The organism is Streptomyces sp. NPDC038280, assembly GCF_055600045.1.
This window is the reverse complement of sequence record NZ_JBVJYZ010000009.1, coordinates 171,016-277,527: the sequence shown is the minus strand read 5'-3', so window position 1 is coordinate 277,527 and position 106,512 is coordinate 171,016. Positions and strand designations below refer to the sequence as shown.

The following is a 106,512-nucleotide window of genomic DNA, read 5'->3' as shown; positions in this document are numbered from 1 at the left end:
ATCAATGCGCTGTGTCTGTGGTGCAGCCTGGCCTGGACTGCCACGATCGTCATGTTCTGGTACGTGACCTCGCACAACGTGCGCAAGGGTCTGCTGCCGGCGCCGGGATGGTTGCGGGGGTTCTTCGGGGAGTTCACCTGGGTGCTGCCCGTGCTGCACATCGGGATCATCGGGATGCTGGTCCTGACCCGCTGGTGGGACTTCTGGACCGGCTGATCCCTCAGGGAAGGCTCAGGCCGCCCCTGAGCGTGTCCAGGGTCCGGTCCAGGAGCGGGATCAGGTCGTCGCCCTGGCCGCGCTCCGCCCAGTAGAGCGTCGCCTCGCGCAGCGCGCCGAGGACGGCGGCCGTGAAGACCCGTACCTCCAGGTCGTCGGCTCCCCGGCCGGTGCGGTCGGCGATGGCGCGGGCCAGCCGCAGTGACGTCTGGGCCGTCGTCTCGGTCAGCCGGGCACGGACGGCGGGGATCTCGACCATCAGGCGGGCGCGCAGCCTGGTCTCCTCGGGCTCCCTGGTGAGCGCGGCGCTCACCGCTTCGAGGAGCACCGCCCGCAGTGACTCCAGGGGTTCCTCGCCGGCGGGGCGCGCCCGCAGCCGGGCGTCCATGAGCGCGTCGTCCTCGTCGGTGAGGAGGATGTCCTCCTTGACGGGGAAATAGCGCACGACCGTACTGGGGGAGACCTCGGCGGCCTCGGCGATCTGCTCGACGCCGGTGGCTTCGTACCCCTGCTCGGCGATGAGCCGGTAGGTCGCCCGCCGGATCGCGATCCGGGTCTTGAGCTTCTTCCGCTCACGCAGCCCCATTGCGGGACGCCCTCCGGAACGGGGATCGGCGTCGTGGTCGGCGGCCATGGGGGACATGGACGTCATTGTCCCGCTCAGGCGTGCCGGTAGGCGACCAGGGAGATGCCGACGTAGTGGACGGCGAACGCCGCGAGCGTGAGCGAGTGGAAGACCTCGTGGAAGCCGAAGTAGCGCGGGGAGGGGTTGGGGCGCTTGATGCCGTAGATGACTCCGCCCGCGCTGTAGAGCAGGCCGCCGACGACCACACAGACGAGCACGGCGACTCCGCCCGCGCGCAGGAAGTCGGGGAGGAAGAAGACGGCGGCCCAGCCCATCGCGATGTAGCAGGGGGTGTAGAGCCAGCGCGGGGCGCCGACCCAGAACACCCGGAACGCGATTCCCGCGACCGCGGCCACCCAGACCGCCCACAGGAGCGGCCGCCCGGTGGAATCCGGGAGGAGGAGCAGGGTCAGCGGGGTATATGTGCCCGCGATGATCAGAAAAATATTGGCATGGTCGAGCCGGCGCAGGATGGCCTCGCCGCGCGGCCCCCAGGTGCCCCGGTGATAGATCGCGCTGATACCGAAGAGCAGGCACGCGGTGAGGACGTAGATACCGCAGGCGATCCGGGCCCGGGGGGAGTCCGAGAGCGCGACGAGCACGAGGCCGGCGACGAGGACGGCCGGGAACATCCCCGCGTGCAGCCAGCCGCGCAGGCGCGGCTTTATCTCATTCACATCGGGAAGCGCTGCAGTCATGGCCCGAATGTTACCTACGCGTCCGTAATTACCGTGCAGGAGTGGCCATGCTCACGTGGGCGACCCTCTGGACATATGGGCACTTGCGTCGGATGATCAAATGAGTGCGGTCGGCACCGGATGAGCGCCAGGCGGTTAACCCCGTGAAGCATCCGGGTCGCAGCCCCCACGGGGCATACACCTAAAAAACCCCTCAACAAGGAGCAATCGTGGCGCGCGACAACGCGGCTCCCACCACCGTCCCGACCCAGCACCAGGAGCTCGTCTCCTGGGTCGACGAGATCGCAGCAATCACGCAGCCGGACAGGGTCGTCTGGTGTGACGGTTCCGAGGCGGAGTACGAGCGTCTGTGCGAGGAGCTCGTCGCCAAGGGCACGTTCAAGAAGCTGGACCCGACGCTCAGGCCGAACTCGTACTACGCGGCATCCGACCCCTCCGACGTTGCGCGCGTCGAGGACCGGACCTTCATCTGCTCCGAGAAGGAGGAGGACGCGGGCCCCACGAACCACTGGAAGGCCCCGGCCGAGATGAAGGACGTCTTCGCCGGTGAGAAGGGCATCTTCCGCGGCTCGATGAAGGGCCGCACGATGTACGTCGTGCCCTTCTGCATGGGCCCCGTCGGCTCTCCGCTGTCCGCGATCGGCGTCGAGATCACCGACTCCGCCTACGTCGCCGTCTCCATGCGCACCATGACCCGCATGGGCCAGGCCGTCCTCGACGAGCTCGGCACCGACGGGTTCTTCGTCAAGGCCGTCCACACCCTCGGCGCTCCGCTCGCCGAGGGCGAGGACGACGTGCCGTGGCCCTGCAACTCGACCAAGTACATCTCGCACTTCCCGGAGACCCGGGAGATCTGGTCGTACGGCTCCGGCTACGGCGGCAACGCCCTGCTCGGCAAGAAGTGCTACGCGCTGCGCATCGCCTCGGTGATGGCCCGCGACGAGGGCTGGCTCGCCGAGCACATGCTGATCCTCAAGCTCACCCCGCCGCAGGGCGAGTCGAAGTACGTCGCCGCGGCCTTCCCGTCCGCCTGTGGCAAGACGAACCTGGCCATGCTGGAGCCCACGATCTCCGGCTGGACCGTCGAGACCATCGGTGACGACATCGCCTGGATGCGGTTCGGTGAGGACGGCCGGCTGTACGCGATCAACCCCGAGGCCGGCTTCTTCGGTGTCGCGCCCGGCACCGGCGAGCACACCAACGCCAACGCCATGAAGACCCTCTGGGGCAACGCCGTCTTCACCAACGTCGCCCTCACCGACGACAACGACATCTGGTGGGAGGGCATGACGGAGACCGCTCCGGCCCACCTGACGGACTGGAAGGGCAACGACTGGACGCCCGCGTCCGAGACGCCGGCCGCCCACCCCAACGCCCGCTTCACCGTTCCCGCCTCGCAGTGCCCGATCATCGCGCCGGAGTGGGAGGACCCGAAGGGCGTGCCGATCTCGGCGATCCTCTTCGGTGGCCGCCGCGCCTCCGCCGTGCCGCTGGTGACCGAGTCCTTCAATTGGCAGCACGGTGTCTTCCTCGGTGCGAACGTCGCCTCCGAGAAGACCGCCGCCGCCGAGGGCAAGGTCGGCGAGCTGCGCCGCGACCCGTTCGCCATGCTGCCGTTCTGCGGCTACAACATGGGCGACTACATGGCCCACTGGGTCAAGGTCGGTGCCAACGCCGACCAGGCGAAGCTGCCGAAGATCTACTACGTGAACTGGTTCCGCAAGAACGACGCGGGCAAGTTCGTGTGGCCCGGCTTCGGCGAGAACAGCCGTGTCCTGAAGTGGATCGTGGAGCGCCTGGAGGGGAAGGCCGAGGGCGTCGAGACGCCGATCGGCATCCTGCCGACCAGGGAGTCCCTGGACACCGACGGTCTGGACCTGCCCGAGGAGGACCTCGAATTCCTCCTCAAGGTCGACACGGACGTCTGGCGCGAGGAGGCCGCCCTGGTCCCCGAGCACCTCAACACCTTCGGCGATCACACGCCGAAGGAGCTGTGGGACGAGTACCGCGCCCTGGTGGCCCGTCTCGGCTGACCCTCGCCCGACTTCGCGGCGGGGCAGTCGACATCCGCCCTGACCTGTGGGTCATCTCCTGACCCGTCGCGTCGCACGCCGGCCCCCGGAGCCCCCTCACGGCCCCGGGGGCCGGCGCTTTGCGTCCTGAAAGAACGAAAGGACCCCGGCCGTGGCCGGAGTCCAGAGATGGGTGGCACCCGGTCCGCGCGCCTCCCCGGCCCGCGGACCGGGGCCGTCAGGGGGCGCCGACCAGTCGGGGCGAGGCCAGCGCGTCGGTGTGCGCGTCCATGCGCTCGGCGGCCAGGATGGCCGCGGCGGTGTCCGCCCGGGAGGCGGCGACGACCAGGGCGCGGCCCGCGAGGGCGTGGGCCCGCCGGTGGAGCTCGGGGGTCGCGTCGCCGCTGAGGCCCGCGTGCCGGGCGGGCGGGGCGCCGCGGAGCCGCGCCACCTGCTCGGCGATGCGCTCGCTCGCGGCCGTGTCACCGAGCTCGTCGGTGACGGCGAGCAGTGCGGCCAGATGGCCGGCGAGCTGGATGTCCAGCTCCTCCTCGCGGGAGCGGTGCGGATACGCGTCCCGGTCGTCGTCGGCCATCCGGTGGACCGACTTGGTGCGGATCGGTTCGTACATGGGATGGCCTCCTGCATCAGCTGTGCAGCCATCCTAGCTTAGATTCGTTCTAAAGTTGAGTGATGTCCGGAGCCGGCCCCGGCCGGAGGGTCTACGGCTGGCCGTAGCCCTCCAGGAAGTTCCCGATCCGGGTGATCGCGTCGGCGAGGTCCTTCGCGTTCGGCAGCGTGACGATCCTGAAGTGGTCGGGCTCGTGCCAGTTGAAGCCGGTGCCGTGCACCACCATGATCTTCTCGGCCCGGAGCAGATCGACGACCATCTGCCGGTCGTCCTTGATCTTGTAGACGTCCGGGTCCAGACGCGGGAAGAGGTACAGCGCGCCCTTCGGCTTCACGCACGTCACACCGGGGATCCTGGTGAGCAGGTCGTACGCCACGTCGCGCTGCTCCAGCAGCCGCCCGCCGGGCAGGACCAGATCCTCGATCGACTGCCGGCCCTGCAGCGCGGCGGCGACCGCGTGCTGCGCCGGCATGTTGGCGCACAGCCGCATGTTCGCGAGGATCGTCAGACCCTCGATGTACGAGGTGGCGTGGGCCTTGGGGCCGCAGACCGCGAGCCAGCCGGACCGGAAACCGGCCACCCGGTAGTTCTTGCTCATCCCGTTGAAGGTGAGAACCATCAGGTCGGGGGCGATCGCGGCGGTCGGCGTGTGCGTCGTGCCGTCGTAGAGGATCTTGTCGTAGATCTCGTCGGAGCAGACGACCAGATTGTGCCGGCGGGCGATCTCCGTGATGCCCCGCAGCATCTCGTCGTCGTACACCGCACCCGTCGGATTGTTCGGGTTGATGACGACGATGGCCTTGGTCCGGTCGGTGATCCTGCGCTCGATGTCGGCGAGGTCCGGCATCCAGTCGGCCTGCTCGTCGCAGCGGTAGTGCACCGCCGTGCCCCCGGCGAGGGAGACGGAGGCCGTCCACAGCGGATAGTCCGGGGCGGGGACGAGGACCTCGTCGCCGTCGTCGAGCAGGGCCTGCATCGACATCTGGATCAGCTCGGAGACGCCGTTGCCGAGGTAGATGTCCTCGACGGAGAGCGGGATGCCCTTGGTCTCGTAGTGGCTCATCACCGCGCGGCGGGCGGACAGCAGGCCCTTCGCGTCGCCGTAGCCGTGCGCGTCGTGCAGATTGCGCAGCACGTCCTCGAGGATCGCGGGCGGGCACTCGAAGCCGAACGCGGCGGGATTGCCGGTGTTGAGCTTGAGGATGCGGTGGCCCGCGGCCTCCAGTCGCATTGCCTCCTCGAGCACCGGACCCCGGATTTCGTAACAGACGTTGGCGAGCTTCGTGGACTGGATCACCTGCATGACGTGAGCTTACGGGGAGCGGCTGCGGCTCGCCTCGTGTTTTGGGACACGTGGGGGGTCACCTCGGGCCGTCGAGGCGGTAACCGGGGCGGAAGAAGGCGTTCGCCGCCGGGTGGAACATGAGCGCCGTCGCCGTCAGGACCGCCGCCAGGTGGATCACCCGGCTGGTGGCGAAGACCAGGTCCAGGGCGTCGGCGCCGGCCAGTGCGGCGCTGATCGTGAGGCCGTCGGCCAGGGCCCGGACCGGCTCGACGACCAGGGAGAGCGTGCCGAGACCGCCGAGGCCGACGGCCAGCGCGATGCGGGCCCAGGCACGCCCACGGCGCAGTTGCGCCACCACGGTGAGGGCGACGGCGAAGACCACGGTCCGCAGCGCGATGCCGGAGGCGAGCTCGCCGCCCGACGCCGAACCGTCGGCCACCGTCCGGCCGACCAGAAGCACCGTCTCGAAGATCCCGGCGCCGATGGCGACGAGCCACAGCCGATGGGCCGCGCGGACCGGGGCGGGCAGGGCCGGAAGGGGAGCGGGGACGGGAGCCGAAGGTGCGTGAGCGCGGGACATGGAGGCCTCATTCCTGGGCGGTCGGTGCGACCTCCCGATCGTCGTCCCGGGCGGGCACCCGGGACACGCCCGCACGCCCCCGGATCCCGCGGGGGAAAGCCCCAGGGAGCGCCTCGGATAGGTTGACGGGTCATGTGGGTGTTGAGCGCGGCGCGGTGCCGTTGGGTGGGGGCGACCGGGTCGCTCGCCATCGCCCTGGGGGGTCTGGCGGCGGGGACGCTGCCGGCCCGCGAGCCCTGGGGCATCTGGGTTCCGCGGGGCCACGGCACGACCGTCGCAGCCGCCGTCCTCGCGTACCTCGGACTGACCCTGTTGGTCCTCGCGTGGTGGCAGTACGGGCGGCTGCTCGCGGACGGGGCCGTGGCCGGCGTACGCCGGACGCTGGTGACGCTCGGCTGGTGGACCGCGCCGCTGGCTCTCGCGCCGCCCCTCTACAGCGCCGATGTGTACAGCTACATCGCCCAGGGCGCGATGGTCGTCGAGGGCCATGACGTCTACACGTCCGGCCCCTCCGTCCTCGACCCGGGAGGCGTCGGTGGCGACGCGGCCGCGAGCGTCGGCGGGCACTGGCGCGACACCCCCGCCCCCTACGGCCCCGTCTTCCTCGTCCTCGCCCAGGCCGTCGTCAGGGTCACGGGCGGCGGGATCGTGCCCGCCGTCCTCGGGATGCGGATCCTCTCGCTGGCCGCGCTCGCCCTGATCGTGTGGGGCCTGTCGCGGCTCGCCGCCGCCCGGGGGACCGCCGTGAGCGGGGCCCTGTGGCTCGGCGCGCTCAATCCGCTGCTGCTCGTCCATGTCGTCGGCGGGACGCACAACGACGGCCTGATGGCCGGCCTGATGCTGTGCGCGGTCGTCCTGGCGCTGCGCGGGCGGTGGGTGGCCGGCGGCGCCGTCGTCGGCCTGGCGATGATGATCAAGTCGCCGGCTGCCCTGGCGCTGCTCTTCATCGGTGTGATGGTGGTGCGGACGGCGGACGGCGGGGTGGTCCGGCGGACGGTGAAGGCCTTCGTCCTGCCCGGTCTGGTGGCCTGCGCGGTCGCCGTCGGGACGACGCTCCTCGCCGGGACCGGCTTCGGCTGGCTGCGGACGCAGAGCGTCGCCGGGACCATCCACACCGCGCTCTCCCTCACGAGCGATCTGGGCCTGGGCCTCGGTCACCTCGGGCAGGCGCTCCTCGGCACGGACCCGGACCCCGTGAAGGCGGTGGTGCAGAAGGCCGGCCTGGTGGCCGCGCTCGCGGTGATCGCCCATCTGGCGTGGCGGCGCCCCGATCCCGTCCACGCCCTCGGGCTCGCCCTGCTGGTCCTCGTCGCGCTCTCGCCGATGGTGCAGCCCTGGTACCTCCTGTGGGGCACGACGGTGATCGCCGCCACCGCGTGGGACAGCAGGCTCGGGCAGGTGCTGGCGGTCCTGTCGGCCGCGCTGGCGTACGAGACGCAGCCGTCCGGTCACACACCGGCGTACGGGTTCGTACTCGCCGGGGCCGTGTGCGTCCTGGGCGCGGTCTGGATCCGACGGCGGCCGTGGCCCCCGCGGGCCGAAGACCTCATCGCGTCCGGCGAATCGCCTTCCCCGCCAGGACGTCCGTACGCCGGCCGTCCTCGATGACGAACCGTCCGTCGATCAGGACGTGCGGGATCCCCACCGGCAGGGCGCGCGGCGCGTCGAACGTCGAGCCCGCCGCGACCGTGTCCGGGTCGAAGAGCACCAGGTCCGCGCGGTAGCCCTCGCGGATCAGGCCGCGGTCCGGCAGACGCAGGCGGGCCGCCGGGCGCGAGGTGAGATGGGCGACGCACTCCTCCAGCGAGAGCACCCCCAACTCCCGTGCGTACCGGCCCAGATAGTGCGGGAACGTGCCGTACGCGCGCGGATGCGGCTTGTCTCCCTGGAGGATGCCGTCGGAGCCGCCGGTGTGCACCCGGTGGCGCATGATCGCCCGGACGTTCTCCTCGTGGCCGACGTGCTGGAGGATCGTCGTGCCGAGCCGGTCGTCGATCAGCAGTCGGCGGGCGGTCACCCAGGGTTCCTCGCGGCGCAGGTCGGCGGAGTGCTGGATCGTCCTGCCCACCCGGTCCGCCAGAGCCGGGTCGGACACCCCGGAGATCTCGATGGTGTTCCACTCGATCGGTACGCCGTGGCAGCCGTCCGCGCCGACGACCTCCATGTGGTGGCGGATCCGCTCGGCGGTCGCGTCGTCCCGGAGCCGGGCCAGGACGGCATCGGGGCCGCCCTCGCTCGCCCAGCTGGGCAGCATCGCCACCAGCGTCGTACAGCCCGGTGTGTACGGGTAGGTGTCCAGGGAGATGTCCGCGCCGCCGGCGAGGGCGTCGTCGAGCAGGGCCAGCAGGTCCGGCGCCCTGCCCTCGTTCACGCCGAAGTTCATGGTGGCGTGGGCGAGATGGAGCGCGCAGCCCGCCTCGCGCGTGAGCGTCACCATCTCCTCGTACGCCCCGAGGGCCCCGGCGCCGTACGAGCGGTGGTGCGGGCAGTAGTAGCCGTCGTAGCGGGCGACGACCCGGCACAGCTCGGTCAGTTCGGCGTCGCCCGCGTACATGCCGGGGGTGTAGGTGAGGCCGGAGGACATCCCCACCGCGCCCTGTTCGAGGCCCTCGGCGACGAGCCGCTTCATGTGGGAGAGCTCGTCGGGTGTCGCGGGGCGGTCGTCCCAGCCGAGCGCGTGCATCCGGACCGTGCCCTGGGGGATGAGATAGGCGGCGTTGACGGCGATGCCCCGGCCGCCGAAGTTCCGGTCGAGGCGGTCCAGATACTCGCCCACGGTCCGCCAGTCGAAGTCGAGGTCGGAACCGTCGCCGTTCCAGCCGGTGATCGCCTTGCGGACCTCGGTCAGGGTGCGGTCGTCGACGGGGGCGTACGACAAACCGTCCTGGCCGAGGACTTCGAGGGTCACGCCCTGCGCGGCCTTCGCCTCGTGCGCGGGGTCGCGCAGCAGGGCCAGGTCGCTGTGCGCGTGCATGTCGATAAAGCCGGGGGAGAGGGCGAGGCCCTCGGCGTCCACGATCCGCCGGGCCGTGGGGCGCGGGCAGCCGGCCGCGGTGGCCTCCTTGACGATCGCGGCGATTCGTCCGCCTTCCAGGGCCACGTCGGCGCGGTAGGAGTCCCCACCGGAACCGTCGATGACGGTGGCGTCGCGCAGGACCAGATCCATGGCCGGGGCTCCTAGAAGAAGGTGCGGATGTAGTCCGTGACCGTGCCGTCCGCCTCCACGACGGGAATCAGCTGCCACTTGTCGAAGGACGTGCAGGGGTGGGAGAGGCCCATCCCCACCCAGTCGCCGACCTCCAGGTCCGCCTCGGGGGCCGTGCGCAGCCAGCCGTGCTGGTCCGACAGGCCGGTGAGCGTGATGCCCGTCGCCCCGCGGGTCCGGCCGTCGCGGGCGGAGCGGACCACCTGTGCCTCGGGGAGGTCCAGGTCGTGGGCGGCGTCGCGCTTGCCCGCGTTCGTGAACGCCTGCTCGGGCGTGGGGCGGGAGACGACCTGGGCCCAGAGCCGGAACGCGGGCTCGAGCGCGCCCTCGTCGGGTACCCGGTTGAAGGGGGTGAGCCGGCGGTAGTGGCCGGAGTCGTGCGAGACGTAGGCGCCGGAACGCAGCAGCTTGAGCATGGGCCGGGAGAGCGCCGGCATCTCGCCGAAGACGTCCGCGACCGCGTCGAACCAGGCGCTGCCGCCCGCGCTGACCACGATCCGGTCCAGGTCGGCGGAGAAGCGGCCCGCCTTGTCGAAGTCGGCGGCCAGTGAGGTGAGCCGGCGCAGCCAGGCGTGGACCCGCTCGGGCGTGGCGTCGGGGACCTCGCCCTCGTAACCGGCGACACCCACCAGGCGCAGGGCCGTCGAGGCGGCGACCGCGTCGGCGACGGCCGCGCAGTCGGCCTCCGTACGGGCTCCGGTGCGGGCGCCCTCGCCCGCGCCGAGCTCGACGACGACGTCCACCCGGCGGGAGGAGCCGGCCAGCGCCGCGTCCATCAGCTCGACGCCGCGCACGGAGTCGACGTAACAGACGAACTCGAAGGCGGGGTCGGCCTCCAGCTCGCGGGCGAGCCAGCGCAGCGCCACCGCGTCGACGAGCTCATTGGCGAGGAAGATCCGCCGGATGCCGAACGCGCGGTAGACGCGGACCTGGTGGGGGACGGCGGCGGTGATGCCCCAGGCGCCGTGCTCCAGCTGGCGGTCGAAGAGCTGCGGGGACATCGAGGTCTTGCCGTGCGGGGCGAAGGCGAGTCCGTGGTGGAGCGCGTAGGTCTCCAGCAGCCGCAGATTGTGCTCCAGGGCCTCGGCGGAGAGCGCGAGCACGGGGGTGGTGAAGCCCCCGGTGAAGAGGTCGCGCCGCTCGGCCGCCAGTTCGCCGACGGTGAGGCCCTCGGCGTCCGGCGGAAGGCCCTTGAAGCGGTGGTCGACGCGTTCGCTCGCCAGCTGCTCGACCGGGTTCTCGGCGTGCACGGAGCCTCCTGGGTGCGGTGTGGATCAGCGTTGCATCATATGCAACAGTCATTGCGCATATCGCTTTGTGCTGTCTAACATCCGGGCCAACGCCGGGTCAATCGACCCACGTGAGAGAAGAGGAGCCCCCCGGGTGAGCGGAACCGGTGCCGTGGACGTCGTCTGCCTCGGCGAATCCATGGTCACGTTCCTGCCCTCCCGCCCGGGCCGCCTCGCCGACGTCCCCTCCTTCGCCCGCACGATCGGCGGCGCCGAGTCCAACGTGGCCTGCGCCCTCGCCGCCGCCGGACACACCGCGAAGTGGGTCAGCCGGGTCGGCGCCGACGGCTTCGGAGACCATCTCACCCGGGCCGTCGCCGCGTACGGCGTCGACGTCTCCGCCGTCGGCCGCGACCCGCACCGGCCCACCGGCGTCTACTTCCGCACCGCCACCGACCGGTCCACCGACGCCCACGAGGTCGTCTACTACCGAAGCGGTTCGGCCGCCTCCGCGATGTCCCCGCGGAACGTGCCGTACGAGGACGTGGCCGGCTGCCGGATCCTCCATCTGTCCGGCATCACGGCCGCGCTCTCCGCCGACTGCCTCGCCCTGCTGCGCGACCTCACCGGTGCCCGGTCCGGCCGCCCGATCGTCTCCTTCGACGTCAACCACCGGCCCGGCCTGTGGCCGGGGACATCCGGCGGGCGGATCCTGCTGGACCTCGCGCGCGGCGCCGACCTCGTCTTCGTCGGCGCGGACGAGGCCGAGGACGCCTGGGGGCTGAGGGGCCCCGACGCGATCCGCTCGGCACTCCCGGAGCCGCGGACGGTGGTGGTCAAGCAGGGCGCGAAGGGCGCGGTGGCGTACACCCGCGCCGACGGTCCGGCCGCCGGCGATACCGTCACCTTCGTCCCCGCCCCCCGCGTCGACGTCGTCGCCCCCGTCGGCGCCGGTGACGCCTTCGCCGCCGGGTTCCTCTCGGCGGCCCTGCGCGCCCTGCCCGTCCGCGACCGCATCCGGCACGGACACCTCATGGCCGCCGCCGCCCTCACCGTCCCCGGCGACCTCGGTGCCCCGCCCCGCGCCACACACGCCGACCGGCTGGCGCGGCTCGACGACGACGCCTGGGGGAGACTGCGTCTCGGCCCCGGGTGGACGGGGGACGACCAGGAGGTACGTACACCATGAGCCAGACCGTCGACCGCGCGCTGAGCATCCTGCCCCTGCTCGCCGAGGGACCCGCCGACCTCGGACAGGTCGCCGACCGGCTCGGCGTCCACAAGTCCACCGCCCTGCGGCTGCTGCGCACGCTCCACGAGCACGGACTCGTCTACCGGCAGCAGGACCAGCGCTACCGCCTGGGCGCCCGCCTCTTCGCCCTCGCCCAGGAGGCCGTCGAGAACCTCGACGTCCGTGAGATCGCCCACCCCCATCTCGTCGCCCTCAACGAGAAGATCGGGCACACGGTCCACCTCGCTGTGTACGAGGAGAGCGAAGTCCTCTACATCGACAAGGTCGAGAGCCGCTATCCGGTCCGGATGTACTCGCGGATCGGCAAGCCCGTCGCCATCACCGTCGCGGCGGTGGCGAAGCTGCTCCTCGCCGACCTCACCGAGCCCGAGCGGACCGCCCTCGCCTCGAAGCTCGACTACCCCATGTACACGCCCCGTTCGATCCCGAACGCGGCCGCCTTCCTCAAGGAGCTGGCGACCGTACGCGAACAGGGCTGGGCCACCGACCTCGGTGGCCACGAGGAGTCCATCAACTGCATCGGCGCCCCCGTCCGGGGCGCGGACGGCCGGGTCGTCGCGGCGATGTCGGTGTCCGCGCCGAACGTCGTGGTGACGGCCGAGGAACTCCTCACCCTGCTCCCGCTGGTGCGGCGCACCGCCGACGCCATCAGCCGCGAGTACTCAGGCACCGCCCCTACCAAGGACCAGTGAATGACCGAGAAGACCGCCCTCACCCCCGCCACCCACACCGCCCCGCCCGCCAAGTTCTCCCACGGCGTCCGCAAGGGCAACATCCTCCAGGTCGCCGGGCAGGTCGGCTTCCTCCCCGCCGTCGAGGGCCGGGCGCCGACGGTCGCGGGCCCCACCCTGCGCGAACAGACGCTCCAGACCTTCGCCAACGTCAAGGCGATCCTCGAAGAGGGCGGCGCGAGCTGGGACGACGTGATGATGATGCGCGTCTACCTCACCGACGTGGACCACTTCGCCGAGATGAACGCGATCTACAACGCGTACTTCGAGGATCAGGGCCTGAAGGCTCCCGCGTCCGCCCGCACCACGGTCTACGTCGGCCTTCCCGCCGGGCTGCTCATCGAGATCGACGCCCTGGCAGTCCTGGACTGATCCCTCTGAATCCCCGCCCGCCGCACGGCACGGCGCTCGTCCCCCGAGCGCCGTGCCGCGATCCCCCCTACCCGAACGAGGTCGTCCCCGTGCCACCCACGCCGCCCCCGCCCCACACCGGTGGAATGCTCCTGCTCGTCGACGGCACCGCCGGTCTGCTGACCGTCGCCGCCCTCGGCATCGCGCTCCTGCTCTTCCTGATCATCAAGGTCCGGCTCCAGCCGTTCGTCGCGCTGCTCGCCGTCTCCATATCCGTCGGCCTGGCCGCCGGCCTGTCCGTCACCGAACTCTTCGGCACGGTCCAGAAGTCCGCCGCGGTCTCCGTGATCGAGACCGGCATGGGCGGCATCCTCGGCCATGTCGCGATCATCATCGGTCTCGGCACCATGCTCGGCGCGATCCTCGAAGTGTCCGGCGGCGCCGAGGTGCTGAGCACCCGGCTGCTGAACCTCTTCGGCGAGAAGCGCGCCCCGCTCGCCATGGGGCTCACCGGCCTGATCTTCGGCATCCCGGTCTTCTTCGACGTCGGCATCTTCGTCCTCGCGCCGATCGTCTACGCCGCCGCCAAGCGGTCCGGCAAGTCGATCCTGCTCTACGCGATGCCGCTGCTGGCCGGCCTGTCCATGACCCACGCCTTCCTGCCGCCGCACCCCGGCCCCGTCGCCGCCGCCGGGCTGCTCCACGTCTCGCTCGGCTGGGTCATCCTCATGGGCATCGTCGTCGGTCTGCCCGCGGTCCTGGCGGCCTGGGCGTACGCCGCCTGGATCGGCAAGCGCCTCTTCGTCGACGTACCCCAGGACATGCTGGAGGCCGCCGAGGACGCCAAGGCGGCCGTGGCCGCCGAACGCACCTCGACGAACGGCGGCGCGGCCGAGGCGCCCGTCGCGCTCTCCACCGTCCTGTTCATCATCGGGACGCCCCTGGTCCTCATCCTCGCCGCGACCTTCTCCTCCATCGCGCTGGACGAGTCGACCCTCCGCTCGGTCGTCGAGTTCTTCGGCAGCCCCTTCGTCGCCCTGACCATCGCCCTGCTGCTCGCGTACTACCTGCTCGGCCTCCGCCGCGGCTGGTCCCGCAAGTCCCTTGAGCAGGTGTCCACTTCGTCGCTGAAGCCGGTGGGCAACATCCTGCTGGTCGTCGGCGCGGGCGGTGTCTTCGGCGCGGTGCTCAAGGCGAGCGGAGTGGCCCAGGCCCTGTCGGACGCCTTCAACGACGTCGGACTGCCGGTCGTCGTGCTGGCCTATCTGATCTCGCTGGTCCTGCGCGTGGCGCAGGGCTCCGCGACCGTCGCCATCGTCACCACCGCCGGGATCGTCCTGCCCCTGGTGGAGGGCGGCGACCACTCGCAGGCGTTCCTGGCCCTCGTCATCATGGCGATCTCAGCCGGCTCGATCTTCGCCTCGCACGTCAACGACGGCGGCTTCTGGATCGTCGCCAAGTACTTCGGGATCTCCGAGCGCGACACGCTCAAGTCCTGGACCGTACTGGAGTCGGTCCTCTCCCTCGCCGGCTTCGCGGTCGCGGCGACGCTGAGCCTGCTCGTCTGACCGGCCGGTGGGTGCGGCGCCCGGCCCGGGCCGTCGTCGCACCCACCGCTGGTGGCCGGTTCAGACCGCCGTCGTGCACAGGACGTTCCTTCCGCCGTCGACCTCGTAGGTCCAATAGATCCTCCGGTCGCCCTGGGATCGGGAGCAGTAGCCGTTCGGATACGACGACTGGGCCTTGTGGTAGCCGGTGATCTGCAGAATCGTGTTGTAGCCGGAAGGCACCTTGCCCGCGTCGCAGCTCCAGACGGCCATGATCCGCGAAGCGGTGACGTTGTTCCGGTCATCGCGCTTGGCGACGAAACACTCGCCCGTGTGGAACTGCCGCTCCACACAGAGGGACGTGGAGAAGTCATAGCGGGAGCCGGAGTGGTACCAGTACCCGCGGCCGTTCCCGGTCGGGCAGTCGGCGAAGGCGATCCTCGGGCGGGCCGACGTGACGCGTAGATAGGCGTTGGCGGCGCCGCAGCGGACGACCTGGGGCGTACCGCTGGACCACTGGCCGTACCCGTCGTCGTACGTACTGAGGCAGTCGCCGCTGTTCACGGCCCGGAAGGCCAGGTCCTTCACGTCGGGGGTGGGGCTCGGCGGCGGGGTGTACCGATAGCCGCCGGTCGACGACGAACTGCCCGTGGTGGGGCTGGTGTCGTCGGATTGCGTCCAGTTGTAGACGAGGAGGACGACGACGGCGAGGACCACCATCGTCCCGAGGGCGGAGCCAAGACTGCTCGACAACGACGACGCGGGTGCGGGTGCGGGCGCGGGCCGGGCGGGCGCTGCGGACGCGCGCGGAGGCCGGGGCGGCGGCGCGGCCGACTGGGCGCGGGCGCGCTGCTGCCCCTGGGGCCCGGACTGCCCGCCGGGCCTTCCCCCGCCGCCCTGTGCTCGTCGCCGCTCCTGTTCGGCGCGGGCCCTGTGCGCCTCCTCCCGCGCGGCGCGCGCCCTCTCGGCCATGGCGTTCGCGAACCGCTCCCGCTCGCCGCCGACGGCCTGGGCCTGGTCCGACGTGTACGGCCTGGTCGGGCCGGGCGGCGGCACCGCGCCCGTCCGCTGGTCCACGGTCGGGGCCTCCGGCCCCTGGCCGGCGGCCTGCTGGAACTCCCGGCCCTGGTTCTCGTACGCGCTGATCAGTTCCGTCCAGCGCGGCGGCAGCCACCGCCCTCCGCCCGGCGAGTTCGGCAGCCCCGAGAGCGAGCTGACGAACTGGTCCAGTACGTCGCCCGGGCCCGGCCGCCCGTCCGGATCCGCGGCCAGACAGGGACGGATCAGCGGGGTCAGTTCCTTCGGCAGGCCGGTCAGGTCGAGCTCGCCGCGCTGCACCCGGGACAGCAGCCGTAGCGTGTCCCCGTCCTCCGGATAGGGGGGCCGGCCCACCGCGAGGTGGAAGAGGGTCGCGCCCAGCGAGTAGACGTCCGCGGCCGTGGTGGACTCCTCGCCGCGCGCCTGCTCGGGCGAGGTGAACGCGATGGTGCCCAGGGTGAGCTGGGTGCGCGTGATGTCGGTGGCGTGCGAGATACCGAAGTCGATCAGCCGGGGCCCGCCCAGCGGCAGCAGAATGTTGTGCGGCTTCACGTCCCGGTGCACGATGCCCTGGGCGTGGAGCGTGACCAGCGCCTCCGCGGTCCCGGCGGCCACCCACCGTACGGCCGACGCGGGCAACACCCCTTCGGAGCGGACCAGTTCGGACAGGGGCGGCGCCGCGATGTACTCGATCGCCATCCACGGCCGGTCGGCCGTGGCGTCGGAGTCCAGTACCTGCGCGGTGAAGATGCTGTTCACCCGCTGGGCGAGCGCCACCTCGCGGGCGAAGCGGCGGCGGTCGGTGTCCCCGACGACGCCCTCGGCGAGCAGGGTCTTGACGGCCACGAGCCGTCCGCCCCTGGTGCGGCCGAGGTAGACCCGGCCCATACCGCCGGAGCCGAGCCGGCCGATCAGCCGGTACTGTCCGAGTCGTTGTGGGTCGTCCCCGCTGAGTGGCTGGACGCGTGCTCCTGCCATGACGAACGCACCTCCCCCTGGTGCACGAGTGCGTTATCCACAGTGCCAGAGCGGGGGCGGACAGACCATGGGTCTCCCCGTCCCGGACAGCGCTTGGGACAGGGAGACCGGGGCCCGGATCAGGGCCGGTGCGTCAGCCGGTGCAGTACTGCTGCTCCTTGCCGATGGAGCGGTACATGCAGTCGGCGTTCTCGACGAGCTGGAGCACCGCGTCGCGGTTGCGGCTGGTCTCGCGCTCGATCACCTCGTCGGGCGGGTAGAAACCGCCGCCGCCGAAGCCGGTCGGGTACATCTCGAAGGTGTACGCGAAGATCTTCTGCGCACCCCAGAGATAGTCGTCGATCGACCCGTCGGTGATGTAGAGGTCGCTCGACTGCTCCGGCGTGTAGCCGTTGCTCGCGGCCATCTTCTTGCCCACGGCGGCGAAGGCGTTGCGGTCGTCCTGGGTCATGCCGGGGCCGGTGTCCGCGTTGGTGTAGCCGAACGGCCACAGGACCAGCTCGCTGTACGTGTGGAAGTCGATGCCCGCCTTGATCTGCTGCTTTCCGCCGACCACCCGGGAGCGGACGAAGTCGGCGACGACCTTCACCTCGGGGGCGGACTCGGCGGCCCGGCCCCGGTACGTCTCGGAGCCGAAGGAGCCCGAGGAGCCGCCGCAGCAGCCCCACTTGAAGTCCCAGTTGCGGTTCAGGTCCGTACCGACGTACGAGGAACCGGAGTTGGGCTGCCGGTTCTTGCGCCAGCTGCGGTACGAGCCACTGGCGATGTCGTACTCGCCGCCGTCGGGGTTGAGGTCCGGCACGATCCAGATCTCGCGGCTGTTCACGGCGTTGGTGATCCTGCTGTCGGTGCCGTAGCCCGCGCCGAGCTCACGCAGCAGATAGAGCGCCATCTCGACGGTGAGGTGCTCGCGCGCGTGCTGGTGGTGGGTGAAGAGGATCTCGGGCTCGTTCTCGTCGGTCGCCACATTGTCGCTGATCTTGATGGCGATGAGGTCGCGGCCCTGGTAGCTCTTGCCGATCACGCGCTTGCTCATGATGTTCGGGTACTGCGCCAGGCGCTGGTTGATCTCCGTGTTCATCTCGGCGTAGTTGTGATAGCGCGCGTCGGAGGACGGGAAGTCGAACGGCTCGACGCCGCGCGCGCCGGTCCGGGCGGGCGGTCCGGGGAGCGCCTTGGGGGTGTAGCCGAGCGCCTTGAGCCTCTTGAGCTGGGCGGCGTTGGCGCTGACGACGATCGCGCGGGCGTCGACCTCGTCGATCGAGACTCCGGTGGCGGTGACGGCGGTACGAGCGGCGGGCGTGGACGGGCCCTGGATCTCGTACTGCCGGATGACTTCTTCGGCGGCGGCGGTCGGCGCCGGATCGGGTCCGGCGGGCGAGGCGGTAGCGGTGAGGGGCGCTGCCAGGGCGAGCGCCAGGACGGCCGCGAGAGTGGCGGTCCTTGCTCCTCGTGTGCGAAGTCGCATGCTGTCTCCTGGGTGGGGAGCGTGGGGGTTGGCTCAGTGCGACCTAACTCCCGGTGGGTGACCGGGTGATGCGAGCGTCCGGGTGACGCGGGTCTCCGGGTGGTGCGTGCCTCCGGGTGGTGCGGGTGTCCGCTGGGCGGTGAACGGGCGTGCGGTGTCCGGGCACATGGTGAATGGCTGACATGCTCCGGTCAAGGGTCGAGGTTCGGCCAACCTGCCGACCGCGGCGGCCCGTGAAGCCGCTCGGGAGGTACGGCCCCCTTGCGTGACCGTCGTCGAGCGGCTTTGGTGACCCGGGTCACAACAGGGGAGAACGGGAAGGCGGCCAGGGATGACGGACACCACCCGGATCGACGCCGGGGAGAGCGAGAACCACCGCCCACGCAAGGCGAGCTGGCGCTACATCGGGCCCGGAATCGTCGTCGCCGCGACCGGTGTCGGAGCCGGCGATCTCGTCGCCACACTGATCGCGGGCAGCAAGTTCGGCTACACCTTGCTCTGGGCGGCGGTCATCGGCTGCCTGGTCAAGATCTCCCTCGCCGAGGCCGCCGGACGCTGGCACCTCGCCACCGGCCGCACGCTCTTCGACGGCTGGCGCGGCCTCGGCTCCTGGACCACCGCCTACTTCATCGGTTACGTCGTCGTGTGGGGCTTCGTCTACGGCGCCGCCGCGATGTCCTCCAGCGCCCTCCCGCTGGCCGCGCTCTTCCCCGACGTGATGGACCTGAAGGTCTGGGCCGTTCTGTGCGGCCTCGTGGGACTGGCCTTCGTCTGGTTCAACCAGTACGCCGTCTTCGAGAAGGTCATGACGGTCCTGGTCGGCGTGATGTTCGTGGTCACCGTCTATCTCGCGATCCGGGTCACGCCCCACCTCGGCGACGCCTTCGCCGGGCTCGCGCCCGTCCTGCCCGACGGTTCGCTGATCTACACGCTCGGACTGATCGGCGGAGTCGGCGGCACGATCACGCTCGCCGCGTACGGCTACTGGGTCAACGCCAAGGGCTGGACGAACGCGGACTGGATGAAGGTGATGCGCCTCGACAACCGCGTCGCCTACATCACCACCGGCATCTTCGTCGTGGCGATGCTCTTCGTCGGCGCCGAGCTGCTGCACTCCTCCGGAGTCGCCCTCGCCAAGGGCGACAAGGGGCTGCTCGACCTGAGCGGCATCCTGGCGGACCGCTACGGAACGACGACCGCCAAGCTCTTCCTGATCGGCTTCTTCGCCACGTCCTTCACGTCGCTGATCGGCGTGTGGCATGGGGTGAGCCTGATGTTCGCCGACTTCGTGACCGCGTACCGGCCCTCACTCGTCCCCGCCGGGAAGAGCCGCGAGAGGTCCCTGCCCTTCCGGGCCTACCTGCTCTGGCTCACCTTCCCACCCATCAGCCTGCTCTTCCTGGACCAGCCCTTCGGACTCGTCATCGTGTACGGGGTGATCGGCGCCTTCTTCATGCCGTTCCTGGCGCTGACACTGCTGTGGCTGCTCAACACCTCGCGCACCCCGGCCGAGTGGCGCAACGGCCTGCTCAGCAATGTGATGCTGGCCGCGGCCGGGCTGCTGTTCGTGGTGCTGTGCGTGCAGCAGGTGCGGGAACTGCCCTGGTGAGCGCGGTGCCCTTGCGACTCCGGTGCCCTGGTGAGCGGGTGGCGGCCGCGCCGATGGGGAGGGTGTCTAGCAGCCGGTGGCGTACGGCCCTCCGCCGCACGCCCGCGTGGCGATCATCCAGTACGAGATGAACAGCCCGAGCGCCACAAAGGCCCCGAGGACCAGCACGCCGCCGATCTGGCCGAAGAGCGGTGACCACGCGCCGCCCGGCCCGATCACGGTCGCCGTGCCGGCCGGGTCGCGCGGCTGGTAGCGGACGGTCGCCTCCTGGCCCTCCGCCATCACCATCACCGACTCCTCGAAGCGGACGGCCTTCCCGTCCGCGTCCGTGAACTCGAAGACATGCGTCCACTCACCCGGATCGTTCCGCGTCCCACCCCGGTAGCGGCGTACGCAGCGCCCCTGAGCGCGCTCGCCCCGCAGGAGGGAGCCCAGCTGCAGCACCAGCCGGCGGGTCAGCGAGAACCACAGCCAGCCGATACCGGCGGTGACGACGAGAACGACGATCGCAGTGAGCATGGCACCACCGTAAGCCGACTTGTCGACTGTTCCGGACCTCGATCTTGGGCCCGGCATGGGCCCCTGGGCCCATGACCTGCATATTCAGGCCCTCTAGCGTGTCGCTGGCACCACTGGCACGAGAGGCAAGGCGCGTAAGCGATGAGCGGGGCACCCGGTAGTTGGTCACAGACTGTGCAGGATCAGAGAAACGGCCGATCGGGAACATACCGACCGTCGGACACCCCTCAACCCCGCCTCTTCTTCACTCTCATGCGTTCCTGGGCGGCCGGAATCGTCGCCCTGTACGGCTCCGGCTACCTGCTCGGCAGACTGCTCTTCGACACCCTCGCCGAACCGCAGCGCCTGGAGAGCTACGCCTGGCGTCTCGGCCTGATCCACGTTCCCAACGTGCTCAGCGTCACCCTCGCGGTCATGGCCTCGGCCTGGCTGATACGTGAGCCCTTCCGCGACCGGGCCGCACTCCATCTGACGGCGGCGCTCGCCGTCCCCGTCGCCGCTCTCGTCCGGATGCTCGTCGTCGCCTGGGACATGATCCGGCCCGAGGGCATCGCCATGGCCGCCGCCGCGCTGGTCTTCGGCGGTGCGCTCGGCCTCGTACTCGACCGGCTGCGCGAGCACCGCGGCGAGGCCGATGCCGCGCCCGTCTACCCCCCGCCCACGGCCTCCTACCGGTGGGCCGACCGGGGCGCGACCGCCACCGAGTACATGGGCACGATCGTGGTCGTCACCGCCGTCATCGGCGCGGTCATGGCGACGAGCGTCGGCCAGCAGATCACCGCTCAGATCCAGGCGGCCCTCTGCCGGCTCACCGGCGGCTCCTGCACGATCGAGAACCAGGCGGGCAAGAACGCCAAGCCGACGACCGACGCCGACTTCGCCCCGAAGATGTGCAACACGGAGAACACCTCCTCCACGGCCGGCCAGGAAGTGAAGATCGCCTGGTTCAAGATCGGCAATGAGTACGGCTTCCAGCAGCAGAAGTTCAAGGTCGCGGAGAAGGACAAGGACGGAAAGACGGTCTACAAGGACCGCATTCGTCTCACTTTCAACCAGGCGGGGAAGGCGGGCGTGGCCTGGGAGCCGAAGTTCGGCGCCAAGGTCGGAAAGCTCACCGAGGACGGAAAGTCGACCGTCGAGGTCGGTGGCGGAGTCAAGATCGACGCCGGTGACACCTTCCAGTTCAACACCCAGAAGGAAGCCGACGAATTCCGCGAGAAGTTCGAGCAGCTGGAGAGCGCGAAGGCCGGCTACCAGTACGGGCGGGACTTCCAGTCGGTCCGCAGCGCCGAGCGGTACATGAAGCTGAGCAAGGAGATCGACCAGAAGGTCAAGGGCGACCGCATCTCGTCCATGAGCGTCGGCGTCGAGGCCGCCGGTGAGGTCAAGCTGTCCGGTAACGCGACGGAGGAGCTGGCCGTCGAGGCCGGCGTGAAGGTGAAGGGCTCGTCGACGGCGTCCATCATCGACGACTCCATCAACGGCACCACCTCGAAGTCGTTCGCCTACAAGGTCGAGGGGTCGGGCTCCGCCAAGGGGCAGGCGGGCGGCACCTCCGCCTCGGCCGAGTTCGGCGAGAGCAGCAATGTCGCGCTGACCGTCACCCGCAACAAGGACAAGGACAAGTCCCTGAAGCGGATCATCATCACCCGCACGGTGGAGACCAGCGACAAGGGCAGCGGCAAGGGCAAGGCCGAGGACGAGGAAAAGGTCGACGACAAGAACAAGAAGGGCAAGGACAACAAGAACGCGGGCAAGTCGAAGCACAGCGCCTCCGGGACCGCCGGCTCGAAGGCCACCCAGACCGAGGTCGTCACCAACATGATCGAACTCGACACCCCGGAGAAGCAGCGCATCGCGCAGCAGTGGCTCGACGGCTCGGGCGCCTACACCACCCCCGTCACGAACCTTTTCACCGACATAGCCCCGACCACGGCGCCGGGCGCCGGTGACCCGTTCGGACAGATGATGTTCGACCACGGATCGTCCTCGAAAACGGTCTACGACGGTGTGACGAACTCCGCCGAACTCGGGGCGGAATTGAACATCGGCGCCGCCTCGTTCGGCTACACCATGAGCCTCGAGGGCAAGCACGAGACGCTGAAGAAGAAGGACGCCACATTCCTGGGGGCGCCGCACGACGGAAAGCGCAGTGATGTTCCCATGTCACTGTGCTCCAAGTGACAGCACACCGCAGCGCCTCGGATCCGTGTCCAGGATCCGTGTCTCAGTGTCTCCGAAAGAGAAATGAAGCTCATGCGCAAGACCCTTTCCGCCGCCCTGGCCGCTTCCCTGGCCTCCGCTCTTCTCCTCACCGCCTGCGGCAGTGAGGAGAAGGCCACCCCGGCCGGCTGGCAGACGCTGCACGCCAAGAAGGTCGAGGTCGGCTACCCGGAGGGCTACAAGGAACTCCCGGACGGCAAGCGGAGCGGGAACACCGACGCCGAGGCCGTTCTGACGGAGGACGGCAAGGCCGCCGTGCGCATCTCGATCGCCGTCGACTTCGCCGCGACCTCACGCCTCGACATGGCCGTCCTGGTCGCGGAGAGCGCGTACGAGGTCGGCGGCACGCCCAAGGGGGAGAAGGACGTCGAGATCCCGGGGGCGAAGGAGGCCCGGCAGGTCACCCATGAGTTCGCCTCCAGCGGCGAGGGCGACGCGCCGGCGAAGGGCACCCGGATGACGGCGGTCGACGTGGTCGGCCTGGACGCCGCGGACCACCCGTGGGACGTGCGCGTGATCGCTCCGAAGGGGAAGCTCTCCGACGACGAGCTGCGCGAGATCGTGGACACGATCAAGGTGTCGTAGCGGCGTCGGCCAGGGAACGCGGGCAGACGGCAGCGCCGCCGGGGAAGTGGCGGCGCCGCTGTCTGTCTCCTTCTGCCCTTGTCCGTCTCCCCGCCTGCCCGGCGGGCGCTCCGTCAGGGCAGGTTGTGGACGTGCGGTCCGACGGCGTTGGACCAGGCGTTCGAAGCGGTCGCGTCCCAGTTGGTGGACCAGGTCATCGCGCCCCGCAGGGCCGGGTAGGTCGTGGCGGGCTTGAAGGAACCGCATCCGGTACCCCGGGCCAGGCAGTCCAGCGCGTTCTTCACGACCGACGGGTCGACATAGCCACTGCCGGCGCCCCGCGTCGAGGCGGGCACCCCGATCCCGACCTGGGAGGCGGCGAGGCCGCCCTGGAGCTGGATGCAGGCGAGCGCGGTGAGGAAGTCCACCGAGCCCTGCGCGTAGACCTTGCCGTCGCAGCCGAGCATCGAGCCGCTGTTGTAGTACTGCATATTGACGACCGTGAGGATGTCCTTCACGTTCAGGGCCGTCTTGAAGTACTCGGTCGAGGTCGACTGCATGTCGATGGTCTGCGGCGCCATCGTGAGCACCATCCCGGACCCCGCCTTGGCGGAGAGCTGGCGCAGCGCCTTGGTCAGATAGGTGGAGTTGATGCCGTGCTCGAGGTCGATGTCGACGCCGCTGAACCCGTACTCCCGCATCAGCGCGTAGGCGCTGTCGGCGAAGGCGGTCGCGGAGGCGTCGCTGTTGATGGTGACGTTCCCCTTCTCGCCGCCGACCGAGAGGACGACGGACTTGCCGGCGGTCTTCTTGGCGGCGATGTCCGCCTTGAAGTCGGCGACGGAGGAGTAACCGACCGCCGGGTCGAGCGCGAAGGTGATCTGGCCGGCCGTGGCCGTGGACTCGGCGAACGACACGGCGATGATGTCGTACTGCGACTGGACGTCCCGCAGCTTCTGCACGGCCGCGCCATTGTTGAAGTTCTGCCAGTAGCCGGTCAGGGCGTGCTTGGGGACGGCGGGGCCGGGGCCCGGGTCGCCGGTGTCGCTCGTCCTGCCGGACACGGCGGCGGACTTCGCGGACTCGCCGGCCGCGTTGGTCGCGGAGACCTGGAACTGGTAGGTCGTGCCGGCCGCGAGCCCGGTCACGGTCGCCGCACTCGCGCTGACGGACTGGACCTTCGCGCCGTCACGGTAGACGTTGTAGCCGGTGGCGCCGGTCACGGGGCTCCAGCTGAGCGCGACGGACGACGTCGTCACGGCCCCGGCCGCGAGACCGGCCGGAGTGGCCGGGACGACCGGGTCGGGGTCCTGCCCGCCGCCCCCGTCGGGACCGAAGACGGAGACGTCGTCGACGTAGTAGGCGCTCTGGCCGTACCAGCCGTGGGTGTAGACGGTCACCGATGTGGTGTTCGCGCCGGTCGTGAAGCTGGTGGTGAGCTGCTTCCACCCGGAGCTGTCGGGCGTCCAGGTCGAGACGTCCGTGGTCCCGGTGCCGCTCGCCCCGAGATACGCGTACCCGCCCTGAACCCAGGCGCTCAGCGTGTACCGCGAGTTCGGCTTCACGGCTACGGCCTGCGTGCACTTGGCATGATCCTGGCCACCGGGCGTCGCCTTCAGCGCCCCGCCACCGGTGCGCACGGGCGAGCCCACGACGGCCCCGCTGCCGGCGGAACAGCTCCAGTTGGCGAGCCCCGACTCGAACCCGGGGTTCCTGGCCACGTTGACATCGGCCGCCTGCGCGCTGCCGACCCCGCCGACCAGTCCGATCCCGGCCCCGACGGCGACCGCGAGGACCCCGCCGACCAGCCGTCGTCCACGGGCCCGCGGTCCGCGGGGTCTGTCCGGGCTGCTTGTTCCGTCCGGTCTGTCCGGACTGAGCGAGGGTGTGGTGGTGCGGTCCACTGCTGCCTCCGGTGGGGGAGTTGGGGGTGTGGAGGAGTACGGAACGGTGGCCACCGCTGGGGCAACAAGGTGGTCCAGACCAATCGGGTTGTCAAGACCTCTGACGCCGCTCGTCCGGGCGTGGACCTGTCGCCGTAATAGGGAGCGGAATTGGGGGCGCGAATTGTAGGAGTGTGTGAAGGTGACGTCCATTCACTCCGCCGCATTAGCGGATCGTCGCATGTTCACCTTTCGGCGCCGATCTTGGAAAGCGTGAATGTTTGGGGACGTGCTGTCCGATCCGTACCGTTTAGTGACGGTTGGTCGGCATGCTCTCCTGTGGGATCAAAGGATGGGTGTTTCACCGGTCAGTAAGTCGCGGATAAGCTGCCGGGGCAGCTGCATCTTGCAGTAAGCGATCTGCGGTTTCCGGGGAGCCGGAGACCGGAGTGAACGGGGAACTCAACGTGCCGACAGCGATCGCGGTCACCAGTGCTGACCTGGTGCTGCCGCCAACGGATCAACAGACGCCGACCGCAGCGGTCTTCCAGTCGACCGACGCCCAGCGTCTGGACGACGCCCTGACGGAGATGCACATCCTGCTGGAGCAGCACGGCTATGTGATCGTCGTCTATCCCTCGTCCGTGTCACCGGCTTTGGAGCAACGCCTCTATGCGGTGCGGGGTATGCTCGAAAGCGACCGGATTGCGCTCTTGCGGACGGATCTGCCGCCGCTCGGTGTTGCCGTGCTGGTCCGCCAGTTGCGGCAGCTGTCCATCTGTGACTTCAGCCCGGGCGTGATCGCCTCCGCCGCGCGGCTGCTCGCCCACTATGTGTACGCGGGCGCGGTACTGAACTCGGTCGCCAAGCTCGACCGCGTTCCGGTGAGTCTGAAGTCACACGCCAAGTCCTGGGTGCCCGGATCCCAGTTCGCCGTACTGGCCGGACCGAATCCGCAGCTCATCAAGATCGGCCCCGGATCCGGACCGCTGGCAGGCCCCGAATTCGGCACCCAATTGCTGGTGGCGAAAGGCCAGCTGCAGTCGGACTGGGTCACCTCGACCCTCGTTCCGTCCTGGCAGGTCCAGGGCGTGCAGGACGCCGCGCTGCCCTCCGACTCGGCCCGCTGGTGGGGTACGCAGAAGCTGATCGAGTTTGTCGCGTACCTTCCGGACATCTCCGTCCTGTATCAACTCATCGCGTCGGTGCGGCGCGAGAAGTGCCACTGGTGTGGCATGGAGCTGATCGGCGACCGCTGCGGATTCTGCTCGTCACCACTTCCCGGTACCGAGAACCAATCGAGCGCCTCGGGTGTCCTGAACCAAGGGGCTCAGGCGCGCCCCGGGTCCTAGCCGGCCCACGCACCGCCGTGGGCTCCCCCATGTTCCTCCGCTCGCCTGTACGTCAGCGCACGTCACGGCCGATCCATGCCCAACGCACCACCCCTACGCAACCGCGCATCCCCTGTCCGTTCCGCCCCACGCATCCGAACGAGGTTTGTCCGGCCCATGAACTCCCGTCAGCGCCGCGGCGTCATACTCCTGTTGTTGTCCGTCCTGTGCGCGTTCGCCGCCTTCGCCGGCGTGCTCTCGGTGATCAGCGATGTGAACTCGAAGGTCGGCCCCGAGGTCTCGGCGTACGAGCTCAAGTCCGATGTGGCGCCCTACACCGCGTTGAACGCCAGTCAGTTCGAAAAAGTTTCCATGCCGAAGCGGTGGCTTTCGGACAATGCGGTGACCGACCTTGCCGAGATCAAGGGCAAGATCGCGGTCACTAATCTCCGCAAGGGATCGCTCCTGCAGAACGACATGATCGTGAAGCGCCCGGCGCTGCAGCCCGGTGAGCAGGAGATCGCGATCATGATCGACGCGGCGACCGGTGTCGCCGGCAAGATCACCTCCGGCGCGACGGTGAACATCTACGCCACCTTCGCGGGCGAGCGCGACGGCGAGCCGTCCCAGTCGAAGGTCATCGTCTCCAACGCCAAGGTGCTCGACGTCGGCAAGCTCACCGCCCTCGAGCCCGGCAAGGACAGCAAGAACCAGGCCACCGAGGCCGTACCGATCACCTTCGCCCTCAACACCCTGAACACGCAGCGCGTCGCCTACGCGGAGTCCTTCGCTCAGCACGTACGCCTCGCGCTGGTCGCTCCCGGCAGCGACACGACCATCCGTCCGGGCGACCGCACGTACACGCTCGACAAGGACAAGTGAGGATTGGATGACCACCAGGATCCTCCCGGCCGTCGGTGACGCCGACGCGGCTCGCTCCGTCACCACGCTGCTCAGCCAGCTGCCCGACGCGGAGCCCGCGTCCCCGGTCGGTGACTCGACACAGCTCATCGACACCCTGGCGCGCCTCGCCGGTGAGTCGCTCGACGAGCTGCCCGAGGTCGTGCTGGTGCACGAGCGGATCGGCCCGGTGCCGGCACTGGAGCTGATCCGGGAGGTCTCCCTGCGATTCCCCGCCGTGGGAGTCGTCCTGATCACCGCCGACGCCAGCCCCGGCCTCTTCTCGGCCGCCATGGACTCGGGGGCCCGGGGGCTCGTCTCGCTGCCCCTGAGCTACGAGGAACTGGCGAGCCGCGTCCAGACCGCGGCCCAGTGGTCGGTCGGCGTCCGCCGCCACCTGGGAGCCGGTGGAGACGTCTTCACCGGCCCCGGCGGCACGGTCGTCACCGTCACCGGGGCCAAGGGCGGCGTCGGCACCACGGTGACCGCGGTCCAGCTGGCCCTCGCCGCACGGGCGTCGGGCCGGAACGTCGCCCTGGTGGACATGGACCTCCAGGCCGGCGACATCGCCTCGTACCTCGATGTGCAGTTCCGGCGCTCCATCGTCGACCTGGCCGCGATCTCGGACATCTCGCCGCGCGTGCTGTCCGACGCCGTGTTCAGCCACTCGACGGGCGTCGCCCTGCTGCTCGCACCGGGCGAGGGCGAACGCGGCGAGGAGGTCAGCGACCGGTCCGCCCGCCAGATCATCAGCGCCCTGCGCTCCCGCTACGAGGTCGTGATCGTCGACTGCGGAAGCCAGATGCACGGCGCCAACGCGGCGGCGATCGAGATGGCGGACATCGCACTGCTGGTGACGACCCCGGACGTGATCGCCGTCCGGGGCGCCAAGCGTGTCGTACGGATGTGGGACCGCCTCCAGATCCGGAAGGCGGAGGAGACGGTCACCCTGGTCAACCGCTACTCCCGCAACACCGAGATCCAGCCGCCCCTGATCCAGAAGATCACGGGCACGAGGCTGGCCGGCACGGCGATCCCCGCGAACTTCAAGGAACTCCAGGGCGCGGTGGACGCGGGCCGCATGCACGAACTGGACGCGAAGAGTGTCGTCAAGCAGGCCCTGTGGGGCCTGGCAGGGGAGTTGGGTCTTGTGAAGATCCCCGAGGGCGCAGAGAAGAGCGGTAAGTTCCGCAACGACCGAGGCTCGATCGGACCCCGCCGGAGGCGCGGCGGAGAGTCCGGGGGCCGTGGCGACACCGAGGGGGCTCGCTGAGCGATGGCGACCATGGGGGAACGGCTCATAGAGGGGACGGCGGCGATACGGCCGTCCCGGGCGCGCCGAGCGACGAGGGACCGCGGGCAGACCGCGATCGAGTTCGTCGGCGTGACACCACTGATCATTCTGCTGCTGGTGGCGCTGTGGCAGTGCGCGCTGATCGGCTACACGTTCAGCCTGGCGAGCAACTCGGCGGATGTGGCGGCGCGCAAGGGAGCGACGTCCGACAGCGTCCGCTGGCTCGAGGAGTGCAAGGAGGCGGCCAAGGAGGACCTCCCGGACGCCTGGGCCAAGGACGCGGACCCGACGTGCGAAAACTCGCACGACGGACTCATCAAGGCCACTGTGCGCCTGCCGGTGCCGGTGTTGATGCCCGGAGCCCTCGACTGGCAGTGGTCGCTCACATCCGAGGCGTCCGCCGTGAGGGAGAGCTGACACATGAAGCACATCGCGCGCGTACGACGGAGTGACCGCGGCCAGGTCGCCGTGGAATACGTGGGCTTCATCCCGCTGCTGCTGATCGTGGCGCTCCTCGCCATCCAGCTGGGTGTGGCCGCGTACACGGCGAACCAGGCCGGTACGGCGGCCCGCGTGGCGGCACGTACGGCAGCCCTGGACAAGACGGAACTGACTCCGAAGCAGGCCGGCAAAGCGGCCATCAGCGACTGGCTGGCCGACGAGTCGGACGTCTACGGCTCATGGAACGGCGACGCGGTGACCTACACCGCCAAGGTCAAGGTTCCTTCGGTCATCCCGGGGCTCGACGGCCAGTGGGGCTGGGCAGAGCGCAGTTCCACCATGCCCGTCGACTGACCACAGACACGCACGACCCAGCTCGACCGAGGAGTTGCACACATGAGCCTGCGGGCACGCATCACCGCCCCCGAGGAGAACGGCGGGCGGGAAGACGGCCACATGGTGGCCACCTACCGCGCCAAGCTCCTCGAGGAGATCGACCTCGCGGAGATGTCCTCGCTGGCGGCTGCCGACCGCCGCGCACGGCTGGAGCGGGTGCTCGGGCACATCATCAGCCGTGAGGGCCCGGTCCTCTCGACGATCGAGCGCTCCCAGCTGATCCGCCGGGTCGTCGACGAGGCACTCGGCCTCGGCATCCTGGAGCCTCTCCTCGAGGACGCCTCGATCACCGAAATCATGGTGAACGGACCGGACCAGATCTTCGTCGAGCGCAGCGGCAAGGTGGAACAGCTGCCGATGCGCTTCGGCTCCCACGAGCAGCTGATGCAGACCATCGAGCGCATCGTGTCGACCGTCAACAGGCGCGTCGACGAGGCGAATCCCATGGTCGACGCCCGCCTCCCCAGCGGTGAGCGTGTGAACGTGATCATCCCGCCGCTGGCACTGACGGGCGCCACCCTCACGATCCGACGCTTCCCCCGCGCCTTCACACTCCAGGAAATGATCGGCTTCGGCTCGATCGACGAGCAGATGCTGATCCTGCTGTCCGGGCTGGTGCAGGCCAAGTGCAACATCATCGTCTCCGGAGCGACCGGCACCGGTAAGACGACGCTGCTCAACGCGCTGTCCGGGCTCATCCCGAACGACGAACGCATCATCACCATCGAGGACTCCGCGGAACTCCAACTGCAGCAGTCCCACGTCATCCGTCTGGAGTCGCGGCCGGCCAACGTCGAAGGCAAGGGTCAGATCTCCATCCGTGACCTGGTCCGCAACTCCCTGCGTATGCGCCCCGACCGCATCGTCGTCGGTGAGGTCCGTGGCGGCGAGGCCCTCGACATGCTCCAGGCGATGTCCACCGGTCACGACGGTTCGCTCGCCACCGTCCACGCCAACAACACCGAGGACGCTCTGATGCGTCTGCAGACACTGTCCTCGATGTCCGAGATCAAGATTCCCTTCGAGGCGCTGCACGACCAGATCAACAGCGCCCTCGACGTCATCGTCCAGCTGACCCGTCACGCGGACGGATCCCGCAAGGTCACCGAGATCGCGTTCCTCGACTCGCACGGACGCGACGCCTACCGCATCGTGAGCCTCGCTCGCTTCGTGCCCCAGCCGATGGCCGCCGACGGCCGGATCTACGGCCAGTTCCACTACCTTCCGCTTCCGCGGCGTCTCGCCGAGCGCCTCTACATGGCCAGTCAGCCCATCCCACAGGCGTTCGGCGTGGCCGCGTCCGACGAACAGCTCGCAACTCGAGAGGCCAACTAGGTACCGCCCGATGGACAATCTCGCACCACTCACGATCGGCATCACGCTGCTGTGCTGCGTGCTCGGCGTCTGGGGCCTGCAGTCGTACTCGACGGGCAAGGCCGAACGCGAAGCGCTGGTCACCCGGCTCTCGACGACAGGCCAGATACCCGTGGCAGGGCGCCATCGGCGCTTTCAGGGTGTCGACCGCCGGCTGCGCAAGACCGGCCTCGGCCGGAAAATCGAACTGAAGCTCGCCGCCACGGGTTTGGACATCACCCCTGGCGAGTTCTTCGTGTACGCGCTCGCGGCAACGGCCGGCCTATGGCTCGTCGCCTCGTCCATCCTGGCCGCCTTCTTCGGCCCCGTGGCCGCACTCGCCGGCCTGTGGGGAGCGAACACCTTCCTGACCTGGCAGCGGGCCAAGCGCACCGAGCGCTTCATCAACCAGCTGCCCGAGCTGTCCCGCATCCTGGCCAATGCCACGCAGGCCGGCCTCGCCCTCCGTACCGCCATCGGCATGGCGGCGGAGGAACTGGAGGACCCCGCGGGTGAGGAGCTTCGACGGGTCGCCCGCCGACTCGCGGTCGGCGAATCGCTCGACGACGCGCTGAGCGAGCTGACGGAGCGGCTGCCCTCGCGCGAGCTGGTCGTTCTCGTCACCACCCTGGTCCTGTCCAACCGGGCGGGCGGTACGGTCGTCAGCTCCCTGCGGAACCTCACCGAGACGCTTGAGGAGCGCAAGGAGACCCGGCGTGAGGTCAAGACCCAGCTGTCGCAGGTCACCGTCACCGCGTATGCCGTCCCGGGCTTCGGCCTGGGCGCGATGCTCCTGATGAACGCGGTGATGCCGGGCGCCCTGGACCGCATGACCGGCGCTTTCATCGGCCAGGGAGCGGTCATCGTCTCGCTCATCCTCTACGCGATCGGATTCATCGTGATCCGTCGCCTGTCCCGTATCGACGTCTGAGGGGCGCGGACATGGACTTGTTGCTTGCAGCCGTCATGGGCCTGGCCCTGTACGGAATCATCCACGGCATCCGCATGTACCGGGCGGACGCCAAGCTTCCCGGTGACCTCGCCATCGCGCTCGAGGTCGGATCCACCCGTACGAGTGCGGTGGGGTCCGGCATCGACCGGATGGGCATGCGCTGGGCTCCCAGTGTGCTCAAGATGATGGGTCCCAAGGCCGTCAACAAGAAGCGCCGCCAGATCGACCTCGCCGGTAATCCGGGCGGTCTCACGATCGACCGATACGCGGCGCGTCGCGCCGTCTACGGAGCGCTCGGGCTTTTCGGAGCTCTCTCGACCCTCATGCGCGGGCAAATCTTCATGACGCTGATCCTGCTCGCGTTCGGCTTCTTCTGGGTCGAGGTCGGCATCGCGTCGGCCATCCGGGTCCGGAAGGCCCATATCGAGCGGACTCTTCCCGACTTCCTCGACGTGCTCGCCGTCGTCGTCTCCGCCGGCCTCGGCTTCCGCCAGGCTCTGGAGCGCGTCGCGGAGAAGTACGAGGGCCCCTGGGCGGACGAACTGCGGATCACCCTGCGCCAGATGGACATGGGCGTCAGCCGCCGACAGGCCTTCGAGGAACTGCGCAAGCGCAATGACTCGGAGCAGGTGGCGATGTTCGTCACGACGCTTCAGCAGGGTGAGGAGCTGGGCGCACCGATCGTCGACACCCTCATCCAGATCGCCAATGACATGCGCCGCACCGACGCGCAGAACGCCCGCCGGAAGGCGGCCAAGGCCGTCCCGAAGGCCACCTTCGCGGTGACGTCCTTCCTTCTGCCCGGAACGCTCGTGATGCTCACCGTCGGCTTCGTGTACGGCGCCAACGTCGACTTCAGCTTCCTGGGTGGATGACGGGGATGAGGAGAGTGGCCTGGGACGGTGGTTGTGACGAACAGGAGGAGGTGACAGTGCGATGGCATTTCAGCTGGGCGATATTCAGGGCGGTCTGACCCCGGAGGCAGCAGAGCCTTCGGCCGGCACGGGGTCCCGGCCGGCGTTCACCATCCAGGTCAACGCCCTCCAGGCGATGTGCCGCCAGGTCTTCGGTTTCCGCCTCGCCATGATCGCCGTCGCGGCCCCCTTCGCGCTCGACAACACCGCCGCCGGTCTGGCCATGTGGCTGATCGGCGCGGCCATCCTCGTCACCTTCATGGGTTCTTACGCTCTCTTCCGCGACTGGGAGCGATTCGGCCCCCTGTTGCTGCGCCACCCCTGGCTCCTCGCTGTGGACGCGGTCTTCGGCGCACTGCTGCTCATCACGGGAACGCCCGAGTCAACCCTCGCCTATGTCACCGTCTGCACGCCGCTCCTGGCCGGACTGGTCTACGGCTGGCGCGGAGCCGCCGTCTTCGCGGTACTCCAGACGCTGGTCGTCTTCCTGATCTACGGCGCCGACAAGACGCTGGAAGCCGATGACGCCACCGTCCTCCTGCTTCCTGGCTTCTGCGTCATCGCGGGCGCGGTCGGCGTCACCCTGCGCAATCTGCTGCTCCGCTTCGGCTCGGCGAGCCAGGCGCTCACCGAGACCCGCGCCCGGCTCGCGGTCAACGACGCCATCGAGGGTGAAAGGTCCCGGCTCGCCCGCGAGATGCACGACTCAGTGGCCAAGACCCTGCACGGTCTTGCACTCGCCGCCGACGGTCTCGCCCACTCCGCCGACCGGATGGACCCGCTCACCGTCAAGCACCAAGCCGAGCTGGTCGCCCGGTCCGCCCGCCGGGCCGCGGCCGAGTCCCGGGAGCTCCTGGCCGATCTGCGCCGGGACTCCGGCCTGGACGGTGGCGTCGACGTCACCGGTGAACTGTCGGCCAGGGCCACGGACTTCACGCGCCGCCACGGGATGCCGGCCAACTTCCGGCACCTCGGCGACGCCCCGGTGCCGCCGGTGCCGCAGGTCGTCGCCAGGCAACTGCTCACCATCGCCTCCGAAGCGATGGAGAACGCGCACCGGCACGCGCACCCCACCTACCTCGATGTCTCGGTCGGGGTCGTCGGAGACGTCCTGCGGGTGAGCGTGTACGACGACGGGCGCGGCCTGCCCCTCGGCACGACGCTCGACGAACTCAAGCGGGCCGGCCACTTCGGACTCGTGGGGATGGTCGAGCGCGCAGCCTCGATCGGCGCACGGATCCGGATCGGGCGGGGCCACGCGGCGACGGGCACGGAGGTCCGACTGGACCTCCCCGTGGCCGCCCTGCTGGCAGCCCCACCCGCCGTGTCGGAAAGCGCTCCCCACGCACCACAGCTCCAATGACCCGCTCCATCGTCCCCAACACCCTGAGAGGAGGCCGCAGAATGCCGGACGACATCTCCCGCGCATCGGGACAGCAGTGGGCCCACCACCAGACCCACGTCTCCCAGCACACGTCCTCGCACGGCACCTCGCTCAACTCGGAACACAGCTCAGCCGGTTACCAGTCCGCGCCCTCACCGACCGCGGCATCCGGAGCGATGCCCGCCTTCCCCGCCGCGCCCCAGATGCCGGCTCCGACGCCGCTGCGGGTCGTCGTGGCGGACGACAACCCGGTGGTCCGGGCCGGTCTGGGGGTACTGCTCTCCGGCCGTCAGGACATCGAAGTCGTGGGCGAGGCCGCCGACGGCCGAGCCGCCTACGAGGCCGCCGTACGACACCGGCCGGACGTGGTCCTGCTCGATGTCCGTATGCCAGGCGTGGACGGCATCTCCGCGCTGCCGCATCTGGTGCAGGTCGCCCCCGTGATGATGCTGACGTACAGCCGCGAAAGCGAGATCGTGCACGAGGCGCTGCGCCTGGGCGCGGGGGGCTATCTGGTCCACGGTGAGTTCACCGCCGACCAGCTGGTCCAAGCTGTACGAGACATCAAGCTGGGCCGTGCCCACTTCACGGCCACGGCGGCGAACGCCTTGCTGCAGCACATGCGTCAGGGCCCACCCGGTTCGGGAAGCGGCCAACCGCTCCCGGAGGGGCTCGGCGCCGCCCTGACGTCCGGAGTTCCGTACCAGACGCCCGGCTCTGACGTGCACGTTCCCGTGGCCGTACAAGGGCACGGGGGGCAGTCCCGCAGTCCCCTTCCGGAGATGCCGCGACCCACGGCGCAACCGGTCCGACAGGCCGAGGGACTTTCGCAACTGCAACCTTTTATGGCACAGTCTTCACCGATGGGGGGCTCGAACCGGTCCCCGAACAGGGAAGCCTTCGGGCTGAGTTCACGGGAGGTGGAGGTCATGGAGCTGATTGCATCCGGAATGAGCAACCAGCAGATCGCCGCCACCTGCTTCATCAGTGAGAAGACGGTCAAGAACCACATCAACCGCATCTTCACCAAGCTCCAGAGCGGAAGCCGCAGCGAGGCGATCGCCAGGTGGCTCGGCACGGCGCCGGTCACGGACCAGGCGGGCCCCGGCTCACGAGGGGCTGGTAGCCATGGCTGAGCGGGGCGTTCAGGCGGAGAGCCGCGAGGGTGGCCTCGGGGCCCAGCCCGCGACCGGGCGGGCCCAAGGTTCTCTTTGGGCCCGGGAATGGGCCCTGGGACCCTCTGGTGGGCCGGGTGTTCCGGCGTACGTTTCTCATGTCGAAAGCGGCACCGGCCAGGAGGAAGCCGGTATCGCGGAAGACACCGCAGAGACTTACGCGTCGGCCGACAATCGGTCGGCCGAACCCGGAGGAGATCGCCATGTCGAACAACACCATGCTGAAGGCCGCCGTCAACACCCAGGTCCGCGTCAACGGCTGGGCCAACACCGCGGTCAGCAAGATCCAGAAGCGCTACGAGACCAAGGACCGCGGCCAGACGGCCTTCGAGTACCTCGGCATCATCCTGGTGGTCGTCGCGATCATCGGTGGCATGGTGGCCTCGGGCATCGGTGGTGCGATCACGACCCGTATCACCGGCCTGGTTGCGTCGATCACTGCGGGCAAGTGAGCAAGTACGTTCGCAGCGATCGAGGGCAGGCCTTCCCCATCTACATCATGATGGTGGCGGGCCTGCTCTTTCTCGCGTTCGCTTTCTTTGCGGTCGGCAAGGCAGCTTCCGTGCGAAACGGCGCTCAGGGCGCCGCGGATGCAGCAGCGCTCGCAGCGGCCCAAGAAGCCAGGGATGAGATGGGCCCCGGATTCGTAGCGGCGCTCCTCCTTCCCGGTGGGCTCAAAGACTTCCTCAATGATCACCGGGTCAGTGGACGTCCGTGCTTCCAGGCGCAGCGCTTCGCAGCGGAGAACCGCTCTGATGTGGTGCCCAGCGGATGTCAGCGATCCAGTCGCCCCGGCGTGGACGAATTCGCTGTCACTGTCGAGACTCGTTACACCGTCGGCGAATCCGTGCTACCAGGCACGGACAAGAGGCATGCCAGGGCGACAGCCACGGCTGTCATCGAGTTCCGGTGCACTTGGAAGCCCGACAAGACGGAAGATGAGAAGCCGGGCAAGGGTGACGGTCCTGACAAGGACAAGGGCAAAGGCAAGGACAAGGATGAGGACAAGCCAGGGCCTCTCTTGTTCCAATGCGACGGCCGTGACGAGTTCAAGCTCGACCCCACCGATCCGGATATCTGGGAAGAGTTGGCCGAAGTCTTCTTCGCCGTGCACTTGATCGACTCATAGCGAACGACGAACAAAGGAAGCAGTATCCATGAACATTCGGCGTACTACGAAGACTCGAAGGCTAGTGTCAGCTGTCTCCACCGCAGCGGTGTTGGCCCTTGCGGTGTCCGCTTGTGGCGGTGATGACGGCAGCGGCAAGCCCAACGAGGGCGCCCCGGCCTCGAAGCCCGCGGGTAACCAAGGGTCGAAGCCTGACACGGCTGCCGGGGACAAGGTAGACCCGAATGTGAAACTGGCCGAGATCAAGGGGCAGGTCGGGCTGGTATTGATTGTCAATCAGGTGAAGCGTGACTCCGGAGGCTTCGTCACGGTCAGCGGTGAGATCAAGAATACCGGCACCCAGTCCCGCAGTATGAATGGGATGGAAGGCTCGGAGCTCGCCATCGTTTCCAAGAACCCCAATTCCGTTGCTGGAGCCATGCTGATCGACAAGGTCGGTAAGAAGCGTTACTACGTGCTGCGGGACACGGATGGCCGTTGCCTGTGCACCACTGCCATCACGCCGGTTGCGGCTGGGGACTCGACTCCTGTGTTCATGCAGTTCCCGGCACCGCCCAGCAGCACTAGTGAGGTTGATTTCAACCTCCCGTCGTTCGGCGTCACCTCGCTGAAGATCTCTGGGTGATGGCCGACATGACCGTTCACCGTTCGCGAATCAGGTCAGCGCAATGGGCGGCGCCAGCTCTCGCAGCCGTTCTGATGACCAGTGCGACCATCTTCGGTGTCACGACCGCAGTAGCCGATGACGGCCCCAGCGTTCCTCCGGGAACTGAGGCATCGGCGCAGCCGCCCGTAAAGGTGGACGCTACGGACCCTGACCTCAAGATGGCGGAAGGCGGCACTCTGGCGCCGGCCAAGGTTCTCGACATCATTCAGGTGATCGAGGACGAGGGCGGCGAGGAGCGTCGTGAAGACACCAACTCCGATGTGAAGTTCGCGCTGCAGGCCGAGGTGCTCTTCGGTAAGGACAGCGCGACGCTGAGCTCCGCCGCCAATGCGCGGATCGCCGCCATCGCCGCGGAGATCAAGAAGCAGAACGCCACGAAGGTCCGAGTCTTCGGTTTCACGGACAACCTCGGTTCCTCCGCCCACGGTGACGTGCTCTCCAAGCAGCGCGCTGAGGCAGTGCACGGCGTGCTGTCCAAGGAGCTCGGATCGACGATCACGTTCGAGATCCGGGGCTATGGCGAGCAGTACCCGATTGCCGACAACAGCACGGAGGAAGGCCGGAAGAAGAACCGCCGCGTGGAAGTCTCCTTCCCGCGCAGTTCGGGCTCCCAGAGCTGACCTGGCCGTACGAAGGGCCCGGCCCCACCGACTTGGTCGGGGGCCGGGCCCTTCGCATGGCAGTACGTGAGCGGGCCCGCTGGCCGCGGTCGTCACTGATCGGCCGGTCGTCGCGAGGGCGGGAGTCGTGGCGTCGGCGGTGAGGCCGGCCAGGGTCGTGCGGATCGCGGTGATCATTGCTTCGGGGCGGTGGAAGACCGTGGACGCGGTGAAGCGCAGGACCCGGCGCACCCCCGGGCAGTCCTGGAGGTCGTTGAAGCGGCGGGTGTCGCGTTCGTGGGACTCGCGGGTGTGGTGGAAGGCGTAGCCCTCGATCTCGACGACCAGGCCCTCGGCGCGGAAGAGGAAGTCGGGGCGGAGGAGACGGCCGGTCGGCGCGTGGAGGGGTGGTTGGGTTTCCGGGTGCAGGCCGGCGTCGTGCATCCGGAGCCTGGCGATCGTCTCGGCCGGCGACCCGGAGCGGGGGTCGGTGAGGGGGAGCCAGCGGCGGGCGCGTACCGCTCCGTTCTGGCGGGTTGCCAGCTCCCTCCGCAGCTCGTCCAAGTGGACGACCGGGGGCCTGCGGACTCCCCGTACGGTGCGGCGCGCGAGAGCCGAGTCGGCGGCCACGACGGCCTCCTCGCGGGAGCCGCCCCGCATGAGGTCGCCCACGGTGCGGGCCGGTGTCGTCGCCCGCAGTCCCCTGCGTGTCGTCAAGCCGTCCTTGGCCGGATCGGCGAGGTCGGTCATCTCGGGGAAGCTTCCCTCGTCGCGCCTCTCGCCGCTCCCCTCGTCGAGGAGTTCGATGCGGTGCAGCAGCGCGGCGGAGCGGTGGCTGCAGACCGCGCGGGGGCGCAGTATCTGCACAGTACGGGCGCGACACTCCCAGTCCACGGCTCTGCCGGGGACGGCCCAGGCGCCCCGGCAGATCGGTTCCCAGCCTTCGGCGCGCAGCCGCCGGTTCAGCCGGCCCCGCGACCAGCCCGCATCCCGTGCGCGCGAGGTGAGGAGCACCCCACCTCTCGTAAGCGTCGTCAACTCCCTCATGGAGTAACGGTCCCTGGTACGGGCGAGATCGGCATTCCCTGTGGATAACCCTGCGACAAGTCCGCATGTGAGCTGAACCCGTTGTGGCTGCTGGAGTCCCGACCAGGCGTGAAGTGGCGCTCGGCGCTGGGCAATTGGGGTAAAGGTCAAGTGCGAGAACTCGCCACTTCGCATTAGTGTACGAGTATGAACGGTGCGTACGGGGGATGGGCCGAGTCTGTGGCCCAGGCAGCGAATGCCAGAGCGGCCGGGGCCGCAGGCGTAGGTGCGGGCACGTGGGGGCCCGGCGGTGGAGTGCCGGGAGCCGGGGTGGGCGGTCGCACGCCGCTGCCGCGCGGACTGCTGTGGGTCCAGGCGTTGCAGTGGGCGCAGATCGCGCTGAGCACGTTGTACGTGCTGACGGTGCTGTCGATGATGACCTACTACAACGGCGAGCTGTTCGGCACCCTGCTCTACGACTGCCTGCCGAGCATCCTCGGCATCTGGCTCGCACGGCGCGCGTGGCACGGCGGAGCACGCACCAGGCGGGGCCTGATCATCGTCCAGGGCTGGCTGCTCTGGCTCTCGTTCGTCTCCCTGCTCCACCTGGACTACCGGGGCCTGACCCAGGCAGCGATCCCGGTCGCCGTCATCATGCTGCTGCGCCGCCCCGACGTGCGCGAGTGGTTCGAGCTGGAACCCGAGGACCGGGAGCGGCCGCGGGGCTTCCGGATCGAGCGGATGATCCTCTGGCGACGGGACCAGGGGCAGACGGCCCTGGAGTATCTCGGTCTGATCCTGGTCGTAGTCGCGGTGGTCGGGGCGCTGGTGGCCACCGGCATCGGATCGGATCTGACGACCAGGATCGGTGCGCAGGTATGCCGCATAGGAGGCGGCGGTGACTGCGGCGGTTCAGGCGATGGAGGCGGCTCCGGGGGTTCCGGGGACAGCGGCGGCGATGACGTCGAGGCCGGCGACCCCGCGGAGAACGGAGGCGCGACCGGCGGCACGGGCGGTTCCGGCGGCACGGGCGGCACCGGCGGTGCCGGTGGCTCCGGCGGTACGCAGACCGGCACCGCCGACATCGTCACCATGAGCGAGAACGACACCGTTCCCGTCGCCCCCGGCCCCCTCGAGCGCGAGGTCGACAACGACGACTTCAAGGAGGACCCGGACGAGCCGCTCATTCCCGAGGAGCGGCACGACAGGACCCTCTGGGACCACACCCGGGGCTTCTTCGTCGCCCCGTTCACCGGTCTGATCAACGACACCTACGCCATGGCGACCAATCCCAAGAAGGTCGTCACCGACACCGTCGAGGGCATCCGCACCTACACCAAGGACTGGTGGAAGAAGGAAGGCGGCGGGGTCTCCAAGAAGTGGAAGGACGGCAACTGGTTCGGCGCCGGCTATGAGGCCGCGGACAAGGGCGAGGACTTCGTCATCGACTTCGCGGTCGACATGTTCGTCGACAAGGAGAACTGGAAGAAGGGCAACAAGGGCGCGTCCATCGGCAACACCGCCCTCGGCATCGTCGGCATCTTCACGCCCAAGAGCATCAAGAAGCTGACGCGGATGGGTGACGTCGGCAAGAAGCGCAACTTCCCGAACACGCGCGTGGGCAAGGCCGCCGAGGCGGCGGAGAAGACCCGCGAGTACCTCAAGCGCAACGAGCCCGGCAACGCCAAGAAGTTCGCCGACGAAGCACAGAAGCACGCCGACGAGGCTGCCGAAAAGGCGCGCAAGGACCAGAAGAAGCAGTGCGCGAACCTGGCGATGGCCTCCGGGCGCATGAGTACGGCCTCGGTGCGTTCCCAGGAGCCCGGCAGCGCGACCAGCGCGACGCCGGCCGTGTTCCACGGGACCGGCGCGGTTCCCGCCACCTTCCGTACGGACAACAGCTGCGGCCCCGACGACGATGACGTCAAGGAGGAGCGCGCGGCCCAGCAGGAGGCGCTCGACGCCCGCGAAGCACTGCTGCGCGACGCCCTGAGCACGGCCAAGAAGGACACGCCTCCGGACAAGGTGAACGTCCAAGTCTCTGCGCTGGACGGGTTCCTTGCGAGGGCCAAGGACAGAGAGCTTTGGGACTCCAAGGAGTACACCAAGAAAGAGGCCGCGGACGCGCTCGACGACGTGAACGAGCTCCTGCGGGACAAACGTGTCGACGGCATGAGTCGCGAGAAGCTCATCTACAAGGTGCTGAACGCTCCGGACAAGGACAAGCTCGCCGAGGCGCTGGCAGAGGTGAACACCGCAAGGAGGGCGGCGAACGAAGCGGCGGAAGGGACCCGCATCTACTCCGCGCTGGGGAAGGAGAGCAAGCGTCTGACGGCACCCGACGGAACTGGCGGGGAGTTCGACGCCTCCACCATCTCGGACGCCGATGTCATGTACCGGGGCAAGGACGGGCGCGACCACGTCCTAGAGGTCAAGAACACCGGCAACGGGACGACTCAGGCTTCCACGTTCAAGCAGATCGAGGCACTCGGAGACTGGCAGGCGGGGAACGCCGCCGGTCAGCCCGCCCGTCTGGCGCGCTACGAGATCGAGACACAGAATGGCTGGGCCAAGATCTTCGACCGGTTCCAGAAGGTGAAGAGCAAGAAGGCGGAACTCCGGGTCCGGCCGGAAGGCACGCCCGCCGGGAAGATGGCGGAGCACAATGTGGGCCTGCGCGTCGCCGGCAAGGACTTCACCCCCCAGCAGCTGAAGGAGATGGATCGCGCCGTACAGCAGCGGACCAGCGGGATGGACACGGCTGCCAAGGAGGCCTACATCCGGGATCTCGGTAAGAGGGATCCCCATGAGGTCATGAGGGAGCTGGGCGTCGAATGAGCCCGGCTGCCCGCGGACACACGCCGGACCGGAGAGGAACCGACCACCGTTGAGCGATCCACTGCTGCCTGCCACCGTGCGCGGGCTGACGGCACCCTGGTGCGACACGACGTTCCGGCGGAGAGCGACCGTTGGTGAGCTGCCGTACACCCCCGAGCGGGAGCAGGAGGTATACGGAGTGGTCGAGGCGGCGGTGGCCGCCCGGCGTGCCCTTGGGCCGGCGCCAGACTGGCCCGAGGCCGGTTGGGAGTTGTACTGGGCCTTCGAGGAGGCGTCCGGCACCCGGCTCAATCACCTCATGCCGACCTTTGAGGAGGTGAACACGGATGCCTTCGCGGCCGAATTCAGGCACTGGTACTCCCCGGCCCGGGGCGGCACTGCGGTGGACGGTCGGATGCTCCATGAGATGGCGGGGTGGTGGGCGGCATCCCTTCTCCGAGGGCTCACACATGACGCGCTCGGCTGGCTCGCGCGGCACGCGGACGTACTGCGGGATACGGAGCGGGCGCGGGAACTCGGCGAGCTCAGTGCCCGCGAAGAGGTCGAGGTCCTCGAAGGGGTGACGCTGCTGTACACCCTGGGGGGCGAGCGCTCCCAGGACGCGCTGTGGCGTATCGCCCATACGGAGCACCTCTTTGAGCATCATCGTGCGTGGGCCCGTGAGTGGCTGTGGAAACTGCGGCGCCCCCGGTATGCGGCGAGAGCCGCGGCGCCGCCGGTCGGGGGCGATGAGCCGCTGCTGCCGCCGGCGGTGCGGGAGCTGCCGTATTCCTGGGATCGCGGCTTTGTGTGGGAGGGCCCAGGTGCGGATGAGGATGTCCGGAAGTATGCGGCCGAGGTGTTCGCGGCGTGCGAGCCGCTCCGCCGGGGGGATACCCCTGGTCCCGACAGTGACTGGGACGAGGAGGGCGAGGAGGAGAAGCCGCAATGGGTGGAGATCCGTACCGTGCTCCGCTCGCTGCTCCCCTACCCGCGACTCGTGACACGGGAGCGGATGGCGGAAGCGTTGCGGGAATGCCGGTTCCTGGGCGTCCCGGGCATTCCGGCGCAGGCCGGGACCGAGGAAGAGCGGGAGTTCATCGCGCGGTGGGTGGGCTGGATCGCCACCTGGATCGCGGAGGAGGCCGAGAAGGTGAACTCGCCCGATGCGTAGCCCTGCACGGGAAGCACTCGCCGACGTACTTTCGGCGCTTCCGCCGCTCACTCTCGGCTGGACGGAGGAGCTCTGGGAGCTCTACGAGCGGACCGAGCGGGAGCCGGACCTTCCGCTCACCGAGGAGCAGCGGGAGAAGTTCGGGTCGCATCGCACCCGTGAAGCGCTTGCCAGGCGTGCGTACGACGCCTTTGGGTCGGTGCACGAGGAGGTGGTGAGCGGTGGAGCGGAAGTAGAGTCCGAGGCCGCGGAACTGGCGGAGCGGTATGTCCGGGCACAGTTGGTCGCTTTCAACGCGCTAGGGCTACTCTCTGCGCTGGGTAGACCCTTCGGTGAGAGGGCACTGCTCCGGCTTGCGCGGGACGAATCGGTGGACGAGTACTCCAGGCTCTACGCGAGAGAGCGGCTGATCCGACTGCGGCGGGCCGACTATGAAGCCCGAGCAGCGCAGCCGGTCGCCGCTCACGAGGGGCTGCTTCTGCCGGCGTCGCGGGGGGAGTGGAAGGCGCACGCGCCTTCAACGCCCCAGAATTTCGCTCGGGCGCGCACCGTACTGGAGGAGTTGCTTCCGGCGGAGCGGCTGGAATTTCCCGAGCCGCCGTCCGAGTGGGACGGGGACTACGACGAGGACTGGGACGAGCGTCCGCAGTGGCTCGATGTCCGCCAAGTGATGTGGGCGCTGATGCCGACGCCGGGGCATGTCACCGGTGAGCGCATGGCCGAGGCGCAGCGCGAGTGCGAAGTGCTCGGCTTCGACGTCCCCGAGGACTTCGACGAACGCTGGACGACGCGGCTCGCGGCCTGGCACACGGAGCAGGTCTTCGACTGGCTCACCGGGCACCAAGGCCTCCTGGGCGCCGAGGCTCCCTGGATCCCCGAGATGGCCGAACGCTTCGTCCGGCGCAACTTCGCCGCCGACGCCGCCGTCAAGCTCCTCTGGGTCGCCGACGAGATGCCCGGCAGCAGGGAGGCCCGGGACCGGATCCTCGCCGACGAGGGCGTGCCGCCCGAGATCAGGGAGCAGGCGCGGTGACGCGGACGGGCCCCGGCTCACGCCGGGGCCCGTCCGCGTCAGTGGGTCACACCCACCCGTTCATCGCCACGAATCCGTACAGCAGCACCAGCGTCAGCACACTCAGCACCGCCGCGAACGCCGCCGGCGCCAGCAGCGGACCCCATGCCCCCGGCCCCGCCACCGTGGCCCGCTTCTCCGGGTCCCTCGGGTCGTACGAGACCCGGACCGGCGCCCCCACCTCGAAGCCGAAGGGCCCCGGGGCATGGTCGGTGAAGCGGATCTCGCGGCCTTCCGGGCCCGGCGTGCGGAACGCGAAGACATACCTGGTCACGTACGACCGTTCACTGCCCGGGCCCCGGTCCTCGACCTTCCGCTCCGCGCACCAGCCGTCGGCGCGCTCCCCTCGCCGGACGAGCCGCAGCACCCGCGCGAGGCGCAGCGCCGACCGAACGGCGAAGAGGCCGAGGAACAGGCCGAAGAGCAGGAAGAACGTCGCCTCGCCACCCGGGAGGATCTGCATGGATGTCTCAGCCCCAGTTCTCTGCGCTGCCTGATCGCCGCTTGTCCGCTGTCCGCTGCCCGCTGCCGACGTGGCCGATTGGCTACTTGACGGTGATGGACTCCACGAACGAGTCGAGCTCGTCCTCCGACAGCGCGCCCTGGACCGCGTTGACCCGGACGAGGAAGGGCACGCCCTTCGAATCCACCCCGGCCACCATGACACCCGTCATCCGGGTCCCCTTCGCGGGGGTGCGCTCTTCGCCGGTCGAGGTGAAGGAGTAGTTGATCCGGCGGGCCTGTGACGCGCTCTCCTCACCGGCGAGCGTCACGTCACTGGACTCCTCCCGGGTCGCCCCGAGCCCGATGACCGCGCCCGCCGCCGTCCCCGCCTCCGCCGCGTCGTCGACGCCGGTCGCGAAGTTCAGCTGGACGGAGACCATGCCCGTGCGCAGGCCGCCCTCCTCCTTCAGCGCGACCGCCGCGTTGCTCTTGCTGCGCTCGGCCGCCGGCTGCTCGGCGTACCCCTTGTCCTTCGGGTAGCCGACCGAGAGGCTCTTGGTGTCGAGCGTGCCCCATCCGCCGGGGACGGCCGCGGCGTCGCCGCCGGTGCCGCAGCCGGTCAGGAGGGCCAGACCGACGGCCGCCGCGACCGCGCCGCCCAGCGCCCTGGAGTACGTACGGAAGTACGACGTCATCGTTGCTTTCCTTACTTCGCGCAGTAGCTGTACGGCAGGTAGGAGCGCTTGTCACCCTGCGGAGCGCCGAGGAACTTCGCGTCCGTCAGTGTCTCCTTCTTGTGCTCGTCGGAGATGGAGAACCCGAGACTCATACCCAGCGAGACCTCGAAGCCGAACTCCTCGGCGTCCGTCTCGCCGTTGTAGTTCAGGGTGCTCGACAGACCGTCCTGGAACATCAGCTGCTCGAAGGGGTCCGTACCCGTCGGCTTCTGGGACAGGGAGTTGTCGCCGAACATGTACTCGAAGGGGGCGGTGTTGTTGCCCGAGCCGTCCAGCCACTTCTCGGCGATGGCCCGCTTGTCCTCCGTGGCCTTGTCCGTCTCCTTGCCGAAGACGATCGAGTTGGTCTCGACCTCGATGCCCGTCGGACCGCCCGACTCCGTGCCGTTGGCCTTGCCGCCGCGCTTGTCCTTCTTCGTCTTGCCGTTGTCGCCCTTGGCCTCGCCCTTGTCGGACGTCGAGGTCTTCTCCACCGTCTGCGTCATGTCGATGCGGACGATCTTGCCCGTCTTCTGGTCGCGGGTGACCGTGATGGCGCCGGTGTGGGTGTCCTTCGCGCCGGCCGTGTAGCCGGGCTTGCCCGCCTCGGCACTGACCTTGCCCTCGACCTCGAGCTTGGCGGTGTAGGTGTACGACTCGTTGCCGTTGACGTCGTCCTTGGTGATCGTGACGTCCGGGGAGAACTTCGCCTTGCCGCCCAGCTTCGCGCCGAGCTTGGAGTCGTCGCCCGCCTTGATGCCGAGGCCACCGTCCGCCTGGGCGTAGAGACCGATCGTCGAGTACGAGATCTTCTTATCGCCGATCTTCTTCTCGATGGCGTCCTTCTTCTTGGCCCACTTGTTGGCGGCGTACCAGTTGCCGCCGCCGTAGGCGCCACCGTGGGTCATCGAGGTCTCCCACATCTTCATTTCCTCGATGTCGTCCCGCATCTGCTGGGCCTCCTCCTCGCTCTTGAAGACCCAGGTGTCACCGTTGGTGACCTTGATGCCGCCGCCGATGTCGAGGTCGGCCTTGCCGAGCTTGCCCAGCTTGACGCCGGGGGTGCTCGCGTTGACACCGGCGGACGCCGCGTCGGTGAAGGTCATGTACACCAGCTTGTCGTTGCCGTCGACCTTGCCGTCGCCGTTCACGTCGGTCTTGGCCTGGGCGACCTTCTGCTGGAAGCCGTACTCCTCGCCCCACTCGAACCAGCCGATCTTCACCTTGCCGCCGGCCGTGTCGGAGACGCTGGAGACCTGGCACAGCTTGGGCTCGTAGTCCGCGTCGGTCTTGGGCTTCGCGGTGCCGTCCGGGCCGGTGACGCAGCCCCCGCCCCCGCTGCCGGTGAGCGAGGAGATGGCGCAGCGGATCCGTTCGCCGATCGAGCCGCCGATGCCCGCGAGGGAGAGCGCGGAGACCAGCGCGACGACGACCACGATCACGCCCAGGTACTCCATGGCAGTGGCGCCGCTGTCACGCCAGGCATAGGGGTACGGGGTGGGGCCGCTGTCGCCGCGGCCCTCGAGGAGACGGTCCAGGGCCAGACCGACGGCCCCTCCGGTGATGAGGGCGACGGCCGGCATGTAGACGCCCTCGGCCGCCACGACGTCCCAGGAGACCGCGTAGCCGTAGACGAGAGCGGCGACCGGTACGGCGAAGAGGGCCAGGAGGTACAGGAATCGGGACTCGCGCTGTGCGTCGGGCAGGACGCGGGCGGCGGCCAGCACGGTCAGGACGGTCGTGAGAATGCCGGGCAGGTGCAGCAGGGCCAGCCGCCAACCGAAGGAGTCGAGCCGCTCGACGGTGGCGAGCGGTTCCAGGAGGGCCTTGGAGAAGACCAGCCCGCAGACGAAGTAGACGATGACGCCGGCTGCCCAGCTGCGCATCAGGGGGAAGAACGGCCTTGGGCTGTCGGGGCTGCGCCCCGGTGCTATGTGACTTCTCCCGCTGGTGCCCCCGCTGGTGCCCCCGCTGGTGCCCCAGCTTCCCCCGCTGCCGCCACCATTCACGGTCCGACCTCTCTTCTCCCTGATTCCGTGGCGCGAGCGTAGGGGTGATGCGGGACGCGGGGCGTGGGCCCGTGGACCCCTTGTCGGGCCCAACTGGCGGGGCGGGGCGGGGAGGGCATGGGCCTCGGGGAAACCGGTGCCGCGGTCTGTCGTGGACAGGCGTCGTAGCCTGGGCGACGGCCGCGCCGGGCGCGCCTCGCCCTCGACGTCGAGGGCGGTCGCTCGCTCTTCCCACCGACCAGGACCGGAGTTCTGATGACGACCACCCCGGACGTGCAACTGGTGAAGGATCTCGTGGCTCGCCTTCCGGCCTTCGAGGACGCGTACGAGGCGCATGTGTTCAACGAGCACGGTGTCCTGCCGCATGTGTTCTTCTGGGAGGTGGTGGACGACACGGTGAGGTCCTACCTCGGGGAGGCTCCCGAGGCCGCGGACTGGCGCGGTGTCCTCGACTTCCTGGAGGAACAGAGCCGGCGTGGCGTGGCCGGGATCGACGCGGTGATCGTGACGTCGTTCCTGGAGGACCTGCCCTTTCCCGGGCAGCCCGGCTACGACCTCGTCGACCACCTAGGGCCCGTGCTGGCGGCGAAGTTCAGGGCGATCCGTCCGTCGGGGTGACGGAACCCGAGCCTTCTCGTCCGTATCCGGTTGGGTCCGTTGGTGGGTCTGGGGACCCATGACCCGTACTGTCCACCCGCCGTAGTGTCGGGCACATGTCGCGTATGGGGGTTGTGCGTTCGGTTCGTCGGCGGTGGCGCGGGTGTGGTCTGCGTACCGAGGCCCGGTTGTTGGGGTTGCGGAAGTCGCAGCGGGGTCAGGGTGCGTTGGAGTACCTGGGCCTTGTCATGGTCGTGGTGGCGATTGTCGGTGCGCTTGTGGCGACGGGGATCGGTGCTGAGCTGACGGAGAAGATCAGCGCGCAGGTGTGCCGGATCAGTGGCGGTGGTGACTGCGGCGGCGGTGGTGGGGATGGGACGACGCAGGCGGAGGGTCCGGGTTCGGGCAAGCCGGCGTCGGACGACAGCGGGCAGCCCAAGACGCAGGCGCAGCTTGATTACGAGAAGGCCGTCAAGGAGCTCGAGGACGCGCAGAAGGCCGAGAAGTCGGACTCGGACAAGGCGAAGGAAGCGGCCAAGGAGCTGGCGAAGATCCTGGCCGAGGAGCTCGGGATCAAGGATGCCTTCGACTGCATCACCAAGGGCGACATGGGCGCCTGCACCGAGACTTTGATCAACATTTTGACCAGTCTGATCGGCGGTGCGGTCGGGAAGCTCGCGGCGAAGTACGGGGCGCCGTGGAAGTGGAAGAAGGCCGCCGAGCTGATCGGGAAGCTCAAGAAGCACGGCGGGAAGCTTTATGACGGTCTGACGGGTCTGATCAAGAACCGTAAGAAGGTCAAGGACGCCGAGAAGAAACTCGAGGACGCGAAGAAGAAACTCGACGCGGAGAAGCCGAAGAAGCCGGACGAGAAGAAGCCGGACGACAAGCCGACCACCTGCCCGGTCAGCCACAGCTTCCCGCCGGGCACCCGGGTGCTCGTCGCCGGCGGGCTGAGCGTGCCGATCGAGTCGGTACGCCTGGGCGACCAGGTCGTCGCCACCGACCCGGCGAGCGGGCTCACCACGCTCCGTACCGTGACCCGCACCTTCACCACCCACGACGACAAGGACTTCACCCGGCTCACCACCTCGGCGGGTACCGTCACCGCCACTGACACGCACCCCTTCTGGCTCGTCAGCCAGGGGCGCTGGGTGGACGCGGGGGACATTCGCCCCGGTGCCGTACTCCGGACCCAGCAGGGCAACACGCTCGACGTCCTCGCCGTCCAGGGCTACACGGAGCGGCAGACCACGCACGACCTGGCTGTCGGCGGACTGCACAGCTACTACGTCGGTGTCGGCTCCAGCAGCGCCCTCGTTCACAACAACGACCCGTGCCCGAAGCCCTCCAAGACGGCTGCGCAGGACCGGAAGAACGCGCTGGCGAAGTGGAAGAGCAAGACCTTCAAGGTGGGCAACGAGGACTTCCACCTCGACAAGGACGGTATGGACCACTTCCTGAAGCGGCACCACCCCAAGTACTGGGACGGTTCGGTGAAGAAGGACCAGACCTTCTTCAACAAGAACATGACGGTGGATGACATCGCGGACGTGGTGCAGCAGATCGTCAATCAGAACCGGGCGGAGCTCGCCCAAAAGGGAACCAACGGCATCTACAACGTCGAGGGCGTGGTGAATGGGGTACGGTACTCGGTCGGCCTGAATCACGGACGTATCGGCCAGCTGTACCCGAAGAAGTAACTCGTGTGATCACTGGAGTGCCTGCAATGGTGGAAGTCCAATCTTTCCTGAAGAGTGGCGATGGGCGGTTCACCGCTGTCCAGGACTGCGTCACGGCTCCCGAGAGCCCTCATTACATCGAGGGATGCATTCGGCTGGTCGTGGACGGGAAAGAGGTCATGGGGTTCGAGGAATGGGACCTCGTGGACCAGCTGTGGGCCTACCTGGCGGATCTCGCGGAGCAGCTGGAGGGGGCGTCGGCCAAGGTCTCCACGACGTTCCCCGACCAGCCGCTCGAGTTCTCCATGCAGCGTATGGGCGAGCGAATTCTGGTCACCTGCGGGGAGAACAAGGCTATGGCTCCTGCTCGTGAATTGCTGCCCGCCCTGGGGCGGGCGGGCACTCTCTTCTTCGATGAGCTCGAGCGGCTGCTGCCGGGCGAAGCCCATAAGTACACCGCATACCGGGACCGGCTCGCCGCTCTCTGATCCGCCCCGCGAGGGACGGGACCGGGAGCCGACTGCTGCGCCGGGCGGCCGTCGTGTTCGCCGCCCAGGAGGAGCCGACAGCCGCCAAGGTCTTGGTCACGGGGTCGTGAGACGTGAGCCTGGACCAATCGCTTCAGCTCACGCGCCCGTACGAGGACGTCGTTTTCCTGCGACGGGCGGGCAGTCTGCGGTGGGCGTTCATGGAGATCACGGCGCGGATGGATAGGGCCGGCGGATGAGCGTGAGCGAGGCGGAACTGACGGCGGCGTTGGACCCCCGGGGGTCGTGATTGAGTCCCGAGGTGGGTCTTGGGGCCCATGACGGGACGGTGTGTTCCCTCTAGCGTGGCGTGCATGTCGCGTATGGGGGTTGTGCGTTCGGTTCGTCGGCGGTGGCGCGGGTGTGGTCTGCGTACCGAGGCCCGGTTGTTGGGGTTGCGGAAGTCGCAGCGGGGTCAGGGTGCGTTGGAGTACCTGGGCCTTGTCATGGTCGTGGTGGCGATCGTCGGTGCCCTTGTGGCGACGGGGATCGGTGCTGAGCTGACGGAGAAGATCAGCGCGCAGGTGTGCCGGATCAGTGGCGGTGGTGACTGCGGCGGCGGTGGTGGGGACGGGACGACGCAGGCGGACGGTCCGGGTTCGGGCAAGCCGGCGTCGGACAACAGCGGGCAGCCCAAGACGCAGGCGCAGCTTGATTACGAGAAGGCCGTCAAGGAGCTCGAGGACGCGCAGAAGGCCGAGAAGTCGGACTCGGACAAGGCGAAGGAAGCGGCCAAGGAGCTGGCGAAGATCCTGGCCGAGGAGCTCGGGATCAAGGATGCCTTCGACTGCATCACCAAGGGCGACATGGGCGCCTGCACCGAGACGCTCATCAACATTTTGACCAGTCTCATCGGCGGTGCGGTCGGCAAGCTCGCGGCGAAGTACGGGGCGCCGTGGAAGTGGAAGAAGGCCGCCGAGCTGATCGGGAAGCTCAAGAAACACGGCGGGAAGCTCTACGACGGTCTGACGGGTCTGATCAAGAACCGTAAGAAGGTCAAGGACGCCGAGAAGAAACTCGAGGACGCGAAGAAGAAACTCGACGCGGAGAAGCCGAAGAAGCCGGACGAGAAGAAGCCCGACGACAAGCCGACCACCTGCCCGGTCAGCCACAGCTTCCCGCCCGGGACCCCCGTCCTGCTGGCCAACGGACTTCGCGTCCCGATCGATTCCGTGCGGCTGGGCGATCAGGTCATGGCGACCGATCCGGCGACCGGGCTGACGATGCTCCGCACGGTGAGCCGCACGTACACGACGTACGACGACAAGGACTTCACCCGGCTCACCACCTCGGCCGGTACCGTCACCGCCACTGACACGCACCCCTTCTGGCTGACCGATCAGCGGCGCTGGGTGGACGCGGGTGACGTCCGGACGGGAATGCTGCTGCGCACCGAGCACGGCGGCGCCGTCACGGTTCTGGCCGGCCACCACTACACCCAGCGGCAGACCACGCACGACCTCACCGTCGAAGGGCTGCACACGTACTACGTCGGTGTCGGGTCGGCCAACGCCCTGGTGCACAACGACGACGGCTGCGACATGCCGGAAGCCGACGTCGAATCCGCCAGGAACCCGAACGTCGGAGAAGGTGACCCCAAGAAGTTCAAGGACCACTTCCAGCGCCACAAGAAGCTGATCGAGGACGCGCTGGGCACCAAGTACAGGAAGCTCAAGGAGGACGGCCCCCGCTTCCGGGAGGACATCGCGAAGGCGATCAAGGACGGCACGTTCGAACTGGTCGGCAAGGGCACCTTGAAGAAGGGCGAGCCGGAGGGCCTGATCTATCGTGGCAAGGGTGTGACCATCGTCCTGAGGGAGAACGGCGACTTCTGGACGGCTCTCAAGAGCGGTGAAGGCCTCGACACATCGATCGAGATCACCAAGAAGGTGCCGAAGAAGAAGGGCTGACGCGAATGAGCGCGTGGCGTGTGGCCGCTGCGGCCCTGCGGGAGCGCCGAGTGCACGACGTCCTCGTGCCGGGCTGGATCGACCGCGACGACGAGGTGCCCGAGTTCCGGCCCCAGCCGGTGGTGCTGTGGCTGAGGCTGGACGAGGGGTTTCTGCGCCTGACGTCGGAGGGCCAGTACGACCACCTCGGGGCGGAAGTCGTTCCCAGAACCGGCTGGGACGATGTGGAGCTGCTCGCGGAGGCGGAGGACGAGGTCGTCGTGGCCGCCTGGGGCGAGCAGCTCTTCGGGGACGGCCGGGACGAGCTGCGCTGCACGACACTGCGCGCGCACGTGACGGGTGAGGGTCTCACCACGTGTCTCGCCCTCGACTTCGACGGCGGCCACACGCTCTTCCTCGATCCCACCTGGACCTTCGGGATCAGGACCGGCAACGAGGCGGACGAACGCCGGTGGACGGAGCGGTACGGAAACCGGGCCACCCTGGAGACCGTGGAGCTGAACCCGCACCTGAACGGGTCCTTGGGACCATGACCGGCTGCCCTTGGTGCTCGTGACGTTTGGCTGATGTCGGCTGAGGCAATCGCGGTTGTGCCCGGAGGCGGTGGCGCCGCAGCGGTTTCCGTACTGAGGCCTGGTTGCTGGGGTTGTGGACGTCGCAGCGGGGTCAGGGTGCGTTGGAGTACCTGGGCCAAGGCGAAGGAAGCCGCCAAGGAGCTGCCGAAGGTCCTCGCCCTGACGGCGCATTGAGGTGGAGTTCCAGGACGCGGCCGTAGTCGAAACCGGTGCACGGCTGAACTGATGCGGGGAGAAGGAGTGGTACCGAGCGAGCTGCTCACGGCGGACGAGGTCGCACTGTTGCGGCGGGCGCTCCTGGAGTGGGGCGGGCCGGCGCGGTGCAGCGATCAGCTGGCCGTCGGCATGGGATTCGCGTCCACGCAGGACCTGCTCGACCAGGGACGGAGACTGCGGGCCGCGCTCGCCGAAGACGCCCCCCTCACCCCGGTCGACTGGGCCCGCACCCTCCTCGCCACCGAAATCGTCTTCGTCAGCGACCTCGCGGGCACCGGATTCGAATGGCGCACGACCACGGGGTTCGACGACGCGCAGACCCTCAGCACCCTGCGGTCCATCCAGCGGAAGCTGGGGAAGACCGTCCGGCCCTACTACGGGAAGACCCCGGCCGAATGAGGAGAGGGCGAACCGGCCTGTGCGCGTCTACAACTTCCTGACCGTCCACCGCCCCGCTCCACGCGCCGTCGCCGAGGCGCTCGCCCTCGCGGTGGGCGTGCCGCTCGACCGGGTCGACGCGGCCGGGCCGGAGGTCGAGCCGGAGGAGCGCGACTGGGAGGCGCCCGTCCTCTGTGGCCACCGGCCCGTGACCGGTGATCTCGCTCTGTCCTGGGACGTGTACGTCTCCGACGCCGTACCGGACGCGCCCGACGAGCCGACCGCCGCGCTGCTGGTCGCGGCGGCCACCGGGACGACCGTCCTGTATCCGGCGGTGGATCCGCCGGCGCCTTCCGCCTACTGGGCCGCCACCCCCGAGGGGACCGTGACCCGCGCACGGCTGGAGGAGTCGGACGAGGAGGAGCCCGTTCTGACGGTCGAGGCCGTGGGCGCACCGGTTCCGCAGCTGCCCGGGGCCCGGGTGGTCGCTCTTCCCGAGGGGCGCGGCGGGGCCTGGGTGTGACCCCGACATAATCGACCGCATGTCCCACGACCAGGCACCGAGCCTCCGCCGAGCCGCGCCCGCGCTGTACGGGTACGCCGCGGTGCGGGGTGTCGGGATGGCGGTGTTCGCGGTTGCCGCCGTCGTCGCCGGTAAGGACGGGCTGCATCTGCTCAAGGGGCGCTGGGACTCCGTCTGGTACGTCCGGGTCGCCGAGCATGGATACGGGTACCAGGTCACGCTCCCCGATGGCAGTGTCCACTCCGACCTCGCCTTCTTCCCGCTGCTGCCCGCCCTGGAGCGCGGGCTCTCGGAAGTCCTGCGGATCGACGCCTCGACCGCCGGGCTCCTGGTGTCCTGGGCGGCCTCGCTCGGCGCCGCCTGGGGGATCTACGCGGTGGGCGCCCATGTCGCCGGCCGGCCCGCCGGGGTCGTGCTCGCCGTCCTCTGGGGGGTGTATCCGACGGCGTTCGTGCAGTCGATGGCGTACACCGAGACCCTCTTCACCGCGCTCGCCGCCTGGTCGCTGTACGCCGTGCTCCGTGCGCGCTGGATCTGGGCCGGGGCCCTCTGCGCGCTGGCCGGTCTCACCCGTCCGTCCGCCGCCGCGCTCATCGCCGCGCTCGGGATCACAGCGGTCGCGGCCGTGGTCGAGGAACGCCGGATCTCCGTGCGGATGGCCGCCGGAGTACTGCTCGCGCCGCTGGGCTGGCTCGCGTACGTCGTCTACGTCGGCGTCCGGCAGGGCAGCCCCACCGCCTACTTCGACGTCCAGGGCGCCTGGGGCAACAGCATCGACGGTGGCGTCGCCCTCGCCCGCTTCATCTGGAGCCTGCCGCCCTTCGCCGCGCTCGGGCTCTGCGCCGCGCTCGCGCTGCTCGCGTGGCTGGTGGTGCTCTGTGTCCGGCAGGGGCAGCCGCTTCCCGTACTCCTCTACACCATCGGCATCGTCGTCATCTCGCTCATCGGCGCCGCCTACTTCGGCTCCCGGCCGCGCCTGATGATGCCCGCCTTCCCGCTGCTGCTGCCCGCGGCGGTGGCGCTGGTACGGCTCCGCCCGCGCATCCGGCTGCTGGTCCTCGGGGGTCTCGCGCTGGCCTCGGGGGCGTACGGTGCGTTCACCCTGCTCGGCTCCGGACCGCCGTGACCGACTCGCGCGCGGGGCAGGGCACGGAGGATGGGTCCCTGGGCCCATGCACCGGTGCGAGCACCGCTGTTAGCGTTCCACGCATGACACGACGCATGACCACACGGATCACCACGGCGGTCGTGGCCGTCGCGCTCACCCTGGGGCTCACGGCCGGCTGCGAGGACGGGGACGACAAGAAGAACGCCGCCGGTACGAGCGACAGCGGCAAGAGCGCCGCCGAGCAGAAGCCGTCGAGCGCGCCCCCCGCCTCCGCCACGCCCCCCGCCGCGGCGCCGACCACGCCGGTGGCCGCCCCCACCGGGAAGCCGCTGACGAAGGCCGAGCTGGAGAAGGCCGTTCTCGCCGCCGCCGACGTGCCGGGCTACACGGTCACGCCCATGGACGGTCCGCCCGGCGAGGGTGAGATCTCCGAGAAGGCCGAGTGCGCGCCGCTCATCGCCGTGCTCAACGGGAAGCCGGAGCCGCTCGCGCAGGCGTCCGCGTACCGGCAGACCGTCGGCGTGAAGAACGGCCGGCCCGCCGTGTCCGAGTTCCTCACCAGCCACGGGCCGAGCGCGGCGACGGTCCTCAGTCGGCTCCGCGCCGCCGCGACGGCGTGCGAGGGCGGCTTCCTCACCCGCGACGGTTCCACCACGTCCACGTACAAGAGCGTGAAGGAACTGCCGCTGCCCAAGGCCGGTGACGACAGCTTCGCGTACCAGCTCACCGCGGACTTCGAGGGTCAGGCCGTGCCGCTGGTCTTCCAGGTCGTCCGCTCGGGACCGACCGTCGCCACCTTCTACACGGGGAATTTCGAAGGCCCGGCCACGCCCGGGATCCCGGTCGTTTTGGTCACCGCGCAGGTCACCAAGCTGAAGAAGTAGCTGCCGGGCGGTGGAGGTCAGGGGCGGGCGTCACGGCTCACGGATCACGGCTCGATCGTGAGCTGTACGCCCGGCCTCAGGCCCCAGCCCGCCATCGCTCCCGCGTCCGCCTCCAGCACATGGCGGGAGCGCAGCCGGATCATCCCGAGCCTGCCGGGCTTCATCGTCACCACGCCGAGGACCCGCAACTCCTTGTCCAGGTAGGCCACATCGATGGTGAAGCCCATCCGGAACGTGTGCACGCTGTTGCACGGGGTCAGCATGATCGCCCCGTCGATCCCGTCACGTCCCAGCAGGCCCCGGGTGCGGGCCCGGTAGGACGCCGCGATCTCCACCCTCACCGGCTCGTCCCGTCCCGGAACGGTCATCGTGCCCATGCCATTGCGCCAAGTACCCATGGGTGATGAAGGTAGCGGGTCCGGTCGGGGGCTCTGGGCCCCGGTCCGGGGGGAGTGGGCCCCTGGGCCCATGACCTGCGGTGCGACCCCGTCTAGGGTCGGTCACGTGTACGTCTCGCTGATCGCCGCCGCCGCCCTGTGGGGCGCCGCCACCGGGCTGCTCGTTCCCCGCGCCGCGTACCGGCTCTCCGTCGAGCCGGAGGACCGCTGGCGGGACGCGTGCCCCGCCGGGCATCCGTTCGCCGGGCCCGCGCGCGGCTGGCTCGGCCGCGCGCGCTGCGCGTGCTGCGAGGTCACCGCGCCGCTCACCGCCCCGGTCCCGGCCGGAGCACCGGCGACTACGGCCACCGCGGGGGAGACCCGGGCGACGCAGGCCGTCGCGGCCGACACCTCCACGACGCACACCTCCACGACACACGCCGACGCGCGGAGCGCCCCCGAGGCCCTCGCGCCGGACGCCCCCGCCGCGTCGGCCACCACGCCGGCCGCGGCCGAGGCCGCACCGGAGTCCGACGCCCCCGCCCCCGAGGTCGCCCTCACCCCTTCCCTGCTCATCCCGCTCGTCACCGCCCTGGCCTGCGCCGCCCTCGCCGCCGCCACCGGCCCCCGCCCCGAGCTGGCCGTCTGGCTGCTGCTGGCGCCCTTCGCCGTGCTGCTCGCCGTCATCGACCGCCGCGTCCACAGGCTGCCCGACCAGCTCACGCTCCCGCTCGCCGTCGCCGCCCCCCTCCTCCTCGGTGTGACCGAACTGCTGCCCGCCGAAGCCGGATCGTGGGCGCACGCGCTGCTCGGCGGACTCGCCCTGGGAGGTGCCTACTTCGTGCTCTTCCTGATCAACCCCAACGGCATGGGCTTCGGGGACGTCAAGCTCGCCCTCTCCCTGGGCGCCGTACTGGGCTGGTACGGCTGGGGCATCCTCTTCGTCGGCGCCTTCGCGGGGTTCGTGTTCGGTTCGGTGTACGGGCTCGGCCTGGTCCTGCTGCGCCGGGCGAACCGGAAGAGCGCGATCCCCTTCGGGCCCTTCATGCTCGGCGGGGCGCTGGCCGGACTGCTCCTCGGAGCCTTCACGGCGCTCCCCTCCGCGTAGCCCGCGCGGAAAACCCCTGCGACGCCCGGCGGTGTCCCGGGGCAGGATCGCATCATGAACACCAAGCCCGTGAACCTTGCCGAAGCCCTCGCGACGTTCGACGACATCTACAGCCCCCGCATCGTCGCCCGGATGAACGACTACGACGTGCGGATCGCGCACGCCAAGGGCGATCACCTCTGGCACGTCCACGAGGACACCGACGAGTTCTTCCTCGTCCTCGACGGCCGCTTCGACATCGCGCTGCGCGCCGCCGACGGGACCGAGACCTGCGTGAGCCTCCACAAGGGGGACACCTTCGTCGTGCCCAAGGGCACCGAGCACAAGCCGTCCGCGCCGGAAGGCGCCTCCATCCTGATGTTCGAACCGTCCGGGACGGTGTCCACCGGGGACCGCCACGAGGGGGAGATTCCGACCAATGTGGAGAGCACCACGGGACATGAACTGATCTGAGGGAGCCGCCCGCATAGCATCCGGGTGTATGCGGACAATTACTGACAAAGAGGCGGAACCAAGCGGGGCGGACGTCACAGCGCCCGCCCCGCGCTCCCCCTCGAAGCGTCCGGGCGCCCGCCTGTCCTCGGCTCTCCTCCCCTGGGGATGGGCCGCCGCGCTCTTCGCGCTGTACGCGACCGTCGCCGTACGCCGCCACCTCCTGCTCAGAACCACCGGCTACGACCTCGGCATCTTCGAGCAGGCCGTGCGCGCGTACTCCCAACTCCGTGCCCCGGTCGTCCCGTTGCGCGGCGAAGGATTCAATCTCCTCGGCGACCACTTCCACCCCCTGCTGGCGGTTCTCGCGCCGCTCTACCGCCTCTGGCCGTCTCCGCTCTGTCTCCTCACGGCCCAGTCCGCGCTGTTCGCCGTGGCCGTCGTCCCGCTCGCCCGCTGGGCCGCCCGCGTGCTCGGCCGCCGCGCCGCGCACGCCGTCGCCGCCGGGTACGGACTGAGCTGGGGCATCGCCTCGGCCGTCGCCTTCGACTTCCACGAGGTGGCCCTCGCCGTACCCCTCGTCGCCTTCGCCCTCGAAGCGCTCGGCCGGCAGCGGTGGGGGCGCGCCGTCGCCTGGGCCGCGCCGCTCCTCCTCGTCAAGGAGGACCTGGGGCTGACCCTCGCCGCCATCGGGGTCTACATCGCCGTGAAGGCGGGCGGCCCCGCTCGCCTGAGCGGCAGGCCCAAGGGTCCCCGCCTGCTCGGCATCGCGACCGCCGTCGCCGGCCTGCTCGGCTCACTCGTGGAGATCGAGCTCCTGCTGCCCGCCTTCAACCCCGGAGGTTCGTACGCCCACGGCGAGAACCTCTCCGACCACTACGGCTCGTTCCTGAGCATGGTGGCCCACGCCCCGCTGGACGCGTTGCGTCCCGACATCAAGGCCATGACCCTGGTACTGGTGTTCGCCCCGTCCGCGCTGCTCGCGCTGCGCTCACCGCTCTCGCTGATCGCGATCCCCACCCTCGGCTGGCGCATGGTGTCGCAGAACGCCTTCCACTGGGGCACGGCCTTCCACTACAGCGCCGTCCTCATGCCCATCGTCTTCGCGGGGCTCATCGACGCGCTGAGCGGATGGCGCCGCACCCGTCATCCGCTCGCCGTCCGCCACGTCCGCGCCTCGCTCGCCACGGTCCTCGGCGTCACGCTGGTCCTGCTGCCGTCGTTCCCACTGGCCCAGCTCGCACAGCGGGCCACCTGGCGCACCACCCCGCACATCGTGGCGGCCCGCGCGCTGCTGGCGAAGATCCCCGACGGGGCGAGCGTCGCCGCCTCCAACCACTTCGCGCCGCAGCTGACTTCGCGCTGCACGGTCGTCGTCTTCCCGACCTTCCCGGTCGACAGCAAGCTCTACCGCTACGACCTCAAGCAGTTCCCGCCTCCGACCACCGAGTGGATCGTCCATGACCGGGAGGCCCCGGAGGCCTGGCCGTACAGGACCGGGCACTGGCCCTACCCGATCGAGCGGCAGGAGGCGGAGCTCGCCGCCGCCCGCCACAAGTACGGCTACAGGGTCGTCGCCCGCCGCGACGGCATCACCCTGCTCCGGCGCACCGCCCGCTGATCGCCGCCCGTCCCGGCCCTGTCCGCGTACTCCGACGCCTCCACGCAGCCGGCGCCTTGCATCCACCCGCTGCCGTACTGTCGATCCGGTAAGCATCGTTCGCACGCAGGGGAGTTGGGGATGGCGAAGGGCAAGGTCGCGTACACATGCGGTCTCGACGCGGCGGTCGATGTCGTCGGCGGCAAGTGGAAGCCGATGATCCTGTGGGTCCTGCACACCGGCACGATGCGCTTCGGTGAGCTGCGGCGGCGCATGACCGGGGTCAGCGAGAAGATGCTGATCCAGCAGCTGCGGGAGCTGGAGGCCGACGGTGTCGTGCACCGCGAGGTCTACCGGGAGGTCCCGCCCCGCGTCGAGTACTCCCTGACCGAGCTCGGCGAGGCGCTCAACAGGGCCCTGGAGCCGCTCGGTCTGTGGGGCGACACCTTCATGGCCGAGATCATCGCGGCGAAGCAGAAGGAGCAGGACGCCGAGGCGGTGGTCTGAGGTATCCGGCCGTCAACCGCGCGCCCATCGCGGCGGGTCCCCCTTGGGAGGTACGAGCGGCCCGCCACGCCCGGGCGCGGGGCCCTCTTCCAGGGCCGGAACGCCTTGTGCGCCAGGGGCCGTGCCGCAACCAGAGCGTATTGACGGCGCACGGTGGCACGCAGCATCACTTATGAAGGGTTATGGTGGAAACCCCCCCTCGGGCCGGTCCGTATCCCCCCCACGGACCGGCCCGTTTTCTGTCTTCAGCCGCGTCCGGCCCAGATGTTGGTGCCGGCCGTGTCCACCGCGAAGGAATCGATCTCCTTCAACTCCTCGGCGGTGAGCGGCGGTCCGGCGAGCGCCGCCACGTTCTCCTCGAGCTGGCGCACGCTCGACGCCCCGATCAGCGCCGACGTCATCCGCTCGTCGCGCAGCACCCAGGTGAGCGCGAGCTGCGCCAGCGACTGCCCCCGGCGCTCCGCGATCTCGCCGAGCCCGCGCAGCCTGCGCAGCACCTCGTCCGAGAGCAGGTTCGGGTCGAGGGACTTGCCCTGGGTGGCCCGCGAGCCCTCCGGGATGCCCTCGAGGTACTTGTTGGTGAGCAGCCCCTGGGCGAGGGGCACGAAGGAGATGCAGCCCATGCCGGCCTCCTCCAGGGTGTCGAGCAGGCCGTCGTCCTCGGTCCAGCGGTTGATCATCGAGTAGGAGGGCTGGTGGATGAGGGGCCGCACGCCCATGTCCGTCAGCAGCCGGGCGGCCTCGGCGGTCTGCTCGCTGTTGTACGAGGACACGCCCACGTACAGCGCCTTGCCCTGCTGGACGGCGGAGGCCAGCACACCCATCGTCTCCTCGAGGGGAGTGTGGGGATCGAAGCGGTGCGAGTAGAAGATGTCGACGTAGTCGACGCCCATCCGCTTGAGGGAGGCGTCGAGGGAGGACATCAGGTACTTGCGGGACCCCCACTCGCCGTACGGCCCGGGGTGCATCAGATAGCCGGCCTTGGTCGAAAGGATCAGCTCGTCCCGGTACGCGGCGAAGTCCTGGGCGAAGATCTTGCCGAAGTTCAGCTCGGCCGACCCCGGCGGCGGTCCGTAGTTGTTCGCCAGGTCGAAGTGGGTCACCCCGAGGTCGAACGCCCGGCGCAGGATCGCGCGCTGCGAGTCGAGCGCACGGTCGTCGCCGAAGTTGTGCCAGAGGCCGAGCGAGATGGCGGGCAGCTTGAGCCCACTGCGGCCGCTGCGGCGGTACTCCATGGAGTCGTAGCGGTCGGCGGCGGCGCGGTACGAAGGGGAATCAGTCACGCAACCCTGCTTATCACGGACTTGTGACAGGCCGGGTTGGGTGGCTGCCACCCCTGCGCAGTAATGTGGCGGCTTCGGGGACTGCAGCGGCATATGAGGGGCCGGACCAGTGCCGCATCCCCCCGAGGGCACGATGCAGCCCACCATCGCGTGGCGGACCCGATGCCCGGCAGGGGGCGGGGCGGGCCCGCACGGACCGAGAGGTGAACTCAGTGAACTTGCGCGACCTGGTGTACGGGCTCTACGCACGCCGGGTGGAGAGCCGCCTGGATCACGCCCAGGTGCCCAAGCACATCGGCGTCATCCTCGACGGCAACCGCCGCTGGGCGAAGGCCTCCGGCGGCACCCCCGAGCAGGGACACAAGGCAGGCGCGAGCAAGATCCAGGAGCTCCTCGGCTGGTGCGCCGAGACGGACGTCGAGGTCGTCACCCTCTGGATGCTCTCCACGGACAACCTGAACCGGCCCGAGGCCCAGCTGGTGCCGCTGCTCGGCATCATCGAGGACGCCGTGCGCGCCCTCGCCTCCGACGGCCGCTGGCGGGTGCACCACGTCGGCACCCTGGACCTGCTGCCCGCCCGTACCCAGTCCGTACTGAAGGAAGCCGAGCAGTCCACGCGCGGCAACACCGGGATACTCGTCAATGTCGCCGTGGGCTACGGCGGCCGCCAGGAGATCGCGGACGCGGTCCGCTCGCTGCTGCTGGAGCACGCGGAGAAGGGGACGAGCTTCGAGGAGCTCGTCGAGATCGTGGACGTCGACCGGATCTCGGAGCACCTCTACACGCGCGGCCAGCCCGACCCGGACCTGGTGATCCGCACCAGCGGTGAGCAGCGGCTGTCCGGATTCATGCTGTGGCAGAGCGCCCATTCGGAGTACTACTTCTGTGAGGTCCACTGGCCGGCCTTCCGCAAGGTCGACTTCCTGCGTGCCCTGCGCGACTACGCCGCCCGGCACCGGCGCTACGGCACCTGACAGCCCCCGGCGCACCACCGTCACCATCGGTCACCATCGGCACAGCCGTCACCACCGGCACGACCGGCTCCACGGTCCCCGGAGCGTCGCCCGCGGGGCAGGTCACCGTCCGTTCACCAACGCGTCGTCATATGCCATGGCATGGCGGAGCTCGTTCGAGGGAATACCCCTTCCAGAGTGAGCGGCACGGAGTCCGCCCACCCGGGAGGCCCTTTGCACCAGGACGACCGTGCAGGACATGTACGGATGAAGCGGAGGGCCGGCGCCCGGCCCGCGCATCGTGGCTCGAGCCCGGCCCCATCCCCCTGCGACACCGTCGCAGTCGCAGCACGACCTCAGCGCCTCTATCAGAGGGGGTCTGTCCTTCCGTGGTGACCAGCACAAAGCGCCGCATGCCCGACAGGCGCACCTACGTTCTCGACACCAGCGTCCTGCTGGCCGACCCCAATGCGATGGCCCGCTTCGACGAGCACGAGGTCGTGCTCCCGATCGTCGTGGTCACCGAGTTGGAGGCCAAGAGGCACCATCCGGAGCTCGGATACTTCGCCCGGCAGGCACTGCGCCTGCTGGACGACTTCCGGATCCGGTTCGGCCGCCTCGACGCCCCCCTCCCCATCGGGGACCTGGGCGGGACCCTGCGCGTCGAACTCAACCATTCCGATCCCGGCGTCCTCCCCGCCGGCTACCGGTTGGGGGACAACGACTCACGGATTCTGGCGGTAGCGCGCAATCTCCAGGCCGAGGGGTACGACGTCACGGTCGTCTCCAAGGACCTGCCCCTGCGGATCAAGGCCTCGTCCGTCGGCCTCCTCGCCGAGGAGTACCGCGCCGAGCTCGCCATCACGGACTCCGGATGGACCGGGATGTCCGAGCTGGCGCTGTCCGCCGATCAGGTGGACATCCTCTACGACCAGGAGACGCTGTACGTCCCCGAGGCCGCCGAGCTTCCCGTGCACACGGGTCTGGTGCTCCAGTCCGAGCGCGGCAAGGCCCTCGGAAGGATCACCCCCGAGGGGAACGTCCGGCTGGTGCGGGGCGACCGCGAGGTCTTCGGCATCCATGGCCGCAGTGCTGAGCAGCGCATCGCGCTCGACCTGCTCCTCGACCCGGACGTCGGCATCGTCTCGATGGGCGGCCGGGCCGGCACGGGCAAGTCCGCGCTGGCGCTCTGCGCCGGCCTGGAGGCGGTGCTGGAGCGCCGGCAGCACCAGAAGGTGATGGTCTTCAGGCCGCTGTACGCGGTCGGTGGCCAGGAGCTCGGCTATCTGCCGGGCACCGAGGCCGAGAAGATGAGCCCCTGGGCCCAGGCGGTCTTCGACACGCTGTCCGCCGTGGCGGGCCGTGAAGTGATCGAGGAGGTGCTCGGCCGCGGGATGCTGGAGGTGCTGCCGCTCACCCACATCCGGGGCCGCTCGCTGCATGACGCGTTCGTCATCGTCGATGAGGCGCAGTCACTGGAGCGGAACGTCCTGCTGACCGTGTTGTCCCGAATCGGGTCCAATTCGCGGGTCGTTCTGACCCACGACGTGGCCCAGCGTGACAACCTCCGGGTCGGCCGGTACGACGGAGTGGTTGCCGTCGTGGAGAAGCTCAAGGGGCATCCGCTCTTCGCGCATGTCACCCTCACCCGCTCCGAGCGCTCGCAGATCGCCGCGCTCGTGACCGAAATGCTGGAGGACGTCACCGGCTGACGGATATCACCCGGTCCGACAGGGCAAGCCCGCTATGGGAGTTGGCGCCGCCCGGCAAAGCGCAGGAGCTTAGCCGGGCGGCGCCGTGCTGCGCGCCCCATTCCCCAAAATCCCTGTGCCGAACGGCGTGTGAGCTTTCACACGCAACGAATAATTGCCTTGCGGCGTCGCCTTCCGGCAGAGTCTTGCTTCCGTCAGGCCCCGCATACGGCACACGTGCACCTCCAGAGGTGTGGCACCACACAACTCAACAACCGACCGCCGTATGCCGCCCGAAGCACCACGCGGCGCTTCCGTTCTGCGGAAGTTCCCACGGGCCCGTGTCTTCAGTGACCCACGTACGTCGGAGACCAGCGCCAGGGGCACGATTTCGCCCGCGAGGTCACCCGTGTGGGCGATGCTGGAAGGAAACCGTGTGAGCCGGATCTCGGTCCGGGGATTCGCCGTGGCATCTGCCACTGCGGTCACCACCGTCGGAGCTGTAGTGGGCGTTGCCGCCGGCAACACCCAGGCCGCGGACGCCCAGGGCGACACCTTCGAGGCGACCGCAGCCGACACGACGCTCCTCGCGGACATCCCCGGGGGCCAGCAGGCCCAGGTACAGGTCTCGTCGCTCTCGCAGCAGGCAGACGCACAGGCCGCGGCAGCCGACTCGGCCGCGCAGAAGTCCGCGGAGGAAGCGGCCCGTATCCAGGCCGCCAAGGACGCCAAGGCGAAGAAGGAAGCCGCCGAGGACAAGGCCAAGCGTGAGGCGGACGCCAAGGAGCGTGCCAACCGCTCCTCCGTGCGCGACGCTTCGACCTTCGCCGCGAAGGGCTCCTACAGCGTCTCCGAGGTCAAGGCGATGGCCCGCCAGATGATGGCCGGCGACCAGTTCCAGTGCTTCAGCAACATCGTGGACCACGAGTCCGGCTGGAACTACCGCGCGGTGAACGCCTCCTCCGGCGCCTACGGTCTCGTCCAGGCTCTCCCGGGTTCCAAGATGTCGTCGGCCGGCGCCGACTGGCAGACCAACCCGGCCACCCAGATCAAGTGGGGCCTGAACTACATGGACAACCGCTACGACAGCCCTTGCGGCGCGTGGTCGTTCTGGCAGGCCAACCACTGGTACTAGGCCCGCTCAACTCATCGGAGCCCCTCACCGTCCTACGGTGAGGGGCTCCGTGCGTGTACGGTCAGGGGTCCCCACACTCCCGGGGGAGTGGTGGGGGGAAGAGAGAAGAGCATGTCGAGACTGCCAGGGTGGCTGGACCGGCTGGGTGCCGGACTGTCCCGTGTGGGCCGCCGGTTGGACGAGCGCAGGGCCGAGGCGGAGGCGGACGACGACCTCGCCGGCCCGCCCGTCCCGACGGCCGCCCCGCTCCGACTGTCCCGGACCAAGGTCGCCGCCTTCGAGGCCGAGGACGGGGAGGACGACGAAGCCCGCGTACCACCCCCGCCCGCGTACGCCCCCGCCGTCGCGGCCCGGCCCGACCCCGTCGCCGCCATCCCCTGGGGGATGCGCGTCGCCGCCGAGGCCGGCTGGCGTCTGCTGGTCCTCGCGGGCACCCTCTGGGTCCTGATGAAGGTCATCAGCGCGGTCCAGCTCGTCGTACTGGCCTTTGTCGCCGCTCTGCTGATCACCGCCCTGCTCCAGCCGAGCGTGACCAGACTGCGCGGCATAGGGCTGCCGCGCGGACTCGCCACGGCGGTGACGGCGGTGGCCGGCTTCGTGATCATGGGGCTGGTCGGCTGGTTCGTCGTCTGGCAGGTCATGGACAACATCGACAATCTGTCGGACCGCGTCCGGGACGGTATCGAGGAACTCAAGCGCTGGCTGCTCGACAGTCCCTTCCATGTGACCGAGCAGCAGATCAACGACATCGCCAAGAACCTGAGCGACACCATCGGCGCCAACACCGAGCAGATCACCACCGCGGGCCTGCAGGGCGTGACCGTCGTCGTCGAGGCGCTGACCGGCATACTGCTGGCGATGTTCTCGACGCTCTTCCTGCTCTACGACGGGAAGAAGGTCTGGCAGTGGGTGCTGAAACTGGTGCCCGCCCAGGCCCGGCCCGGAGTCGCCGGAGCGGGTCCGCGCGCCTGGCGCACCCTGACCGCCTATGTGCGCGGCACGGTGATCGTGGCCCTGATCGACGCGGTCTTCATCGGCCTCGGCATCTACTTCCTCGATGTCCCGATGGCCGTCCCGCTCGCCGTCTTCATCTTCCTCTTCGCCTTCATCCCGCTGGTCGGCGCCGTCATCTCGGGCGCGCTCGCGGTGGTCGTCGCCCTCGTCACCCAGGGGGTGTTCACGGCCCTGATGGTGCTGGCCGTCGTCCTCGCCGTGCAGCAGATCGAGGGCCATGTCCTCCAGCCGTTCATCCTGGGCCGCGCGGTCCGGGTGCATCCGCTCGCCGTCGTCCTCGCGGTCGCGGCCGGCGGCCTGACCGCCGGGATCGGCGGCGCGGTGGTGGCGGTGCCGCTGGTGGCGGTCACCAACACGGTGGTCGGCTACCTCCGCGCGTACGGCCAGGAACAGGCGCTGCGCCTCGCGCCCGAACCGCGCGGCGCGAGCGCCCTGGACGTCGCGCCCCGGCTCACGCCGGACTCCTCAGGGAGGGACGCCGAATGATCTCCGAACCGGAGCTGGTGGGAGGCGTCGACTTCCCGGCGCCGCGTCCCGGGGCCGACACCCTGAACACCGAGCCGCCGGCCCCGCGCCTCCCGCGCGCGTCGCGCCCCTGGCTCTGGGCGCTCGGCGGCGCCGTGGTCGCCTCGGCGGTGTGGGCCGGCGGGCTGTACGCGTACGAGCAGCGGGGCCCGGACCTCGGCGGCTACCGGGCCGGCCACGATGTGTGCGCGGCCGCGGAGTTGAAGGCCCTGTCGGCGGACCTGGGCGAGAAGGCGACGGACACCGTTCCGGAGACGAGGGAGCACAGCGCGCTCGACCAGGCGAGCTGCTCGGTGACGCTGGGGCCGCCGGAGACCGGTTACTCCGTCTACGTCTCGTACGCGCTGCACAAGGTGACCGACCCCGGTGAGGAGTTCGAGGCGCTCATGGCCGACAGCGTCTTCGGGGCCAAGAAGCGGGTCGACGGGATCGGCGAGGCGGCGTTCTTCGGCCGGGACGAGGACAACTCCGGTGCGTGGCTGCGCGTGCTGGACGGCCAGGCGGTGCTGGAGATCTCCCTGACCGCGAGCGTGTCGTACCAGGCAGGCGTCCCGGAGCCGGTCCAGCGGACCAAGGAGGCCGATCTGTCGGGTGTCGACCAGCCCCTCATGGAGGACATGAAGGCGCTGATGGCCGCGCTGAAGAAGTGAGGACGGGAAGGGCCCCGGGGGACGATGTCCTCCGGGGCCCTTCTCATTCGTGCGCGACCTGTGCGACCTACTCGGCCATGACCGCTTCCGCGTCCAGCGTCGTGCCGACCGCCTGGATCACGGAGGCGATCTTGAAGGCCTCCTGGATCGTCTCGCGGTCCACGCCGGCCTTGCGGAGCACCTGCTCGTGGGAGTCGAGGCACTGGCCGCAGCCGTTGATCGCGGAGACGGCGAGCGACCACAGCTCGAAGTCGACCTTCTCCACGCCCGGGTTGCCGATGACGTTCATCCGCAGGCCCGCACGCAGCGTCCCGTACTCCGGGTCCGACAGCAGGTGCCGCGTCCGGTAGAAGACGTTGTTCATCGCCATGACCGCGGCGGCGGACTTGGCGGCGGTGTACGCCTCGGGGGAGAGGTTGGCCTTCGCCTCCGGCCCCAGCTCGCGCAGGACCTTCGGGGAGCGCGAGGCGATCGCGCAGGCGAGGACCGTGCCCCAGAGCTGCTGCTGCGGCAGCTCGCTGTTGCCGATGACCGAACCGAGGTTCAGCTTCAGGTCCTTGGCGTAGTCCGGTATGGCGGACTTCAGCTCATCGAGGGCCATGGTCACTCACCGGCCAGGAGCTTGACCGGGTCGAGGGTGTCCTCGCCGGACTTCCAGTTGCACGGGCACAGCTCGTCGGTCTGCAGGGCGTCGAGGACCCGCAGGACCTCCTTGGGGTTACGGCCGACGGAGCCGGCGGTCACCATCGTGAACTGGATCTCGTTGTTCGGGTCCACGATGAAGACGGCACGCTGGGCGAAGCCGTCGGCGCCCTCGACGCCGCAGTCGCGCATGAGGTCGTGCTTGGAGTCGGCCAGCATCGGGAAGGGCAGGTCCCGCAGGTCGGCGTGGTCCTTGCGCCAGGCGTGGTGGACGAACTCGGAGTCGCCGGAGACCCCGAGGATCTGGGTGTCGCGGTCGGCGAACTCGTCGTTCAGCTTGCCGAACGCGGCGATCTCGGTGGGGCAGACGAAGGTGAAGTCCTTCGGCCAGAAGAACACCACGCGCCACTTGCCCTCGTAGGACTTGTGGTCGATCTGCGCGAACTCCTTGCCGCTCTCCAGCGACACGCAGGCGGTCAGGTCGTAGGTGGGGAACTTGTCACCGACAGTGAGCACACGCTCTCCTTGAACAGCGGAAATCCTTCGTGGGGTTTTCCGTGGGGGTTGGACGTGCGGTCAGCATGGCACGGAGTGCATTGATCAGTGAAATAGCTAGACTGCGTCAAGTTGATCGAAGGGGGTTATCAGTCATGCCGTCACAGAGGGTGAAGCAACCCAGCCTGTCCCAGCTCAGAGCCTTTGCGGCCGTGGCCGAGCATCTCCATTTCCGGGATGCGGCGGCCGCGATCGGGATGAGCCAGCCCGCGCTCTCGGGCGCGGTTTCGGCTCTCGAAGAGACACTCGGTGTCCAGCTGCTCGAGCGTACGACCCGTAAGGTCCTGCTCTCACCGGCGGGGGAGCGGCTCGCGACCCGGGCCAAGGCCGTCCTCGACGCCGTCGGCGAGCTGATGGAGGAGGCGGAGGCCGCGCAGGCGCCCTTCACCGGAGTGCTGCGTCTCGGAGTGATCCCCACCGTCGCGCCCTACCTCCTGCCCACCGTGCTGCGGCTGGTCCACACCCGCTATCCGGAGCTGGACCTCCAGGTCCACGAGGAGCAGACCTCCTCGCTGCTGGAGGGCCTGGCCACCGGCCGCCTCGACCTGCTGCTGCTCGCCGTCCCGCTGGGCGTCCCCGGGGTCACCGAACTCCCGCTCTTCGACGAGGACTTCGTCCTGGTCACCCCTGAGGGCCATGAGCTGGCCGGCCGCACCGACATCCCCCGCGACGCGCTGCGCGAACTGAACCTCCTCCTGCTCGACGAGGGCCACTGCCTGCGCGATCAGGCTCTGGACATCTGCCGGGAGGCGGGCCGTACGGAGGGGGCGCCGGTCACGACGACCGCCGCGGGCCTGTCCACCCTGGTTCAACTGGTGGCGGGCGGCCTCGGCGTGACGCTGCTGCCGAGGACCGCGGTCACGGTGGAGACCGCCCGCAACGCCGCCCTGTTCACGGGGTGGTTCGCGGCCCCGGCGCCCTCGCGCCGGATCGCCCTCGCCATCCGCACGGGAGCGGCCCGGCACACCGAGTTCGAGGAGTTCGCCCGCTCGCTGCGGGAGGCGATGGCCACGCTTCCGGTCCGGATGGTGCCCGCCGGGGCGTGAGGGTCGATCCGCGGAGTCGTTCCGGTCGGTCCGGTCGTTCCGTCGTTCCGCGGGGGTCACTCCGTACGAAGGCCGTCCGGCCGCATCATCCGCCACAGCGGCGGCAGGCTGAGGACCGTCACCGCCAGGACGATCCCCGCGCCGACGCCGACCACCGGCAGGAACGCCCACCAGTCGGCCACCTGTTTGCCCATCATCCGCAGCAGCACGAGACCGAGACCGAGACCGCCCGCCACCGCCAGCGCCATGCCGATCCCGATCGGTACGGCGGTCTGCCACAGCACCGACCAGCTCAGCGTCGAGCGGCGCGTCCCGAAGGCGACCAGCATCGACAGCAGCCGCTTGCGGTCGCGGAGCTGCTCGACCATGGTGACCAGCAGCGAGAGGGCGACCAGCGCCATCGTGGCCGTCGCGGCGGCGAACACACCCTTGCGCACGCTGGTGAAGTGCTCGTCCCGCTCCATGTTCTGGATCGTGCGCACATCGATCAGCGGGTCGACGCGCGCGGCGGCGTTCCGCGCGTACTCCGCGGCGTCCGGAACCGCCGGGTCCAGCACGACCATGGCCGTCGTCGTCGGGGCGTCGAGCCACGAGGCGTCCACCGCGGACGGCGTGGCCAGGATGCCGAACGCCATCCAGCCCATCGGGTCGCGCCGCGCCTCCACCGTGCGCGCCGTGGCCGGGATGCGCCACAGCCGCGGCCGGGCACCCGCCCCGATGCCCAGGTCGACCTGCGCCCCCGGCCGGGCCGTCTCGGCGAGGTAGTCGTCGTCCGGGCCTTCGCGGCCGTGGGCCCGGGCGATGAAGACGTCCCCGTCCGCGCAGGACGGCAGGTCGCCGAGCTCGCGCAGGGAGGGGCAGTCGGCGACCGTGAGCTCGGTCATGGGGACGAAGTCCTCGCTCCCGCGCCGGGGTCCGGGGCGCTGCGCGGAACCGGTCGTCGTCGCGGTCACACCGGTGACGCCCTTCGCCGCCGACAGGGCGTCGATCAGCTTCCGCGCCGCACCGGCGGCGTCTGCCCCGCGTCCGTCGCCCGTGAACGTCGACATGGACAGCTGCGCCCGCGCCTCGTCCATGTTCGTGGGCCGCATGAAGTCGCTCTGTACGGCTCCGAAGAGCATCTGCAGCGTGATGGCGCCGGCCGCCGCGACGACGATGCCGCTGACCGCCCTGGCGGCCGTACCGCTGCTCAACTGGAGTCGGCGCACAGCCAGTTGCCAGGGCACCGGCCCGCCGCGCAGTCGCGCCACCGCCGTCTCGACGAGCCATGGAAGCAGTGTCGTCACGCCGGTCAGCGTCAGCAGCGCCCCGGCAGCCACCCGGTAGACGGCGAGGGAGGCGTCGTAGAAGTCGACCGGCCCGGCGAGCGCGAGCAGCGTGAGCCCGGCGGCGAGCAGGAGCAGCCGCCACCACACCCGGCGCGGGCGCGGCGTCGCGGTCCGTACGACACCGAGCGGTTCGATGGCGATCCCGCGCAGCGCGATCAGCGCCACGACGACGGCCGACACCGGCACGGCGGTCACGACCAGTGCGCAGAGCAGCGGGTCGGGGGTCAGGTCGGAGGGGAAGGCGTTGACGTCCCACACCGTCACCCGGCCGGCGAACTGCCGCAGCACGGCGAACAGTCCGGCGCCCACCGCCAGTCCGAGCAGCGCGCCGGCGAGCGCCTCGCCGGCCGCGATCCGGCGGGTCATGGCCGTGTCGGCGCCGATCAGGCGCAGCGCGGCCAGACGCCGGTCGCGCTGCTCGCCCCCGAAGCGCACGGCGGTCGCGACGAAGGCGAACACCGGCAGCAGCAGCACCACGCAGGCCATCACGATGAGCAGCAGCAGATACGCGCTGGAGATCCGGTCGGCCCCCACGTTGTGTCCGAAGGTGTCGCTGCGGCCCTCGGCGGACGCCTCGGTGAGGGCGGGTGCGTGGGCGTAGTACGACAGCTCGGCGGGCCCGATGAGCCCGGTGTCACCTATGCGGCCGACGGTCTCGTACGGGAGGCGGTCCTTCAGCAGGGCGCCCCCGGGGGAGTCGAGCAGGCGCGCGAGCGCGGGGGAGACGACCATCTCGCCGGGGCCCGGCATGGCGGCCGCGCCGGGCGGCAGCGGGGCGCGGGGGCCGTCGGGGCGCAGGACGAGGCCGCGGACGGTCCTTCCGTGGAAGAGGGTCGACGTGGCGGCGTGGAGGAAGGACCGGTCGGAGCGAGGGGCTTCCTCGCTGACCGTGACCTCGCGGCCCTGGCTGCGCAGATCACGGCCCTCGAGGACGGTGGGGACGGACGCGGCGATGAGGAGCAGCGCGGCGCCGAAACCGATGCCGAGGGCGGTGAGGGCGGTACGGGTCCAGCCGGGACGGCCGCCGGTCACCGCGAAACGGGCGCCGAGGAGCAGCTCGGCGGCGAGGCGCCTCATACGGCGACGGTCATGTCGCGCAGCCTGCCGTCGCGTACGACGACCTCGCGGTCGGAGTACGCGGCGACGCGGGCCTCGTGCGTGACGAGGACGACCGCGGCCCGGGTGTCCCTGGCGGCGGCGGTGAGCAGGTGCATCACGCGCTCCCCGTTCAGCGAGTCCAGAGCGCCGGTCGGCTCGTCGGCGAAGACCACGCGCGGCGCGGTGACCAGCGCACGGGCGACCGCCACGCGCTGGGCCTGACCGCCGGATATCTCCCCCGGCCGCCGGTCGCCGGCTCCCTCCGCCTCCAGGCGCTCCAGCCAGTCGCGGGCCTTGCGCTCGGCGGGCTTGCGGCGCTCGCCGGCCAGGCGCAGCGGCAGTGCCACGTTCTCCGCGCAGGTCAGCTCGGGCACCAGCTGGCCGAACTGGAACACGAAACCGAAATCGCCGCGGCGCAGCGCGCTGCGTCGGGCGTCCGACATGGTGGTCAGCTCGCGCCCGTCGTAGCGGACGGTACCGGCGTCCGGGCGGACGATACCGGCGAGGCAGTGCAGCAGCGTGGACTTGCCGGACCCGGAGGGGCCCATGACCGCGACGACCTCACCGGGCCGGATGCTGAACCGGGCGCCGTCGAGGGCGGGGGTCCGGCCGAAGGTCTTGACGAGGCCCTCCGCCTCCAGCAGCGCGGTCATCGTTCCCCTCCCCGGGCCGCGCCCGCGCCGCCGACCGCTTCGGCGAGCTGCCCGAGCCGCGCGGCCGTCAGCTCCAGCCACCGCAGATCGGCCTCGAGGTGGAACAGCGCGTGGTCGCAGACCAGTTGATCGGCGAGGTCGCCACCCGCCTTGCGCCGGGTCAGCTCGCGCATCAGCCTCAGGTGCTCGGTCCGCTGGGTGTCCAGCAGATCAGCGGCGCTGCGGCCGGTCAGCAGCGCGAGGACGATCTTGGTGTAGAGCGTCGACTGCAGGTACGGCTCCGGCTTCTCGGGCTGGGCGAGCCACTGCGCGACATCGGTCACCCCGGCCTCGGTGATGGCGTAGCGCTTGCGCTCGGGGCCGTCGCCCGGCTCGATGCCCTCGACCTCGACGAGCCCGTTCTTCAGCAGCCGCGACATCGTCGAGTAGACCTGCCCGTAGTGCAGCGGGCGGTCGTGGCCGAAGCGTTCGTCGAAGGCCCGCTTGAGGTCGTAACCGTGGCGGGGACCGGATTCGAGGAGCCCGAGAAGGGTGTGACCGATGGACATGCCGGCCACTCTACCCGCGGTGTATACGCGCGATGCATACCGCCGGGACAGGGTGGTGGGCCCTGCCGGGACGGGGAACCGGAGCGGCGAGCTCCGGCGTCTGGTCACCCATCGGGGATACGGGAGGGGCGGGAGAGGGGCAGGAGAGATTGCCCGTGCCGGGCAACCTTTGCGGCCTTCCGGCGGTCGGTTCCCTTGAGGGCGGGTGCCGAACGTCACCTCCCTAAAAGTCGGATATGCCCCCATCTGTCCACAGAGGGCAGTGTTAGCGTCTTGGGCTGATCCGAGGCAGACCAGGCAAAGAGACACGACGAGCGGAGCAACGAAGCAATGGGCCGAGCGGAAACGCGACAGGCCCGGCAGCGTGGGACGCGCCGGGAGAAGAGCCGCGGGGGCATACGTCGCCTCTTCACCTGGAAGAAGCTGCTGGGCACCTTCTTCACGCTCTGCCTGCTCGGGATGGGCGCTCTGTACGTCATCTATCTGCTGGTTCCCGTGCCCGCCGTCGCCAACGCCGAGGCGATGATGCAGAGCAACGTCTACAAGTACGGCAATGGCAAGATCCTCACCCGCACCGGCAAGATCAACCGGGAGATCGTCGGGCTCGAGAGGATTCCCCTGCAGGTCCAGCAGACCTTCGTCGCCGCCGAGAACAAGACCTTCTACAAGGACAACGGCGTCGACATCAAGGGCACCGCCCGAGGCGTCCTGAACACCCTCACCGGCAAGGGCAAGCAGGGTGGCTCGACGATCACCCAGCAGTACGTGAAGAACTACTACCTGAACCAGGACCAGACGGTCACCCGCAAGCTCAAGGAGCTGGTGATCGCCCTCAAGGTGGACCGGGAGAAGCAGAAGCCGGAGATCCTCGCCGGCTACATCAACACCGCCTACTACGGCCGTGGCGCGTACGGCATCCAGGCCGCAGCCCAGGCCTACTACCGCGTCGACGCCGACAAGCTCACCGTCGAGCAGGGCGCCTACCTCGCCGCACTGCTCCAGGCCCCGAGCCAGTACGACTGGACGAGCGCCTCGCCCACCGGGCGCACGCTGGTCGGCAGGCGCTGGAACTACGTCCTCGACAACATGGTCGAGCAGGGCTGGCTCGACAAGGCCAAGCGTTCCGCGATGACCTTCCCCGTCCCGAAGGAGCCCAAGGCCGCGCCCGGCATGGAGGGTCAGACCGGCTATCTGGTCGAGGCCGCCAATCAGGAGCTGATGCGCCAGGGCGTCTCCGAGGAGGAAATCAAGTCCGGCGGCTGGACGATCACCCTCAACATCGACGAGGGCCGGCAGAAGGACCTGGTCAAGGCGGTCAACCAGGAGCTGGAGGACCGGCTCGACCGCAAGGGCGACGCGTCCCACAAGGTCGTCCAGGCCGGCGCGACCTCCGTCGACCCGAAGAACGGCCATGTCGTCGCGCTGTACGGCGGCGTCGGCGCCACCGAGCACTGGCTGTCCAACGCCACCCGGCGCGACTACCAGCCCGCCTCGACCTTCAAGCCGCTGGTCCTCGCCTCGGCCCTGGACAACGGATCCGTCACCCAGGACGACCGGCAGATCGGGCTCCGGACCATCTACGACGGCACCAGCAAGCGGCCCGTCGAGGGCAGCGACACCCCGTTCGCCCCCGAGAACGAGGACAACCAGAGCTACGGGCCCGTCACCGTCCAGGAAGCCACCAACAGCTCGATCAACTCGGTCTACGCGCAGATGATCGTGGACGTCGGCCCGGACAAGGTGAAGAAGACCGCCCTGGACCTCGGGATGAAGGACGGCCCGGACTGGCCGGAGCGGCCCGCGATGTCGCTCGGCACCATGGGCGCCTCCACCTGGGACATGGCCGGCGCGTACGCCACGCTCGACAACCACGGCAAGAAGGTCACGCCGACCATCGTGAAGTCTGCCGAGCGCCGGGACCGCGTGGTCAAGGCGAAGGACCCGATCGGCGGCCAGGTGATCAGCCGCGAGGCGGCCGACACCACGACCCTGGCCATGACCGGGGTCGTCAGGAACGGCTCGGGCCGCAAGGCCGCCGGCGACTACGAGGCGGCGGGCAAGACCGGCACCTCGGAGAACAACCGCTCGGCGTGGTTCGTGGGATACACCCCCGAACTGGTCACCGCCGTCGGCCTGTTCGGCGAGAAGCCCGACGGCACCGGCCAGGTCACCCTGACCGACACCGTCGACAAGGGCCGCCGCGCCAACGGTGGTGGTTTCCCCGCCAAGATCTGGGGCGCCTACACCACGGGCGCGCTCGACGGCGGCTCGGACGCCGAGTTCGACCTGGAGGTGGACGAGTCCGCCACCGCCGCGCCGACCCCGACGCCCACCCCGACACCGACCAAGACGGAGTCGGACGACCCGGAGCCGACTCCGACCCCGACGAAGACGAAGACCCACAGGCCGGACCCGAAGCCGACCGGGACCAGGACGCCGAAGCCGCCGAAGACGCCCACGCCGACCGAGACGGAGACGACCCCGCCGGTGATCGACCCGCCGATCGAGGGCGACCAGAGCGGCGACCAGCGGCTCAAGCCTTAGGGCGCCGGCTTCTCCCAGGGAATTCACGAGCACCTCGTCGGCGCCGGCGACGTCACCGGCGACGGCCGCCCCGACCTGATCCCTACGGCCCCAGGAGCACGTACGTCTACCGCTCGACCGGCTCGACGACGTCCCCGTTGAGCGGGCGGACGACCACCCTGTACGCGGGCGAGGGCACCACGTTCGACACCATCGCCCGGGACACCCGGGCGATCTTCATGGTCGTGACAACGGACCGCGCCCCATGTGCTGCCGAGCGGCAGCGCATGGGGCGCGGTGCGTGGAGAGGACCGGCGTGGATCAGACCGCCGGGGCCGGGTAGGTCGGGTACTCCACCCCGGAGACGTGCTGGACGACCCGGATGACCTGGCAGGAGTAGCCGAACTCGTTGTCGTACCAGAGGTAGAGGATCGCGTTGTCGCCCTCGACCTTGGTGGCGCCCGCGTCGACGATCGAGGCGTGGCGCGAGCCGATGAAGTCGCTGGAGACCGCGTCGGGGGCGCTGATGAAGTCGATCTGGCGCTTGAGCGGCGAGGTCAGCGACACCTGGCGGAGGTAGTCGAGGACGTCCTCGCGGGTGGTCTCGCGGGCCAGCTGAAGGTTGAGGATCGCGATCGAGACGTCCGGCACCGGCACGCGGATCGAGCTGCCGGTGATCTTCGCCTTGAGGTCGGGCAGCGCCTTGGCGACGGCGGAGGCGGCGCCGGTCTCGGTGAGGACCATGTTGAGCGGCGCGGAGCGACCGCGGCGGTCGGACGAGTGGTAGTTGTCCAGCAGGTTCTGGTCGTTCGTGAACGAGTGGACGGTCTCCACGTGACCGCGCAGGACGCCGTACTCGTCCGCCATGGCCTTCAGCGGCGGGACGATCGCGTTGGTGGTGCAGGAGGCGCAGGAGATGATCTGCTCGTCCGGCTTGATCGTGTCGTGGTTGACGCCATGGACGATGTTGGGGACGTCGCCCTTGCCCGGGGCCGTCAGGACGACCTTGTCGATGCCGGGGCGCAGGTGCTTCGACAGGCCCTCGCGGTCACGCCACTTGCCCGTGTTGTCGATGAGGAGGGCGTCCTTGATGCCGTACGCCGTGTAGTCGACCTCCGACGGGTCGCCGGCGTAGATCACCTTGATCTCGTTGCCGTTGGCGATGATCGTGCTGTTCGCCTCGTCGACGGTGATCGTGCCCTGGAACTGGCCGTGGATGGAGTCGCGGCGCAGCAGCGAGGCGCGCTTCACGATGTCCTGCTCACCGCCCTGGCGGACGACGATGGCACGCAGCCGCAGACCGCCGGCCTTCTCGATGAGCAGGCGGGCGACGAGGCGTCCGATGCGGCCGAAGCCGTAGAGGACGACGTCGCGCGGCTCACGGCGCTCGATCTTGTTGTCGCCCGTGGCACCGGCGACGGCCTCGGCGGTGAACGCCTCCACCGACAGGCCGCGGTCGTCGGTCTTGTACGTCGCGGCGAGCATGCCGATGTCGATCTGGGAAGGACCGAGATCGAGAGTGGTGAGGGCCAGCAGGAACGGCAGCGTCTCGGTGACCGAGAGCTCACCACCGGCGATCTGCCGTGCGAAACGGTGGGTCTTGAGGATGCTGACCACCGACTTGTTCACCAAGGAGCGGCTGTGCAGCAGGACCGTGACGTCCCGCTCGCGGTGCAGCTTCCCGATGATCGGGATCATCGACTCCGCGATCTCCTCGCGGTTTTTCCAGTTGGTGAACGAGTCCTCATTGACAGTCACAAGATTATCTTTCGAGCTAGGCGGTGCTCATATGCTAGACGGCGCCGCGAAGGCCGGACCCGCCGGGGTCCGGCCCTCACCGGGTGGCCAGCTCGAACCAGACCACCTTGCCCGTGGACAGCCGGGTGGCGCCCCACCGTCTGGCCAGCCTGTTCACCAGGAAGAGACCCCGCCCGCCCTCGTCCGTGTCCCGTGCCCTGCGCTGTCTGGGCAACTGCGGAGAGTCGTCGCCGACCTCGCACCGCAGGACGTCCGTCCGCAGCAGCCGCAGTGTCACCGGCCGCTCCGCGTACCGCACCGCGTTGGTGACCACCTCGCTGATCAGCAGCTCGACGCTGTCGGAGAGCTCCTCCAGGTCCCAGCGGGCCAGCGCGCGCCGGGCCAGGCGGCGGGCCCGGCCCGGGGCCGCGTCCTCCGGCTCCAGGAACCAGTAGGCGACATCGCTCGGCGCGATCCCGTCGAAACGGGCGGCGAGCAGCGCGATGTCGTCGTCCCGGTCGCCCGGGCCGAGCATGTCGAGCACGTCGTCGCAGAGCGCCTCCAGGGGAGGCGAGTGGTCGGGCCCGGTCAGCTGCGCCGTGGCGGCGAGCCGCTCCCGCAGCTGCTCGATCCCCGTCCACACGTCCCGCAGCCGCGACTCCACCAGACCGTCGGTGTAGAGCAGCAGCGTGGCGCCGGCCGGGGCGTCCAGCTCGACCGCCTCGAAGTCGACCCCGCCCACGCCGATCGGCGCCCCCGGCGGGACCCGCAGCACCTCGGCGCGGCCGCCGAGGTGGAGCAGTATCGGCGGCGGATGTCCCGCGTTGGCGATGGTGATCCGGTGCGAGACCGGGTCGTAGACCGCGTACAGGCAGGTCGCCATCCGGTCCTGGCCGAGCCGCTGCGCCTGCTCGTCCAGGTGGTGCAGCACCTCCTGGGGCGGCAGGTCCAGGCCCGCGAGGGTCTGCGCGGTGGTCCGCAGCTGGCCCATGATCGCCGCGGAGGTCATGGAGTGCCCCATGACGTCACCGACGACCAGCGCGACCCGGCTTCCGGGCAGCGGGATGGCGTCGTACCAGTCGCCACCCACCCGGGCCGTCTCGGCGGCCGGCAGGTAGCGGGACGCGAGCTTCACCCCGGTCGGCTGGGGCAGCGAGTCGGGCAGCATCGTGCGCTGGAGCTCGTCGGCGATGTACGCCTCGCGCCCGTACAGCACGGCCTTGTCGATCCCGAGCGCGGTGTGGGTGGCCAGCTGGGCCGCCACGAGCAGGTCGTTGGGCTCGAAGGGGGGCCGGTCCGGGCGGCGCAGGAAGACCGCGGCCCCGATGACCCGGCGCCGGCCGCGCAGCGGGGCGAGGATCGCGCGGTGCCCGGTGGGCACGGTCCGGTCGGCGCCGAGCAGCTCGGGCAGCGCGGCGCGGGCCGCGGCGGAGTCGCCGAACACCGGACGCACTCCGCGCAGCACCTCGGCGAGCGCGCCGCCGGAGCGGACCTCGCACAGCTCCGCCGCGGGCGTCAGATCGGCGTCGGCGTTCAGCACCGGACCCGAGGCCGCCAGGGCTCCGGCCGCCAGTCCCTCCGGATCCACTTCGGTTAAACGCAGCCGGTCGGTGCGGCGCAGCCGCAGGACGAACGGCGCGACCGGCCGTTCGTCACCCACCGGAAGCGGGTCGCGCAGATAGACCAGGATCGCGTCGGAGAACGTCGGCACGGTGGCCCGGCACAGCCCGAGCACGATCTCGTCCAGGTCTATCCCGCGGGCGATCCGCCGCGTCGCGGCCCCCACGAACCGCAGCCGGTCGCCCTCGCGCCGCGCCGTCCCCGTCGGGTCCTGCGGCGGTCCGGCGGGGGCGGGTACGACGGCGGCCGTCGGCATGGCAGGGGCGGGCGCGGCGGTCGGCGCGGGGTGCGCCTCCTGCCGCGGCCGGGTGCGTTCCTGCGGCCGGGCAGCGAGCGGCTGCCGGCCTTCGTGGGAGGTGGGATGCTCCGTCACGCGTGGAATTCCGTCCGTCCGGGCCGGGTGTGCGATGCAATCGCTTTGTCAGCCGATGCCGCGCCTTCGCCGGGGATAAACCCCGGATCGCCGTCGTACACGAACGCGCGGCGGGCGGCATCGGTGAGGGGCGAGACTTCCGGGCGCACATCCGGCACGGCTCTCCCCCTCATGGATGACTTACGGTCAGGTCCTGCTCTGTGCTCAGCGGTTGATGCGTCTCGGCCTTGCGGAGGACGATCCTACGTTTGAACCCCGGGGGCGCATCAAGGGTCTCACGGTGCCGTGTGCGCCGGTGTGCGATCCCAGTCGGCCGGCAGCTCGGGCACGGTCCACCGAGGGTCGGGGCGCCAGTTCTCCCAGCCGTCCGAGAACGGAGCCGCCCAGGCCCGGATCTGCTCGACCGCGTCCTGCCCGGCCCGGCGCACCCGCTCGGCCTGCGCCGCGTTCATCAGTCCGCTCCGCTGGGCCTGCGCGAACTCGTCCTCGTCGCGCCACAGCCAGCTGCGGTCCGGATAGACGGAGATGTCCAGGAAGTGGTCCTCGGAGTCGATACCCCCGGACCAACGGGTGCGCGGCTCCTCCAGGTTCACGTACCAGCTGCGGAAGCGCCAGCCCCGGTCCCAGAACAGCCACACCGACCACGGGTCGCCCGGCCGCGCCAGCTTCAGTACGCCCGTGCCGAACCAGCGGGCACGGACCGTGGTGCGCGGCGCGGTGTAGCGGGTGGCGAGCGGCTCCTCGTGCACCGGAGTGCCGTCGGCGAGCACGGGCTTGACGCATTCGGTGCCCGGAGCCATCCAGACGGCGATCAGATCGTCGGTGTCCTGCACCACGGTCACCGGCCGGCAGATGTGGACCTGGCGCCGCTGGTCCGGGGCATTGCCGCGATAGCGCCAGAGGATCTGCTCCCCCGGCGCCCAGCGCTGCGTACCTGCCGTAGCTGTCATGAGCAGATCTTAGGAGCAGGACCCCCCGGTCGCTGCGACTCAGATCACGGATGCGACCGGCGGACCGCGGGGTGACCGGTCATTTTCGGTCACCCCTGGCCCAAGGTCAGTAACCCGGCAATCAGGGCCGGGTCATACGCAGGACGTCCAGGGCCTCGTCCAGCTGCTCAAGGGTGAGCAGGCCCCGCTCCACATAGCCGGAATCCAGCACCACTTCACGGATCGTCCTGCGCTCGGCCAGGGACTTCTTGGCGACCTTCGCCGCCTCCTCGTAGCCGATGTACTTGTTCAGCGGTGTGACCACGGAGGGCGACGACTCCGCGTATTCGCGGGCCCGCTCGACATTGGCCGTGATGCCGTCGACCGTACGGTCCGCCAGCAGGCGCGAGGCGTTGGTCAGCAGCCGGATCGACTCCAGCAGGTTCTTGGCGATCACCGGAAGCATCACATTGAGCTCGAAGTTCCCGGCGGCGCCGGCCGTCGCGACGGTGGCGTCATTGCCGGTGACCTGCGCGGCGACCATCAGGACGGCCTCGGGGATCACCGGGTTGACCTTGCCGGGCATGATCGACGACCCGGGCTGGAGGTCGGGCAGGTTGATCTCGGCCAATCCCGTGCGGGGACCGGAGGCCATCCAGCGAAGGTCGTTGGAGATCTTGGTGAGGCCGACCGCGATGGTACGGAGCTGGCCACTGGTCTCCACGAGACCGTCCCGGGCGCCCTGGGCCTCGAAGTGGTCGCGCGCCTCGGTGAGCGGCAGCCCGGTGGCGCGGGCGACCTCGGCGATCACGGCGGCGGAGAACCCGGCCGGGGTGTTGATGCCGGTGCCCACCGCCGTGCCGCCGAGGGGGAGTTCGGCGAGGCGCGGGAGAGAGGCGCGCAGCCGCTCGACGCCGTACCGGACCTGTGCCGCGTAACCACCGAATTCCTGACCGAGCGTCACCGGTGTGGCGTCCATCAGGTGCGTACGGCCGGACTTCACGACGTCCGAGAATTCGGCCGATTTCCGCTCCAGGGCGGCGGCCAGATGTTCCAGGGCCGGGATCAGGTCCCCGGTGACCGCCGCGGTGGCGGCGATGTGGATGGACGACGGGAAGACGTCGTTGGAGGACTGGGACGCGTTCACATGGTCGTTGGGGTGGACCTCGCGGCCCAGGCGCTCGGTGGCGAGCGTGGCGAGGACCTCGTTGGTGTTCATGTTGGAGGACGTGCCCGAGCCGGTCTGGAAGACGTCGACGGGGAAGTGCTCGTCCCAGCGTCCTTCGGCGACCTCGGCGGCCGCGTCCTGGACGGCGCCGGCGATGTCCTTGTCGAGCACGCCCAGTTCGGCGTTGACCTTGGCGGCGGCGGCCTTGATGCGGGCCAGGGCCTCGATGTGGGCCCGCTCCAGCCGTTGGCCGGAGACGGGGAAGTTCTCCACCGCCCGCTGGGTCTGCGCGCGCCACTTGGCGTGGGCGGGGACGCGGACCTCACCCATGGAGTCGTGCTCGATCCGGTACTCGCTCGTGTCGCTCATCTTCCTCAGCTTCCTGTGCGGTGCCCATAGGGGTGACCCCGGGGTCGCCCCTGATCCCCGAACCTCCCGAAAAACATGAGCACTTGTCTTGTTCTATCTATTCCCAAGTCTCGTACTCACCAGTAAAAACCGTGGGTAACCCCACATCCAGGAGGCGCGATGAGGCGCACCAGACTCAGACTCCGCTGGACCATCGCGGCCGCGGCCGCGGCGGCCGCGGCCCTTGGCTCCATGGCGGCCGTACCGGCCGGCGCGGCCGAAACCAGCCCCACCGTCCGGGCGGGCTCCGTACCGCTCTCGCCCGAACTGGAGGCGATCCGGGCCGCCGAAGCCACCAGGATCTACGGAGATCCGGCCGAACGGCCGCTCGCGGAACGCAAGACCGGCCTGATCTCGCTCGGCGACAGCGAGATCTCCGGCGAGGGCGTCGGCACCTACGAGCCCCCGACCAACGGCCCCACCAACTGGTGCCACCGCTCGCCCGACGCCGCCATCCACCGCACCGCGATCCCCGCGGACCTCACCTTCAACGTGTCGTGCTCCGGCGCGTACAGCGGCAACATCAGGATCGGCGGATCCAAGCAGTACGCCGACGAGCTCGTCCAGAGCGACAACCTCGCCATCAAGGCCCGCAACACCCGCATCAAGATGGTGCTGCTGGTGGCCGGGGCCAACGACGACCTTCAGTTCGGCCCGGTCATGACCGACTGCGTCACCCGCTACCTCACCCTCCAGGGGCCGTGCGAACCCAAGTACGCCCCCGGCTGGCAGGCACGCGTCGACGGACTCGTCCCCAAGGTCGAGCAGACCGTCCGCGACCTGCGCACGGTGATGCGCGACGCCGGATACGCCGACGGCGACTACAAGATGGTCGTCATGGGCTACCCGAGCCCCATTGGGCCCGACTTCCACGACAACCCGAATTTCCCCGGCAAGCTCTCCTGCGGCGGACTCGGCTACGACTCCGACACGGTCTGGGGCCGCAACACCGCCGTCCCCGCCTTCGAACGCGGCATGCGCAAGGCGGCGGCGAACACGGGCGCCGTCTTCCTCGACAACTCCCGGCTCTTCCACGGCCACGAGGTGTGCATGGAGGAAAGCTGGGCGCGCGGGCTCTACATCGACCTGTCCAAGCCCGGGACGCCCGACGAGAACTCGGTCCGCCAGTCCTTCCACCCCAACGCGCGGGGCCACGCGGCCTTCGCCTCCTGTCTCACCCAGATCTACAACTCCGGCCGTCGTGAGGCCGGTTGCGCGGACGTGAACTCCACGGGCAAACCGACGCTCTTCCCGCTCGCCTGGGACGACGCCTACAAGCCGCTGAAGAACGAGGCCACCGGCTCCTGCGCCGACGTCAACGCGTCGACCAGCGCCAACGGCACCGGCGTCCTCGGCTGGGACTGCCACGGCGGACGCAACCAGGGCTGGTGGTACGACTCCACCCGCAGGACGCTGCACACCCAGCTCACCCAGGACCGCTGCCTGGACGTGCCGGGCGCCACCTACCAGGCGGGCGCGGCGCTCATCATCTGGAACTGCTCCGGCGCGGCCAACCAGCAGTTCGTCCGGGACGCCGGGACGATCCGCCCGGCGGCCGCCACGCATCTGTGCGCGACCCTCGGTTCGGCGAAGGAGCCACTGCGACTCCAGCCCTGCAGCGGCGCCGCGAACCAGCGCTTCGCATAGGCGCCCGTGGAAGCGTCGTGGCCCCCGTCCGGTGCGGAGCGGGGGTCACGGCCCTGCACGGCCTCCTCACCAAGGCCTCACTACAAGGCGGCGCGCGGATACATCCACGCGACCGGCGACGGCGACTACCAGCGGCTCGAATTCCACGTCAGCCGCTGAGCGGGGTGCGTGGAAGGGGCCCCGGTGGTCCGGGGCCCCTTCCGACCATGGTCAGCCGAGGCCGGGGCCGCGCACCGGGATGTGGGTGAACGTGGGCTCCGGGGCGGGGTTTTGGAAGAAGTCGTTGCCCTTGTCGTCCACGACGATGAACGCCGGGAAGTCCTCGACCTCGATCTTCCAGACCGCCTCCATGCCGAGTTCCTCGTACTCGACGACCTCGACCTTCTTGATGCAGTCCTGCGCGAGGCGCGCCGCGGGCCCGCCGATCGAGCCCAGGTAGAAGCCGCCGTGCGTGCCGCACGCGTCCGTGACCTGCTGTGAGCGGTTGCCCTTGGCCAGCATGACCTTGGAGCCGCCCGCGGCCTGGAACTGCTCGACGTAGGAGTCCATGCGGCCGGCCGTCGTCGGGCCGAAGGAGCCGGACGCGTAACCCTCGGGCGTCTTCGCCGGGCCCGCGTAGTAGACCGGGTGGTCCTTCAGGTACTGCGGCATGTCCTCGCCCGCGTCCAACCGCTCCTTGATCTTGGCGTGCGCGATGTCGCGCGCCACGACCAGCGGTCCGGTCAGGGAGAGACGGGTCTTCACCGGGTACTTGGTCAGCTCCGCGAGGATCTGGTCCATCGGCTGGTTGAGGTCGATCCTCACCACGTCGCCGGCCTTGTCGAGGTGCTCGTCCGTGGTCTCCGGCAGGAAGCGCGCCGGGTCCGTCTCCAGCTGCTCCAGGAAGACACCCTCGGCGGTGATCTTGGCAACGGCCTGGCGGTCCGCCGAACAGGACACGGCGATCGCGACCGGCAGCGAGGCGCCGTGGCGCGGCAGCCGGACGACCCGCACGTCGTGGCAGAAGTACTTGCCGCCGAACTGCGCGCCGATGCCGATCTTCTGCGTCAGTTCGAAGACCTTCTTCTCCAGCTCCTCGTCCCGGAAGCCGCGGCCGAGCTCCGAGCCCTCGGAGGGCAGCTCGTCCAGGTAGTGCGCGGAGGCGTACTTCGCGGTCTTCAGCGCGAACTCGGCGCTGGTACCGCCGACGACGATCGCCAGGTGGTACGGCGGGCAGGCGGCCGTACCGAGCGAGCGGATCTTCTCCTCCAGGAACTTCATCATGGAGCCCTCGTTGAGGACCGCCTTGGTCTCCTGGTAGAGGAACGACTTGTTCGCCGAGCCGCCGCCCTTGGCCATGAAGAGGAACTTGTAGGCGCCGCCGTCGGTCGCGTACAGCTCGATCTGCGCGGGCAGGTTCGAGCCGGTGTTCTTCTCGTCCCACATGGTGAGGGGAGCCATCTGCGAGTACCGCAGGTTCAGCCGGGTGTACGCGTCGTGGATGCCGCGCGAGAGGGCTTCCTCGTCCCCGCCCTCGGTGAGCACGTTCTGGCCGCGCTTGCCCATGACGATCGCCGTGCCGGTGTCCTGGCACATGGGCAGCACGCCGGCCGCCGCGATGTTGGCGTTCTTGAGCAGGTCGAGGGCGACGAACTTGTCGTTCGACGACGCCTCGGGGTCGTCGATGATCTTCCGCAGCTGGGCGAGGTGCGCCGGGCGGAGGTAGTGCTGGATGTCGTGGATGGCCTCGGCGGCCAGCGTGCGCAGCGCCTCCGGGTCGACCTTGAGGAACGTACGGCCGTCGGCCTCGAACGTGGAGACACCCTCGGAGGTCACCAGGCGGTAGGGCGTGGTGTCCTCTCCCAGCGGGAGCAGATCGGTGTACGCGAACGCGGGGCCGGATGGGGGGGAGAGAGGGGACATTACGGCCATTCCTCGGGTCGACGGCTGACGCGGCACCTCCGTTGGTGACGCGCCCACAAGCGTAGAACGACCCGAAGGTGCCGATCCTGTGAGGTAAGGCTCACTTGGAACCGGCCGGTGGACCCCGCGGCGCGAATCCGGCGCCCCCTAGTCGCGATCTATCGCGTTTCGCTACGCTGCTGCCGTGGACCTCGAAAAGCAGCCCCAGAAGCCGGTCGCCCCCGCGGAGGCCGCCCCTGTCCCCGCCGACGCCCTGCGCGCGTCGGACGCCGACCGGGACCGGATCGCGGACATCCTCCGGGACGCCATGGCCGAGGGGCGGCTCGACGCCGAGGAGCACGCCGAGCGGATCGAGGCGGTCTTCCGCGCCAAGACCCTGGGCGAACTGGAGCCGCTGGTCCGGGACCTGCCGACCGCCGGGAACCGCCGCGACGCCACGCCGCGGTACAGCTACGGGCCCGAGGACTCCACCGCGCCGGCCGACACCATGGTCGCCGTCTTCTCCAGCTCGACCCGCAGGGGCCGCTGGCGGGTCGGTCGCAGGACCAACGCCTTCGCGCTCTTCGGCAGCGTCGAGATCGACCTGACCGAGGCGATCTTCGCCCAGCGGCTGACCACGATCAACGCCACGTCGATCTTCGGCAATGTCGAGGTGCGGGTGCCGGAGAACATCTCGCTGCGCGGCAGCGGCAACGGCGTCTTCGGGAACTTCGAGGTCATGACCCTCGAGGGCACGGATCCGGAGGCTCCTGTCGTCGTCGTCAACGGCTACTCGGTCTTCGGCAACGTCGAGGCCAGGCCCAAGCGCGGCAAGCGGATCGCGGACCTCCAGGAGCGGCTGCGCAAGCACCTCGGCCACTGAGGCGCCGGGGGCGTACGGGCGGGGCGGGGGAGCCGGAGAGCCCGGTGACCGGATTTCGCCGCCCCGGGTTCCGTATTTCGGAACTCAGTGCCACTCAGTGCTTATCGGCGCGCACAGGGGGTAGGGCTTGCTGCATCGTCTCTTCTCGCTCGCGAAGCCGTCGTCAGGAGTAGACCGTGCTGCAACTGCCGCATCAGCCCCTTCAGGTCGCCGCCGTTCCGCCCCAGCGTCTGCCGTCGCGGGAGGATCAGGACGGTCCCTGGCATGCGGAGGCTGTCTGCCGCCGGGACGAGGCGGGACTCTTCTTCGCCCCTTCCAAGGAGCCCACGGCCGCCCGGCTCGCCCGCGAGGAGGCCGCGAAGCGCGTCTGCGCGCGCTGCCCGGTGATGGTCGAGTGCCGGGAACACGCACTGCTCCAGCCCGAGCCGTACGGAGTGTGGGGCGGTCTCACGGCCGCCGAGCGCCGTGTCGTCCTGGCCCGCCGCCGTCGCCGCGAGGTGGAGCTCAGGAAGGCCGCGGCCGGCGACCACGTCGCCGCGGCGGGCTGACGGGTTCTTGCCCGTACGGGAAGGGGCGCCCCCACCGCACATGGGGGCGCCCCTCTTCGTTGCTTCTTCCCGGCTCGCGGGTGTCGCGGGCGCTACTTCGCCCGGTCGAAGTCGATCTTGCTGTAGGCGCGCAGCTTCGACAGCCGGTGCGTCGAGTCGATCTGCCGGATGGTGCCGGACTTGGACCGCATCACCAGCGAGGACGTGGTGGCCGTCTCGGAGCGGTAGCGGACACCGCGCAGCAGCTCGCCGTCGGTGATGCCGGTCGCGACGAAGAACACGTTGTCGCCGCTGACCAGGTCGTTGGTGGAGAGCACCCGGTCGAGGTCATGGCCCGCGTCCAGTGCGCGCTGTCGCTCGGCGTCGTCCTTGGGCCAGAGCTTGCCCTGGATGACACCGCCGAGGCACTTGATCGCGCAGGCGGAGATGATGCCCTCCGGCGTGCCGCCGATGCCCAGCAGCAGGTCCACGCCCGTGCCTTCGCGCACGGCCATGATCGAGCCGGCCACGTCGCCGTCGGAGATGAACTTGATGCGGGCGCCGGTCTCGCGGATCTCCTTGACGATGCCCTCGTGACGGGGGCGGTCCAGGATGACGACCGTGACGTCCTCGGGGGACATGTTCTTCGCCTTGGCGACCCGGCGGATGTTGACCGGGACGGGGGCGTTGATGTCGACGAAGTCGGCGGCCTCCGGTCCGGTGACCAGCTTGTCCATGTAGAAGACCGCGGACGGGTCGAACATGGTGCCGCGGTCGGCGGCGGCGAGCACGGCGATGGCGTTCGGCATGCCCTTGGCGTTGAGCGTGGTGCCGTCGATCGGGTCCACGGCGATGTCGACCTCGGCGCCCGTCCCGTCGCCGATGCGCTCCCCGTTGTAGAGCATGGGGGCTTCGTCCTTCTCGCCCTCGCCGATGACGACGACGCCGTTCATCGAGACGGTGGAGACGAGGGTGCGCATGGCGTTGACCGCCGCGCCGTCCGCGCCGATCTTGTCGCCGCGGCCGACCCAGCGGCCGGCCGCCATGGCGGCGGCCTCGGTGACCCGGACGAGCTCCAGGGCCAGGTTGCGGTCGGGGGCCTCGGGAGAGACCTCGAGCTCGGACGGCAGATGATGCTCGGTCATCGGAGCGCACCTTTCTGTACGGCGACGGCCGGAGGAAATAGAGGGTGGGGCGACTCTATCGGTACGTCGACAAATTGAGCAGAGGGGCCCACGTATGAGCAGACCACCGTGATGCGAACATGGTGGGCGTGGCAGGTATGCGAGGCAAGCAGACAGTGCGCGGGATGATTAAGTCGATGACGGTCATTGTGGCCGCCGCCGGTGTGATGTACCTCTTCGTTCCGCATGATGAGCAGGCCGTCCCGGTCCCGACGAAGGACTACCGGGTCGAGCTGCTGACGGCGCAGCGCGCCGCGCCGTACCCGGTGCTGGCGCCGGAGGGCCTCGAGGACGGCTGGCGGGCGACCACCGTCTCGTACAAGCGCGAGACCGGGGACGCGTGGCACCTGGGGTTCCTCGACCCGGACACCCAGTACGTCGCGATCGAGCAGTCGACCGAGCCGACGGACAAGTACGTGCCGCGGGTGACCCAGAAGGCCGCGAGGACGAGCGGGACGCTGACGGTCGCGGGGCAGGTCTGGCAGCGCTGGGAGGGCCCGAAGTACGACGCGCTGGTGCGCGTGGACGGGAAGGCGACGACCGTGGTGACGGGAACGGCGTCCTTCGACCGGCTGGCGGAGATGGCGGCGGCGCTGAAGGCGCGGCAGCCCAAGGCCTGACCGGCGGACATGCCCCAAGGCCTGACCGGCGGACCTGCGGCGACGGCCCCGGACACCTGAGGGTGTCCGGGGCCGTCGCCGTTGTGTGCCGCCGCCGTCAGATGGTGGTGATGACGTCCTCGTAGGCGAGGCGGGGCGAGCGGGGGAACGAGGAGTCGGTACCCGGCTTGCCGATGTTGACGACCATCAGGGGGGTGTGGTCGTCGTCCAGGAACTCCTTCTGGACGCCCCGGAAGTCGAAGCCCGTCATCGGCCCCGCGGCGAGACCGGCGGCGCGCACGCCGACGATGAAGTACGCGGCCTGGAGGGTGGCGTTCAGGGCGGCGGAGTCCTCGCGGACCGGGCGCTCGCTGAAGAACATGTCCTTGGCCTGCGGGAAGTGCGGCAGGAGCGAGGGCAGCTCGTGGTGGAACTCGTTGTCGGCGGCGAGGATGGCCACGAGCGGGGCGGCGGCGGTCTTCGCCTGGTTGCCCTCGGCCATGTGCCCGACGAGCCGGGCGCGGGCCTCGTCCGAGCGGACCAGGACGATGCGCAGCGGCGTCTGGTTGAAGGCGGTCGGCCCGAACTTGACCAGGTCGTAGATCGCCTGGACCTGCTCCTCGGTCACCGGCTCGTCGGTGAACGTGTTGGCGGTGCGGGCCTCACGGAAGAGGAGGTCCTGGGCGGCGGGGTCGAGAACGAGGGTCATGCTGCGTACCTTCCGGACGTGCAAGGGATCAAGCGATGTCCAAAAACGTACGCCCCGATAGGTTAAGTTTCAACTAAACCGACAGCGTGGTGAGCCGACTCACAAGGGTCGAGTGGGGTGCGGGCCCCAGGGAACGCGGGCGGGCTGGGCTAGTCGTCGGTGCCGGGCCCGCCGGCGTGGTCCTGCTCCGCCAGGGCCGCGTCGAGGCGCGCACGGGCGCCTTCCAGCCAGCGGCGGCACACCTTGGCCAGCTCCTCGCCGCGCTCCCAGAGCGCCAGGGACTCCTCCAGCGTCGTGCCGCCCGCCTCCAGGCGGCGGACGACCTCGATCAGCTCGTCGCGCGCCTGCTCGTAGCCGAGCGTCGCCTCTTCCGTCTTCGCAGCCATGCGCTCCACCCTAAGCGTGAGGTCCGGCCGTGCGGCGCACCGCGAATTCGCCTTCGGCGACCCGCGCGCGGAGCTCCTCGTCCTCGGCGACCTCCTCCGGGGAGCGGACCACGGACCCGTCCGCCCGCTGGAGCACCGCGTATCCGCGCTCCAGCGTCGCGGCGGGCGAGAGCGAGAGAACCCGGGCGCGGGTGTGGGAGAGCTCGGAGTCGGCCCGGTCCAGCAGATGCCCGAGGACCCGGCGGCCCCGCGCCAGCAGGGCGTGCAGCTCGTCCTCACGCTCCTCCAGCATCCGGTGCGGCCGCTCCATGACGGGCCGCGCCAGAGCGTGCGCCAGGCCGCGTTCCTCGCGGTCGAGCAGACCCCGAAGGCTTCGCAGGGACCGGTCCCGCAGGGCCTGCACGCGCTCCAGCTCCTCACCCACGTCCGGTACGACCTTCTTGGCCGCGTCGGTCGGGGTGGACGCCCGCAGATCCGCGACGAGGTCGAGGAGGGGCGAGTCCGGTTCGTGGCCGATGGCGGAGACGACGGGCGTGCGGCAGGCGGACACCGCCCGTACGAGCTGTTCGTCCGAGAACGGCAGCAGATCCTCGACGCTTCCACCGCCCCGCGCGACGATGATCACGTCGCACTCGGAGAGCTCGTCGAGTTCCTTGACGGCCTGGACGACCTGGGTGACCGCGTGGACGCCCTGCACCGCGACGTTGCGCACCTCGAAGCGGACGGCGGGCCAGCGGTGGCGGGCGTTCTCCAGGACGTCCCGCTCGGCGGCGGACGCGCGCCCGCAGACCAGGCCGACCAGCTGGGGCAGGAACGGCAGCGGTTTCTTCCGGTCCAGCGCGAAGAGTCCCTCGGCACCGAGGGACCGCTTCAGCTGCTCGAGCCGGGCGAGCAGCTCACCGATGCCGACGGGCTTTATCTCGACGGCACGCAGCGAGAGCTGGCCGCGGGGCGCGTACCACTCGGGCTTGGCGTGCACGACGACGCGGGCGCCCTCGGAGACGATGTCCGCGACGGCGTCGAAGACCTGGCGATAGCAGGTGACGCCGACGGAGATGTCGTACGAGGGATCGCGCAGCGTCATGAAGACCACCCCGGCGCCGGGCCGGCGCGACAGCTGCGTGATCTGTCCCTCGACCCAGACGGCCCCGAGCCGGTCGATCCACCCGCCAATGAGCCGGGACACCTCACCGACGGGCAGGGGAGCTTCGGCAGACGTGGAAAGACCCATGCGCCGAGCGTATCGGCCGTCGCCAACCGCCCGGCCCTCATCGCACCCCGAGGTCCAAGAGCGGGCGCCCCGCCCTCGTCGCCGGCCGGGGTGCTGCGGGCGGCGCGGTGCCAGGGCTGGGCGACCGGCCCTCGCCCGGCCCTCTCCACCGAGGTGCCACGGGCGCCGGGCTCTCGCCCGGCCTCCCCACCGAGGCGTCCTGCCCTCGACGCGCGCCCAGGCCAAGAGCGGGCGCCCCGCCCTCGTCGCCGGCCGGGGTGCCGGGGGCGGTGCGGGCTTCCCCATCGAGGCGTCCTGTCCTCATCGCCCGGCGAGGTGTCCCGCCCTCGTCGCTCCCCGAGGTCCAAGAGCGGGCGCCACGCCCTCGTCGCCCGCGAGGTGCCAGGGCCTGCCCGACCCTCAGCGCGCGCCGAGGCCCCTTCCCGCTCCCTGGACCGCGAGCACGACCAACCCGACGCCCAGCCAGATCACCCCCACCACCTGCGCGGACGGCGACGCCTCGACGATCACCGCGATCAGGATGCCCGCCCCGGCCACCGGCAGCACCACGTGCCGCAGCCAGTGCGGCGGGCCCTCCGCCCGGCGGACGGCGAACCAGCCCACCACGCTCGCGTGCAGCAGCACGAACGCCGTCAGGGCGCCGATGTCCACCACCGAGACGAGGTGGTCCATGCCGTCGTCGCGCCGCGCCGCCCACACCGCCGCCACCAGCGTGACCACGGCGGCGAAGAGCAGCGCCACCCGCGGCACCCCGGAGTCGGTGCGCGCGAGCGCGTGCGGCAAGCGGCGGTCGCGGGCCATCGCGAAGACCAGCCGCCCGGCCGCCGCCTGCCCGGCCAGCGCCGCGAACGCCGCCCCGATCGCCTTGCTCACCGCCACCAGGTCGTGCAGCCAGCCGCCCACGGACGCGTCCACCGCGTCGTAGAAGGCCGACCCCTGCCTCACCGGCTCCACGGCGAGCTCCGCCGAGGACATCGGCTCCAGCAGTGCCACCAGATACGTCTGCGCCACGAAGAGCACGCCCGCCAGCGCAAGACAGAACAGCACCGCCCGCGCCACCTTCGCCGACCCCCCGGTGACCTCCTCCGCGAACGACGCGATCGCGTCGAAGCCGAGGTACGAGAGCACGGCCACGGACACCGCTCCGAACACCGCCGCCATCGAGAGCCCGGCGTCCCCGCCGAGCGGCGACCACCAGTCGCGCTGCGCCCCGTCCCGTACGAGCACCACCACCGCGGACACCACGAACACCAGCAGCACCACGATCTCCATCGCGAGCACCGCGAACCCGACCCGGGCCGCCGCCCGCACGCCCCACAGGTTGAGCAGTGTCGTGACCACCACCGCGAGCCCGGTCCACACCCACCGGTCGATGTCCGGCACCAGCGCTTCCATCGCGATGCCGGAGAAGAGATAGGCGACCGCCGGGATCAGCAGATAGTCGAGCATCGCCATCCACCCGGCGATGAACCCCGGTCCTTCCCCGAGCCCCTTGCGGGCATACGTGAAGACCGAGCCGGCCTGCGGCGCCACCCGGACCATCTGGGCGTAGCTGAATGCGGTGAAAGCCATCGCGACCGTCGCGACCAGATAGACCAGCGCGACCGCTCCGCCCGACTTGGCGTCGAGCGTGCCGAAGACACCGACCGGCGCCATGGGCGCGATGAAGAGCAGCCCGTAGACGACGAGATCCCGGAATCCGAGCGTTCGCCGCAGCTCCTCGCCCGTCCCCGTCTCCTGTGCGCTGGTGCCGGTCATGCCGATCAGTCTCAGCCAACGAGCCGACCTTTCCCGTGTACGGCGCGGCCTTACGATGGGACGCATGACTGCTACGCCTGCCGCGCCCGCTGCCCGCCGCGTCCTGCTCGCCGCCCCCCGCGGCTACTGCGCGGGCGTGGACCGCGCCGTCATCGCCGTGGAGAAGGCACTGGAGCAGTACGGTGCGCCGATCTACGTCCGCCACGAGATCGTCCACAACAAGTACGTCGTACAGACCCTGGAGAAGAAGGGCGCGATCTTCGTCGACGAGACCGCGGAGGTCCCCGAGGGATCCATCGTGATGTTCTCGGCGCACGGCGTCGCCCCGGTCGTCCACGACGAGGCCGCCGGCCGCAGGCTCGCCACCATCGACGCGACCTGCCCCCTGGTGACCAAGGTCCACAAGGAAGCGGTCCGCTTCGCCAAGGAGGACTACGACATCCTCCTGATCGGCCACGAGGGCCACGAGGAGGTCATCGGCACGTCGGGCGAGGCGCCGGACCACATCACGCTGGTCGACGGGCCCGAGGACGTCGCGAACGTGACCGTGCGGGACGAGTCGAAGGTCGTCTGGCTCTCCCAGACGACGCTGTCGGTCGACGAGACGATGGAGACGGTCGACGCGCTCAAGGAGAAGTTCCCGCAGCTGCTGTCGCCTCCGAGCGACGACATCTGCTACGCCACGCAGAACCGCCAGATCGCGGTGAAGAAGCTGAGCGAGGACGCCGAGCTCGTCATCGTCGTGGGGTCCAAGAACTCGTCGAACTCGATCCGCATGGTCGAGGTCGCCCTCGACGCCGGCGCCCCCGCGGCGCACCTCGTGGACTTCGCCGACGAGATCGACGAGGCCTGGCTGGAGGGCGTCACCACGGTCGGTCTGACCTCCGGCGCCTCGGTCCCCGACGTCCTGGTCGACGGTGTCCTGGAATGGCTGGCCGAGCGCGGTTACGCCGACGTGGAGACCGTGAAGACCGCCGAGGAGTCGATCACCTTCTCGCTGCCCAAGGAGCTCCGCCGCGACCTGCGCGCCGAGGCCGCCGCGCTCATGAAGCAGTGACCGTCAGCGGCTGCCCGTAACGTTGTGTCCATGAACGTCTTCGGAGTGGACATCGGCGGATCGGGGATCAAAGGCGCCCCGGTGGATCTGGAGCGCGGTGATCTGGCAGAGCCGCGACACAAAGTACTGACCCCACAGCCCGCGACACCCGACGGTGTCGCGGGCTGTGTCGCGGAGGTCGTGGAGCACTTCGGCTGGTCGGGCCCGGTCGGGGTCACCTTCCCCGGAGTCGTCACCGGCTCCACGATCCGTACGGCCGCGAACGTGGACAAGAGCTGGATCGGCGTCGACGCGGACGCCCTGCTGAGCGAGCGTCTGGGCGGCCTGCCCGTGACCGTCCTCAACGACGCGGACGCGGCCGGGGTCGCCGAGATGAGCTTCGGAGCCGGCCGGGGCCGCAAGGGCACGGTGGCGCTGTTGACGTTCGGTACGGGCATCGGAAGCGCGCTCTTCATCGACGGCCGTCTCGTGCCCAACACGGAGCTGGGCCACCTGGAGCTGAAGGGCCACGAGGCCGAGAAGCGGGCCTCGACGAAGGTCAAGGAGGACGAGGGCCTGAGCTGGGAGCACTGGGCGCGCCGGGTGGGGAAGTACCTCGCCCATCTGGAGATGCTGTTCTCGCCGGAGCTGTTCATCATCGGCGGAGGGGTGAGCCGCAAAGCGGACAAGTTCCTGCCGCTGATCGAGGGGATCAAGGCGGAGATGGTCCCGGCCGAGCTGGAGAACAACGCGGGGATCGTGGGAGCGGCGATGACGGCGGGGGCGCTGAGGGGCGCCGCCACCACCGGAGCCTAGAGGCCTGCGCCTTGTGCGCCGAGGAGGGGCGCGAGGCCCGGCAGGCCCGGAGCCGGGCGCCGCCACCGCCGGAGCCCAGAGGCCTGTCGTCTGCGTGGGGCTGGGGTACGCGGACCCGGCAGGCCCCGAGACGGGCGCCGCCACCGCCGAGCCCGAGGCCTGTCTTTCGGGCTGGCCCGGGGCCAGGATCCGAGGACAGGCTCTAGGGGCCTTCGGACCGCACCGGACGGGCGGCCTCGGGGGCGGGGCGGCGGACAGGTGCGCCGGGGCCGCGGGCCGCCGCGGCACGCTGGCGGCGGCCCATGAGCCGTACCTTCCGCACACAGGTGATCACGCCGGCGACGAGCGTGCCGCCGTACAGCCAGCCGGCGTGCACGGCGAGGGCGGTGACGACCGCCATCGCCTGCCCGCCGAGGCCGCCCGCCCCGCCCGAGATGGGGACGACGCCGACGGCGAAGGCGATCGGGACGCTGATCGGGGCGGTGACCAGGTCCGCCGCCCTGACCCAGAGCGCGGTCAGGGCGCTGACCGGCAGGAACAGCAGCCCGTAGACCACTGCCGACTCGTCGAAGAGCAGCCAGTCCAGACAGCCGAGCACCAGCATCGCGGCGGACGCGAACAGTCCGCCGCCCAGGCCGGTCAGCCGGGGTCCGGGCAGCCGGCGCAGGGCGACGACCGCCGGCGGCGCGGGCCGCCCGGCCTGCCCGGGCCTTCCGCCGCGCCCGCTTCGCGGCTCGACCTGATAGACGGCCGCGCTTTCGGCGAACGCACCGGCCGGGGGAAGAGGGGGCTGAGGCCGCTGCCGGCCCCGGGGGTGACGTGTCCTGGGCTGCTCCACTTGGACAACGTAGGTCGGGAGTGCCCCGGAAACAGGTACGGGACACGCACTTTGGCCGAGCTTGGCGCTGAGATCGACGCGCGGGTCGCCATGGCGCCACCCGCGCGCCGGCTGCCCGCCCCCGGGACGGCCCGTCGCGGCCGGGGGCGACACGCCCGTAAACTGGGGGATCGGCCCACCACCCGGCCCACCATCCGCACTGCAGGAAGTCGTCAACGTGTCGCTCACGATCGGAATCGTCGGTCTGCCGAATGTCGGCAAGTCGACCCTGTTCAACGCCCTGACCAAGAACGACGTGCTGGCGGCCAACTACCCGTTCGCCACCATCGAGCCGAACGTCGGTGTCGTCGGCGTCCCCGACGCCCGGCTGGCGAAGCTGGCCGAGATCTTCGGCTCGCAGCGGGTCCTCCCGGCGACGGTCGACTTCGTCGACATCGCGGGCATCGTCCGTGGCGCGAGCGAGGGCGAGGGCCTGGGCAACAAGTTCCTCGCGAACATCCGTGAGTCGGACGCGATCTGCCAGGTCATCCGTGCCTTCAAGGACGAGAACGTCGTGCACGTCGACGGCAAGGTCTCGCCGAAGGACGACATCGAGACGATCAACACCGAGCTGATCCTCGCCGACCTGCAGTCCGTCGAGAAGGCGGTCCCGCGTCTGACGAAGGAGTCCCGCCTCCAGAAGGACAAGGCGGCGGTCCTGGCGGCGGTCGAGTCGGCCCAGAAGATCCTGGAGTCGGGCCAGACCCTCTTCTCCGCGGGCATCACCAAGGGCACGGAGCAGGGCGACCTCCTCCACGAGCTGCACCTGCTCACCACCAAGCCCTTCCTCTACGTCTTCAACGTCGACGAGGACGAACTGGTCGACGAGGACTTCAAGAACGAGCAGCGCGCGCTGGTGGCCCCCGCCGAGGCGATCTTCCTGAACGCCAAGATCGAGTCCGAGCTCATCGAGCTCGACGACGACGAGGCCCTGGAGCTCCTGCAGTCCATGGGCCAGGAGGAGCCGGGCCTCGCGACCCTGGGCCGGGTCGGCTTCGACACCCTCGGCCTCCAGACGTACCTGACGGCCGGCCCCAAGGAAACCCGCGCCTGGACGATCAAGAAGGGCGCGACGGCCCCCGAGGCGGCCGGTGTAATCCACACCGACTTCCAGAAGGGCTTTATCAAGGCCGAAGTCATCTCCTTCGAGGACCTGGTCGAGACGGGCTCGGTGGCCGAGGCCCGCGCGAAGGGCAAGGCCCGCATGGAGGGCAAGGAGTACGTGATGCAGGACGGCGACGTGGTGGAGTTCCGCTTCAACGTGTAGCGGCTGACGTATCACCACGTCGCTGATCTGGCAAACGTGCAGGTCAAAAGGGGTCCGACTCTTCGGAGTCGGGCCCTTAGTTTTTTCCCGTGCTGGGATGGTGCTGGGATAGCTGACCCCTCGTCACCTGTCATCACCCCTGCTCATCCCTACCGTGCTGGGATCGTGCTGGGAAGAGATGAGAGCGCCCGTGCTGGGGCGAGCACTGTCCAGAGCTGCGCCCGGCGGCAGGAAGCGCACTGGCGAACGACCCTCCTGACGCCTTCTTCATGACTCCGAGGCCGGAGCAGATCTGCACGCGCCCGACGTTTTCGATCTCCTAGCCGAGAAGGAGAAAGCTTCGGGCCTGGTCTCCGGATCCGTGTCTCACTCGCCTCTCCGTACGCTTTGAAGCGGTCACCGTCGCAAGAATCTGGTGTCGAACAGGCGCCAAGCCGGTTGGCGTACGGCCTGCTGGCCCTTCGGCCCGTCGTAGAGCAGGTGCGCACGATGCAACATCAACCGCAGGTGACGGGCGAGGCCAGACTCCTCGCCATGGTGCCCCCGGTCGAGCAGTACGGCCGACGAGGTGCCATCGGCATGGCGCAGCACCGCATCGACGGTATGCCCGTGCACCGGAACGCCGAGCTCGACTGGTTCCCCGCTGCTTACGGACAGCTGTTGGTAGAGACGTTTGAGCAGCTCATCCGGCGCAGCAGTGGTGGTTGAGCCGCCACCGCTGCTTTCGGCCGCTTCGCGCAGCGCCGCGGCGACCACTCCGCCCATGTCCTGCCACAGTGCGATGTCGCCGACCACGAGCAGGTGGGAGCGGGCCCGGGTGATGGCTACGTTCCAGAGGTTGAGCTGCCGGGCGACCCAACCGACGGAACCAGGCGGCATGCCCTCGCCGGCGACCAGGGAAAAGACCATCAGGTCGCGTTCGCCGCCCTGGAAAGTGTGCACCGTACCGATACGCAGACGGTCGGGGTTGTCCGGATCACGGAGGTCCCGCAGGCGCTGTCGCAGAACCTCGGCCTGTCCCTTGAAGGGCGTGACCACGCCGATAGTTGCCTCAGGTGGCAGGTCACGAAGCCGCCCGCGAACGAAGGCTTTCACCGTTTCGATCTCGGAGTCGTTCATCCAGGAGCCGCTGCGACTTTCGCGCACCGCCTGCCCACGGATGTCGATCCAGCTCAGGGACGGTCGGTTTAGGGACGCACGGCCGCGGGTGTCGGTGAGGATAGTGAGCGCGCCGTCGTAGAAGAGCTCGTTCGCCAGGGACGCGATCTCAGGATGGCATCGAAAGTGTTCGTCGAGGAGCAACGCACCTCGGGTCGCGTTCTCTGCCGCATGGAAAGCGGAGTGACGCCGATGGGCGAGCCGGTGCTGCTCCAGCCACACGGCGCGGAGGCCCGCTTCCCGCCGCAGTCCGGCTTCACGTGACGGATCCAGCTTGGAGATGTGGGGCAACTGCATGGCGTCGCCGATGACCAGGGCACGTCGCGCCCGGTAGAGGAGGGGAAGGATGTGCGGGATGGCGCACTGGCTCGCCTCGTCCACGATCACTAGGTCGAACAGGGCCGGGTCGGTGGGGAACCGGCGGGCCGAGAGGCTGGTCACGGCCCACGCCGGGGCTGCCTCCAGCGCACCGTCCACCGCAGGCCAGTCGGGCACGCCGGGCGGGGTGCTCAGCAGCTCGAGGATGCGCTTCTTGCCGTTGAAGGCTTTGGTGGAGACGACGCTCCGCCACAGTTCGAGGGAGGCTTCCCGCACTCTCCGCTCGGCCTCGTTCAAGGCGCTGGACAGAGCCTTGTCGTCAACGGCCGCCGCGTCGTCGACGTGCTCGCGCCACTCCGCCTCGGCGGCAGCGAATGCGGCCAACGATCGGCAACCTGCTACGGGGTCGCCCGCCGGGGTGTTCAGCCGGAGGCGTTTCAGCAGTCGTCCGCACCACCAGGCCCGCACGCGGGTTGGTAGCCGGGACTGCGCACGCCGCTCGGCTCTGCGGACCAGCTGTGCCAAGTCGATCGGAGGGGGCAGCAAGCCGACAAGGTCCGCCACCGGCACCCCCAGGAGACCCGCGCGCTCTTCGCGGCTCTCCCCGGCTCGGAGCATCCTCAACTCGTTCAAGGCGGTCTCGGCGAGCAGGCCACGCACCCGGTCCAAGGCGTCGTCCGCGACCTGGACGTCCATCCCGGTCGTCGCGATCGTGCGAGCCGCAGCACCGGAAGACCGGAGCTGGGAGAGCGTCGTGTGTTCCCTCTTACGGTAGTCGACCCTGCCTCCGTCCCTTCCCGGTGACGATGTCGAGCCAGTGCGCACCAAGCTGCCGGGGAGGAGCTGTTCGCAGCGGTCCCAGACCTCGTTCACGGCCTCGTTGTTGGTCGAGGCCACGAGGACGCGCTGTCCGGCGGCCACTGCCGTGGCGACGGTGTTCGTCACGAGCTGGCTCTTACCGGTTCCCGGAGGGCCGGTGGCAGTGGTAAGTCGATGGGTCATGGCGGACCGGATCACTGCGGCCTGTGCCTCGTTGCAGGGGAGCGGAGTGACCAGTTGCACCGGCCCGGAACTGGGAACAGGCCCAAGGGAGTTGCGCTCACCCGGAAGGGGAGAGAGTGCGGCCAGTGCGGTCTCCTGGATCTTCTCGAGTGCGCCGGAGATGTGATCGAAGTCTCTCAGCAGCCCTCTCACGTAGGTGGTCTCGGGTTGGGCCAGGAACAGCACGGCGGCGTTGCGAGCCCCTTGCACCGGGGTGCGTACGTCGATGGAGGGAGCGAGCCGGTCCGGACGCAGTTCCTCCGCAGCAGGCAACCCGTACTCGTTCCGCAGCAGGACGCCTATGTCATCCGCCATCAAGTCGTGCTGACCGCGCTGCCATTGAGGGTAATAGTCCTCGGCGAGCTGGGCGGCCTGTTCCTCACCCAAGTGAGTTCGCGCGAGCTGGGGGTGCGGGACGACGGGGCCGTACGGCTTGAGCCGGATCTCCCCGTCCACATGCACCGTCTCGACCCGGCGGACGAGTAGCGGGGCGAACCGGTGACGGCTGTGCGCCCTGCCACCGCGGGGAGCGTCCAGGAGGACAGCAGGGTAGCCCGTCCACAGTTCGGCGTCCTGCTCCGCGGCCGCCTGGACGAGTTCGGTGGCTTCCGGCGGGAGCGGGGCGCACCCGTCCTCGTCGAGCTCTCCGGAGAGGAACTGTTCCGCACCGGTCAGGCACACGTACGACGTGCCGTGATCGCCGACGGACAGCAGAGGGGTCTCGGTCTCCTCCGCCAGCACACACTCCCGGTAGTACGTGAGCAGCGATGCCCAGGAAGCAGCGGACCGGGACGCCTTGGGGGTGGCGGAAGCGCTGGCCCCTTCAGAGCCGGCAGCTGCGGGCTGTCTGCGGGAGAGCGGTTCGAGTAGAGGCGGGCTGCCCAACGGACTGGCGGCCAGGACAATATGGTCGTCGACCCCGTGCGCGGAGTGGACGGGCACTTGCCGCCCGCCGTTCTGACCTCTCATCCGGCGGTTCACGTAATGAAACAGGTCGGACACCGTCACTTCGGCGCCGCTGTTCTTTCTGCTGACCTTGCCCGTCCGCAGCGCCTCGATCACCTCGGCAGTGAACGCGGACGGCTGGATCTCGCCGCTCGCGGCGGCTCCGGCGAAGGAGTCCTCACTGGCCCGGGAGGAAGACATGACGAAGACGCCTCGGCTGGTCAGAAGGGCTTGCTCACCTGATTTCGCGACCGGCTCGCCAGCGCGACGGTCGGAGGTGCGCAGGCCAACGGCGAAGCCGCCGCTGCGACAGCAGTCGATCATCACGACCTTTTGCGGCGATGGACATTGCTCCAGCAGCTCGTTGACGAAACCGGAGCTGACTCCGGTCTCCTCAATCCGGTCGTAGTCGGTGTCCGTGGCGATGAAGTGGAACTCCCCGCCCGACTGCATACGCCGAGACCCGTGCCCGGATACGTACAGGAACACCAGTTCGTCGGAAGCGCCGTCCAGTAGGAACTCGGCGATGTCCTCCCGCATCTGGTCTGCGTCGAGGTCGGGCAGTTCCTTGATGGCGGTGAAGGCACCGATGTCTCGGTGGCGCAGGACCTGGCGCATGCCCCACAGATCCGCACGGACCGAGGGCAGGGGAGCGAAACGGTCGTCGTCGTACCGTTCGTTGCCGATCAGCAGAGCCCGACGGCGGGTCGTGCGCGTCACGACGGCTCTTCCTCGTCAGGGCCTGCGTCGGCCGGCCTCACTTTGTCGAGGAACTCGCGCATCATCCGCTCCTGCGCGGCATTGGGAGACCCAGTCACAGTGAGGCTGTGTCCGTCACCGGAGATATTCACTTCCAAGGAGCGCTCCCGCCTCGCGGCGCACCACTCCTTGATCGCGGTGATCAGCACCTGGCCAGCAGGCCGCGAGACCGCCGCGACGCTCGCCCACAGCGCCACGTCCCCGACTCCTGCGCTCTTGCTGCTCGGCTCGACCAGTCTCTGCTCCGGTGCGAACTCTACTGTGCAGACGTCCGAAATGCGCAGAGTCTCCAACAGGTCGACAGTCAGCCGTTCCTGCCGCAACGTGTCCCCGCCGGTCGGCACGGTCAGCAGCCACGGTCGTTCCTCGCCTTTCATGCACACCTTTCGTTGTTCGATCCGTGCGTACGTCGCGTGTCGTCTGCGGCCTGTCAGTTCCTGCCCATCGGCCGGGCCAATGTCTCCGCGGCCGGAAGAAGCCGTATCGCCATGACGGACCCGTCCTCACGCAGTGAGACAGGACCGCCCCATCGATCGCGTAGCCGCCGGGCGGACGCGCGGTTCGTGCCTGCGTGGGCGGTACGGCGGTACTGTTCGACCTCGCCCTTGCTCAGGCACGCGAAGAGGTCCTCGGCCAAGCCGGAGAAGACCTCGACTCGGGTGCCCTTCAGCCGGAACACGTGGTCGGTCCCAAGGAAGCGGACTCCGCGGATCTCGGCTTCGGCGTCCTGCACGATGCCGGTGCCCGCATGGGTGAAGCCCTCAAAGCTCTCGCGCCCTTGGCGCTCCGTCAGGTACCTGGCGGCCAGATCACCGCTGCCGGTGAAGGCGGCAAGTCCCGCCGCTCCGGTCCGTACGATGTTTCTGCGGAACCAGGCGAAGTTCTCCGGGAGCACCTGAAAGCCACCGCCGTACACGGCGTCCTGGTCCCCGTCGGTCGGCGCGAGGAGCACCTGGGGAAAGAAGTTCTCCTGGCTCAGCTTTGAGTCGGCATCGGCCAGCGGGTCGCCGGAGTCCACCAGAAGTGCACCGCTGCCTGGAGCGTGCAGGACGTGCACGATGACGCCGCCCTGCCCGAGCAGCTCGGTGGACATCACCAGGGCGGGCGTGGTGTTCCACGGGCCCACATGGAACGCTTCGGCCTGTGCGGACGCACCAGCAAGCTGCTTGTGCGCGTAAGCGGTTCTCTGGTGAGTGCCTCGGCAGACCAAGGGCACGATCTTCGACGGTTCGCCCGGCCGCCACGCCTCCAGCAGAAATTCGGGCCGCAGTTGGATCCAGTCCCGCCGCCGTACCTCCTTCCCCGCGAGGATCCAGCCCGCCTGCAGGACGGCCTCGGCGTCCACGACAGAGACGGAGTGCCCGGGAAACTGCTGCCGGACGATTCGTTCGGCGACCGCCAGCGCAAAGCCCTTCCCCAACTCCTGCGACTGCACGGTCCGGTAGTGCCGCTTGGGGTTACGCCCTTCCTCGCTCAGAGCCATGAACTGAGCGACGCCGCCCTCGAGCGCCTGGCAGTACTTCAGGCTTCCCCAGTGCTCGGCCAGTCCCCGGCCCGTGCCCTGTCGAGAGACCGCGAGCGCCCGCCCGAGCGTGTGCAGAAGCTCCCAGGGCGTCAGAGTGATCGTGTCCCCGATCCCGGAAGCCGGCAGCCCCGCCAGTCCGGGCTTTCGCCGTGGTACCTCGCGGCCGTCCTCTTCGCGTTTCTGGTCGTCCTTGGCAGCGGCTTCCTCCACGGCGCCAGCCAGTGCGGCCGACGACGCACCTGCACATGCCAAGGCTTCGCGAGGTTGTCCAGGATGTCTGCTGTCTGCCTCATACCAGCCCCCCGTAGGCTCGTTGGCCATGCCGGCGCCGGACTCTAGTCCATGGAAACGGGGCGCTCACAAGTGCGCATGCGACGGAGCAGCCCAAAACTAGACCTGGTCGGAAGGAGATCGAGTGCGCCGTCGGCCCTTGTGGTTGCAAGGGGTTGATGCTGCCTTGCGGAGTAGGTGGCTGTCTGTCGCAGTGTCGAACTCTGGCGTGATTTGAACGCTTGGCGATCAGCCGCAGGTGCTTCTCGTGACCGCCGTTCTGTCCGCGGCGGCTGCCGCGGGAGAACACTCGGGGCCGCCTAGCAGTGCTGGTGGGCCGCGCGAGCCCGTGCAAGACTTCGAAAGCCGTGTGGAATCGGCCTCAGCCGGACTGGCGCCCTCTCCATCAGGGACTCCGCAACGCCTTACGTCGGCACTACCCTGCTCCCGCTACCGAGCCCCTGAACAGCAAAGAGGCCCTCCCGGGATTAACAATTTCGACGCGCATCACTGGCGATCTAGCCACTCTGTCAGGTCCTTGAGTCTGGGAAATACTTGGGTTTTCATCCCTCGCGGAAGGTGAGCAGCGCGGAGTACATGGGGCGCATAGCGTTCGGTTACGATAATGTCGCAATACGGCACCGCGATGCTCAGTGCATCAATATCGAAGATGTCGTTCGGCTCCCATGACTTCTCGCGGTTACGATGTGCCGCTTCCGTGAGGGTCACATGGACGTCGGCGCTTGGCATGCAGTCCGCGAAGCCCCTGATCGACTCTCTGCCCGTGACTACTTCGGCAAGTGTTCTGCCTCGGTCAAGGAGTGCCTGGGTGAGCATGTCGATGACTTCGAGAGACATGTACCGGGCCTGTACTACGTCGCGTAGGCGGTTCCGATACTGCGGATCATTGTCGAGGCGTTCAGCTAGCTGCCGCTCCGATTCCGCTCAGTTTTCAGCGACTCTCTTAGCGACTGTCGGGTCCCACCCGTTTGCCTTAAGGTCTGGTACTTCGGCGTCAGTGGGTCCTCGCAGCATTGAGCGCTCAAGCTGCTCACGTGCATTTGCCAGCATCAGATCAAAGGCTGCTGGCCCATCTGGCCAGGCGGCGCGAGCCTCGTTGGTGGCATCACCGGAAGCTGAACGGATAGACAAGCCGCCCCGCACGCCCATGGCATGACCGATGCCGTGTCCCAGCAGTTCGATATCTGCATGATGCGGTGAATCGGTGTCGAGTGCCCGGTCAAGTGCTGCCTCGATCTCCAGCCGCATGACGTGCGTGCAGGAGAGCAAGGTGGTGAAACCCGAGACCTCTTCCATCACATCGGCGATGTCGGCTCGCTGGCGGGGATCCTGGATCCCTGCCATTTCCATGTAGTGAGTAAGAGACAGGGGGAAGAGATACAGCCCAGAATTGGCAGCGTCCCGCACCGCAGTGAGCGCTGGCTGGTAGGACCCCCCGGTCCGGTGTCCCGTAGCGGCCTGGCCAGGCTGATCCAATGGTTGAGGTCCAGATAGATAAGGCGCTGTCCCGTGTGACCTCGACTTAGGTGACCGGGCCAGGCGTATGGAGGGGCTTGCCGTCGTGCCATGGCGGCCATTCTGGCAACCCCCGGGCTGCGGCCGCCTCCGAGTATGAGCAGAGTCCGTGACCGTGACCATGAGCGACAATTGGCGATGGCTGTATGCTAACGTCTATGTTACTAACATCGCTGTTAGTCTCATGCGTGGAGGTCGGCGAGCGTGGTGGATTTCGTGGGGCGTCGGCAGGAGCTGGCGACGCTGGAGCGAGAGCTGCAGAAGGTGGCGGCAGGGGTCGGCGGTGAGCGGCCCGGTCGGTGCGTGATGCTGCGTGGGCGGCGCCGGGTGGGTAAGTCGCGGCTGGTCGAGCGGTTTGCGGAGCGCTCCGGGGCCCCCTTCTTGTTCTACGCGGCGACCGGTGCGTCCCCTAGAGATGATCTTGCACGGCTCGCCCGGGACGCCCAGGCATCGACGCTGCCGATGGCGCGGCTTGTGGCCGCCGCACGGCCGGAGAGCTGGGACGCCGCGTTCGACGTGCTGGCTGCGGCGCTGCCCGCCGACCGGGCGAGCGTGCTGATCATCGACGAGGTGCCGTACCTGATGGATGCCGATGGCGCCTTTGAGGGGATGCTGCAAAGGGCCTGGGACCGGGTGCTGGAGACCAAGCCAGTGCTGATGGTCCTCATCGGCTCCGATCTGTCGATGATGGAGGCCCTGAACAGCTACGGACGCCCCTTCCATCAACGCGGCCGGGAGATGGTGCTAGGACCGCTGAACCCCGCCGAGGTGGGGCAGATGCTCGGGTTGGAACCGGCGGAAGCCTTCGACGCCGCGCTGGTCACCGGCGGGCTGCCGCTGATCTGCGCGGAGTGGCCGCGAGGTGCAGGGCTGTGGGACTTCCTCGGCGAGGCGCTGAGCGACCCGGTCTCGGCCCTACTGGTATCGGCCGAGCGCTCGCTGGCTGCCGAATTCCCTCCGCAGGCGCAGGCGCGTACGGTGCTGGCGGCTATCGGCAGTGGCGAGCGGACCTTCACCAACATCGCCCGTGCAGCCGGCGGAATCGGGGCCACACCCCTGCAGCGAGCGCTGGAGCTGCTTACGGACAAGCGGATCGTCGCTGCGGAGCTGCCCGTATCGCTGCGTCCGTCGAAGGATCGCCGCTACCGGGTGACAGATCCCTACCTGCGGTTTTGGCTGCACCTGCTCGGCCCGTCCATGGAGGAGATCGAGCGGGGACGGGGCGATCTGACCTTGGCGCGCATCCGGGAGAACTGGACCAGCTGGCGCGGCCGGGCCGTCGAACCCCTTGTCCGCGAGGCCCTGGCGCGGATACTGCCCGACGACCGGCTGCCTGCGGCCCCCGCAGTGGGCGGCTACTGGACCCGCACCAACGACGTCGAAATCGACATCGTCGGGGCGGACCGCGCCCCTATCGCCAAGGAGCTGCTCTTCGTGGGCTCCATCAAGTGGCTGGAGCAGTCGCCCTTCGACCGGCACGACCTGGCAGCTCTGCATCGACACCGGGCCGCCCTCACCGGCGAACCCGTTCCAGTCGTGGCGGTCTCGCGCAGCGGCGTCGACTGTCCGGGCCTCGATGCCACCTACGGCCCCGGCGATTTGCTGACCGCTTGGCCGCTGTGAGTGGTGGATTGCAGGCGCGGTACCGGAGTTGGGGAGCATGATCAGGCCACAGACGTTGCGGAGAAGTCCCTCAGACGTCGGCTCCTTGCTGGCGCTGTTGTGTAGCGTTGGCGATCCTGAGCCCTCTCGTACTTTGTCGCGAATCCCGTGCTGGGATGGTGCTGGGATGACGGCGCATTCCCCCGCAGGTCAGAGGCTTGTGGTCGAGTTCCGCTTCAACGTCTAATACGTTCGGCGAAGGCCGTCTGACCTGCGGTGGAGTGGGTTGGGCGGCCTTTGCTGTCCGCACGGAGTCCGCAGCGCGCCGACTTCGGCCAGCGCGCCGGGGAGCGGCTACGCCGCTAATCGCGGTTGTGGGCCGCTCGCTGTGATGCCGACGAGCAGAGCCAACGAGACGAGTGGTGTCTGTACGGCTGTCTCTCCAGTGGATGCTCAGCAGGCAGAGCGCGCCGTGATCGGCAGGCAGGTATGCGGTCAGGGCCGCGCCCGCCCATCACGGCTTGGCGCGGCTCTTCGGCCCGATCAAGATGCCGGTAGAGGGCGGTGCCGACGACCTCTGCCTGTGCTGTGGGTGGCAGGGAGCCAACTGGAGCATCGGGAAGGTCTGGGGCCACGGCCGCAGGGTTCCATCCGACTCCGACATCAGCGGCACCGGTACCGCCACAGACCGCCGACGGCTCACGTTGAGCAACACTGTGATGCCCTCGATGCTCGTGGCAGCGAGGGCATCAGTCGTCAGGCCGTGCGGGCTGTGGGTATATCTGCGAGATCCATGTTGTGAGCTCGGTCAGGTGCTCGGGCTGCAGTCCGAGGTGTGGGTCGGGCTGAACGAGGAGGGTCGGCGTTCCCTTGGCGATGCGCTCCGCTGCCCAGGCGTGGTCGAGGCTGGTGAAGTCGTCGTCGATCCAGATGGCGGGGGCGTCGTCCAGCCAGGCGTCGACGTGGTCGCGTTTCCACATGTAGCCGTTGAGGTGGGCTGGCGGAGATCTGAGGGCGCGGCAGGCCGACATGCGGCAGAGGCGGGAGGCCGAGGAGCGGTCCGATCAGGGTGGTGGCGTCCTGCCGCCAACTGGTGCACCGGACCGGCGTGACGAGACCCGCACTGATCACGTCCATGAGCATGGGTCCATGCGCGGGGTCGAGCCAGACGGTGACAGGGCTGTCGGCGCTCCGGCTGGTAGGGACGACCTCGTGGCGGGCGTGAGTGGCCGGGGTCGAGCCGTCCGCGTCGGGAAAGGCTATGAGGACGCCGTCGATGTCGAGGAGCAGGTGGGGCGGGCGCATCCGTTCCTCCAAGGGGCAAGCCGGAACCCCCCAGCCCGGCAACGGGTCGGAGGCGCGCCCCCATCGGACTGCGTTGGGACCACCTGAGACCTGAGACTGTGCCATGGCCGTCATAGGGGCTGTGCCGTTACCGAGGGCCGCTCCCGAAGAGAAGCTCGTACGGCAGATGGTCGTCGTCCGGAACGTACGGCACGTAGTTCGGGGTCGTGCGTGCGGCGGCGGCCAAGAGCCGAGAGGCAGCTTCTTCCTCGGAGGCAGGGGTGAGTCCGAGGGCGTGCAGAAGGCTGTCGCGCTCGGTGTTGAAGTCGGGACGGTCGGCGCGGATGTCCGCCATCAGCTCACTGATCGTGAAGCCCTTCGCCAGGTCGCGCCAGAAGGGCAGCACCACGATGAGGGTGATGGCCTCGACGAGGTCGGCGCCGATCAGTGTCGCCTGGCCCTCCGAGTCGGCGTACAGGACGGGCCTCTCCTCGGCCCCGGCTTCCCCGCACAGGAAGTACGTGCCGCCGGCG

At 69.5% G+C, this 106,512-nt stretch carries 94 protein-coding genes and 2 pseudogenes (1 of these 96 only partly in view); 56 read left to right on the top strand and 40 right to left on the bottom strand.

Going from position 1 to position 106,512, the window contains the following annotated elements:
- Positions 1–216 (top strand): annotated as a pseudogene (locus ACZ7J0_RS20580) (vitamin K epoxide reductase family protein); the annotation flags it as partial.
- A gap of 4 nt (positions 217–220) precedes the next feature.
- Here ACZ7J0_RS20580 and ACZ7J0_RS20575 read toward each other — a convergent pair.
- Both ACZ7J0_RS20575 and trhA read right to left on the bottom strand, forming a co-directional pair.
- A complete protein-coding gene (locus tag ACZ7J0_RS20575; protein WP_470889263.1) occupies positions 221–868 on the bottom strand; it encodes a TetR/AcrR family transcriptional regulator in 648 nt (215 codons plus the stop codon).
- Positions 869–876: 8 nt separating this feature from the next.
- Complete coding sequence (trhA, locus tag ACZ7J0_RS20570) at positions 877–1,539, bottom strand: PAQR family membrane homeostasis protein TrhA (RefSeq protein WP_470889261.1); 663 nt, start codon at positions 1,537–1,539, stop codon at positions 877–879.
- A 209-nt stretch (positions 1,540–1,748) separates the two neighbouring features.
- Here trhA and ACZ7J0_RS20565 point away from each other — a divergent pair, with 209 nt between their 5' ends.
- Positions 1,749–3,572, top strand: coding sequence for a phosphoenolpyruvate carboxykinase (GTP) (locus ACZ7J0_RS20565; RefSeq protein WP_470889259.1), 1,824 nt, complete (start codon positions 1,749–1,751; stop codon positions 3,570–3,572).
- 217 nt (positions 3,573–3,789) lie between these two features.
- Here the strand turns inward: ACZ7J0_RS20565 and ACZ7J0_RS20560 are convergent, their stop codons facing one another.
- The 3 genes from ACZ7J0_RS20560 to ACZ7J0_RS20550 all read right to left on the bottom strand — a co-directional run bounded on the left by ACZ7J0_RS20560 (position 3,790) and on the right by ACZ7J0_RS20550 (position 6,047).
- Positions 3,790–4,182, bottom strand: a complete 393-nt coding sequence (locus ACZ7J0_RS20560; protein ID WP_470889257.1) for an SCO4983 family protein — start codon at positions 4,180–4,182, stop codon at positions 3,790–3,792.
- Positions 4,183–4,273: 91 nt separating this feature from the next.
- Entirely contained in the window at positions 4,274–5,485 is a 1,212-nt protein-coding gene (locus tag ACZ7J0_RS20555) for a pyridoxal phosphate-dependent aminotransferase (protein WP_468714485.1), read from the bottom strand.
- A gap of 58 nt (positions 5,486–5,543) precedes the next feature.
- On the bottom strand, positions 5,544–6,047 hold the full coding sequence (locus ACZ7J0_RS20550) for a hypothetical protein (RefSeq protein WP_470889254.1): 504 nt from the start codon (positions 6,045–6,047) through the stop codon (positions 5,544–5,546).
- A gap of 132 nt (positions 6,048–6,179) precedes the next feature.
- Here ACZ7J0_RS20550 and mptB point away from each other — a divergent pair, with 132 nt between their 5' ends.
- Positions 6,180–7,655 carry a polyprenol phosphomannose-dependent alpha 1,6 mannosyltransferase MptB gene (gene mptB / locus ACZ7J0_RS20545; RefSeq protein WP_470889252.1) on the top strand — a complete coding sequence of 492 codons (1,476 nt, stop codon included), beginning with the start codon at positions 6,180–6,182 and terminating at the stop codon, positions 7,653–7,655.
- Here the strand turns inward: mptB and ACZ7J0_RS20540 are convergent.
- Entirely contained in the window at positions 7,594–9,213 is a 1,620-nt protein-coding gene (locus tag ACZ7J0_RS20540; RefSeq protein WP_470889250.1) for an N-acyl-D-amino-acid deacylase family protein, read from the bottom strand. The two genes, mptB and ACZ7J0_RS20540, sit on opposite strands and share 62 nt — an antisense overlap.
- 11 nt (positions 9,214–9,224) lie before the next feature.
- Complete coding sequence (locus ACZ7J0_RS20535) at positions 9,225–10,502, bottom strand: amino acid deaminase (protein WP_470889248.1); 1,278 nt, start codon at positions 10,500–10,502, stop codon at positions 9,225–9,227.
- Positions 10,503–10,680: 178 nt separating this feature from the next.
- On the opposite strand from ACZ7J0_RS20535, the gene ACZ7J0_RS20530 reads away from it, so the two are divergent.
- The 4 genes from ACZ7J0_RS20530 to ACZ7J0_RS20515 all read left to right on the top strand — a co-directional run bounded on the left by ACZ7J0_RS20530 (position 10,681) and on the right by ACZ7J0_RS20515 (position 14,383).
- Positions 10,681–11,670 carry a sugar kinase gene (locus ACZ7J0_RS20530; protein ID WP_470889296.1) on the top strand — a complete coding sequence of 330 codons (990 nt, stop codon included), beginning with the start codon at positions 10,681–10,683 and terminating at the stop codon, positions 11,668–11,670.
- Complete coding sequence (locus ACZ7J0_RS20525) at positions 11,667–12,425, top strand: IclR family transcriptional regulator (RefSeq protein WP_470889246.1); 759 nt, start codon at positions 11,667–11,669, stop codon at positions 12,423–12,425. Before ACZ7J0_RS20530 ends, ACZ7J0_RS20525 begins: the two co-directional genes overlap by 4 nt.
- A complete protein-coding gene (locus ACZ7J0_RS20520; protein ID WP_470889244.1) occupies positions 12,426–12,836 on the top strand; it encodes a RidA family protein in 411 nt (136 codons plus the stop codon).
- Between the two features lie 125 nt (positions 12,837–12,961).
- Complete coding sequence (locus ACZ7J0_RS20515) at positions 12,962–14,383, top strand: GntP family permease (RefSeq protein ID WP_470889294.1); 1,422 nt, start codon at positions 12,962–12,964, stop codon at positions 14,381–14,383.
- 60 nt (positions 14,384–14,443) lie between these two features.
- Here ACZ7J0_RS20515 and ACZ7J0_RS20510 read toward each other — a convergent pair whose 3' ends face one another.
- Together ACZ7J0_RS20510 and ACZ7J0_RS20505 are read right to left on the bottom strand one after the other, a co-directional pair.
- Positions 14,444–16,378, bottom strand: a complete 1,935-nt coding sequence (locus ACZ7J0_RS20510; protein WP_470889242.1) for a serine/threonine-protein kinase — start codon at positions 16,376–16,378, stop codon at positions 14,444–14,446.
- Positions 16,379–16,511: 133 nt separating this feature from the next.
- On the bottom strand, positions 16,512–17,846 hold the full coding sequence (locus tag ACZ7J0_RS20505) for a M14 family metallopeptidase (protein WP_470889240.1): 1,335 nt from the start codon (positions 17,844–17,846) through the stop codon (positions 16,512–16,514).
- A 331-nt stretch (positions 17,847–18,177) separates the two neighbouring features.
- Here ACZ7J0_RS20505 and ACZ7J0_RS20500 point away from each other — a divergent pair, with 331 nt between their 5' ends.
- Positions 18,178–19,455 carry an Nramp family divalent metal transporter gene (locus ACZ7J0_RS20500; RefSeq protein ID WP_470889238.1) on the top strand — a complete coding sequence of 426 codons (1,278 nt, stop codon included), beginning with the start codon at positions 18,178–18,180 and terminating at the stop codon, positions 19,453–19,455.
- A 66-nt stretch (positions 19,456–19,521) separates the two neighbouring features.
- Here the strand turns inward: ACZ7J0_RS20500 and ACZ7J0_RS20495 are convergent, their stop codons facing one another.
- Complete coding sequence (locus ACZ7J0_RS20495) at positions 19,522–19,974, bottom strand: DUF3592 domain-containing protein (protein ID WP_470889236.1); 453 nt, start codon at positions 19,972–19,974, stop codon at positions 19,522–19,524.
- Positions 19,975–20,226: 252 nt separating this feature from the next.
- Here ACZ7J0_RS20495 and ACZ7J0_RS20490 point away from each other — a divergent pair, with 252 nt between their 5' ends.
- Both ACZ7J0_RS20490 and ACZ7J0_RS20485 read left to right on the top strand, forming a co-directional pair.
- On the top strand, positions 20,227–22,158 hold the full coding sequence (locus ACZ7J0_RS20490; protein WP_470889234.1) for a hypothetical protein: 1,932 nt from the start codon (positions 20,227–20,229) through the stop codon (positions 22,156–22,158).
- Between the two features lie 72 nt (positions 22,159–22,230).
- Complete coding sequence (locus ACZ7J0_RS20485) at positions 22,231–22,782, top strand: hypothetical protein (RefSeq protein ID WP_470889232.1); 552 nt, start codon at positions 22,231–22,233, stop codon at positions 22,780–22,782.
- Between the two features lie 113 nt (positions 22,783–22,895).
- Here ACZ7J0_RS20485 and ACZ7J0_RS20480 read toward each other — a convergent pair whose 3' ends face one another.
- Positions 22,896–24,569: a chitinase gene (locus ACZ7J0_RS20480; protein ID WP_470889292.1), complete on the bottom strand. Its 1,674-nt coding sequence runs from the start codon at positions 24,567–24,569 to the stop codon at positions 22,896–22,898.
- A gap of 542 nt (positions 24,570–25,111) precedes the next feature.
- On the opposite strand from ACZ7J0_RS20480, the gene ACZ7J0_RS20475 reads away from it, so the two are divergent.
- The 17 genes from ACZ7J0_RS20475 to ACZ7J0_RS20395 all read left to right on the top strand — a co-directional run bounded on the left by ACZ7J0_RS20475 (position 25,112) and on the right by ACZ7J0_RS20395 (position 43,229).
- Positions 25,112–25,996 carry a hypothetical protein gene (locus tag ACZ7J0_RS20475; RefSeq protein WP_470889290.1) on the top strand — a complete coding sequence of 295 codons (885 nt, stop codon included), beginning with the start codon at positions 25,112–25,114 and terminating at the stop codon, positions 25,994–25,996.
- 156 nt (positions 25,997–26,152) lie between these two features.
- Positions 26,153–26,857, top strand: coding sequence for a Flp pilus assembly protein CpaB (gene cpaB / locus ACZ7J0_RS20470; RefSeq protein ID WP_468714519.1), 705 nt, complete (start codon positions 26,153–26,155; stop codon positions 26,855–26,857).
- A gap of 7 nt (positions 26,858–26,864) precedes the next feature.
- On the top strand, positions 26,865–28,148 hold the full coding sequence (locus tag ACZ7J0_RS20465; RefSeq protein ID WP_469119022.1) for an AAA family ATPase: 1,284 nt from the start codon (positions 26,865–26,867) through the stop codon (positions 28,146–28,148).
- Between the two features lie 3 nt (positions 28,149–28,151).
- Positions 28,152–28,586, top strand: a complete 435-nt coding sequence (locus ACZ7J0_RS20460) for a TadE family protein (RefSeq protein ID WP_470889229.1) — start codon at positions 28,152–28,154, stop codon at positions 28,584–28,586.
- Positions 28,587–28,589: 3 nt separating this feature from the next.
- The gene (locus ACZ7J0_RS20455; protein WP_470889227.1) at positions 28,590–28,964 is read left to right on the top strand and encodes a TadE/TadG family type IV pilus assembly protein; all 375 of its coding nucleotides are present in this window, start codon (positions 28,590–28,592) and stop codon (positions 28,962–28,964) included.
- A gap of 42 nt (positions 28,965–29,006) precedes the next feature.
- Positions 29,007–30,341 carry a CpaF family protein gene (locus ACZ7J0_RS20450; protein ID WP_470889225.1) on the top strand — a complete coding sequence of 445 codons (1,335 nt, stop codon included), beginning with the start codon at positions 29,007–29,009 and terminating at the stop codon, positions 30,339–30,341.
- Between the two features lie 10 nt (positions 30,342–30,351).
- Positions 30,352–31,290: a type II secretion system F family protein gene (locus ACZ7J0_RS20445; protein ID WP_470889223.1), complete on the top strand. Its 939-nt coding sequence runs from the start codon at positions 30,352–30,354 to the stop codon at positions 31,288–31,290.
- A gap of 11 nt (positions 31,291–31,301) precedes the next feature.
- Positions 31,302–32,186 carry a DUF5936 domain-containing protein gene (locus tag ACZ7J0_RS20440; RefSeq protein WP_470889221.1) on the top strand — a complete coding sequence of 295 codons (885 nt, stop codon included), beginning with the start codon at positions 31,302–31,304 and terminating at the stop codon, positions 32,184–32,186.
- Between the two features lie 61 nt (positions 32,187–32,247).
- The gene (locus ACZ7J0_RS20435) at positions 32,248–33,588 is read left to right on the top strand and encodes a sensor histidine kinase (protein WP_470889219.1); all 1,341 of its coding nucleotides are present in this window, start codon (positions 32,248–32,250) and stop codon (positions 33,586–33,588) included.
- A 41-nt stretch (positions 33,589–33,629) separates the two neighbouring features.
- Positions 33,630–34,745 carry a response regulator gene (locus tag ACZ7J0_RS20430; protein ID WP_470889217.1) on the top strand — a complete coding sequence of 372 codons (1,116 nt, stop codon included), beginning with the start codon at positions 33,630–33,632 and terminating at the stop codon, positions 34,743–34,745.
- A 242-nt stretch (positions 34,746–34,987) separates the two neighbouring features.
- Complete coding sequence (locus ACZ7J0_RS20425) at positions 34,988–35,236, top strand: hypothetical protein (RefSeq protein WP_470889215.1); 249 nt, start codon at positions 34,988–34,990, stop codon at positions 35,234–35,236.
- Positions 35,233–35,913: a pilus assembly protein TadG-related protein gene (locus ACZ7J0_RS20420; protein WP_470889213.1), complete on the top strand. Its 681-nt coding sequence runs from the start codon at positions 35,233–35,235 to the stop codon at positions 35,911–35,913. Before ACZ7J0_RS20425 ends, ACZ7J0_RS20420 begins: the two co-directional genes overlap by 4 nt.
- Before the next feature lie 28 nt (positions 35,914–35,941).
- Positions 35,942–36,538, top strand: a complete 597-nt coding sequence (locus ACZ7J0_RS20415) for a hypothetical protein (RefSeq protein ID WP_470889211.1) — start codon at positions 35,942–35,944, stop codon at positions 36,536–36,538.
- Between the two features lie 8 nt (positions 36,539–36,546).
- On the top strand, positions 36,547–37,200 hold the full coding sequence (locus ACZ7J0_RS20410; RefSeq protein ID WP_470889288.1) for an OmpA family protein: 654 nt from the start codon (positions 36,547–36,549) through the stop codon (positions 37,198–37,200).
- Between the two features lie 1,335 nt (positions 37,201–38,535).
- Entirely contained in the window at positions 38,536–41,043 is a 2,508-nt protein-coding gene (locus ACZ7J0_RS20405; RefSeq protein WP_470889209.1) for a hypothetical protein, read from the top strand.
- Positions 41,044–41,221: 178 nt separating this feature from the next.
- On the top strand, positions 41,222–42,196 hold the full coding sequence (locus ACZ7J0_RS20400) for a hypothetical protein (protein WP_470889207.1): 975 nt from the start codon (positions 41,222–41,224) through the stop codon (positions 42,194–42,196).
- Positions 42,189–43,229, top strand: coding sequence for a hypothetical protein (locus ACZ7J0_RS20395; protein WP_470889205.1), 1,041 nt, complete (start codon positions 42,189–42,191; stop codon positions 43,227–43,229). Before ACZ7J0_RS20400 ends, ACZ7J0_RS20395 begins: the two co-directional genes overlap by 8 nt.
- Before the next feature lie 46 nt (positions 43,230–43,275).
- Here the strand turns inward: ACZ7J0_RS20395 and ACZ7J0_RS20390 are convergent, their stop codons facing one another.
- From ACZ7J0_RS20390 to ACZ7J0_RS20380, 3 genes are all read right to left on the bottom strand, one after another.
- Positions 43,276–43,731, bottom strand: a complete 456-nt coding sequence (locus ACZ7J0_RS20390; RefSeq protein ID WP_470889203.1) for a DUF3592 domain-containing protein — start codon at positions 43,729–43,731, stop codon at positions 43,276–43,278.
- 82 nt (positions 43,732–43,813) lie between these two features.
- Positions 43,814–44,407 carry a hypothetical protein gene (locus ACZ7J0_RS20385; protein ID WP_470889201.1) on the bottom strand — a complete coding sequence of 198 codons (594 nt, stop codon included), beginning with the start codon at positions 44,405–44,407 and terminating at the stop codon, positions 43,814–43,816.
- Between the two features lie 11 nt (positions 44,408–44,418).
- Positions 44,419–46,314: a hypothetical protein gene (locus ACZ7J0_RS20380; protein ID WP_470889199.1), complete on the bottom strand. Its 1,896-nt coding sequence runs from the start codon at positions 46,312–46,314 to the stop codon at positions 44,419–44,421.
- Positions 46,315–46,692: 378 nt separating this feature from the next.
- On the opposite strand from ACZ7J0_RS20380, the gene ACZ7J0_RS20375 reads away from it, so the two are divergent.
- From ACZ7J0_RS20375 to ACZ7J0_RS20335, 9 genes are all read left to right on the top strand, one after another.
- A complete protein-coding gene (locus tag ACZ7J0_RS20375; protein ID WP_470889197.1) occupies positions 46,693–47,055 on the top strand; it encodes a hypothetical protein in 363 nt (120 codons plus the stop codon).
- Between the two features lie 236 nt (positions 47,056–47,291).
- On the top strand, positions 47,292–48,737 hold the full coding sequence (locus tag ACZ7J0_RS20370; RefSeq protein WP_470889195.1) for a polymorphic toxin-type HINT domain-containing protein: 1,446 nt from the start codon (positions 47,292–47,294) through the stop codon (positions 48,735–48,737).
- A gap of 158 nt (positions 48,738–48,895) precedes the next feature.
- On the top strand, positions 48,896–49,204 hold the full coding sequence (locus tag ACZ7J0_RS20365; RefSeq protein WP_470889193.1) for a hypothetical protein: 309 nt from the start codon (positions 48,896–48,898) through the stop codon (positions 49,202–49,204).
- 464 nt (positions 49,205–49,668) lie between these two features.
- Entirely contained in the window at positions 49,669–51,153 is a 1,485-nt protein-coding gene (locus ACZ7J0_RS20360; RefSeq protein ID WP_470889191.1) for a Hint domain-containing protein, read from the top strand.
- A gap of 5 nt (positions 51,154–51,158) precedes the next feature.
- On the top strand, positions 51,159–51,686 hold the full coding sequence (locus ACZ7J0_RS20355; RefSeq protein WP_470889189.1) for a hypothetical protein: 528 nt from the start codon (positions 51,159–51,161) through the stop codon (positions 51,684–51,686).
- Between the two features lie 282 nt (positions 51,687–51,968).
- Positions 51,969–52,343 carry a hypothetical protein gene (locus ACZ7J0_RS20350; RefSeq protein ID WP_470889187.1) on the top strand — a complete coding sequence of 125 codons (375 nt, stop codon included), beginning with the start codon at positions 51,969–51,971 and terminating at the stop codon, positions 52,341–52,343.
- A gap of 19 nt (positions 52,344–52,362) precedes the next feature.
- Positions 52,363–52,845 (top strand): hypothetical protein, encoded by a 483-nt coding sequence (locus ACZ7J0_RS20345; protein ID WP_470889185.1) that lies wholly within the window; start codon positions 52,363–52,365, stop codon positions 52,843–52,845.
- A 19-nt stretch (positions 52,846–52,864) separates the two neighbouring features.
- Positions 52,865–53,971, top strand: a complete 1,107-nt coding sequence (locus ACZ7J0_RS20340) for a hypothetical protein (RefSeq protein WP_470889184.1) — start codon at positions 52,865–52,867, stop codon at positions 53,969–53,971.
- 83 nt (positions 53,972–54,054) lie between these two features.
- Positions 54,055–54,837, top strand: a complete 783-nt coding sequence (locus ACZ7J0_RS20335) for a hypothetical protein (protein ID WP_470889182.1) — start codon at positions 54,055–54,057, stop codon at positions 54,835–54,837.
- 44 nt (positions 54,838–54,881) lie between these two features.
- Here the strand turns inward: ACZ7J0_RS20335 and ACZ7J0_RS20330 are convergent, their stop codons facing one another.
- Complete coding sequence (locus tag ACZ7J0_RS20330) at positions 54,882–55,235, bottom strand: DUF192 domain-containing protein (RefSeq protein WP_470889180.1); 354 nt, start codon at positions 55,233–55,235, stop codon at positions 54,882–54,884.
- 106 nt (positions 55,236–55,341) lie between these two features.
- Here ACZ7J0_RS20330 and ACZ7J0_RS20325 point away from each other — a divergent pair, with 106 nt between their 5' ends.
- The 4 genes from ACZ7J0_RS20325 to ACZ7J0_RS20310 all read left to right on the top strand — a co-directional run bounded on the left by ACZ7J0_RS20325 (position 55,342) and on the right by ACZ7J0_RS20310 (position 58,861).
- On the top strand, positions 55,342–56,322 hold the full coding sequence (locus tag ACZ7J0_RS20325; protein ID WP_470889178.1) for a prepilin peptidase: 981 nt from the start codon (positions 55,342–55,344) through the stop codon (positions 56,320–56,322).
- Between the two features lie 54 nt (positions 56,323–56,376).
- Positions 56,377–56,775: a cupin domain-containing protein gene (locus ACZ7J0_RS20320; RefSeq protein WP_470889176.1), complete on the top strand. Its 399-nt coding sequence runs from the start codon at positions 56,377–56,379 to the stop codon at positions 56,773–56,775.
- 28 nt (positions 56,776–56,803) lie between these two features.
- Positions 56,804–58,375, top strand: a complete 1,572-nt coding sequence (locus tag ACZ7J0_RS20315) for a DUF2079 domain-containing protein (RefSeq protein WP_470889174.1) — start codon at positions 56,804–56,806, stop codon at positions 58,373–58,375.
- A 120-nt stretch (positions 58,376–58,495) separates the two neighbouring features.
- A complete protein-coding gene (locus ACZ7J0_RS20310) occupies positions 58,496–58,861 on the top strand; it encodes a winged helix-turn-helix transcriptional regulator (protein ID WP_470889172.1) in 366 nt (121 codons plus the stop codon).
- 245 nt (positions 58,862–59,106) lie between these two features.
- Here the strand turns inward: ACZ7J0_RS20310 and mgrA are convergent, their stop codons facing one another.
- Positions 59,107–60,144, bottom strand: coding sequence for an L-glyceraldehyde 3-phosphate reductase (gene mgrA, locus ACZ7J0_RS20305; RefSeq protein ID WP_470889170.1), 1,038 nt, complete (start codon positions 60,142–60,144; stop codon positions 59,107–59,109).
- 212 nt (positions 60,145–60,356) lie between these two features.
- Here mgrA and ACZ7J0_RS20300 point away from each other — a divergent pair, with 212 nt between their 5' ends.
- From ACZ7J0_RS20300 to ACZ7J0_RS20280, 5 genes are all read left to right on the top strand, one after another.
- Positions 60,357–61,118, top strand: coding sequence for an isoprenyl transferase (locus tag ACZ7J0_RS20300; RefSeq protein ID WP_470889168.1), 762 nt, complete (start codon positions 60,357–60,359; stop codon positions 61,116–61,118).
- A 368-nt stretch (positions 61,119–61,486) separates the two neighbouring features.
- Positions 61,487–62,809 (top strand): PhoH family protein, encoded by a 1,323-nt coding sequence (locus ACZ7J0_RS20295; RefSeq protein ID WP_470889166.1) that lies wholly within the window; start codon positions 61,487–61,489, stop codon positions 62,807–62,809.
- A 415-nt stretch (positions 62,810–63,224) separates the two neighbouring features.
- A complete protein-coding gene (locus tag ACZ7J0_RS20290) occupies positions 63,225–63,923 on the top strand; it encodes an aggregation-promoting factor C-terminal-like domain-containing protein (RefSeq protein WP_470889164.1) in 699 nt (232 codons plus the stop codon).
- 111 nt (positions 63,924–64,034) lie between these two features.
- Complete coding sequence (locus tag ACZ7J0_RS20285) at positions 64,035–65,423, top strand: AI-2E family transporter (RefSeq protein WP_470889162.1); 1,389 nt, start codon at positions 64,035–64,037, stop codon at positions 65,421–65,423.
- Entirely contained in the window at positions 65,420–66,112 is a 693-nt protein-coding gene (locus ACZ7J0_RS20280) for a hypothetical protein (RefSeq protein WP_470889160.1), read from the top strand. Before ACZ7J0_RS20285 ends, ACZ7J0_RS20280 begins: the two co-directional genes overlap by 4 nt.
- 67 nt (positions 66,113–66,179) lie before the next feature.
- Here the strand turns inward: ACZ7J0_RS20280 and ACZ7J0_RS20275 are convergent, their stop codons facing one another.
- Both ACZ7J0_RS20275 and ACZ7J0_RS20270 read right to left on the bottom strand, forming a co-directional pair.
- On the bottom strand, positions 66,180–66,713 hold the full coding sequence (locus ACZ7J0_RS20275; RefSeq protein WP_470889158.1) for an alkyl hydroperoxide reductase: 534 nt from the start codon (positions 66,711–66,713) through the stop codon (positions 66,180–66,182).
- Between the two features lie 2 nt (positions 66,714–66,715).
- Entirely contained in the window at positions 66,716–67,270 is a 555-nt protein-coding gene (locus ACZ7J0_RS20270; protein ID WP_470889156.1) for a peroxiredoxin, read from the bottom strand.
- Positions 67,271–67,404: 134 nt separating this feature from the next.
- Between ACZ7J0_RS20270 and ACZ7J0_RS20265 the strand changes: the two genes are divergently transcribed.
- A complete protein-coding gene (locus ACZ7J0_RS20265; protein WP_470889154.1) occupies positions 67,405–68,355 on the top strand; it encodes a LysR substrate-binding domain-containing protein in 951 nt (316 codons plus the stop codon).
- Between the two features lie 56 nt (positions 68,356–68,411).
- Here the strand turns inward: ACZ7J0_RS20265 and ACZ7J0_RS20260 are convergent, their stop codons facing one another.
- The 3 genes from ACZ7J0_RS20260 to ACZ7J0_RS20250 are packed head-to-tail and all read right to left on the bottom strand — an operon-like array spanning position 68,412 to position 71,982.
- Positions 68,412–70,760 carry an FtsX-like permease family protein gene (locus ACZ7J0_RS20260; protein WP_470889152.1) on the bottom strand — a complete coding sequence of 783 codons (2,349 nt, stop codon included), beginning with the start codon at positions 70,758–70,760 and terminating at the stop codon, positions 68,412–68,414.
- Positions 70,757–71,434 carry an ABC transporter ATP-binding protein gene (locus ACZ7J0_RS20255; RefSeq protein WP_470889150.1) on the bottom strand — a complete coding sequence of 226 codons (678 nt, stop codon included), beginning with the start codon at positions 71,432–71,434 and terminating at the stop codon, positions 70,757–70,759. The genes ACZ7J0_RS20260 and ACZ7J0_RS20255 overlap by 4 nt, the downstream gene beginning before the upstream one ends.
- Positions 71,431–71,982 carry a PadR family transcriptional regulator gene (locus tag ACZ7J0_RS20250; RefSeq protein WP_470889148.1) on the bottom strand — a complete coding sequence of 184 codons (552 nt, stop codon included), beginning with the start codon at positions 71,980–71,982 and terminating at the stop codon, positions 71,431–71,433. Before ACZ7J0_RS20250 ends, ACZ7J0_RS20255 begins: the two co-directional genes overlap by 4 nt.
- Positions 71,983–72,312: 330 nt before the next feature.
- Here ACZ7J0_RS20250 and ACZ7J0_RS20245 point away from each other — a divergent pair, with 330 nt between their 5' ends.
- Both ACZ7J0_RS20245 and ACZ7J0_RS20240 read left to right on the top strand, forming a co-directional pair.
- Positions 72,313–74,526, top strand: coding sequence for a transglycosylase domain-containing protein (locus ACZ7J0_RS20245; protein ID WP_470889146.1), 2,214 nt, complete (start codon positions 72,313–72,315; stop codon positions 74,524–74,526).
- A gap of 21 nt (positions 74,527–74,547) precedes the next feature.
- Positions 74,548–74,667, top strand: coding sequence for an FG-GAP repeat protein (locus tag ACZ7J0_RS20240; protein ID WP_470889286.1), 120 nt, complete (start codon positions 74,548–74,550; stop codon positions 74,665–74,667).
- A 159-nt stretch (positions 74,668–74,826) separates the two neighbouring features.
- Here ACZ7J0_RS20240 and ACZ7J0_RS20235 read toward each other — a convergent pair whose 3' ends face one another.
- The 5 genes from ACZ7J0_RS20235 to ACZ7J0_RS20215 form a co-directional block, all read right to left on the bottom strand.
- The gene (locus tag ACZ7J0_RS20235; RefSeq protein ID WP_470889144.1) at positions 74,827–76,263 is read right to left on the bottom strand and encodes a glyceraldehyde-3-phosphate dehydrogenase; all 1,437 of its coding nucleotides are present in this window, start codon (positions 76,261–76,263) and stop codon (positions 74,827–74,829) included.
- Positions 76,264–76,339: 76 nt separating this feature from the next.
- The gene (locus tag ACZ7J0_RS20230) at positions 76,340–78,235 is read right to left on the bottom strand and encodes a SpoIIE family protein phosphatase (RefSeq protein ID WP_470889142.1); all 1,896 of its coding nucleotides are present in this window, start codon (positions 78,233–78,235) and stop codon (positions 76,340–76,342) included.
- Positions 78,232–78,393 carry a hypothetical protein gene (locus tag ACZ7J0_RS20225; RefSeq protein ID WP_470889140.1) on the bottom strand — a complete coding sequence of 54 codons (162 nt, stop codon included), beginning with the start codon at positions 78,391–78,393 and terminating at the stop codon, positions 78,232–78,234. Before ACZ7J0_RS20225 ends, ACZ7J0_RS20230 begins: the two co-directional genes overlap by 4 nt.
- Positions 78,394–78,510: 117 nt before the next feature.
- Positions 78,511–79,185, bottom strand: coding sequence for a cytidylyl-2-hydroxypropylphosphonate hydrolase (gene fomD / locus ACZ7J0_RS20220; RefSeq protein ID WP_470889138.1), 675 nt, complete (start codon positions 79,183–79,185; stop codon positions 78,511–78,513).
- 121 nt (positions 79,186–79,306) lie between these two features.
- Positions 79,307–80,701 (bottom strand): class II fumarate hydratase, encoded by a 1,395-nt coding sequence (locus ACZ7J0_RS20215; RefSeq protein WP_470889136.1) that lies wholly within the window; start codon positions 80,699–80,701, stop codon positions 79,307–79,309.
- A gap of 159 nt (positions 80,702–80,860) precedes the next feature.
- Between ACZ7J0_RS20215 and ACZ7J0_RS20210 the strand changes: the two genes are divergently transcribed.
- Positions 80,861–82,387 (top strand): ricin-type beta-trefoil lectin domain protein, encoded by a 1,527-nt coding sequence (locus ACZ7J0_RS20210; protein ID WP_470889134.1) that lies wholly within the window; start codon positions 80,861–80,863, stop codon positions 82,385–82,387.
- A gap of 210 nt (positions 82,388–82,597) precedes the next feature.
- On the opposite strand, the gene ACZ7J0_RS20205 is transcribed toward ACZ7J0_RS20210, so the two are convergent.
- Positions 82,598–84,289: a fumarate hydratase gene (locus tag ACZ7J0_RS20205; protein WP_470889132.1), complete on the bottom strand. Its 1,692-nt coding sequence runs from the start codon at positions 84,287–84,289 to the stop codon at positions 82,598–82,600.
- 184 nt (positions 84,290–84,473) lie between these two features.
- Between ACZ7J0_RS20205 and ACZ7J0_RS20200 the strand changes: the two genes are divergently transcribed.
- Together ACZ7J0_RS20200 and ACZ7J0_RS20195 are read left to right on the top strand one after the other, a co-directional pair.
- A complete protein-coding gene (locus tag ACZ7J0_RS20200; protein WP_470889130.1) occupies positions 84,474–85,151 on the top strand; it encodes a DUF1707 SHOCT-like domain-containing protein in 678 nt (225 codons plus the stop codon).
- A 176-nt stretch (positions 85,152–85,327) separates the two neighbouring features.
- Positions 85,328–85,699, top strand: coding sequence for a WhiB family transcriptional regulator (locus ACZ7J0_RS20195; protein WP_469119066.1), 372 nt, complete (start codon positions 85,328–85,330; stop codon positions 85,697–85,699).
- 92 nt (positions 85,700–85,791) lie between these two features.
- Here ACZ7J0_RS20195 and glpX read toward each other — a convergent pair whose 3' ends face one another.
- The gene (gene glpX / locus ACZ7J0_RS20190; protein ID WP_470889128.1) at positions 85,792–86,823 is read right to left on the bottom strand and encodes a class II fructose-bisphosphatase; all 1,032 of its coding nucleotides are present in this window, start codon (positions 86,821–86,823) and stop codon (positions 85,792–85,794) included.
- Between the two features lie 119 nt (positions 86,824–86,942).
- On the opposite strand from glpX, the gene ACZ7J0_RS20185 reads away from it, so the two are divergent.
- The gene (locus ACZ7J0_RS20185; protein WP_470889126.1) at positions 86,943–87,482 is read left to right on the top strand and encodes a DUF4245 domain-containing protein; all 540 of its coding nucleotides are present in this window, start codon (positions 86,943–86,945) and stop codon (positions 87,480–87,482) included.
- Positions 87,483–87,579: 97 nt separating this feature from the next.
- Here the strand turns inward: ACZ7J0_RS20185 and ACZ7J0_RS20180 are convergent, their stop codons facing one another.
- The 4 genes from ACZ7J0_RS20180 to ACZ7J0_RS20165 form a co-directional block, all read right to left on the bottom strand.
- The gene (locus tag ACZ7J0_RS20180; RefSeq protein WP_470889124.1) at positions 87,580–88,170 is read right to left on the bottom strand and encodes a malonic semialdehyde reductase; all 591 of its coding nucleotides are present in this window, start codon (positions 88,168–88,170) and stop codon (positions 87,580–87,582) included.
- 149 nt (positions 88,171–88,319) lie between these two features.
- The gene (locus tag ACZ7J0_RS20175; protein WP_468711897.1) at positions 88,320–88,556 is read right to left on the bottom strand and encodes an exodeoxyribonuclease VII small subunit; all 237 of its coding nucleotides are present in this window, start codon (positions 88,554–88,556) and stop codon (positions 88,320–88,322) included.
- Positions 88,557–88,566: 10 nt separating this feature from the next.
- Complete coding sequence (gene xseA, locus ACZ7J0_RS20170) at positions 88,567–89,787, bottom strand: exodeoxyribonuclease VII large subunit (protein WP_470889122.1); 1,221 nt, start codon at positions 89,785–89,787, stop codon at positions 88,567–88,569.
- Positions 89,788–90,186: 399 nt separating this feature from the next.
- A complete protein-coding gene (locus ACZ7J0_RS20165; protein ID WP_470889120.1) occupies positions 90,187–91,545 on the bottom strand; it encodes an APC family permease in 1,359 nt (452 codons plus the stop codon).
- A 55-nt stretch (positions 91,546–91,600) separates the two neighbouring features.
- Here ACZ7J0_RS20165 and ACZ7J0_RS20160 point away from each other — a divergent pair, with 55 nt between their 5' ends.
- Both ACZ7J0_RS20160 and ppgK read left to right on the top strand, forming a co-directional pair.
- Positions 91,601–92,602, top strand: a complete 1,002-nt coding sequence (locus ACZ7J0_RS20160) for a 4-hydroxy-3-methylbut-2-enyl diphosphate reductase (RefSeq protein ID WP_470889118.1) — start codon at positions 91,601–91,603, stop codon at positions 92,600–92,602.
- A 30-nt stretch (positions 92,603–92,632) separates the two neighbouring features.
- Positions 92,633–93,397, top strand: a complete 765-nt coding sequence (ppgK, locus tag ACZ7J0_RS20155) for a polyphosphate--glucose phosphotransferase (protein ID WP_470889116.1) — start codon at positions 92,633–92,635, stop codon at positions 93,395–93,397.
- Positions 93,398–93,599: 202 nt separating this feature from the next.
- Here ppgK and ACZ7J0_RS20150 read toward each other — a convergent pair whose 3' ends face one another.
- Positions 93,600–94,235 (bottom strand): DUF6542 domain-containing protein, encoded by a 636-nt coding sequence (locus tag ACZ7J0_RS20150; protein ID WP_470889114.1) that lies wholly within the window; start codon positions 94,233–94,235, stop codon positions 93,600–93,602.
- A 217-nt stretch (positions 94,236–94,452) separates the two neighbouring features.
- On the opposite strand from ACZ7J0_RS20150, the gene ychF reads away from it, so the two are divergent.
- The gene (gene ychF, locus ACZ7J0_RS20145; protein ID WP_470889112.1) at positions 94,453–95,541 is read left to right on the top strand and encodes a redox-regulated ATPase YchF; all 1,089 of its coding nucleotides are present in this window, start codon (positions 94,453–94,455) and stop codon (positions 95,539–95,541) included.
- 396 nt (positions 95,542–95,937) lie between these two features.
- Here the strand turns inward: ychF and ACZ7J0_RS20140 are convergent, their stop codons facing one another.
- The 5 genes from ACZ7J0_RS20140 to ACZ7J0_RS20120 form a co-directional block, all read right to left on the bottom strand.
- Positions 95,938–99,723 carry a caspase, EACC1-associated type gene (locus ACZ7J0_RS20140; protein ID WP_470889110.1) on the bottom strand — a complete coding sequence of 1,262 codons (3,786 nt, stop codon included), beginning with the start codon at positions 99,721–99,723 and terminating at the stop codon, positions 95,938–95,940.
- Positions 99,720–100,139 carry an effector-associated constant component EACC1 gene (locus tag ACZ7J0_RS20135; RefSeq protein WP_470889108.1) on the bottom strand — a complete coding sequence of 140 codons (420 nt, stop codon included), beginning with the start codon at positions 100,137–100,139 and terminating at the stop codon, positions 99,720–99,722. The genes ACZ7J0_RS20140 and ACZ7J0_RS20135 overlap by 4 nt, the downstream gene beginning before the upstream one ends.
- A gap of 53 nt (positions 100,140–100,192) precedes the next feature.
- Positions 100,193–101,608 carry a hypothetical protein gene (locus ACZ7J0_RS20130; protein ID WP_470889106.1) on the bottom strand — a complete coding sequence of 472 codons (1,416 nt, stop codon included), beginning with the start codon at positions 101,606–101,608 and terminating at the stop codon, positions 100,193–100,195.
- A gap of 456 nt (positions 101,609–102,064) precedes the next feature.
- Positions 102,065–102,415: a hypothetical protein gene (locus tag ACZ7J0_RS20125; RefSeq protein ID WP_470889104.1), complete on the bottom strand. Its 351-nt coding sequence runs from the start codon at positions 102,413–102,415 to the stop codon at positions 102,065–102,067.
- Between the two features lie 87 nt (positions 102,416–102,502).
- The gene (locus ACZ7J0_RS20120) at positions 102,503–102,928 is read right to left on the bottom strand and encodes a hypothetical protein (RefSeq protein ID WP_470889102.1); all 426 of its coding nucleotides are present in this window, start codon (positions 102,926–102,928) and stop codon (positions 102,503–102,505) included.
- A gap of 369 nt (positions 102,929–103,297) precedes the next feature.
- Here ACZ7J0_RS20120 and ACZ7J0_RS20115 point away from each other — a divergent pair, with 369 nt between their 5' ends.
- On the top strand, positions 103,298–104,716 hold the full coding sequence (locus ACZ7J0_RS20115) for an ATP-binding protein (protein ID WP_470889100.1): 1,419 nt from the start codon (positions 103,298–103,300) through the stop codon (positions 104,714–104,716).
- Positions 104,717–105,451: 735 nt separating this feature from the next.
- On the opposite strand, the pseudogene ACZ7J0_RS20110 reads toward ACZ7J0_RS20115, so the two are convergent.
- Together ACZ7J0_RS20110 and ACZ7J0_RS20105 are read right to left on the bottom strand one after the other, a co-directional pair.
- Positions 105,452–106,000, bottom strand: a pseudogene (locus ACZ7J0_RS20110) (hypothetical protein).
- 127 nt (positions 106,001–106,127) lie between these two features.
- Positions 106,128–106,512 carry the 3' portion of a hypothetical protein gene (locus ACZ7J0_RS20105; protein ID WP_470889298.1) on the bottom strand. The gene runs 158 nt beyond the window's last position, so the window shows 385 of its 543 coding nt (coding positions 159–543); the start codon falls outside the window, past its right edge; its stop codon occupies positions 106,128–106,130.

Coding starts and splice junctions, on each gene's coding strand:
- ACZ7J0_RS20575 (WP_470889263.1), bottom strand. CDS start 868: ATGACGTCCATGTCCCCCATGGCCGCCGACCACGACGCCGATCCCCGT.
- trhA (WP_470889261.1), bottom strand. CDS start 1,539: ATGACTGCAGCGCTTCCCGATGTGAATGAGATAAAGCCGCGCCTGCGC.
- ACZ7J0_RS20560 (WP_470889257.1), bottom strand. CDS start 4,182: ATGTACGAACCGATCCGCACCAAGTCGGTCCACCGGATGGCCGACGAC.
- ACZ7J0_RS20555 (WP_468714485.1), bottom strand. CDS start 5,485: ATGCAGGTGATCCAGTCCACGAAGCTCGCCAACGTCTGTTACGAAATC.
- ACZ7J0_RS20550 (WP_470889254.1), bottom strand. CDS start 6,047: ATGTCCCGCGCTCACGCACCTTCGGCTCCCGTCCCCGCTCCCCTTCCG.
- mptB (WP_470889252.1), top strand. CDS start 6,180: ATGTGGGTGTTGAGCGCGGCGCGGTGCCGTTGGGTGGGGGCGACCGGG.
- ACZ7J0_RS20540 (WP_470889250.1), bottom strand. CDS start 9,213: ATGGATCTGGTCCTGCGCGACGCCACCGTCATCGACGGTTCCGGTGGG.
- ACZ7J0_RS20530 (WP_470889296.1), top strand. CDS start 10,681: ATGGTCACGTTCCTGCCCTCCCGCCCGGGCCGCCTCGCCGACGTCCCC.
- ACZ7J0_RS20525 (WP_470889246.1), top strand. CDS start 11,667: ATGAGCCAGACCGTCGACCGCGCGCTGAGCATCCTGCCCCTGCTCGCC.
- ACZ7J0_RS20520 (WP_470889244.1), top strand. CDS start 12,426: ATGACCGAGAAGACCGCCCTCACCCCCGCCACCCACACCGCCCCGCCC.
- ACZ7J0_RS20515 (WP_470889294.1), top strand. CDS start 12,962: ATGCTCCTGCTCGTCGACGGCACCGCCGGTCTGCTGACCGTCGCCGCC.
- ACZ7J0_RS20510 (WP_470889242.1), bottom strand. CDS start 16,378: ATGGCAGGAGCACGCGTCCAGCCACTCAGCGGGGACGACCCACAACGA.
- ACZ7J0_RS20505 (WP_470889240.1), bottom strand. CDS start 17,846: ATGCGACTTCGCACACGAGGAGCAAGGACCGCCACTCTCGCGGCCGTC.
- ACZ7J0_RS20500 (WP_470889238.1), top strand. CDS start 18,178: ATGACGGACACCACCCGGATCGACGCCGGGGAGAGCGAGAACCACCGC.
- ACZ7J0_RS20495 (WP_470889236.1), bottom strand. CDS start 19,974: ATGCTCACTGCGATCGTCGTTCTCGTCGTCACCGCCGGTATCGGCTGG.
- ACZ7J0_RS20490 (WP_470889234.1), top strand. CDS start 20,227: ATGCGTTCCTGGGCGGCCGGAATCGTCGCCCTGTACGGCTCCGGCTAC.
- ACZ7J0_RS20485 (WP_470889232.1), top strand. CDS start 22,231: ATGCGCAAGACCCTTTCCGCCGCCCTGGCCGCTTCCCTGGCCTCCGCT.
- cpaB (WP_468714519.1), top strand. CDS start 26,153: ATGAACTCCCGTCAGCGCCGCGGCGTCATACTCCTGTTGTTGTCCGTC.
- ACZ7J0_RS20465 (WP_469119022.1), top strand. CDS start 26,865: ATGACCACCAGGATCCTCCCGGCCGTCGGTGACGCCGACGCGGCTCGC.
- ACZ7J0_RS20460 (WP_470889229.1), top strand. CDS start 28,152: ATGGCGACCATGGGGGAACGGCTCATAGAGGGGACGGCGGCGATACGG.
- ACZ7J0_RS20455 (WP_470889227.1), top strand. CDS start 28,590: ATGAAGCACATCGCGCGCGTACGACGGAGTGACCGCGGCCAGGTCGCC.
- ACZ7J0_RS20450 (WP_470889225.1), top strand. CDS start 29,007: ATGAGCCTGCGGGCACGCATCACCGCCCCCGAGGAGAACGGCGGGCGG.
- ACZ7J0_RS20445 (WP_470889223.1), top strand. CDS start 30,352: ATGGACAATCTCGCACCACTCACGATCGGCATCACGCTGCTGTGCTGC.
- ACZ7J0_RS20440 (WP_470889221.1), top strand. CDS start 31,302: ATGGACTTGTTGCTTGCAGCCGTCATGGGCCTGGCCCTGTACGGAATC.
- ACZ7J0_RS20435 (WP_470889219.1), top strand. CDS start 32,248: ATGGCATTTCAGCTGGGCGATATTCAGGGCGGTCTGACCCCGGAGGCA.
- ACZ7J0_RS20430 (WP_470889217.1), top strand. CDS start 33,630: ATGCCGGACGACATCTCCCGCGCATCGGGACAGCAGTGGGCCCACCAC.
- ACZ7J0_RS20425 (WP_470889215.1), top strand. CDS start 34,988: ATGTCGAACAACACCATGCTGAAGGCCGCCGTCAACACCCAGGTCCGC.
- ACZ7J0_RS20415 (WP_470889211.1), top strand. CDS start 35,942: ATGAACATTCGGCGTACTACGAAGACTCGAAGGCTAGTGTCAGCTGTC.
- ACZ7J0_RS20410 (WP_470889288.1), top strand. CDS start 36,547: ATGACCGTTCACCGTTCGCGAATCAGGTCAGCGCAATGGGCGGCGCCA.
- ACZ7J0_RS20395 (WP_470889205.1), top strand. CDS start 42,189: ATGCGTAGCCCTGCACGGGAAGCACTCGCCGACGTACTTTCGGCGCTT.
- ACZ7J0_RS20390 (WP_470889203.1), bottom strand. CDS start 43,731: ATGCAGATCCTCCCGGGTGGCGAGGCGACGTTCTTCCTGCTCTTCGGC.
- ACZ7J0_RS20385 (WP_470889201.1), bottom strand. CDS start 44,407: ATGACGTCGTACTTCCGTACGTACTCCAGGGCGCTGGGCGGCGCGGTC.
- ACZ7J0_RS20380 (WP_470889199.1), bottom strand. CDS start 46,314: ATGCGCAGCTGGGCAGCCGGCGTCATCGTCTACTTCGTCTGCGGGCTG.
- ACZ7J0_RS20375 (WP_470889197.1), top strand. CDS start 46,693: ATGACGACCACCCCGGACGTGCAACTGGTGAAGGATCTCGTGGCTCGC.
- ACZ7J0_RS20365 (WP_470889193.1), top strand. CDS start 48,896: ATGGGGTTCGAGGAATGGGACCTCGTGGACCAGCTGTGGGCCTACCTG.
- ACZ7J0_RS20355 (WP_470889189.1), top strand. CDS start 51,159: ATGAGCGCGTGGCGTGTGGCCGCTGCGGCCCTGCGGGAGCGCCGAGTG.
- ACZ7J0_RS20340 (WP_470889184.1), top strand. CDS start 52,865: ATGTCCCACGACCAGGCACCGAGCCTCCGCCGAGCCGCGCCCGCGCTG.
- ACZ7J0_RS20335 (WP_470889182.1), top strand. CDS start 54,055: ATGACACGACGCATGACCACACGGATCACCACGGCGGTCGTGGCCGTC.
- ACZ7J0_RS20330 (WP_470889180.1), bottom strand. CDS start 55,235: ATGGGTACTTGGCGCAATGGCATGGGCACGATGACCGTTCCGGGACGG.
- ACZ7J0_RS20320 (WP_470889176.1), top strand. CDS start 56,377: ATGAACACCAAGCCCGTGAACCTTGCCGAAGCCCTCGCGACGTTCGAC.
- ACZ7J0_RS20315 (WP_470889174.1), top strand. CDS start 56,804: ATGCGGACAATTACTGACAAAGAGGCGGAACCAAGCGGGGCGGACGTC.
- ACZ7J0_RS20310 (WP_470889172.1), top strand. CDS start 58,496: ATGGCGAAGGGCAAGGTCGCGTACACATGCGGTCTCGACGCGGCGGTC.
- ACZ7J0_RS20285 (WP_470889162.1), top strand. CDS start 64,035: ATGTCGAGACTGCCAGGGTGGCTGGACCGGCTGGGTGCCGGACTGTCC.
- ACZ7J0_RS20280 (WP_470889160.1), top strand. CDS start 65,420: ATGATCTCCGAACCGGAGCTGGTGGGAGGCGTCGACTTCCCGGCGCCG.
- ACZ7J0_RS20275 (WP_470889158.1), bottom strand. CDS start 66,713: ATGGCCCTCGATGAGCTGAAGTCCGCCATACCGGACTACGCCAAGGAC.
- ACZ7J0_RS20265 (WP_470889154.1), top strand. CDS start 67,405: ATGCCGTCACAGAGGGTGAAGCAACCCAGCCTGTCCCAGCTCAGAGCC.
- ACZ7J0_RS20260 (WP_470889152.1), bottom strand. CDS start 70,760: ATGAGGCGCCTCGCCGCCGAGCTGCTCCTCGGCGCCCGTTTCGCGGTG.
- ACZ7J0_RS20255 (WP_470889150.1), bottom strand. CDS start 71,434: ATGACCGCGCTGCTGGAGGCGGAGGGCCTCGTCAAGACCTTCGGCCGG.
- ACZ7J0_RS20250 (WP_470889148.1), bottom strand. CDS start 71,982: ATGTCCATCGGTCACACCCTTCTCGGGCTCCTCGAATCCGGTCCCCGC.
- ACZ7J0_RS20245 (WP_470889146.1), top strand. CDS start 72,313: ATGGGCCGAGCGGAAACGCGACAGGCCCGGCAGCGTGGGACGCGCCGG.
- fomD (WP_470889138.1), bottom strand. CDS start 79,185: ATGACAGCTACGGCAGGTACGCAGCGCTGGGCGCCGGGGGAGCAGATC.
- ACZ7J0_RS20215 (WP_470889136.1), bottom strand. CDS start 80,701: ATGAGCGACACGAGCGAGTACCGGATCGAGCACGACTCCATGGGTGAG.
- ACZ7J0_RS20210 (WP_470889134.1), top strand. CDS start 80,861: ATGAGGCGCACCAGACTCAGACTCCGCTGGACCATCGCGGCCGCGGCC.
- ACZ7J0_RS20205 (WP_470889132.1), bottom strand. CDS start 84,289: ATGTCCCCTCTCTCCCCCCCATCCGGCCCCGCGTTCGCGTACACCGAT.
- glpX (WP_470889128.1), bottom strand. CDS start 86,823: ATGACCGAGCATCATCTGCCGTCCGAGCTCGAGGTCTCTCCCGAGGCC.
- ACZ7J0_RS20185 (WP_470889126.1), top strand. CDS start 86,943: ATGGTGGGCGTGGCAGGTATGCGAGGCAAGCAGACAGTGCGCGGGATG.
- ACZ7J0_RS20180 (WP_470889124.1), bottom strand. CDS start 88,170: ATGACCCTCGTTCTCGACCCCGCCGCCCAGGACCTCCTCTTCCGTGAG.
- ACZ7J0_RS20175 (WP_468711897.1), bottom strand. CDS start 88,556: ATGGCTGCGAAGACGGAAGAGGCGACGCTCGGCTACGAGCAGGCGCGC.
- xseA (WP_470889122.1), bottom strand. CDS start 89,787: ATGGGTCTTTCCACGTCTGCCGAAGCTCCCCTGCCCGTCGGTGAGGTG.
- ACZ7J0_RS20165 (WP_470889120.1), bottom strand. CDS start 91,545: ATGACCGGCACCAGCGCACAGGAGACGGGGACGGGCGAGGAGCTGCGG.
- ACZ7J0_RS20160 (WP_470889118.1), top strand. CDS start 91,601: ATGGGACGCATGACTGCTACGCCTGCCGCGCCCGCTGCCCGCCGCGTC.
- ppgK (WP_470889116.1), top strand. CDS start 92,633: ATGAACGTCTTCGGAGTGGACATCGGCGGATCGGGGATCAAAGGCGCC.
- ACZ7J0_RS20135 (WP_470889108.1), bottom strand. CDS start 100,139: ATGAAAGGCGAGGAACGACCGTGGCTGCTGACCGTGCCGACCGGCGGG.
- ACZ7J0_RS20130 (WP_470889106.1), bottom strand. CDS start 101,608: ATGGCCAACGAGCCTACGGGGGGCTGGTATGAGGCAGACAGCAGACAT.
- ACZ7J0_RS20125 (WP_470889104.1), bottom strand. CDS start 102,415: ATGTCTCTCGAAGTCATCGACATGCTCACCCAGGCACTCCTTGACCGA.
- ACZ7J0_RS20120 (WP_470889102.1), bottom strand. CDS start 102,928: ATGGAAATGGCAGGGATCCAGGATCCCCGCCAGCGAGCCGACATCGCC.